The following is a 111,917-nucleotide window of genomic DNA, read 5'->3' as shown; positions in this document are numbered from 1 at the left end:
GCGCGCCCGACATCGGGCGTGCGACGTCGAAAATGGAAAAAGCAAAATTAGAAAGTAACTTAGTGGAAGTGAAAGATTTTCGTTTTGTACGCCGCCGCGAGTGGAGCCGCGGCGGAGCGCTCGGGCCGCGCCTGCAAAATGCAAGGCGACGGCCCGAGAGCTGATTCTGTTTTCCGTCGCATCGGCGCGGCCAAAGCGCGTTCACAAAGCGCCTTAATGAGCCTTCGGCGCGTCCGCGGAAGCGACGTTATCGCCCGCTGCTTCGGACAGCGCCTTACGCAACAGGGCGTTCTCCGCTTCCAGCGCATCGAGCCTCTGAACAAGGCTCTCCGTCGCCTCGCCGGCCGCGCTCCGGCTCTGCGATCGAAACCAGTCGATCGGGCGGAGCAGGGAGGATTTGTCTTTCGTGCGCAACGGCTTCGACGGTTTGTCGGCAAGAATGTAGGTCAACGCCCGATCCGACTTTTGATGTTGCCACGCCACGATATAGCCGAGCGCATCGGCCTTTTTGAGAAAAGGCCTGACGTTGTCGGCGCCGACATGGATCATCAGCAGCGGCTTGGTTTCGCCGATGAGCGCTTTGGCGTTCTCGATGAAGTCCAGTTCCGCGCCGGGCTGTTCGAAGCGGATGAGATCGAAGCTCTGGTTTTGAAAAGCGCCATTGGCGAGGAGGCCGGGGAAAGACGGCGCCGCCGTCGCGTCCTGCGGGAGCAGCGAAAAATCCGCGCCCGCCACGGCGTTGAGCGCCATATTCAGACGCAACACGCCATGCTTGCGGCGGTCCGGCTCCCACAAGGCGATCCGCGCAGCGTCTGCATATTTGGCGAAGAACGCCGCGTGGTTGCCGACGCCGGCGCCGAGATCGAGAATACGCGCGCCCGCCGGCGTGAGGCGCTGCACGGCGTCGAGCTCGGCCAGATCGGCGAATTGCCCTGCCGCGTGAAAGCGCTGAACGGGGTCGACAGGATCGTCGACGAAAAAGGTGATGCGCTCGCCGGCGTAGTCGAACGAGAATGCCTGTCCGGCGACGCGGTTGACGACATTGGGCTCCTCTTCCGCCGCGCCGGCGTCGGAAAGGCTCAAGGAATGAAGCCAGAAATTGAGCAACCGCCCGTCGAACCAGACCCAGGGCGATTTGCGCCAGTTCGGCAGATCGTTCACGCGCAGCAGGCCGCTGTGCCAGAACTCGATGCGCAGCGTCGGGGATTCGTCCGTTTCGGCTTCGAATTCGATGGTGCGGCGCCCGGAGTCCGTGAACTCGCTATTGTAAACGACCTGTCCCGCAATGCAGATCTTGACCATGGGCGTCTGTGCGAGCCGATCCTCGACGCAGATTGGCTCGATGTCGAGCGCGAGCCGCACGCGCTTCGGCGCGCTGGGGGCGAGTTTGACCTCTACGATCGACAGGTCGCCCTCGGTCACCGGGCGGCCGTTCTGGAACGAAAAGCCGCGCGCGAGCGGCGCGCCTTCGAAGACGCCGTCGAAAGCAAATTTCAGCGGCAGATGATGGCCGACGCTGACGTCCTCGTGGTGGATCGCAGGGAACCGCTGGACGTTGTATCGCTGCAGATACCAGCCATCTCCCTCCATATCGAAGGCGGGCCGGTCGGAGCGTTGAAAATAGGCCGTGGTCGCCGCCAGGCCGTGGGAGTAGAACGAGTCGTCCTGCAGCAGCGCCTTATAAAGATTATTGATCGTGGGAATGTGGACGTCGTCGAGGATCAATATCCCGCCGGGAGCGAGTCGACGGTAGAACGCGAAATATTCCAGCTCGGGAAAGGGATAGCCGTGGGGTCCGTCGATGAGGACAATGTCGATGTCCTGATCCAAAGGATCGGAGAAAAGCGTCCGCTGCGTCGGGCCGAACACCCACTTCACGGCGGCGGCGTTGAAGCCCGGATACTCGACGGCGAAATCGACGCTCGAATTCTCGTCGGCGCGGTCGTCATAAGTATAAGCCGTGTGATGCGTCGCATATCTCGAAAGGACGATGGTCGACGCGCCGCAACCCGTCTCCGCCGAGCGGACCGGCCGTCCCTTGAAATAATTTTGGAAATACCATTCGATCCGCTCGAGCGGCGCCGCGGTCAGCGTGCCGGCCTTGTGCGCCCCGCCGCGCGACCCCTGATAGTCGATGATGCTCTGAACCAACTCTGACATAGCGATTTTCCTTCAACAACTCGAACTTCCGCTACCGATCCGTGGGCGCGAAAATCTGCTGGAACCGCCTCTGATAGGCCTCTGGCGCGAAAAGCGTCTCGTAAATCTCGAGCGCCTCCTTGTTGATCTCGCGCTTGGGAAGGCGGAATGGCGAGGGGAGGCGCGCCTTGATCGCCGACTTGAATTCGGCGGCCGACCGGCAAAGCCCGGGCAGGCTTTCCCCAATCTGCCGATCGAAACCGCGCACCGCCAGGGGCGAGTAGATAAAGGGGCGGCCATAGGAGAGAGCCTCGATCGTCTTGATCGAAATCCCCTGTCCCTCGATCGTCGGCGCGAGAACCGTCCGCGCCCGATGGTACCACGGCCCCACGTCGTCGACGCGACCCATGAAGATCGGTCCATAGCGCGTCAGATAGTCGCTGGCCTCGTGTTGAAAGGCGACGTCGACATTGCCGACGATGCGAAGCCGCGCCGACCTGTTGAGTTTGCGATCCCAGACCTCGTCGAGAAACCAGCGAAGCGAATTGAAATTCGGGCGGTTGTTGGAAGCGACGATGAGGAAATCAATATCGAGCTTGGGTGAGCGCTCCAAGCGAGGCGGCCGGGGGAGAGCGGGATAGAGGAGATGATGTCTCTTCGTCGGCAATTGCTTTGCGAATGCGCTGAATTCTTCCTCATTGAGATGAATGAACTCATCCGCTGCGCCGCAGCAACGCAGCTCGTCGCGAAAATACTGCTCGTAATGCCCCGGCGCGCCCGTCAAGGGATGCCGCGGGTCGCTGACGATCATGTGTCGACTCTGGATATCCTGCGTCTCGCAAACGATTTTCACGCCGTCGCTCCACTTCTGGATTCTTCGCGCGAGCGGCAGGTTGAAATAGTGATTGCACAACAGCGCCTCGATCTGATGCGACCGGATAAAGTCGCGCAAGCTTGCAGGCGCATCCGCGAGCCGCGCCGGCATCGTGCGCCAGAAGACGGACGTGCGCCTTCTCGCTGCGAGCTTTCCCAGCAAGACGCCCGGGCGAAAATTCGAGATACTGGAAAGCGTCGCCTCTCCGCGGGCGTCTGCGCCGAGGTCTCCGGTCTGCTCCCGGTAATGCGCCCACCAACCGTCTCCCTGCTCGCCGACGATCGACAAGACCGGCGCGACGGCGAGAAAGTAAGTTTCCATTCCCATAGCCGCCAAGGCGCGCAACTGCGCTTTGAAGAGCTGGTGGCTGCCGCATGACTCCCATGCCGGTCCGATGACGATGGCGCCGCGTCTTTTCACGGGATCACGCTCCGACGCTGACAATGAGGGCTTCGCCGCCGCGCAAGAAGCGGCGCAAGGGGTCGCTCTGCGACCAGAGTGAGCGGAATGACGACGAGACTTGCGAACCCGTCACAAGTCGACGGATCGCGCGACAGCGACCATTGACCCGGCCGCAGGAAGCCAGAAAGGCGAACTGCAAACGGCTCGAGACGCCGGCCGTTGCAACGATCATTCGTAGCGTTCCAAACACCTTGGTCTGCCGGTCTCTCGGGTTGCACACAGCGTGATGTCGGCCGCGGGCAGTTCGTCATTGCGCAGCGACAGCTTAACTGTATCTAGACAGGCAGTCTGTAGATTGCTATACCTTGGCTGTCAAGGAATGTGGCGATGTACGGAAATCCTCAAAGGCGAACCGACTTAAATACGATGGAGCTTCGCCGGGAAGGAGGCCGCTGGCTGCGCAGTCTGCGCGAGCAGGCCGGCGTTTCGCAGCGGGACTTCGCGCGGCTGGTGGACACTGAGTACTACACGTTCATTTCGCAGGTCGAAAACGGACGTGGGCGAATTCCGCCAGACCGATATTTCTTGTGGGCGTCAGCGTTGAAGATCGAGCCGCGCGCCTTCGTCAAGACGCTGATGAAATACTACGATCCCATCGTCTATCAGATCCTTTTCGACGAGAGTGACGGTTGATGAGCAACGTCGCGTCCCTCTCCCTCTTTCGCAGTCGACCGCGGGATTGGTCCAATCAGGAGCTCGCGGAGTTCTACCGCGTGGAGCGCGTCCTGATCCAAAGTGGAATGCGCGTTGCGACGGATCGCGGATTGAGCGACGAGGGCGATCCCTGGTTCGTGTTCTGTCGCGAGGACGACTCCGAACCGATCGTCCATTTTGCCCGCATTGACGGAGACTATGTCGTCGTCAGTTCGGCGTATGAGGGGGTTGCGCGCGGGCGCGACTTCCGCTCCCTGGTTCAAAATATCATCGATCGCCAACAGCTCTGGCCCGGCGAGGTCAAGCGCGGCAATTCCAACGTGTTGATGCATCCCGCGACCCTGCTGGTGGCGGTTGTCGGCGTGGCCTTTCTGAAGGCGCCCGCGCCCGCGCAGGCGAAGGAGCCGACCAAGGACGGCGCCAAGAAAGCCGGCGCCGCAGCGATCTCTGCATCTGCAGACTTCACCCTGCCAGGAGACGTCGTCACGCGTCTCGAGGAGCGTTTGGGCGTCGAGCGTGATTTCAATTCGGGCATGCGCCAGATTTTGGCGGCGACGATTCTGTCGGAGGGTCTGTATTCCGACTTGTCGAACAGCGCCTCCGCAGGCGAGGCCGATCGCGCCAGACGCTTGCCCTTGGCAGACACGAATCCGGGAATTCCGGCGCCGGAGGCGTCGACAGAAGTGGTCGCTCCGGAACGTCTCGAAAATGCTTACAGTTCCTCCAACAACGCTCATGTCGACGAGCTTGCGCCTCAGCCGCAGGTCGGTTTCGAGACCGCCGTCGCGGCGATAATCGACCTTGTCGGGGCGTTGCATGACATCGGATCGCCGGCGGACTCTTCGCCCGAAGTCCCCAAAGCGTCCAGCGACCCTTCTGTTCTTGCGTCGATCGTACCCGCGCCTTTCTTTCACAGCGATCCTGGGCTCGTGTTTTTCAGCAAGGCCGGGTTCGGCGGCGCCTTCGCCACCTTCGCGGCGCAGGCCCATGCCGTTCAGCTTCACACCGCCGATGCGAACGACACGAGACCAGCGCTGAAGGTCAATAATGACAAGATCGGCTCGACCCCGGCGAAGGCCGCCGACGTCTTGGAGTCGCAAGTTTTTCATGAAGACGCCTATCTCGTGTTTCGGCTGCCGTCCGAATTCGAAAATGTGGTGCATTACAAAAACGCGTCGAAGTCGGGATCGGCGGCGGATTTTCTCACGCAGAACAATGTCGCCCTCACGACTCACGTTGAGGATGCGTCTACCCTGCCGCTGCAAAGCCCCGATGCTTCCCCCGATTTTGAGCCCGTCGAGGCGGCGCCCGAGCTCTCCGACAATGTCTACGTATCGAGCGCGAGCGCAGGAACAGGCGATATTTTGACAGCGGATACTTTCATCCACGCCCTCCAACTCTTCTTATCCGAAACCCCGTCTTCAAAAGTGATCGTTTCGCAGCGGCAAGAGTTCGTCTTTTACGGTCCAAACGACGTGATGGTGGCGACAACCCCGATGGAAAGCATCACGCTGTCGTTCAGCGACGGTAGTTCGATCAGCATCGTCGGCCAGCAGCAGACACTCGAACATCTTCTCTCCAATGTACAATAACTCTTGGCGTGAGGCCTTGCGGCGGCAATGGGTCCTGGCGCAGCCCAACGTGATCCTCCTCGCGAGCTATCTCACGAGCAGCGTCAGGCTCTTTGCATCCATATTTGCAGTGGGCGACAAGAAGACGCTGCCGAGCGCGACGGGCGTGCAAAGTCGCTTGATGAACGGCATTCGCGAGACGCGTCCGATCTTTCTGACGGCGATCGTATTCAGCTTTTTCATCAATCTGCTGATGTTCGTCAGCCCGCTTTATATGTTGCAGATCTACGATCGCGTCGTCAGCAGCCGCAGTGAAACGACGTTGATCGCGCTCACTGTCCTCGCGGGCGCCTTGCTGATGATCTACGCGCTTCTCGAAGGTCTGCGCGCCCGCATCCTCGTGCGCGCCGGCCTCTTGTTCGACGCCAAGATCGCCGGCCCCGTGTTCGAAGCGATTCATCAAGGCAATGTCCGGATGCCGAGCGGGGGACACGTGCAATGTCTTCGCGACATGGACGTCGTGCGGGAGTTTCTGACCGGCTCCGGTCTCCTGGCGCTGTGCGACGCGCCCTGGTTCCCGATTTTCGTCGTGGCCTGCTTCATTCTCAATCCGTGGTTCGGCGTCATCGCCTTGCTTGGAAGCCTCGCGACGCTGGCACTGACGGCGCTGAACGAGGCGATGACCAAGAAGCACCTGAATGCGGCGACGCTCGCGAACGCGCGGGCGAGCCAGAGCGCCAACGCCGTCTTCCGTAATACGGAAGTGTTGCAGGCGATGCGCATGGTGGAGAATCTCAAGAAGATCTGGCTCGATCAGCATGACAGTGTTCTTGCCGCTCAAGCCTGGGCCAGCGATCGATCGGGAGCGATCGTCGCCTTCACCAAGTTCTTCCGCATGTTCCTGCAGACGATCATTCTTGGGACTGGGGCGCATCTCGTGATCGCGCGCGAAATTTCGCCCGGAGCGATCGTGGCGGGCTCCATCCTCGTTGGGCGGGCGTTGCAGCCGATTGAGCTCGCCGTTGGCAATTGGAAGGGCTTTATCGCGGCGCGTTCGGCTTATGAACGGTTACACAAATTGTTTTCGATCGCGGGGAATGGAAGCCCCCGCATGTCGCTCCCCAAGCCAGACGGCGCATTGGTCGTCACGGAGGTCGTGGCCGCCGCGCCGGGACGGCCGCAGGCGCCGATCCTGAAGGGCGTTTCGTTCGCCGTGGCCCCGGGAGAGATTGTCGCCGTCGTCGGACCTAGCGGGGCGGGGAAATCGAGCCTTGCGCGAGTCCTGGTGGGTGTGTGGCTGGATCTGCGGGGATCGGTGCGGCTTGGCGGCGACGATCTCTCACATTGGAATCCCCAGGAACTGGGGGTGCACATTGGCTATTTGCCGCAAGATGTCGAATTGTTCGACGGCACCATCGCCCAGAATATTTCTCGGTTCCAAGACTATGTTCCAGAAAAAGTCATCGAAGCGGCGTCGCTTGCCGGATGCCATGAGCTGATCCAGCAGATGCCCGAGGGCTACAATACGCAGATCGGGGAAGGCGGGCACGTCCTGTCTGGGGGACAAAAGCAGAGACTGGCGCTGGCGCGCGCGCTTTATGGCGCGCCCAGTCTCGTTGTTTTGGACGAGCCGAATGCAAACCTAGACCCCGCGGGCGAAGAAGCGTTGTTGCGGGCGCTTCAGAAAATTAGGCAGCTCGGCGCGATCGTCGTCATCATTACCCACAAGGTCAACGTTTTGACGGCTGTCGACAAGATTCTCGTATTGGCTAACGGTCTCGTTCAGGCGTTTGGGCAGCGCGACGCCATCTTGCCGCATCTCATGGGCTCGCAGGCTCCCGGAGCCCAACCCAAGTAATCGTCGAAGGACCAACGCGTATGAGCGTGCAGACCGCTACGGATGATTGGCGCAAATTTGCATCCATGGGCTACGCCACGATTTTCTTGACCTTCGGCGTCATCGGCGGCTGGGCCGCGGTGGCGAAGATTGATCGCGCCGTGGTTGCGACCGGCTTCATCTCGACGGAGACGAACAGGAAGACTCTGCAGCATTACGAGGGCGGGATCGTGCGTGAAATCCTGGTCAAAGAGGGGGATCACGTCCGCGAAGGACAGATCCTGCTTCGCCTCGATAAGGTGCAAGCGCAAGCCAATCTCGAAGTATTGCAGAACCAGCTCGACTCGGCTCTGGCGCTCGAAGCCCGATTGATCGCCGAAAGAGAAGGAAAAGATCATATCGCATGGTCTTCGGAGTGGTTTCGCGACAAGACCAATCCGCGAATCGGTAAGCTCGTCGAGGACGAGACAAGACAGTTCGAAGAGCGCCGCGCCTCGCTGCGCGGGCAGCTTGAAATCCTCGAGGCCCGCATCAAGCAGCTCAGGACCGAGATCAGCGGCATCGCGATCGAGAAGGCGTCCACGGAAAAGCAAGTGCGCTACATTAACGACGAGCTCGCCGGCTTGCGCATGCTGCTCGCCAAGCAACTCGTGCCCGCCAATCGCGTGTTCGCGATGGAGCGGGAACGGACCCGGCTCGAGGGCATCGTAGGGAAACTGATTTCCGACTCCGCCAAAGCGGATGGAGCGATCAACGAAATCGGCGTTCAGATCGCACAGATGAAACAGAAATTTCAGGAGGACGTCGCTACGCTATTGTTGGACGTCCGACAGAAAATAACCGACCTTCGGCAGCGAGGCATCGTGGCCAATGATGTGCTGCGACGCATCGACGTCGCCGCGCCGAGGACTGGAACGATCCAGAACCTGAAGGTTTTCACCATCGGCCAGGTCCTGCGCCCCGGAGAGCCGATACTCGACATCGTCCCAGATCAGGACCGCTTGATTGTACAAGCGCAGTTTTCTCCCACCGACATCGACAGCGTCCGGGAGAGCCAGACGGCGGAAATTCGATTCCCGGCTTTCCACTCGCGCACGCTGCCTGTCATGGCGGGCAATCTCGAGACGATTTCGCACGACCGCCTGGTCGATGAAACGAGCAAGCAGCCCTACTATCTGGGAATAATCGCAATCAGCCGAGCCGAGATTCCGGAGGCTTACCGGAGTCGTTTGCGCGCCGGCATGCCGGCGGAAGTCATCGTATCTGCAGGCGAGCGCACAGTTCTTGATTATCTCATATCGCCCCTGTCTGCCTCGTTACGTAAGACTTTTATCGAGCAGTAGAGGTCGCGTCCGCATCGGGTCTTGCGACACGATCAAGGGGTTGTCATGCGTATCTCGTTTGCTGTCTCCGTTATCGGCTGCGTGGCGCTCGCCGCGCCGAGCTGTCGCGCCGAAACCATGCGAGAGGCTTTGGCGCACGCCTATCTGGTCAATCCCCAGCTCAATGCTCAGCGCGCGAACACACGTGGCGTGGACGAGAACTTACCCATCGCGCAGGGGGCGTTTCTCCCGACTGCGTCCGTCCAGGGTAACTTCGGGCTCCAGGTGCAAGAGCTCCAGGGCGTTAGAAGCGGAAGCCAGATTATCAACTTGGCCCCCGCGTCCACGCAGCCGGGAGGGGGAGCCATTTCTCTCAGCCTGAATATTTTCAACGGTTTTAGAGGGATTAACGGGATCAACCAGGCGGAAGCGCAGATTTTCCAGTCGCGGCAATATCTGCGCAATATCGAGCTGTCCGTTTTGTCGGCGGCGGCGAGCGCCTATCTGAACGTGCAGCGCGACATCGCGATCTACGATCTCCGTGACCAGTATGTCGCCATCATGGCTCACCAAGTGGAGATTACGCGGGAACGCCTGATCGGCGGCGAGGTCACGATGACGGACGTCTATCAGGCCGAGACCGCCCATGCGCAAGCAAAGCAGGACCGTGCGACGGCGACCGTGAATTTGCAGGCGAGTTTATCTGTCTACAAGCAGGTGATCGGCCAAGCGGCGACCAGGTTGGCCCCCGCGCCGCCTTTGGACAATATGCTGCCCAAAAGCATCGAGGCGGCGATTCAATTCGCGGATGCGAACCATCCGCTGGCGCAGGCGGCGCGCTACAATGTCGAGATTCAGGACTACGCCGTGAGCATTATCGAGGGGCAACTTGCGCCGACGGTTGCGCTCAACGGCCAAGTGTGGAAGCAGTACGACGCTTATAACACGGCAAATCAACGCCTTTTCCAGGGTTTTGTCGGTGTGCAGCTCAACGCGCCAATCTATGAAGGCGGCGTGATCTATGGGCAGGCTCGCCAAGCAAAGGAAAAATTGGGGGAGGCCAGATATCTACAGGACCAGCAACTTCTTCAAATCCATCAGTCGACGGAGGCGGCTTGGGCGGCGTGGAAACAGTCGGGAAAGTTTCTGGCCGCCGCCAAGGAGCAGGTCGCGAAAGGCGAGGAAACGCTCGCCGGGATGCGCGAAGAGGCAAAATATGGCCAGAGGATCACTCTGGAAATCTTGAACTCGCAATTGACGCTGGTTAATGCGCGCATCGCCTATGTGATTGGACAGCGCGACCGTATCGCGACCTCTTATAATCTGCTGGCGGCAATCGGCGGATTGTCGGCGGCGACGCTTGGGCTCGACGTTCCGATGTATGATCCCACCGAGCATTTCGACCGAGTCAAACATCAGTTCATTGGACTCGAGCCCTGGAAATAGCCGAGCGACGCGCGCGCGAAAGCGGATTTTTTTAAGATGAATCGTCGGCGTCTAGCTGTCGATTCCATTAGTGTGAAGTTGCGCAGGGAAGGCGCGCGCCGCCTCGAAGAGAAGACCGCGGCCGTCGTCGGCCGCGATCCATCCAAAGAGCCAGGAGAGCAAGCAATTATCTCACGGCGCGCCGAAGTTCAGCGGAACCTGCGCCTGGATCACTGTCGATCTGTTGATAGCGGTTCCGCCGTTATAGGTGTTGCCAATCGTCTGGTTGACGGTCGCTGACTGCGAAAGGGCGCCATTCCAAACGTTGACCGGAACCTGCGCCTGCAGAAGGTAAGAACTGTTCTTGGCGAAGCCGCCGTTGTAGGTATTGCCGATCTGCTGGGTCACGTTTCCCGTCTGATTGAGCGTCAAGGGCTGGGCGAACGTGAAGCCAGTGGAAAGAACCAGAGCTGCAGGAATAAGAAGGAGCTTCCTCATGAGTATTCCTCCATACTTGGGGTGAAGCCGCCTGTCGGCGCTTCGGCGGAGGAAGTAGGCGATCATAAAGGCACGCACAGGCGCCTTTTTGGATAGGTGTCCATATTGATTAAGCGTTTTCACCTATAATCTTCACGGATGCTGATTTGCTCAGCTGACGCGGATATAATTAAGCACAATCTCCGCAAGGGCCGCCGTATCGCGCGCAGTATGTTTGTCGCCTCTCGCAGCGGTTCGTGGCGCGCCGCTTCATGCAAAAGGATGCTCGAGCCGCCAACTCGAACGCCGCGAAGTTTGCTGAATCGGGAGGGTTCCGCAGTCGTAGCTGGGAGCGCCTTGGATCGCCGTCACGAGGCCATGCTGGGGTGCGGCACGGTTAGGTGAGACAGCCGGCTGCGGTAATTTGAACCGCAACCGGAGATTTGAAAGTGACCAAGGAAGAGAAGGTTAGCGCCAGGGGCCGGCGTTTTTCCGTTCAGCGCAAGATGGCGGTCGTGGCCCGCCTCCTACGCGGAGAGCCGTTGGAACTGGTGGCTCGCGAGACCAATGTCACCATCCAGAAGCTGACCGAATGGCGGGATCGGGCTCTGGCGGGGGCCGCCTCGGCTCTGAAAGAGCGCGAGCGGGATGACCGCGACGATGAGATCGCCCGGCTGAAGGCCAAGGTGGGCGAGATCACCATGGATAACGAGCTTCTCTACGCCAAGATTGACGTCCTGGAAAACAAACGCCCTTTGGCCCGCCGGAGGCCGAGGAAATGAGCCGGGCTCGTTCTCTGTCTTTCGGTCGCATCTATGGATTGTCGCGCGTGACGCGGGTGTGGGGCCTGTCGCGGGCAACCGTGTATCGATCTCGCGTGGAGACGCCTGAAGACACTCCCCGACGTCGACCCGGCCCCATTGGGGCATGTTCGGATGCCGAACTGGCGGATCACATCCGTCGCGAAATCGAGGCCTCTGAATTCCATGGCGAAGGCTACCGGAAGATATGGGCGCGGCTACGAGTCTCCAGCGTGCGCGCCAGTCCCCGACGGGTGCGGCGCGTGATGCGCGAACATGGATTGCTTGCGCCGCATCGAGTGGTGTCGGCGTCGGCCAAGACGCATGACGGCACGATCGTCACCGATCGTGTCAACGAAATGTGGGGAACCGACATGACACAAACGGTTACGACCGATGAAGGCAAGGCTTATGTGTTCGTCGCCGTCGAACACGCCAACTCGGAGGTCGTCGGCGTTCACGCCGCAAAATCAGCCAATCGGTTCGAGGCGCTGGAGCCTGTTCGACAGGGCGTGAAACGCTGCTTCGGCGCGATCGCTCCAGAAATCGCCTGCGGATTGAGACTGCGTCACGATCACGGGTCCAATTACATGTCGGAAGATTTTCAGTCCGAGGTCAAATGCCTGGGAATTGAAGCCTCGCCCTCTTTCGTGCGAGAGCCCGAGGGCAATGGCGTCGCCGAGCGCTTCATCCGGACGCTGAAGGAGAACCTGTTGTGGGTCAGGGCCTTCCGCACGATCGAGGACCTCAGGGTGGCGCTCATCGAATTCGCCGCGCGTTACAACAAAACTTGGCTCGTCGCCAGGCACGGCTACAAAACGCCCGATCAGGTGAGAGCCGAACAGCTTTCGGTTGCCAAGGCAAACATCGCAGAGCTACCCTTGGCCGCCTGAATAAGCGCAGTCGGTTGTCTCAAAACCGGGCCGCAGTACAGTCACGAGGCCATGCCGAACAGGCGAGGCAGAGCGAATGGCGCGATGTCCGCTTAGCAGTCCCCACAGTAACAAGGGGGGCGCATGAGCGCCCCCTTTGCCGGTTTTCCGCCCCCCATAAATCCAGGATCACGGGTCCATGCAGTAGCAGGCGGCGCCGTCGAAGTTATTGAAACCCTCGGGAGCGGCGGAAGCCGTGCTGGCGAAGCCGATGCTCAGGGTCAGAGCGATAGCGGCGAAGATGGTGGTCAGCTTAGTCATAGTCGGCTCCGTCAGTTCTTGCCTGTGTTCTCGATGGTCTGACGGTAGCTGATCGAGGTTCGGCCGTAGGTGCGCCAGCACACAAGAGGAGTGGGCTTTGTCCACTGCTGCCGGGAGAAATGGCGCGGCCTGGGTCAATAGGTTGGCGGTGGGGGCGGGCCGCTTTCGCGCCCACGCGGTTTCCCCGACCATCCCGATGAGACGGTGCAACGCCAAGCTGTCCTTACCAAGGTTTGCTGACGCTGGCGGATGAACGCGCCGGACGTTGCCGCAGTATCGGACGCCTGATTTCTTAAGAGATGGTTAGCGGGGCCGCTCTTGCTTGTCGGATAGGGGCAGCTCGAGCATCTTGGCGGCAAGCGACGCCCCTGATCGGCGATGAAAGTCAGGCTTGCGCCGTTCGGCCTGCCTGATTGTTCGCACACGCGGGCGAAACGGACGGGCGACGCCGGCCTCGTAACGCTCGCCGGTAGCGATATGGTCGCTACGCGCGGAAGCTGACGGTCACGTCTTTTCTTAATATATTGATTTACTTGGTGGAGCTGGGGGGATTCGAACCCCCGACCTCTGCAGTGCGATTGCAGCGCATTGGCCAAGGGTGTCGTTTTCATCCTGACTAACGAAATCCCTATTCGCTACCTATTTCCCTGTGATTCCAGCTTATTACACACTGCCTGATTTGTTGACCCTCAGAATCTACAGGCAGGACGGGGAGAGGTTCAAGAGGCGTTTTCAGCCTTTCACTGTGACAAGCAGTGTGACAAGAGAAGCCTCGAACAACAGCTACGTTAAAGGCATCCGCACGTCTTCCGGCCGACCAATCTACTCCGGCCTCAGTTGGCAGATAGTCGTGACCGAATGGATTGCGTTAGTCGCGGACGCATAGAACGAAGCAACTGATACAGTTGTATTGTCGGACTTCCTAGGCTTCCAATGCTCCTTGGCGTCATCAGTTAGTGCTGATTGGAAATCAGCGACCGCCCGGTCAATGTCTCCCTTGATGCGTTGAACGTGAGTGCCGTTAAGCACCGGCTCGCTCGCGTTTTCACCCCTTGCGTAGTTAGGATGGACAATCTGGTTGTTGATGGCGTCCTCCAAGCTAGCCAGTTCATAGGTAAGCCGCCTGCTCGTAAAAGCCGACGCAGACGCCGTTCGACTCTGATGCTTGTTGAAGAACTCCAACAGATTACGAGCATGGAGGAAGAAGCACTCGAAGAATATGTTGCAAAGCGTGGCGTCCTCTGCTTGTTCGCTGGCCAACAACCTATAGGTTGCGTTCAGCATATCCAGTTCGTACGGCAAATGAACTGTCAGCATCTCAATCTGTTCTTGCTCTAGCGGCATGGTAACGCCCTCCGGTAAGTCAAAAAAATACCCTGTCAAACAGAAAGGGCCGAAACCAGAGAGACAGGCGAACCCGTCCCTCTAGTTCAAGTTTCAGCTACGCAGCCTTCAAGAGGAAAGTCTTTGACCCTCTCCCCTGACCCCTAACGTCATATCGGACACCTATCTTCCCAAGCTCCTTAGTCAGCGGGTGAGAGCAATCCCTCAGCACTCCACGTAGCTCCTTATCTCCTGCTCTAGTTAGCCTCAGAACTACCTTGACTTCCGACCAAGCAGTCTCACCGGGCAGCTTATGATTCATCAGGGACAGTAAAGCTTCGTGGTTCGACCCCTTCCTAATCCTCACCTTCTGACCATCGGGCTCGAACTCCCAGTCCATTACCTTGATCTTAGGCATTTCCTGCTGGATCGCACTCAACATGGCATCGCCAGTCGAGTTATCAGGCAGCACGATGAAAACATCAGTGGGTGAGCAGTCGCCTCGCTCGTTTACCACCCGTCTGCATCTTACCCTATTGATCGCTTGAATGACCGAGACCGATAGTTGACGGTTTTGCATCATCAGCCGAACATTATCATGTTCCCTCCATTTCGGTTGTTGAAGCCACTTATCGTCTCTCAAGCCCTGTATCGAGAAGAACACATTATTCGCCCATACCGAATCCCTGTAGGGCAAGCCAAAGATCACAGCCGTGTCGAACTCCTGCCAATCATTCCGACCATCGACAGCACCCCAGTGACCTACGGAATACGAGTGGAAATGAGGTGCAAATCCGAGCGCAACATGTTCAACCGCCTTGTGAGTGCAGACAAACACCTTCCGATCTGCCCCAAGTCTCCGTTGTAGGTCATCGATTAGTCGTGGGAAACGAGTAGCAGCCTCCTTGATCATCTTGTGTTTACCCATGCCGTCCCATCGGCATACATGGAGAGTGACATTGGCGTAACTACGAGCGTCTTGAGGAACTGGGCGAACATTTGCACGGTCTCCCAAGATTTCCCATAGCTCAGACTGGCTCGCAGTGGCATCCAAGACCACAGCCGGAGGCGCATCCTCAGGAATCAATAACAGGGCGCTATTGAGCGTGTGTTCCTTGCCCTTACGGGAGTAAACCGCCCATCGATCCAGAACGGCTTGGGCATCCTTGAACGTCCTGTCAATGATACCCATTAAGCGATCCCTATCTTGGCTGCTGTCCTTCCCAATAACGAGTTGATCAAGGCGGAGTGAACGAAGGGCGACCCTCAAAGGGTAGAGGTCAATCTCCCTTGGCGCTTCAATCTCGCTATCGATTTCTGGCCCCCATGCGATCTTATGTTTGCTAGACACTGAGGATGCAAAACCCTCAAGGAGTGTTTCGAGTTTGATAAGAGCTTCTACGGCACCCTTGTGTTTCTCCCGAATCGCGTAAGGGATTATGCCAATGACCCTTCGGAGGCCATCAAGCGTGATCTTGTTTTCCTCGACCACACCCGTCAGGGCTTCATCGATAATCATTAGTCCACGCCTACCGTGACGCCATGTTGAGTAAGCCTCCCACTTATTCCGCTTATCCTTCACCAGACCCTCGAACGCATTAACAAGTGCAGATTGAGTGATGACAAGAATGTCAGCCTTACTCATGTCCTCAATGGTTAGCGGTTCATCTGAGTGGTGAGCATAAGCAGCTTCACGACCAGCAAGCTCATTGATAGCTCTGACCATATCCTTGCATTGTTCAATGAGTCTGGCGACTATCAAGACCCCTGTAGGAGAGTCATCGGTAGCGTTGGACCTAGCTACTAGCGAACAATAGACAACCGTTCCCTGGGTCTTACCTGATCCTGTAGGAGGTTGGAGAATATACCAAGGCTTAGTTTTGAGCTTAGTTGTTAGTGAGGATTGAGAGTGCATTGTATTAGCGTTTAGTATGGCGAGACCAAACTCCGCAGCCATAGTCCGCCATACAGCTTGAAGCTTAGGGGATGATTTATTACCCAGTGTCTCAGTCCAATGCTTAGACATTATGTCAGCAAAGTGAGATGGGGATATAACATTAGGCATGTGAGATGGGGATATAACATTAGGCATCATCGTTTGTTGTGTTCCTTTGTTGATTAACCCTAGCCAGATGGAATGTTGGCGGGGTTCAAGATTGGATTTTGGTTTCGGTTGAGAAATGGGTGGGTAAACCTCTAATAAGAGAAGAGGCTTTAGAGCCTCACCACCCCGTTTAGGTTTATGTGACCGCTCATCCCTGTTCTGTTCGGGCTTCGGCGTTCGCATGTCTATGTTGATGTGCAACCCATGCTTGACCAAACCGCTCGCCCAAGGACCAGAAGGGTCGTAGGTCGCGAGGGAGGCAAGTAAGGGGGATGTGCAACTCATCCAGAATGGACGGAAACAGGCCTTACATTAACGGAGAGGTTCTCCGCTAGTTAGGGTAGCGGGTCGGCGCAAGAGGCGCGCTGGCGGGCCTCGCAGTTCGATTTGGCGGCATCCAGAATCGGGAGGGTTTGCTCGTCCTGTTGCTGCTTTCGATCCACCAAGATCGTGCTAAACGAAGACGATAAAGATGGTGGCTTGTTGGTCGAGTATGTTGGCTATAATGCTGATTTTGACTTGTTGACTGCTATACTCAGTTAAATAGCTATGCGTGTCGATAACCTTGCTAAGCTGAGATTGTCGAACAGTCGCCTATGCGAATGGGTCTCTATCGCGATTGAGCGAATACGGGGGGATGTCCCGCTTGCTGTTGAAAAGCGAGCAGCGGGCGTCGCTGGTTGAAAGACTATGCTGCCCTCGCGGCATCAGCAAGAGTTGAGCTGGCTGAAGTGACGTTCAGCTTTCGGGCGGAGAGCGCCGCCCTCAGGATCGGGAGCTGCTTGTGAGCCTTGAGCCGCCGAAAGCCCTTGGCGGCTTCTTGCATGGCTGCGCCCGCCCAACGGAGAGCCATCGACGGGGATCGCCAGTATTTCACGTTCCGGCAGACGCGCCGCAACGTCCCCATCACGTTTTCGATCATGTTCGTGCACGCGAGCGATCGCCGCAGCTCAGGCGGCAGACCCAGCCTCGTGACGGTCAGCATCTCGTCGAGCCCCTCGAGGATCGAGGCGGAAACGCCTTGCCAGTCCTTTTCAAGGCGCCGGGCGAGGTTGCGCAATAGCTTCTCGGCCTTCGAGGCGTCATTCATCTCCCATGCCTGACGCAGCACCCGGCGAACGGACGCATGCATGGATTTCGGCAGCCGGTCCAGGATGTTGCGCGCCTTGTGGATCTGGCAGCGCTGAATGGCCGCCTCGCGCCCGAAGGTCGCCCGGATCGCCTTGGCGAGCGCTTTGGAGCCGTCGATGATGAACAGGCGAGGAACAGCGGGATCGAGCCCGCGCTCGACGAGATTGTCGATCAAGGCCTGCACGGTCGCTGCGTTTTCCGTCGCGCCCTCCACCAGCCCGAGCGGATGTTTGTCGCCGCTTGCGTCAACGCCGAGCGCCGCCACGAGGGTCATGTCCTCGACCATGCGCACGCCGTCGATCTGGATCACCAACAAATCCAGGGCGGAGAGGTCCCGCGCCATCCATTCCCGCAGCCGCGCCGCCGACAGCGCCACGAACCGCCGCGACGCCGCCGATTTCGACAGGCCGGACCCGTTACGCGCCGGAACGTCGCCCTCGGGCAGCCGGACCGAACGCTTGAACCTGCGCGTCGAGACATTGATCAGCATCTGGTTCATCGCCCATTTGCCAAGCCAATCCTCGGCTTGCGCCGCCTCCCAACTGGGTAGCGCCAACTCCTTGCCGTCAAATCCGCGCAGACGCGGACGGTCGATCTCCACCTTGCCGCCATGGAAACCGATCTGGCCCCTCGTCTTACCCCAGCGATGCGCCCGTCGCCCTTTGCCGCGCCCATGCCGAGGGCCGCAGGCCGCCGTCGCGTCGCTCTCCATCATCTCGGCCAGCGCCTCCATGCCCGAGACAAGGCAGAAGCTCTCGAAACTCGCCGTCATGTTGGCCAGCGCCTGCGCCTTCCAGGCGCTCGCGGGAATCGCCGTCGATGTGATAGCTTGGTTCATGGCGTTGCTTTCCTTCTGTGGAATCAGCACCCCGAGCCTACAAGCTCAAGGTCAGCAACGCCGCTCCTCCTATTTCAACATCGTTCGGGACATCGCCGAATACGGTCCCTCGCCGTTAGGGGTGTGTGCAACTCCGTTTGCGGAAGCGGAAGCGGCAACCAACGGTTCTGTCCGTTCCCTTCTGGCTTTCTCTCCCCGTGAGCAAGTGGACTCAGTTCGCTAAGTCTCGGCCCCTTGGCGCTCAGCATTTAGCACCTTGTAGACCATTGCCCGCTTGCACCCGACCTTGGCGGCAATGTCGGTAGCGCCCATCCCTTGCGCCCTGAGTTCTCTGATCATGTTGTGATCAAGCTTTGCGGGTCGTCCCTTGTAGACCCCCTCGGCCTTGGCCTTCTCAATCCCGGCCCTCTGGCGTTCTTTGATAAATCCGAGTTCCATTTCCGCGACCATGCCAAGCACCGTGAGGACCATGCGCCCCATCGGGCCAGCAGTGTTTACCTCAGGCTCAAGCACCCTGAGGCTCGCTCTTTTCTGTTCTAGCTCATGGACCAGATTGAGAACGTCTCGCGTCGATCTGCCCAACCTGTCGAGCTTGACCACTACAAGCTGATCACCCGGCCTAACGAAGTCCATTATGGTCTCAAGCTCGCTGCGTCCCTCTCTGGATCGCCCTGAGACTTTCTCTTGCCGAATGACCTCGCACCCTGCCGCCTTCAATCGCTCGACCTGAGTGTCCGTCTTCTGGTCTGTGGTGCTGACTCTCGCATAGCCGATTACGGTCATTGTTGAGCCTCCTGTGTCTACTCTGGGTTCACCCTCGGTATGTGTCTACCAAGAGTCCGAAAAGCGTCTACCTTGGGTTCATGGTAGATTAGTAGACGCTACGACTCCCACAGTCAAGAACCAAAGTAGACAGCGGGACAACAGTCATTCGGTCAGCACCTCGCCTCAATGACGGCCAGACGAAGCCCTCTTTTGGGAACAGTCTTTTACGCCTCATAGTTGATAAGCTTGGAAGAGTGGGAAGACCTTGCCCTACATTGAGACGAACATGCCGTGGGTGCGTCAGCTAAGTCGAGCGTCTATCAAACGGCAGGGACTCCTGCCTTGGACCGTTGCCCTAGCCATGTTCACCGCAAGTGTAGCAATACGCTACCCGCTCTCGCCTTTTGTCGAAGGGATGGCGTTCATCACCTTCTACCCTGCCATCATTGCTGCAACGCTATTATGCGGCTGGCAACAGGGAACCTTCGTCCTCCTCCTGTCGGCCTTCACAGGTTGGTATTTGTTCTTGGACCCTACCTTAGCCGCCAAGGGTCCGCAGAGCATCGGAGCAGTTGCTGTCTTCCTTTTCGTAGGGGGCTTCGACGTTCTTCTGGTTGCTGCCCTGCGCGAGGCAATCAGGCGTCTTGAGATAGCGAGGGCGGCGCAAGAAACATTATTTGGCGAGTTGCAACACCGTGTCGCCAATAATCTGCAACTGGTCGTCTCGCTGCTCCGCAACGCTCAGCGTAACCTGCGCAATCCTGTGTTGGCGGCGGAAACGCTGACTGACGCTGAGGAGCGCATCTTGGCCATGTCGCAGTTACATCGTCGCCTGAACGACGGGACTGCGTTCACGTACGGCCTGAACACGCTGCTACGAGAAATGCTCTCAAACGCTTTCCGTGACTTACCGGTTACCTTCCAAGTTGACGTAAGCGAGGATCTGCCGGACCTCTCGATAGATCAGATGACGGCGGTAGCCCTCTTGGTGAACGAAGCGGCCCTCAACGCTGCCAAGCATGTGTTCTCCAAGGGTCTCGGCAAGAGCTTCAATGTCACCTTGTCTAAGGACGAAAGCGGCCGTCTCCATCTAACGATCAAAGACGATGGGCCAGGTATGTCCGCCGAGGTCATCGATGCGCAAGCCCGCTCGTTGGGGATGGGCATTATGGAGTCGTTTGCAAAGCAGCTAGGCGGGCCATTAGAGGTAGGACAGGACGCTGGCACATCGTTGAGCGTTGAGTTCACCTGTCCCTGAGCAGCGCCTTCGGCTGCTACGAGCGGGCTTGCCGTCTTAACAAGCTTGCAAGAGCTATCCCCGTCCGCACTGAATAGACCGGGCCACCCAGACGGGGGAAAAGTTTGCCGTAGGCAATAGCGTATAGGCTAAGACATTTTTTTCTACTTTTTATACGCCCGCGAGCGGAACAGTAAAAATGTTCAGATAGAGCTTGTCTCAAGCGTCCTTGACGGAGTGACATTCGTATTGCAGCGTGCTGCACTTTGCGAAAGCAGGAATAAAGGGGGCATATTGATGCGAAATCCGCGTTTTTTCTCGAGGGTTCTCTCAACAACGCTATCCTCGATCTTGGCTGTGGTGTTGTTGACCAGCGGCGCAGAAGCCAAGAATACATCCCCGAACCAGCAGAATACGCAGACGAAAGCTGGGCGCTCAATGAGCGAGGAGCATCCGGCCGCTCAACCTCAATCCGAACAGCCTAGCGGGCTGTCTGCCTCCGACGAGACCAACCCTACACTTTCCGCTCTCCGGTCGCTTGATTGGAGGGTATCTCCACAGATTGGCGACCTTGGGAATGAAGCTTCAATCGGCTTATCGCCTGGCCTGACTTTCTTGGGAGCCTCAGATACCAATCGTTTCCTACAGTTGAATGAAAATCTGCCTTGCATCGACAAAAGCTGCTACACGCTGGCGACAACCAGCCTCCAATGGTTTGCCATATTCAGTTTTGATCAAGCAGGATATGTGCGCGATGACGAGCAAATCGACCCTGACGCTCTTCTTAAAGTCCTTAAAGCAAACAACCTCGAAGCGATAGAAGAAAGAAAACGGCGTGGTTTGCGTCCTCTTTATCTTGAAGGTTGGTATACGCCTCCTCATTACGATGTGGTCACCAAACGTTTGGAGTGGGCTACGAAGGCAAGAGGCGAAGACGGAGGCATAACTGTAAACTATTCGATCAGGTTATTGGGCCGGGACGGCGTTATGAGCGCGGTTCTTGTGTCCAGCCCACAGACGCTTGATGAAGATTTGAAAGCTTTCAAAGCCGCCCTCAAATACTTCAAGTTCAAACCCGGCAAGACTTATGCGGAGTATCGACAAGGAGATAAGGTCGCAGAATATGGACTCACCGCACTAATCGTGGGTGGAGCCGCTGCCGCTGCAGCTAAATCCGGCATTGGTAAAGGTGCGATGGCTTTGGGCGCAGGGCTAGTAAAGGGGCTGGCACTGGGCGCGCTTGCTTTGATCATAGGAGCGTTCAGCTACGTCAAAAATCTCTTCACTAAGAACAAGCAAGCATGATCATTTCGGATGGTGCGTTCTGGTTGTTGGCGTTCGCCCTGTATTTCATCGACAACGTGAAGTTGATCGAGAGAGAGGAGCTAGTGCTAATCGAGACCCTGTCGCTACGCATTGAGCCAAGGCTAATGCAGTTTCCTGTTGAACTCAGGGGCCGGTGTTTGGTCCTACTCAATCCCCTCCTTCCGTTCCTCCTTGCTTTCAAGATCAGATGGCCAAGGGAAGGCGGTCGAGAGACCCGACAGGCTCGACGTGACAGACACATCATCCTTGGTCTGCAAAGGCGAGTGCTGCCTCTGCGTATACTCGCATCCTTGAGCTTCGCTGCGCTTTTCCTCGCCGGTCCTATCCTCACGTGGGGAGGTGGATTGGCATCGGCGTTACTTATCCTTGCGCCTGTTCACTTTGCTCTACTCTTGTCTCTCCTGTTCTTGATTTCAATCGACCCTTTCGGTCTGACAACGCGCCGTTGGCTTCTCTTTGCACTGGAATGTGTAGTCTGTCCTATGTATCTCCCGACTCTCTTGCGGCGACTATCTTGGCAGACAGAGCTTGCATCCAATGGGGTTGACTTCGCAAGCCGCTACAGTCCGATAGAGTCTCTACCTGATTTGCGCAGGGCGGTAGATGCACGGTTATCGGAGTCGGGCGAAACATCCGACGATATGCAAAATGAAGGGTCTCCGAAATACCTCGGAAGTGATGACTGACATGGACATAGGACCAGAGCATATTGTTGCGGTTATCGGTGCCGTTGCGGGGTATGCGGTTGTTTCTGGGATAATAGGGTTTCGGAACAAACGAGTGTCGGCAAAAAAAGCTAACTCTCGTTCGGAGTCGTCTTCCAACTCGAAAGAGCGATCTGGTTCTGAAAGTGGGCCAAAGCCGGGAAGCAACACTCGGTCTCAGAAGAAGCAACAATGGTTTGAGGTTCTGGGCGTGTCGCCTTCCGCTTCTCTCGATCAGATAAAGTCGGCTTACCGAGCCAAGATTAGTGGCTACCATCCTGATAAGGTCGCAACGCTGGCTGACGAACTGAAAATCCTAGCGGAAGAGCGATCTAAGGAAATCAACGATGCATATGCAACAGCCTTGCGCTTGAGGACGTAAGAGGCAACCACAATCACGGCAGATGCACCCCGAAATGACTGAGCAAAGGCTTCAACACTTGGTAAGCCGGCCCTAAGGATCCAACAAACTTCGTAGTTTCTGCGATAGAACGTAAACCTGATGCGATCTTGAGGTTGTTGCTATGAGGCTTCTCTGCCTCACTCTTCGTGTCTATCACCAGTTCCTTCAAGTCATTCAGATTGCCTATGGAGCGGTTTTCCGGCTTCTCCAACTCCTGTAGGCACATGTCGAGTGCGGAGACCACCTGCTGCTTTACACCAGCGTCAATGTGCTGATGAACGGTAGCTTGGTTTCCATCGCCGGTCTGAACAAGTCCTACAGGGCCATTAATCGTGATGTTCGGTCCTGTCTTTGAGGTAGCGCGGTTTGCCGCCGCTGTGAGCTCAAGTTCCGTTCTTAACTTGTCAATCAATCTTGGAGCCTCCCCGTTGAAATCCGCGAGCAACTGACCGCTCACCCCACTAAACCCACCGGACGCATATCCTGGCTTTGATAATAGCGTATGTTCCAGTGAAGTTGATTGCGCCTTTATCGACTCCTCTAGAAGTGAGGACGCCGCCGATACTGTCTTAGAGTCCAGAGCGACATTGTGAGCGGCAAGGCATCGCAGTAACTGCCCAAATATATAATGCGCCCTTGACTTCAAAGAGTTTCTTGCATCCTCCCGCAACTGCACCATTAGGTTACCCGAATGGAGCATCCCTGCCATTGATGCTCTTCCAGTCGTGGCAGTCATCTTTTCATCCAAGGCTCGATCCATGTCCACCATCTCATGCTCAACTACCTTGAAGAAATGATTTTTTACTTCTTCTGGTATCAAACCAACCTCCTATTTCAACTTGCTGTCAAAGCTGAAAAATCCAGCTTGAACCTCATCATCAACGAAGCGCGAAAGGAAGGCGCAGGAAGAAACCCAAGAGTTATGCTCTTCCCACGCCCCGCCAGGCTTTGATTACCTACTGAGCGCCCACGCCACCAAGCCCTTTTGGTAGACCTTCTGCCCTGGACTGTTTTAGCGACAATGACTCAGCTATTACTTATCATCCCGCTTAGCTTCTTAGCTACATCCTCAGCTTTCAAGTGAGTGTATCTGAATAACATCCTTACGTCTTTGTGTCCGCTGATCAGTTTTACCTCTGGAACTGACAGGCCAACCTCAAAAAAACGACTTATTGCTTCGTGCCTCAGGTCATGGAAGCGAAGGTCTTGTATCCCTGCTCTGCGCTTAAGTCGTTCCCACGCAAGCCTGAGAGCGTTGGCAGACAGTGGGAAGACAAGGACGAGGTTATTTTGCTCGGCCTTGATTGTGAGTAGGTCGGCAAGGATGTTGATAGCGAGGGAAGACAGAGGAACCGCCCTAGCTTCACCGTTCTTGGTCAAAGGCAGGAAGGCCACTCGGTTCGCTAAATCGACATTGGTCCAAGTGAGTGACAGAATCTCACCCCGGCGCATCCCTGTAGCGATGGCGAACGTGATGGCGTGTTTGATGTAAGGATTTCGAGTTGCTTGTAGACCTTCGGCAATCTTGCAGGCGTCCTCATCCGTCAAACGCCTGTCTCTCGCTATACCTGATGAGGGCTTGGCGATTCCTGCGACTGGGTTCTTGTTCAGAAGGGACGCAACGCCCCACTCGGAGGCTGCAATCTGTAGGCAATGTTGGAGGATTGCCAACTCACGCCTGACCGAGGAACCCTTTACTTTCGCAAGCCTGTCATCCCTGTAGGCGGCAACCTCAACTGAGGTCAGCTTGTCGATAGCCTGCGACGCTATCCTGTGAGCCTTAAGCGTCTTGAGCCTATAGCGTTCGGCTGATTTGCCTCGCTTGGTAGGCGTTACGTCCCGCTCATACCTGTCTAACAGGTCAGACAGAGTGAGCTTCGTTATGCTACTCTCACGCTTAGGCTGGCTCTGTAGAGCGACCTCTGTTCGCTTAGCCCACGCCTCAGCATCACTCTTGCGGTCAAATGATCGGCTGATAGGAGCCTGATCTTTGAGCCTGACCTGAGCCTGCCACTTACTTCCACGCTTCCTGAACGTAGCCATAGAGCTTCACTCGCTTGCTGTGACAAGCGGTGTGACAGACTGGCTTTTCAGGGGTAGGCGGGTTGTTTAACCCTTTGATTTACTTGGTGGAGCTGGGGGGATTCGAACCCCCGACCTCTGCAGTGCGATTGCAGCGCTCTCCGAATTCGCTTCGCTCATTCGACGCAATCAAAGATTGCTACCATCTGAGCTACAGCCAAGAAATCAAACGGTTAGCTGGTCTAGCATCTCCTTCAGATGCAACGTCTTAGGATAGCAAATGTGGGTCAAAACACAACAAAAAAGGCTCCAACTGCTCCAGAATTGCTCCACTCTCTCAGCTCCTAACAAACTGGTTTAATTGAGCTTTTGCCTTGCAGCTCTCCACCGGAGAGCCTTTAGAGCCCGAAGGGCGATGGACGCGAAGCGTCCCTGGATGCCTCAGGACGGGTGACAATGCTGGTTGCCGGGGGGCGTAGCCCCCAGGAGTCGCGAAGCGACGGGAGCTAAGTCTGTCGGCTGTGAGAATGGTCTGAGGGGAGGCAGGAGAGTTAGCTCCTAAAGCTACGTTTCAGCGTCTGCTGTCCAAAAGCTTGTGCAACGCCGGTGTCCACGCCAGGATGGTTCGATTTTGGAGTGTATTTGGACGGCCGTGATGTGTGCAGAGTTGTTGTCGTACGTCGAGGCAAGTGCTGGTCGGGGCGGTCTTGCTAAGCTGCTGTTCTTCTGGTGGAACGGTTCGAGGCTTAACTGTGCCGCTAAAGGAATAGTCATTGCGACAGCGTCTGCGAATCGGTCAATTGAATATCGTGAATTGTCGCGGGCTTTGTACCTGCCCGGGCGGGTTTGGAGTTCAATCATCATTGAGCTGGTTGGCGGAGAGACGCTAAAGGTTTCTGGCTTATCCAGGAAGGATGCTCGCACTCTCTATCGAGCGATTGTGCGTAATCAAATAGTTCATGTGCGTAATATGGCCGCGTCGTTAAGCGGACCTTTGAATAGGGCGAATGATAGCGTTTCCTCGATCTTATCTGGCAGGCAGTATGTTGCTGCGTTTTGGGTTGATGAGCTTCAATCTTTGCTCGATACCCTTTCTCCGCTTTTCCGGCTGCATATTTGGCATGGGATGCTCTCGCCAGACCTGGAGTCAAAAGCTGGGCGGGTGGCCGGTTTTCTTGCGGATCACGAAACCTACCGGGATATTCTCAACTCGAGATTCGTAGAAAGAGAACTTAATAGATTACGGGAATTCTTCGACGCCATAGAGGGCCATCCGCTTACGCCATCTCAAAGACGGGCCGTTGTCGTAAACGAAAATAGAAATCTGATCATAGCAGGGGCCGGTTCAGGAAAAACTTCTGTGCTTGTTGGAAAGGTGGGTTACCTCATTCGTGAGGGTCTTCGGCAGCCTGAGGAAATACTGTTGCTGGCATTTAACACGAACGCGGCCAATGACATGGCGAAACGTCTTCTGGATAGCTTCGATGTATCGGTAGCAGCAAAGACGTTTCATTCCCTCGGCATGTTGATAATCAAGGAAGTAGAGGGTCGACAGTCGCGTGGGGTGCGGCACGGTTAGGTGAGACAGCCGGCTGCGGTAATTTGAACCGCAACCGGAGATTTGAAAGTGACCAAGGAAGAGAAGGTTAGCGCCAGGGGCCGGCGTTTTTCCGTTCAGCGCAAGATGGCGGTCGTGGCCCGCCTCCTACGCGGAGAGCCGTTGGAACTGGTGGCTCGCGAGACCAATGTCACCATCCAGAAGCTGACCGAATGGCGGGATCGGGCTCTGGCGGGGGCCGCCTCGGCTCTGAAAGAGCGCGAGCGGGATGACCGCGACGATGAGATCGCCCGGCTGAAGGCCAAGGTGGGCGAGATCACCATGGATAACGAGCTTCTCTACGCCAAGATTGACGTCCTGGAAAACAAACGCCCTTTGGCCCGCCGGAGGCCGAGGAAATGAGCCGGGCTCGTTCTCTGTCTTTCGGTCGCATCTATGGATTGTCGCGCGTGACGCGGGTGTGGGGCCTGTCGCGGGCAACCGTGTATCGATCTCGCGTGGAGACGCCTGAAGACACTCCCCGACGTCGACCCGGCCCCATTGGGGCATGTTCGGATGCCGAACTGGCGGATCACATCCGTCGCGAAATCGAGGCCTCTGAATTCCATGGCGAAGGCTACCGGAAGATATGGGCGCGGCTACGAGTCTCCAGCGTGCGCGCCAGTCCCCGACGGGTGCGGCGCGTGATGCGCGAACATGGATTGCTTGCGCCGCATCGAGTGGTGTCGGCGTCGGCCAAGACGCATGACGGCACGATCGTCACCGATCGTGTCAACGAAATGTGGGGAACCGACATGACACAAACGGTTACGACCGATGAAGGCAAGGCTTATGTGTTCGTCGCCGTCGAACACGCCAACTCGGAGGTCGTCGGCGTTCACGCCGCAAAATCAGCCAATCGGTTCGAGGCGCTGGAGCCTGTTCGACAGGGCGTGAAACGCTGCTTCGGCGCGATCGCTCCAGAAATCGCCTGCGGATTGAGACTGCGTCACGATCACGGGTCCAATTACATGTCGGAAGATTTTCAGTCCGAGGTCAAATGCCTGGGAATTGAAGCCTCGCCCTCTTTCGTGCGAGAGCCCGAGGGCAATGGCGTCGCCGAGCGCTTCATCCGGACGCTGAAGGAGAACCTGTTGTGGGTCAGGGCCTTCCGCACGATCGAGGACCTCAGGGTGGCGCTCATCGAATTCGCCGCGCGTTACAACAAAACTTGGCTCGTCGCCAGGCACGGCTACAAAACGCCCGATCAGGTGAGAGCCGAACAGCTTTCGGTTGCCAAGGCAAACATCGCAGAGCTACCCTTGGCCGCCTGAATAAGCGCAGTCGGTTGTCTCAAAACCGGGCCGCAGTACAGGTCGACAGTCGCGCGTATCGGTAGCTGCAACGGACCCTGCGGTGCGTCTCCAGGTTATTCGGGAGATTATTGAAAAGTTGTTGGTCGAGGACGAAGATTTCTCAGCTATTTTTCTCAGATGGTTCCAAAGCGAATTTGCGCCATATCGCAGCCTTTGGGAGTTCAGTTCTTGGGGCGACTACTGGCTTTATATTCGGGCAAACGACATTCGCACCTTACGGGGTGAACAAGTTAGAAGTTTTGAGGAATGCGAGATTGCCAACTGGCTTTATCTGAACGGCGTAAAATACGAGTACGAAACCGCTTATGCATACCCGGCTGAGACTGTTTACAAACCCAATTACAAACCTGATTTTTTTCTGCCGGATTACGACGTGTACCTTGAGCATTTCGCGGTTAGCCGAGATTGGAAGACGCCGCGGCGATGTCCCGAACGATGTTGAAATAGGAGGAGCGGCGTTGCTGACCTTGAGCTTGTAGGCTCGGGGTGCTGATTCCACAGAAGGAAAGCAACGCCATGAACCAAGCTATCACATCGACGGCGATTCCCGCGAGCGCCTGGAAGGCGCAGGCGCTGGCCAACATGACGGCGAGTTTCGAGAGCTTCTGCCTTGTCTCGGGCATGGAGGCGCTGGCCGAGATGATGGAGAGCGACGCGACGGCGGCCTGCGGCCCTCGGCATGGGCGCGGCAAAGGGCGACGGGCGCATCGCTGGGGTAAGACGAGGGGCCAGATCGGTTTCCATGGCGGCAAGGTGGAGATCGACCGTCCGCGTCTGCGCGGATTTGACGGCAAGGAGTTGGCGCTACCCAGTTGGGAGGCGGCGCAAGCCGAGGATTGGCTTGGCAAATGGGCGATGAACCAGATGCTGATCAATGTCTCGACGCGCAGGTTCAAGCGTTCGGTCCGGCTGCCCGAGGGCGACGTTCCGGCGCGTAACGGGTCCGGCCTGTCGAAATCGGCGGCGTCGCGGCGGTTCGTGGCGCTGTCGGCGGCGCGGCTGCGGGAATGGATGGCGCGGGACCTCTCCGCCCTGGATTTGTTGGTGATCCAGATCGACGGCGTGCGCATGGTCGAGGACATGACCCTCGTGGCGGCGCTCGGCGTTGACGCAAGCGGCGACAAACATCCGCTCGGGCTGGTGGAGGGCGCGACGGAAAACGCAGCGACCGTGCAGGCCTTGATCGACAATCTCGTCGAGCGCGGGCTCGATCCCGCTGTTCCTCGCCTGTTCATCATCGACGGCTCCAAAGCGCTCGCCAAGGCGATCCGGGCGACCTTCGGGCGCGAGGCGGCCATTCAGCGCTGCCAGATCCACAAGGCGCGCAACATCCTGGACCGGCTGCCGAAATCCATGCATGCGTCCGTTCGCCGGGTGCTGCGTCAGGCATGGGAGATGAATGACGCCTCGAAGGCCGAGAAGCTATTGCGCAACCTCGCCCGGCGCCTTGAAAAGGACTGGCAAGGCGTTTCCGCCTCGATCCTCGAGGGGCTCGACGAGATGCTGACCGTCACGAGGCTGGGTCTGCCGCCTGAGCTGCGGCGATCGCTCGCGTGCACGAACATGATCGAAAACGTGATGGGGACGTTGCGGCGCGTCTGCCGGAACGTGAAATACTGGCGATCCCCGTCGATGGCTCTCCGTTGGGCGGGCGCAGCCATGCAAGAAGCCGCCAAGGGCTTTCGGCGGCTCAAGGCTCACAAGCAGCTCCCGATCCTGAGGGCGGCGCTCTCCGCCCGAAAGCTGAACGTCACTTCAGCCAGCTCAACTCTTGCTGATGCCGCGAGGGCAGCATAGTCTTTCAACCAGCGACGCCCGCTGCTCGCTTTTCAACAGCAAGCGGGACATCCCCGACGCCGCCGTTCATTTCGGAAAGAGATTACCTGGAGGGAATCGCATGGAAGCGTGCAACACACGAGCAGTTCGGAACAGTCTTGATTGAGACTTATAGTTATGAAAAGCGCGAAGGAATCTTGCTCAGTAACCTAAGAGAAAAGTTGGTGGCGCGGCTAGGCGACAAATTTCAGCCCAAGCCGATCTCGGTAGCTGATGCGCTGCTCGCTCTAAGGCGAAGGGGCCGATTTGATGACTTTTCCACTTTGGTAAGTACATTCCTTAGGCATTACAAGGACAGCGGTATCGGAGTTAAGGAGCTGCGTTACCGAGCATCAATTGATGCAAGTTCGTTGCGGGCTTTAGCTTTTGTAGAAGTGTTTTGCTCGATTTTCGCTGCTTACCAAAACTGGTTGCGGGATCATCATTCTATCGATTTCGAGGACATGATAATTCTCGCCACTGAATATGTGCTTAGCGGGGACTACGTTTCTCCATACGGCTACATTCTAGTAGACGAGTTTCAGGACATAAGCGTTGGACGCTCAAAGTTGCTCAAGGCTTTGCTTGGCCAGCGGCCCGCCAATCAGCTTTTTTGCGTGGGGGATGATTGGCAATCAATTTACAGGTTTGCCGGAAGCGAAATCTCGGTAATCCGAGACTTTGCTGATTTGTTTGGCTGTACTGTCCGTGTCGATCTGGAAGAAAATTTCCGGTGTGTCGACAGCATTGCGGATGTCGCGTCGAAGTTCGTGCTTCGGAATGAATCTCAAATGACTAAAAACATAAACGCAGTAAAGAAAGTAGATGGGCCTGCAATTTACGTGAGATATGCGCGAGCTGAGGCAATGCAGACAGCTTTAAAAGAGATACTCCATAAGATCAGCGATCTTGCCGATGGCGAGAACTCGAAGGTGCTGCTGCTCGGTCGCTATAGGAAATCGATTGATGCAACTGCGATCTCTAATTTCACACGTGAATTCCCATCGTTAAAGTTGGAATTCAAAACTGTCCATAAAGCGAAAGGAGATGAGGCTCGATTTGTCGTTGTGCTTGACTTGGCCTCAGGTCGGCTGGGCTTTCCTACGGGAATGGTTGACGATCCCATTCTCAATCTTGTTCTGTCAACTTCCGAGACATACCCTCACTCGGAGGAGAGGCGTCTATTTTACGTTGCACTCACCCGAGCTAAGGAGGCGGTGTTTCTCTTAGCCGATCGAAATTCGCCTTCGTCTTTCGTTGTAGAGTTGGAGCGTGGCGACTATGACATACGTATCTTGAACGGCGCGCCGGTAGAGCAACAGGCTTGTCCAGTGTGCAAGGAAGGCAGGCTAACAGTCCGGCACGGCAAATACGGTGATTTCCTCGGATGCAGTTTCTTTCCACTCTGCAAACACAAGGGCAGGATTGCACGAACTGCGATTAAGGCACCGTTGAACGACGTGGGAGGGGGTAGCAGGGGGGACGGGGGGTGCCAAGTATAGGTGAATTACACCTAAATATTTTGACATGGAAATTCTGAAAAGCCCCTTAGCGATGCTAATCGCGTTGAGCAACGCTCTTGGGGTGCTTATGGGTATACTATTTATTGTTCAGTAATGAGCGTATATTCTCATAAATGCTTGTAAAATATAGGTATTGTGAGTATAGAGCATTCCCTATGGTTGTAACAGATACTTTCTTTTGCGCACTAGAGAACGCTTCCGCGTCTGGAGTATTGCTTTAGGGGCCGGCTAATCGAGCCGGCAAAGAAAAAACAAACAAAAGATAAACTAAAGGGGCCCAACTCCTAGAGTCGGCCCCTTAAGTAGGTGGTCCTTTTTTGGTTCCTTTAACCAAAAGAGATTGAGGTCGCCGAAAGGCCCCTGACCAGTAAGGGCTAAAAGTACTCAGAAATCCATATAGAGGTCTCTTATTGGCTTTTTGAGTACTTCTTATGGCGAGAGCCTCTACTGCGCCAAAGCCTCATTTTTATCTAAGCTATCGAAGAAACGGTTTATGTTGTTCTTTCCAATTCCGAGGGCTTTTCCTATTTGAGTCTTGTTCATTTTCGGGAACTCGGGTTTAGACTTTAGCTCCTCGAACCGCTCCTTCAGCTCTTGCTGTCTCTTGGTGAGTTTCTTTGGAATAGGGTTCCAATCGACTACGGTGCAACCAGGAAAGACCCTCTCAAGCATAGCTCTCGGAAACCCTGTTCCTCTATTGGTGCTGAAGATCATGTGGAGGGTGACGCCCTGGGGGCATTGGGTTCCGATGCTCTTTCGTACTGCTCCTCTGCAGGCTGCCTGATAGACATTGTGTTTAAACTCTCCGAGTCTGGTTCCTTGAAAGTCCTCGTCTGAGAAATCCTCCTCCACCTTGGCCCCTTTCGCTCCTCTGCCTATGGCTTCGTACTGGCTGGTGGCGTAGTTGAGCAGATCGGCAAGGATGACGTGTTCACAGTCCACGTAGTCGTTTGTGGCTGTGTGCTGCCCCCAGGTGCAGAAGCTGACGTTCGATCTATCCCTGATCCGTTCCCGAATCTCCTTCTCCCAATCTAGGTCTTTTTTGCCTCTCGGCTTCTTATGGACGACGAGGATTCGCTCGTCTTCTGGGATTGACGTAATCGCTTTCACAACTCCGTCGACTAGCTTCTTTCCGTTCGCGGGGTTTTGTTTGGCGTCTCTACCGCTGCCTCTGTCCCAGTGAAAGACGGTCAATCCTTCGTAGGTCTTTTGAGGTGAGTGCAGGAACTTGATGCCGTGGCGATGCTCATACCAGAGCCGATAGGTTTCTCTCTGCGATCCTGAGGCGTCCATAATCAGCATTGGCCCGAGGTCTTTCGGAAGGAAATCCTCGTAGTCCAAAGCCGTAATGGTGTTCTGGTCCTTCCTGACTCGGCAAGGCTTGTCACTGAGCTTCCAAAGGTATTCAGCTGCCGCTCTATGTCTCGGCGTCTCCACTAGCCCGACGATCTCGTTCAACGCAAGGCGATGGCGATGGATGTCAGGAACAATCACAACGTCTTTGTCCTTTGCGTTCTCCAGTTCCTTTCGGAAGTCGGATAGCTCTTTTGCTAGCGCCATCTCTCCAGCAAACCGAAGCGGGTCCAGCAACCCTGATATGGACCATTCGTCCACAGTGAAGTGATTAGACGGTAGGATTGCCTCGTCCCAAATCTTGACTTGCCTCGGCTTGCCATTCCAAAGGAACTGTCGGATAGACTCGAAGCTGTCTGTACTTCGACAGCAAGCTTCGAGCATCTGCTGGGTTGTAAACAGGACTCGGGCTTGCTGCTTGTCCGTATTTCCAAGGGCCAAAATCTCGGGATAGTGTCGGCTAACGATGGTTGAAAAGTCATTGGTTGGCAGGCCCATGTCCTTAGCCAGCTTCGCTATTTCCCCCACCCTTGAAAGAAAGATAATCACTCCTGTATCGGTGTAGTCCGTCATCTTGCTTAAGTTTCGGATTGCTTGGATGATCGTGGAGGTTTTACCGATGCCTGGAGCAAGACAGCTGACGTAGAAGCTACTGTCTTTCAGGCTCCCGTCGGCCATGCCTTGGATGACTTTCGCCGCTTCCTCCAGCCCGTCCATTTGGTCAACGGAGGGGTCGTGGCCGTACTCTTTGAACTTGCTCTCTAGGTTTGCTCGGGTCCGCTCTGTGAGGTCATCTGGCTTCCTCGGGATATCAACTCTGGTCACTGGTATTGACTTGTTATTCATCAATGAAAGAAAAACCCTGTTAAAAAAGAGGGGACTGATCGCTTCCCCTCTTTTAGCTGTTAATATAAACTGCGTTAGCCGTTAACGTTGGTACATGGTCTTTGCCAGGAAACGCTCATTCGGTGTGAATGAGAAGAATCCAGGCAGCCGGAAGATGGTGTCTAGGCTTGCAGACCCCATGATTTGGGAGAAGTCCTCCCGACTAAGGTCGCCATCTACAACCCAATAGGCAAACCATTCCCCGATTCCTGTAGCCACAACAGCTGAAGGGGGAAGACGCTTGGAGAAGCATGAAAGGTCGCCGTCCTTCTCTGTCTTCCAGACTACGCGTATTCGGTCCTCGTCATTCAATCTGACGAAGATGCCTGAATGCCTGTTGTCCCTTTCAAGCTGATAACCAATCTCGTCGAGGTGCCCCTTGTACTCATCAAAGGCAGGCCAGGTCTTGGGAGCGTCCCTGTTCTCTCGGATGGCTACGAATTGCCAGTCCTTCTTACCTGGCTCAATGGCATTCAAGAAGGATTGAGCTTGGTAGAGGCTTCGCTGGGGGCGGACTAACGCTTCTTCTCGAAACAAACTAGACAACGAAATAGCAGCTCCTTTAACTGGGTAATGAGAAGAAGAAATGAAATGTAAAAGCTCTCAAGCAAGGGCCGCTCCCTTAAGGACCTTCGGTCCATGGCCTTGGGCCTTAAGGAAATCTCGGTCCCTTCGGGTGGCATGGCCTTTGACGAGAACAAGATTGGATCGCCGGAGGTTTGAAGGGTCTCCGTCGATGTAAGCTACTTGCTGCCCCCAGCCTGCTCCGGTGAGAACCCTACTGACGTAAACGTAATTGTTAGGGGAGTTACTTTCCGGGGCTGTGATATGCCCGTTAGGCAGTCTGTTCCAGTTGAAGCTCAAACCCAATGAATCTAGGAATTGGATATCGTCCTTATCGAGGATGGCTGCCCCCTTCCTGCCGTCTTGGACTGGGACTATCGCTACTTCTCTGGCGCTCTCGTCCCTTAGAAACTTAATCTCTTTGAAATCGTCACTCGTCATTGATTGCGCTGTTCTCCAGGAAAGACTCGATAGCATGTTTGGCCGTGGCCCTATCGGTCCATTGGCCTAGTAGAAATTTCGGAACCTTGCCCTTCGGGTCCTTGTGTCGAATTACCCAAAGGGAGAAGGGAGGCTCTTTCTTGATAATGAAGTCTCCACAAGGGGTCTCGCCCTTGATGTCCTCAAGGTAGTCGGATTCTAGCTGGAGGCGTTCGGCTTGGGTCCTACTCATTGTTGGTCTCCGTGGTCATGGGATTTATTAGCGTTGCTAAACGCGATGACTCGCTCATGGCCAGGGTTTCCAGCGTTATAGAGAAGACGCTGGCCTTCATGCTCCAGCATTTCTCCCAGCTTGATTAGGATATCGGCGGAGCTTTGATATTGACGGACCAAGGCTTCAAACTCTTTGGCGCAAGCGAGATCAACGAAGGTGTCTGACATTAGCGGTTACCTCCGTCGAACAGGTCGAGGCTGTAATTGACTGGCTCTTCCTTGGGTTTGGTCTCATGGGGCTGCTCAGTCTGGTTGCCTCGGTAGCCCAGCCTCCCGGCTTCCTCTCGGAGCTTATTGGCCAGCATAGCCAGGGTTGCCTGCTCTCCACCATAGCGGTTGAGGAGCTGCTCGTAGGCTCGGTTAACTTCAAGCTCTGTGAGCATACGCTCAGCTTCATTTTGGTTAGCCTTGCTACGGATCGCTTTATCTGAGAATTTGTTAAAAGACATTGGGTAATACTTCCTTTAATAATGTATAGGCTCTAGGATTCCCTAGGAAGCCCACTGGTGAGCTTTAGTGATTTTGGCAGGGGGTATAGTTCCCCAGCCCTAAAGCCCACTGTACGGGCTAACTGTGGGGTTTCTAGAGGCTATTGGTTGGTTAGGTGTGATAGGAGCCTAGCATACGGCCTCCTAAAGGGGGCTGTCTTGCCAGTATTCTCTATCTGTGCTAAGGGGGAGGGGTAGATTAGGGCGGAGCCCTTTATAAAAATATATAATAATATTAAAATCTAACCTCTCCGATACACAGCTCTGAGAAAGATTAACCTCCGCTTGGAGCCTCTGGGGCTCACGACTTCGGTATTTCTTTCCCAGAGCTATACCTTAATTTTAAACTAAACTGTAGATACTGTCAAGAGCTAAAGTTTAGCAGCGATGTCTTGCGCTTTCAGTTTTGTGTAAACTGCCAGCATTCTGGTGTCCTTATGGCCGCTACAGACGGCAACCTCCGGGACGGATAGACCAAGCTCGAATAGCCTGCTGATGTTTTCCCGGCGCAGATCGTGAAACCGTAGGTCTGTGATGCCTACTCGGGCCTTAACTCTCTGCCATGCCAGCCTAACGGCGTTGCCAGTGATAGGAAAGACTAAGCCTCTAGGCTGCCTCGGAAGCTGAGACAGGACTTCCAGGGCTGCGGGAGACAGGGGAACCGTCCTAGCGTCGCCATTCTTGGTGAGGGGCAGGTGAGCTGTCCGCTGCTCCAGGTCCACGTTCTCCCATCTGAGGGCGATTACTTCGCCTCGCCTCATACCCGTCGCCAAGGCGAATAGAAAGACAGACCGCACCAAGGGGTTCCCACATTGCCTGAGGGCCTGGTCCAGCGTCTCAAACTCTCCAGCCTCAAGCCTTCTGGTTCTGGCCTTGCCGTTGGAAGGCTTGGAAACCTCTGCACAGGGGTTAGCTTTGAGCGCTACTCCCCATTCCCTTTTCGCAATCTCAAGGCAGTGCGAGAGGATGGCCAGCTCCCGCCTTACTGAGCCGCTGGAGACCTTCTGGAGCCTGTCGTCTCGATAGGAAGCCACGGCTGCGGGAGAGAGGTTCTTGAGCGATAGAGCGGCTATCGGATGGGCCAGCATCGTCTGGAGCCGATAGGCTTCCGAATGACTGCCTCTCTTAGTGGGGGTGATCTGCTCCAGGTAGCGGGTCAGTAGGTCCCTAAGGGTCGTCGCCTTCAGCTCGTTGTGGTTGAGCGGTAGCTCGCCCCTGTCGATTGAGCGCTCTTTATCCCTCGCCCATTTCTCTGCATCTGATTTTGAAAGGAAGGACTTTGAAAGGGACGGGAAGCCTGCTCTCCTGATCTGAGCTTTCCAGCGATTACCCCGTTTCGTGAAGGTGGCCATGCCAACTGCTCCAAATTTGCTCCAGGAGCATCTTTGAAGGAGTAGGCTATCTAGCTAAGTGTCTGATTTACCTGGTGGAGCTGGGGGGATTCGAACCCCCGACCTCTGCAGTGCGATTGCAGCGCTCTCCCATCTGAGCTACAGCCCCGAGCCGTGGGCGGGTGAGTATACGCCGCGTCTTTCCCTGTCAATCGCCCATCGGCGTTTTGCGCGTTTTTTCCCCTTTGCGCCTGCGGCGCCGGGGGGAGGTTGCCGGGCGGGGGCAGGGAGGCTAGACAGGCCACGGCCCTTCATTTGCGGGACAAACTCATGTCTTATGCGGTCCTTAATCTTCTGCTCACGATCCTCGACCTTTACTGGTGGATCGTGATCGTTTCGGTGATCCTCTCCTGGCTCGTCGCCTTCGACGTGCTCAATACCCGCTCCCAGGCGGCGCAGACCATCTGGCGCGCGGTCGACGCCTTGACCGAACCGCTTTTGCGCCCGATCCGCTCGGTGCTGCCGGCGATCGGCGGTCTCGATCTGTCGCCGCTGATCCTGCTTCTCGGCATCCAATTCCTGCAAAATCTTCTGACCCACAGCGTGGGCTGATTTGGCGGAGCCCGAGCCGCCCTGGACAGCGGAGGCCTGCGGCGTCACGCTCTGGCTGCGTCTGACGCCCAAGGGCGGGCGGGACGCGATCGAGGGCGTCGAGACCCTCGCCGACGGCAGGTCCGTGCTCAAGGCGCGGGTGCGCGCCGCGCCGGAGAACGGCCGCGCCAATACGGCGCTGATCGAGCTGGTCGCCAAAGCGCTCTCGGCCCCAAAAAAGGCGGTGACGATTCGCTCCGGCGAGACGAGCCGTGTGAAGAAGCTTTTCGTCGCGGGCGACCCCGCGCCTTACCTCGACGCGCTGGCCCGGCTGGCGCCCACAAAAGGCTAAAGAGCGAAAGAGATGAGCAAGTCGAAGATCAACGTCGGCAATTTTTTCGAGGACTTCAGGCTCGGGCAGATTCTGCGCCACGCAGCTCCGCGCACCGTCACCGTCGGCGAAGTCGCGCTCTACACCGCGCTCTATCTGCCGCGCTTCGCCGTGCAATCCTCCAAGGCTTTCGCCGAGGCGATCGGCTATAGGGATGCGCCGATCGACGACATGCTCGTCTTTCATCTCGTGCTCGGCAAGACCGTGCCCGACGTCTCGCTGAATGCGCTCGCCAATCTCGGCTACGCCGACTTCAAATTCCTGGCGCCGGTCTATCCAGGCGATACGCTCGACGCCGTCTCCGAGGTCATCGGCCTGAAGGAGAACTCCAACAAGGAGACGGGCGTCGTCTATGTCCGCACGACGGGGAAGAATCAGCGCGGCGAGACCGTGCTCTCCTATGCGCGCTGGGTGATGGTGAAGAAGCGCGACAAGGACGCTCCTGTCGGCCCGACGGTCGTGCCGGACCTGCCCAAGGCGGTCGATCCGTCCCAGTTGGGACAAGCCGTGCCGCCGATCAAGGTCGCGGCCTATGACAAGGCGCTCGCCGGCTCGCCTTTCTTCTGGGGCGACTACGAGAAAGGCGAGAAGATCGACCATATCGACGGCATGACCGTCGAAGAGGCGGAGCACATGCTGGCGACGCGCCTCTATCAGAACAATTCGAAGGTGCACTTCAACCAGTACTATGAATCGCAAGGCCGTTTCGGAAAGCGCATCATTTACGGCGGCCATGTGATTTCCATGGCGCGCGCGCTGTCCTTCAACGGGCTGGAGAATGTCTTCCATATTTCGGCGGTGAACGGCGGCAAGCACGTCAATCCGCTGTTTGCGGGCGGCACCATCTTCGCCTGGAGCGAAGTGCTGGACAAGGCGGAGATCCCTGGCCGCAGCGACATCGGCGCGCTGCGTCTCCGCCTGGTGGCGACAAAGGACAAGCCTTGCGCGGCGTTCCCGCTCAACGGGGCAGACGGCAAGCCCGATCCAGCCGTGCTGCTCGATCTCGACTACTGGGCGGTGTTGCCAAAGTAGGGGCCGCTCCCCGTCACGCTAGGAACAACGCCGGAGCCCGTCTGTTGTTAGGGCGCGTGAATATCACGTGCACGCTTAGTCTAAAGGCGCGGTTTCTTCGAACGGGCGCATGGCTTACATGCGCCCGTCAATCGCGCTGGCGACGACGGAGTAACAGACATGATCAAGGCGATTATGTTCGCGGCTACGCTGGCCACGGCAGGCGCAGGCGTTGTCTATGCGCAGCAGAGCGGAACGACCGGCGGATCGCCGGGCTCGACGATGGGAACCGGCGCCGAGCGCGGGACCGGGACGATGGGCACGGAGCGCGGAACCGGCGGCACGATGGGCAGGAGCGGCACGATGGGCGCCCGCGAAGGCGCGCAGACGGGCGCGACGGCGCAGATGATGACGACCTTGCCGCAGCACGCGACGGCCGTCTCCAACTGGTACGACCAGAACGTCTATGATCCGAACGATAACAAGATCGGCGAAGTGAAGGACATGCTGCTCGATCGCGAGGGCAAGGTCCAGGCGGTGATCGTGTCCGTCGGCGGCTTCCTCGGCATGGGGGAGAAGGACGTCGCGGTTCCCTTCGACGCTGTGTCAACGACGCAGCGTGAAAACAGGTGGTGGCTGAGCATGAACGCGAGCAAGGATCAGCTCCGCACGGCGCCCGGCTTCCGCTTCGACCGCTCGAAGCAGGCGTGGACGGTCGCCGTCCGCTGATCGGCGAAGACGCGCTCTACCTGGCCGAACATTGGCCCCGCCGCAGACAATGTGGCGGGGCTTCTCATGCCTCGAGACGCCGCCTTCGGCGGCTCCTCAGCATGAGGGGGTTCCAGTTATTGCTTAGGTTCGTGAGGAGCGCGCGCGTCTCGAAGGACGATGCGCCTCGCAGCTTTGTCGACAAGCGCCGTCGGCGTTACAGCCGCGGGGGCAGTTTCTCTTCGTCGGCGAGATTGGAGAAGCGCGTGACTTCGGCTTCGAAGGCGAGCGGCACGGTTCCCGTCGGGCCGTGGCGCTGCTTGCCGATGATGGCCTCGGCGCGGCCATGCGCGCGCTCCATCTCGGCCATCCAGTTGATGTGCTCTTCCGTGCCTTCGCGCGGCTCCTTGTTCTTCAGATAATATTCTTCGCGATAGACGAAGAGCACCACGTCGGCGTCCTGCTCGATCGAGCCAGATTCACGCAGATCGGAGAGCTGCGGGCGTTTGTCGTCGCGCGCTTCGACCTGGCGGGAAAGCTGCGAGAGCGCGATCACCGGCACATTCAGTTCTTTCGCCAGCGCCTTCAGACCGGTCGTGATTTCGGTCAGCTCCTGCACGCGATTGTCGTTTCGCGACTTCGAGCCCGCCAGCAATTGCAGATAGTCGACGACGAGAAGATCGAGGCCTTTCTGCCGCTTCAGGCGACGCGCGCGCGCGACGAGCTGCGCGATGGAGATGCCGCCGCTCTGGTCGATATAGAAGGGGATGCTCTGCATCTCGCGCGAGGCCGCGACGATGCGCTCAAAATCGTCCTGGTTGAGATCGCCGCGGCGGATCTTGTAGCTCGGCACGCCGGACTGCTCGGCGATGACGCGCGTGGCCAATTGTTCGGCGGACATTTCGAGAGAGAAGAAGCCGACGATGCCGCCGTTGATTGTCTTATGCGAGCCGTCGGGCTCGACGTCGTATTGATAGGCCTTGGCGATGTTGAAGGCGATGTTCGTCGCGAGCGCCGTCTTGCCCATGCCGGGGCGGCCGGCGACGATGATCAGGTCGGATTTCTGCAGGCCGCCCATCTTCTCGTCGAGATCGATGAGCCCCGTCGAAATGCCGGAGAGATGGCCATCGCGCATATAGGCGCTCGAGGCCATGTCGATCGCGATCGCCAGCGCGTCGGAAAACCGCTGGAAGCCGCCCTCATAGCGGCCTGTCTCGGCGATCGAATAAAGCTTGCGCTCGGCCTCCTCGATTTGCGTGCGGGGGCTGGCGTCGACGGGCGAGTCAAAGGCCGTGTTGACGATTTCCTCGCCGATGTTGATGAGATCGCGTCGCACGGCGAGGTCGTGGACGATTCGCCCGTAGTCTTCCGCGTTGATGATGGTCGTCGCCTCGGCGGCGAGGCGCGCGAGATAGGCCTGGATCGTTACGCCGGCGGGCAGCTCGATGTCGGCCAGAAATGTTTTCAAGGTCACGACGGTCGCGAGCTTGCCGGCGCGAATGAGCTGCGCCGTCGTTTCGAAGATGCGGCGATGCAGCTCTTCCGAAAAATGCTCTGGACGCAGGAAGTCGGAGACGCGGTCGAAGGCGTCATTGTTGACGAGAATCGCGCCGAGCAGCGCTTGTTCAGCCTCGAGATTATGCGGAGGCGCGCGATAGGCCGGCGGCTCGGGCTGCGCGACCGGATAGAGGCGCGCACCCGCCAATTGTTCGACTGGGGGCATTTGTTCTCGTCGACTTTGAATGAAACGCCGGGGCCTTCAGACGCGACGCGGAAGCCATCCGGATGCATGACGACATTCGCACGCGGTTGCTCCCCGCGCCAGCCTTGACTCTTACCCGCGCGTTTCGCGCGTCGATGTTGCGAGTCATATCCACAGCCACGCCATGGATTTTGCTCGGCGCAACGAAAAGCGCTTGCCTGTGCGGCGAATCATTCGCGTAGCGTACGCGGCCTATTGGCGCTCGGCCAGCGGCGTTTTTGGGCGCGCATCATGCCCCAGCAAAGAAAAAGCCTCCCACGGCAGGACCGTGGGAGGCTTTTTGAGATGACCCTTGCGGTCGACTGATTACATCTCGACGTCGCCAGCCTCGGCGAGCGCGGCGCCGACCTCGAGGCCGAGGTCGTCCATCGACGTCTCTTCGCGGGCGAAAACCGACTCGCCGCGGGCCTGACGCTCGGCCTCTTCTTCCGAACGGGCGACGTTGATGACGATCTTCACGTCCACCTCGGCGTGCAGATGCACCGGCACATTATGGAGGCCGAGCGTCTTGATCGGATGGGTGAGGACGATCTGGTTGCGATTGATCGAGAAGCCGCCTGCCGTCGCGGCCTCGGCAATGTCGCGCGTCGAGACGGAGCCATAGAGCTGGCCGCTCTCGCCCGCCTGGCGGATGATGATGAAGGTCTGCCCCTCGAGCTTCTCGGCGACGGCGGAAGCCTCGGTCTTCGCCTCGAGATTGCGCGCCTCGATCTGAGCGCGCTGGCTGTCGAAATGCTTCTTGTTCGATTCGGTCGCGCGCAGCGCCTTGCCGCGGGCGAGGAGGAAATTGCGGGCGTAGCCGTCGCGCACCTTGACCGTGTCGCCCATCTGGCCGAGCTTGGCCACGCGTTCGAGCAGAATAACTTCCATTTTCGTTTCTCCGAGAGTTGGCGCCTTTGTCAGGAAAATGCGGTCAAAGTCAATCCGACTCCGCCGTTTTTTGCGGCTGACCGGGCGCCGCGGCCGACTTGCGGTCGCGATAGTTGAAGACGGTGTCGGCGCCGCCGAGCACGGCGAGGGGCACGATCGGCCAACCGAGAAGGCCGAGCATGAAATAGATGATCGAGAGCACGAGCGCGCTCGACTTGGAGCCGCGCAGCAGCACATGCACGACCGCGAGCCCTTGCAGCATCAGCAGCATGCCCATGGTCGCGGCCAGCACCAGCCCGATGGCGGCCGAAGGCCCGCTGAACAGGGACAGGACGACGCCCGAGGCGAAGAGGCCGGTGACGGCGCGGGGCAGGCGGAAATCCATGGCGATGTCCGGCCAGGGACGGGTGAGCAGGCTGGAGGCCCGCGCAATGGTCCCGCCGAGCCAGAGATTGGCGACATGGATCAGCAGGCCGTAGCCCGCGAGAAAGGCCGGGACGGAGCGGGCGACGACGCCGGAGAGTTCCGTCGGATTGGCGCTCTCGGGCAGTTCCTTCTCGCGCAACATGGCGTCGAGCAGCAGGAAGGCGCGGGCGCGAATGGGGTTTAAGGCCTCGTCGAGTGAGCCGAAACTCAGCGCCGCGACAACCAGCCATAGAATCACGGCCGTCGCCAGCACGCTGGCGGCGGCGAGGCACGACCAACTCGCGACATTGCGGGTGACGAGATCGCGGCCGCCGCGCGGCGCGCCGGAGGCGGCATAGGCCCCAAGCCAGGCCGGCGCGGCGACGAGCAGGGCGTAGCCCATGCCGACGACAGGGTGCAGCGCGACCGAGAGAACGACGGTCGCGACCAGCGCCGAGGTCGCCCCGTGCACGATCCCAAAGCCGAGCGCCACGATGACGAGCGGCAGCGGCGCGAGATGGGCAAACAGCAGCCCGCCAAAGCCGCCCCGCGCGACAACGGCGCCAATCGCCGCCGCGGCGACGCCGCCGAGGACGGAAATGCCGATATTCTGCGGCGTAAACACGCTCTTGTCGGGCACGAGGTCACATTCCGGTCAGGGGCGGCCCGTCTGCGCAGACGCGCGGGCAAGCCAAAAAGCGCCGAAACGGCCTTTCGGCCGGCGGCGCGAGACGCGCTTCTACTCCGAAACCTTGCCAATGGGCAAGAGCAGGGCGCGGCCGCAGCCGGGTCGGCGTTCCTGAAAAATAACACCATGCGGCGAACAGCCCGCGACGCCGGGACGTTTCAACTGCGAAAAACGCGCCCCGCCTTCTCGCGCCGGGGATGCGAGGAGAAAGCAAGATGAAATCCGTTCTGACGGGCGCCCTTGCCGCGCTCGCCCTGACGGCGCTCGCCGTTCCCGTCTCGGCCCATGCCGTCCTCGTCGACTCTTATCCCGCCAACAAGCAACAGGTGCTCAAGCCGTTGCACACGATCCGGCTGGTCTTCTCCGGCAAGGCCGACGCGCTCTACTCCACCGTAAAGCTCAAGGACAACAAGGGCGCGGTCATCGCGGAGAAGACGCAGAAGGAGCCCTCCAGGGAGCTCACTTTGCCAACGCCCTCGCTGATGCCGGGCGACTATCACATCGTCTACCGGGTGCTTTCGGTCGACGGCGACGTCGTCGAAGGCAAGCTGGACTTCTCTATTTTTGGGCTGGAGGCCTGAGCCTCACAGCTCGCGCAATTCGGGGCCCGGCCGGCGCGACAGCACGCGCCACGTTCCCGCAAGGCCAAGTCCGATGGTGACGGCGAGCGTCGCCGCCGTGGTCGTCAACGCCGCGGTGACGGAAAAGGCGAAGTCGATTTTCATCAGCAGCGTCACCATGGCGTAGGCGGCGCCCGCGCCGGCGGCGAGGGCGATGAGCGAGGCGACCAGGCCGACGACCCCGAACTCCAGTCCGTAAGCAGTGGCGAGCCACCTTCGCGTCGCGCCCAAGGTCTTCAGCACGACGGCGTCATGTAGCCTGGCGCGCTGGCCGCTCGCGACGGCGCTGGCGAGCGCCAGGACGGCGGTGACGATGGCCAGGCCTGCCGCCGCGCGAGCGGCGAGCGCCAACTGTCCGGCGATCTTGTCGACAGCGGCCAGCGCCTCCTTCACGCGGACCGAGACGATCATGGGAAAACGCTTCGCGGCCTCACGCGCCAGTTTGGCGTCTGTCGCGTCCCGCGCGGCGACAGTCGGCGCGCCATAGGCGATGGTGAAAAGCTCCATGTAGGGGGCCTTGGCGAAAGTGTTGGGCGAGAACACCATCACGAAGTTGATGCCATAGCTGCGCCAGTCGACCTTGCGCAGGCTCGCGACCCGCGCGACGGTCTCGCGGCCCAGAACATTCACCCTGATCTCGTCGCCAAGCGACAGGCCGAGCCCTTCGGCGATGCGCTGCTCCAGAGAAACGAGCGGCGGCCCATCATAATCCGCCGCCCACCATTCGCCCGCAACGAGCTGCGAATTGGCTGGCACCGTGGCCGAGAAGGTGACGCCGCGGTCGCCCTCGAGCGCCCATTTGACGTCGTCGACCACGGTGATCCGTTCGACCGGGACGCCTTTGACCTCCACAATGCGGCCGCGCATCATCGGCACATGCTCGATCTTCGCGCCGGGGACCTGCTCGGCAAGAAAATCGTTGAAGGCTCGCGCCTGCGTCTTCGGCGCGTCGATAAAGAAGAAGTTCGGAATTTCGCCCGCGTCGGCGCGCTCCAGCTCGTTATGGATGGCGCCCTCGACCAGAGCGAGCGCGATCAGCAGCGTTTGCGTCAGGCCGATGGAGACGACGAGCGCGGGCGTGAGGCTCTTCGGCCGCCAGATATTGGCGAGCGCCAGCCGCAGTCTGGCGTCGCGCGGGCGGGGCAGGGCGCGGGCGACGCGCATGGTGACCCAGGCCGCGCCGCGCAGCAGGGCAAAGGCGGCGACTGACGTGGCGACATAATAGGCGCCGAGCTTCAAGTCGGAGGAGGAGAGCATCACCAGCGCGCCGAGCGCGATCGCGGCGAGAGCGGCCCCCGCCCGGTAGCGCCAGAGCCGCGCGGCGCGCGGATCGTCGCGCAGCAAGGCGGCGACGGGAATTTCATGCGCCCGGCCAAGCGGGGGGAGGGCGAAGATCAATGTCACGAGCAGGCCGTAGAGGGCGCCGTAGAAGGCGCCGCGCGCGTCGAGCGCCGCCGAAACGGGGAGGTCCGCCGCCTGCCGCAGCGCTTCCGACGCCGCCCACGGGATGAGGGCGCCGACCGCGAGCCCGAGAAGGATCGCAAACGCCGCCGCCGCCATGACCTGAGCCAGCGCAATGGCGAAGACGCGCGAGCCCGTCGCCCCCAGCGCCTTCAATATCGCGAACTGCATGCGCTTGCGCTCGACGAAGCCTTGCACGGCGTTGGCGACGCCGGCGCCGCCGGCGACAAGCGCGGTCAACGCCACGAGGGTCAGCAATTGCGTGAAGCGCTCCAGATTGCGCGAGAACTGCGGAGAGACGGCGTCGCGCCGGCGCGCCTCCCAGCCCGCTTGCGGGAAGGCTGCGTCGGCGGATTGGGCGAAGGCTTTTACGGCCTCGTCGCTGACATTGCCGTTGAGCGTCACGCGCGCCACATGGCGCACCACCGAGCCCGGCGTCACGAGGCCGGTGGCGGCAAGCGCCGCGCGGCTCATCATCACGCGCGGGCCGAAGCCGACCCCGCCGGCGAGCTTGTCGGGTTCGCTTTCGAGTTTGACCCGCGGCGTGACGCGCGCCGCGCCGATCATCAGCGGGTCGCCGAGCTTGATGTCGAGCCGCGCCAGCAGGATCGGATCGACTGCGATTCCGAAGGCCCCATCCTTTTCCGCGAACGCCTCGGGCAGGGGAAGGGCGGGATCGAGGGCGACGGCGCCGAAGGCGGGGTAGGTCGCAGGATCGACGGCCTTGATTTCGACCATCGCCGCCTCGCCGTCGTCGCGCCGGGCCATGGCGCGCATCAGGGCGATCTCGGAAAGGCGCCCGCGCGCAGCGAAGAAGGCGCGCTGCTCAGGGCTCAATTCCCGGGCGACGAGGCTGAAGGAAGCGTCGCCGCCGAGGATCGTTCGGCCCTCGCGGGCGAGGCCCTGTTCGAGCGAGCGGGAGAGGCCCGAGACCCCGGAGATCGCCGCGACGCCGATGACGATACAGGCGATGAAGATGGCGAAGCCGCGCGGGTCTCCGAGGAGATCGCGCAGGGCGAAGCGCAGGCCGAAGGGAAGCGCGTTGAAACGAAACGCCCGCATCACGCCTCATCCGCCTCGATGCGCCCGGAGCGCAGCCGGACGCGCCGCCCGCAGCGCGCCGCGAGGCCGGGATCATGGGTCACGAGCACCAGCGTCGCGCCCCGGCGCTTCTGCTGGGCGAAGATGAGGTCGATGACCGCCGCGCCGGTCTCCGAGTCGAGATTGCCCGTCGGCTCGTCGGCCGCGAGGATCAGCGGATCGGGCGCGAGCGCGCGGGCCAGCGCCACGCGCTGCTGCTCGCCGCCCGAAAGCTGCGCCGGATAATGCGCAAGCCGGTCGGAGAGGCCTACGGCCGCAAGTTCGGCCTCAGCGATGGCGAAAGCGTCCGGCTTTCCCGCGAGCTCCAGCGGCACGGCGACGTTCTCCAGCGCCGTCATGGTTGGGATGAGCTGGAAAGACTGAAAGACCACGCCTATTTTCTCACCACGGAACCGCGCCAGCGCGTCTTCCGAGAGCGCGCCCATGTCACGGCCGTCTATCCTGACCGAGCCGGAATCGGGGCGCTCGAGGCCGGCGAGGGTCATGAGCAAGGTCGATTTCCCGGAACCCGACGGCCCCAGGAGACCAACCGTCTGGCCATGGTCTATGCTGAGGCTGACGCCCTTGAGAACATGGACCCGCGCGGCGCCGTCGCCCAGGGTAAGATCCACGTCGGCGAGTTCAATGACCGGTGGCACGGAGAAGCTTTCCTTGATTGGCGCGCCCATACAGACGCTTGTGACGACTTATCGCCTGTTCCGGGGCCGGCTCCAAATCGCCGCCTGCGCCCTCATTTTGGCGTCGCTGGGCGCCGGGGCCGAGGCGGCGGAAAAACGCATCATCGCGTTCGGAGACAGTTTGACCGCGGGGCCGGGGCTTTCCGCTGAGGATACGCTGCCCGTCCAACTGGGCAAACGGTTGGCGGCCAACGGCTTCAGCGTCAAGGTCGTCAATGCGGGCGTCTCCGGCGACACGACGGCGATGGGCCTCGCGAGGCTCGACTATGTGCTGTCCGACGGGCCGGTCGATCTGGCGATTCTCGAGCTCGGGGCGAATGATATGCTGCAGGGCCTGCCCCCGGCGGAGGTCCGCGCCAATTTGGAGAAGATGCTCGAGATATTCCGGTCGAAAGGCGTGAATGCCATACTGACGGCCATGGTCTCCAGCAACAATTGGGGGCAAGCTTATCGGAAGGAATTCGATTCGATCTATCCCGACCTCGCCACGAAATACGGAGTGACGATGGTTCCGTTCTTCATGGAAGGCGTGTGGGGCGACCCCGCTCTCCTGCTCGGAGACGGCCTGCATCCCAATCCCGCGGGCGTGCGCAAGATCGTCGAAAAAATTGCCCCCTATGCGGAAAGAGCGCTCGCGCCCTCGGGCGCGGCGAGAGAATCGCGCGCCAAATAGGCGCGCTCCAACGGCGAGGAGGAACACATGCCAAGACTTTTTACGGCCCTTGAAGTTCCTCCCCATGTCGCGGAGAGCCTCGCGCGGCTGCGCGGCGGCGTCTCGGGCGCCCGCTGGATCGACGTCGAAAATTATCACATCACCGTGCGCTTCATCGGCGACGTCGACGACGCCTTCGCCCGCGACGCCGCCAATGCTTTATCCTTCATCCGCCGCCCCGAACTGGAGGTGACGATCGACCAACTCGACTCCTTCGGGGGCGGCAGGCCGCGCGCCATCGTCGCGCGCGTGAGGTCGACGCCGGCGCTTCTCGAGATGCAGGCGGAGCAGGAGCGCCTGATGCGCCGGCTCGGCGCCCCGCCGGAAGCGCGCAAATATGCGCCGCATGTGACGCTGGCGCGGCTGCGCGGATCGAATTCGGCTTCGGTCGCCGCCTATCTCGGCGCGCGCGGCTATTTCCCGCCGCTCAAATTCACCGCCGAGCGCTTCGTGCTCTATTCGTCCCGCGACTCGGTTGGCGGCGGGCCCTATATCGTCGAAGCCGAGTATCCGTTGCTCCCGGCGCCCGCGGCGTTGAATGGGGTGGTGGGGTTGTAGGATATTGCGCTTGAGCTTGAGGTCGCGCATTATTGACGCTCGAGTGAAAGTGAGTGCGCTGAAGTGAGCGAACAACCCGACAACCTCGTCGTCCATATCCTGCGCGAGATCCGCGCCGAAATGGCCGGCATGCGCTCAGAGATGGTGACCATCCGCGAGACAATGGCGACGAAGGACGAAATCCAGTCTCTCCGCGCTGACGTGGCGTCGGACATCGCGACGCTCGACGCCAAGATCGACAGGACCCGGAAGGATTTGAGCGACCAGATCGTGGGTTTGCGCCGCGCCGTCGTCGAGTACCACACGACAGTCGTCGGCCATGGCGTCTTGATCAGCGAAATGGAAGGCCGGCTGCGTCGCGTCGAGCAGACGCTCGGCCTTGCGCCCGAGGCGCGCTAAGCCTTCTCGACCCGCTCCCGCGCCGCTTTGCGGCTGTCCCTGGCCAGCGCCTTGGCGCGGCCTTCCTCGACGACCGCCGCGAGGCTCGGGTCCCTCGCCACCGCCTCCGCGATCAGGCGGTCTGAGGCCGTCTCGATTTCTCTTTGCAGCTTCTCGAAGAATTCGCGCGCCGGCAGGCCCGGCGGAATCATCGGCAGAAATTCGATGACCGCCGTGCCGGGGCGGATCAGGAAGGAGCGGCGCGGCCAGAAGAGGCCGGCGTTCAGCGCCACCGGCAGCGCCGGAACGTCCGACGCCGCGTAGAGATGGGCGATGCCGAATTTATAGGCCGGCGCCGCCCCGGCCGGGCGGCGCGTGCCTTCCGGAAAGATGAACAGCTGGCGGCCTTGCGCGAAAATATGCTTCGCCTTTTCGATGAGCTGCGGCAGCAGCTTGCCGCCCTTGGCGCGATTGATGCCTATCTGCTCGGCCGACAACAGGTACCAGCCGAAGAAGGGAATCATCACGAGCTCGCGCTTCAGAATGTAGCTGAAGTCCGGAAAACGGATCGGCAGGACGAAGGTGTCCCAGATCGACTGATGCTTGCTGGCGACGATCATGGCGCCGCCGTTCGGGGGGATGTTCTCCAGGCCGCGCCACTCAATTTCGAGACCGCAGATCTTGTCCGCGAGCCACAGCGAGGTGCGGCCCCATGTCCGGCCGAGCTCCATGGAGACGCGGCGGGGCATGAGCAGGCCCGGCAGCCAGATCACCATCAGCAGGATGGTGTTGGCCCAGAACAAAATCTGGAAAACAAGCGAGCGCAGGAAGAGCATTGAGGGCACCGTTCGCGACAGACGCGCGCCTTTTACGTCAGCGTGGCCCGGCTCTACAAGGCGTTCATTCGGCCGACGCCTCGCTGCTGCGCAAGGGGCCCAGGTCGAGTTCGCCCGCGCTTTCCGGGCGCAGCGCCACGCGCGTCAGGGCGCCCAGGAATTTAACGTATTCGCTGCCGATGAGCCGCATGACGGCCGGGTCGCTCGCCCAGCCCGCGACATTCACGTGCTCGCTCACGACCGGGAAGGGATAGAGCTTGACCTCGGGAAGCGCGGCCGACAGTTCAACGAGCGCCCGCGGCATGTGGTAATTCGAGGTCACCACGATGAGGGAGCGGGAGATTTTGTGCACCTGCGCCCATTGCCTGGTTTCCCGCGCATTGCCAAAGGTGTCGAGCGCCTCGTAGCCGAGATCGACGCAGCAGTTGAAGAGGTCGCGCGAGACCGGGAGGCGTTTTGCGAGCACCGAGCTGCGCGTCGCGCGGTTGACGCCGGTGATGAGCAGCCGGCGCGCCTGTCCGCGGGCCAGAAGTTCGGCCGCCTCCAGCACGCGGTCGGAGCCCCCGGTCAGCGCCACGACGCCCTCGGTCTTGACGGAAAGCTTTGGCTCGACTCGCGCCAGCGACAGCGCGAACCAGACGTAGCCGAGACCGAAAGCAAGCGCGCCGGCCCCGATCAGGCTTGCCGCCGTCAGGAGAATCACGCGCGCCAGGCTGGCCCGCGTCGCACGCCACCAGCGCGCCATCGCCCTCACCTTGCCGTTCCTCTCGCCCTTGAGCCGATCGCGCGCGGAGGCGCGATTCCTGGAGAGATATATGGTCATAAGCCGCCGCCCGGGGCGAGAGGGATCATCCGAGGCCCCGCAGGTGGCGGAAGACGATGCGGCGCGACAGCCAGCCGGTCAGAAATGCCACGCCGCCGGCGAGAAGCAGAATGACGACGAAGCCTGCGGCCCCGATCGCGAGGTCGCCGAAGATCGCCTGCATCTGCTCGCCGCCGGCGGTCGTGCGCCACTGGCGCAGAGCCGCCTGCGCGGCGAGAAGGAAGGCGATCGCCGCGCCGCCGCCGATCAGCGCCCCGCGCAGGCCGAGCGCGAGAAAGCGGCGCTGAAACTCTTGCGCGATGAACCCGTCTGCGGCCCCGACGACGTGCAGCACCTCGACAATCTCGCGGTTGGTGGACACGGCCGCGCGCGTCGCCGAGGCGACGGCGATGCCCAAGGCGCCGACGATCAGCACGAAGATCATCGCCGCGACGGCGACGACGGCCCGCGCCATGTCGCCGAGGCGGGCCGTGAAGATGCGATGGTCGTCGAAAGTGGCGTTGGGCGCGGCGCCGGCGAGCGCCTCGCGAAGTTCAGAGAGATCGGGGCGGCTCCTGGGGTCGAGCTTCGCGACGATCATGCGCGGCATGGGGAGCTGGGAAAGGTCGAGACCCTGGCCGAGCCAGGGCGCCAAAAGGCTTTCCGACTCCGTCTTGGAGTAAATCTGCGCTTCGCGGACGCCCGGCGTATCGCGCAGGATGTCGGCCACGACGCGTAGATCCGACTCCATGTCGCGGCCCGGCGCGGGCCGAACCTGCACGGTCGCCTCGCTCGCCGCTTCGCTGCGCCATTCGCTGCTTGCGTCGGCGACCAGAATGGCGGCCGCGGCGGCGAGCGCGGCGAGGAAAGTCATGATCGCGATCACCATGACGAGCGAGCGCCCGGCGATGGAATCGGTCGGCACGAGCGGGGAGGGCTGGGCCGGATCGTCCTCGCCGACGTCCGCGCTCGCGCGGCGCGATTTGACGCGCGAGACCCAGCGGCTGGCGACTTCCCAGTCCATGAGCTTCACTCGAAAATATGCAGACGGCCTTCGGCGAGGACGAGGCGGCGCGCTTCCTCGTACTGGTCCATCAGGCTCAGATCATGGGTGGCGATGATGACGGCGGTCCCCGATTTGTGAAGCTCGACAAAGAGCCGCAGGATGCGTCGGGCGAGCGTTGGATCGACGTTCCCCGTGGGTTCGTCGGCGAGCAGAAGCCTGGGCTGGGAGATGAGGGCGCGCGCGATGGAGGCGCGCTGTTTCTCACCGCCCGAAAGGATGCTCGGCACGCAATGCTTGCGCTCGCCGAGGCCCACCCACTTGAGCAATTCGAGAACCTCTGCGCGATAGCTCGATTCCTCCCGGCCAAGCACGCGCAGCGGCAGCGCGACATTTTCGTAAAGCGTCAAATGGTCGAGCAGGCGGAAGTCCTGAAACACGACGCCGATCTGCCGGCGCATTTCGGTGACCTCGTCCTGGTCGAGCGTGGCCGTGTCGCGGTCGAAGATGCTGATGAGCCCCCGCGTCGGCTTGAGCGCCATGATGATCAGGCGCATCAGCGTCGTCTTGCCGGCGCCCGACGGGCCGGTAAGGAACTGAAACGATTGCGGCGCGATGTCGAAGCTGATGTCGCGGAGCGTTTCCGGCCCCACGCCATATCGCAATCCGACATTTTCGAAGCTCAACACGCTCGCTCCCCCATGGCCGCGCGGATGGACGCGCGAGGGCCGAGGAATCGCGCCGCGGAAGAATAGTCAGTTCACGCGCCCTTAACCATAACCGGCGTTAATGAAACGAGGCTTTTGTTCACTGCGCCGCAAAAATCTGGAGCGCGAAATGAGTGTTGCAGGCGATCGGAACGGACGGCGGTTGTGGCGCGAAATCAGCGCGGAAGCCGAAAGCGCGGCGAACCGCGAGCCGAGCTTTGACGAAATGTGGCGCCGCGCGCCGCGGCCGTCGGTCCGCGAACTCCCGCCCGTCGAACGCGACCGCTGGCCCGTCATTGCGACGATTGTCGCGATCGTCCTCGGCGTCTCGGCGCTCATCGCCATGCGCGAGCGAATCGTCCGCATCCTACCGCCCATGGCGACCGCCTATCGGCTTCTGGGCGCGCCCGTGAATCTCGCGGGCCTGGAGCTGCGCGACATCCGCGCGAAAATCGTGATGGAGGGCGCACGCAGAGTGCTCGTGACGGAGGGGGAGATCGTCAACTTGAGGCGCGAGCCCAACCGGGCGCCGCCGCTCGCCCTGTCGGTTCGCGGAGCCAATGGCCTCGAGCGCTACGCCTGGACCGCCCCGACGCCGAAGTCCCGGCTCGAGGCCGCGGAAAAGATCGCCTTCCGCGCCCGCCTCGCCTCGCCGCCCGATGAAGGGACGGAGGTGCTGGTCCGCTTCGCCCGGGCGGACGAAGTCGGGCGTAGGACAAGGTAGGCTTTTCGCCCGTCTTGCGGCTGCGCCACCGAGCGCGTCGTGCGGCGTTTCCTGCCCGAAGACGCCTCGGATGAGGAGGTGGCCGTCCGCACGGTCTGGCTGGCGCGACAGCCGATCTTCTTCGTGCGGGAGGCGGATGCGCTGTCGCTCCCGCCGTTTTCGATCCGACTCGAACCTGACGCCGTGGAGCGGCTGGTTGAAACATTGGCCGCTTTGAGCCTGTCGGGCCTGACCGCAGACCGGCCGTGAAATTGAGTCGCAGCGGCCTCATCTTGACGGTAACGCGCGGTCAAGGTTATGACGTTGCTGATTAAATCTCCTCCAGCCGATACGGGGGCCAGAGGAGCCTCCCGGCGTGTCGCGCGACTTTCTGTCGCCCGCGCTGCCCCTTCAACTGGAGGCGCACATGTTTTCGGACGAGGAGTTCCGGCGAGTCCTGTTCGACGCCAGTCCGGACTGCATCCTGTTATTGGATGAAGACGGACGCGTGCTGAGCGTCAACGAGGCCTGCCTGCGTCTGATGCAGGCGATGAGTTCGACCGAAGTCGCTGGACTAGTCTGGCTCGACCGGTGGCCGCCCGCCGCGCGTGAGAACGTCTCCAAAGCGCTGAGCGCGGCCAGAGGCGGGGCGACGGTGCGCTTCGAGGAGAGCTGTCTAGCGACTGGCGAAGAGATACTGTGGAATGTCTGCGTAGCGCCGATCCGGGCGCGCCAGACTGGCGCCATTCGTCTTCTCTGCATCTGCCGCGACGTCACCGACGCCCGCCGCGCTGAGCGGCAATCGGAGGAGAGCGAGGCATGGCTGCAGGTCGGTTGCGCCGTCGCCGGGCTCACGCTCGCCAGGGTCGACTACAAAAAGGACGCCGTAAGTCTTTCGGCGGAGGCCGCGAGGCTTTTCGGCCTCGGAGAGGTCCCGGTAACGGTCCCGCGCGATGTCCTTCACAGACTGTTTCATCCCGACGACGCCGGCGCGATCATGGATGCGATCAGCCATGCGCTCGACCCTTCTGGCCCCGGCTGGTTCGAGATGGACCACCGGATCATCCGCCCTTCAGGCGAGATGCGCTGGGTGCGGGTGCGTAAGCAGGTGGTTTTCGACGGAGAGGGCGGCGAGCGGCGCCCCTCTCATGCAACGCTCGCCGCCTTCGACGTGACGAAGGAGAAAGCGACGGACGAGACGCTGCAGAAAAGCGAGGAGTTTCTGCGCGCCATCCTCGATTCCCTGCCGCATCACGTGGCCGTCATCGGATCCGACGGAAAGATCGTCGCCGTCAACAAGCCTTGGGAGCGCTTCGCGCGAATGCAGGGCGGCGCTTATGCCCACGTCGCCCCGGGCGTCGATTATCTCGCAACGGCGCGGGCGGCCGCTTCGGATGGAGACCTTTACGCCCGGGGCGCAATCGAAGGCATTTACGCCGTCATGAGCGGCAGATCGGAAGGGTTCGTGCTGGAATATCCCTGTCACGCGCCCGACCGCGAGCAATGGTTCGAGATGCACGTCGCGCGTCTGTCGGGGCCGCCCGCCGCGCTTGTCCTCAGCCACACCGACATCACCGACCGCAGACGCAACGAGCAGAAGCGGCGGGAGGCGGAGGAACGGCTGAGGAAAAGCGACCGCAACAAGGACGAGTTCATCGCCACGCTGGCGCACGAGTTGAGAAACCCGCTTTCGCCCTTGCGCTCGGGCCTTCAGTTCCTTCGCCGAGCCGAGCCCGGCGATCCGAGGGTCGCGCGCATGCAGGAGATCATGGAGCGGCAGGTCGTTCATCTGGTGCGGCTCGTCGACGACCTGATCGACGTTTCCCGCATCAGCCGCGGCAAGCTCGAGCTCAAGAAAGAGCTGGTCGATCTCGCCGACATTTTGAAGCAGGCGATTGGAGATGTGCGCGCGCTTACGGAGGCCAAGAATCTGACTGTTCAGGTCTCGGGCCTCGACGAAGCGCTGCCGGCGGAATGCGATCCCGTCCGAGTCTCGCAGATGTTCGTCAACCTGCTCGACAACGCCATCAAATATACCGATGCGGGCGGGACGGTTGGCGTCGCCGCCGAACGCGATGGGGGGCAAGTTTGCGTCGCCATCAGCGATTCAGGCGTGGGCATCTCTTCGCAAATGCTGCCGCAGATCTTCGATCTGTTCACGCAGGGCGAAGGGTCTCCGAAACATGGACGCGCGGGGCTCGGCATTGGTCTCTCCCTCGTGCGGAAGCTTGTCGAACTGCATGGCGGCTCCGTCGAGGCGCAGAGCGATGGCGAGGGGCGCGGCGCACGCTTCCTGGTTCGCTTGCCGTTGTCCCTGGGAGCGCCCGAGCGCGAGTCAAAGGGCGAAGCGGCGCCGCGCATGGGCGGAAAGGGTCGGCGCGCGCTCCTCATCGACGATAACCGGGATGCGGTCGACACGCTTGCGGTGGCGCTCAAGAGCCTGGGCTTCGAGGTTGACGTCGCCTACAGCGGCGCCGAGGGCCTGGCGCGGGCCGCGGCGCTCAGGCCCGGTCTGGTGCTCCTGGATTTGGGCATGCCGATCATGGACGGCTATCAGACCGCGCGCGCGCTGCGGGCGCAGCCGGGCGGCGCGGAGATCGAGATTGTCGCTCTCACCGGCTGGGGCGAGGAAGAGACGCGCCGCCGCGTGAAGGAGGCGGGTTTCGACGGCCATCTGATCAAGCCGGCGCGCATCGAGGACATTGCGGCGCTGTTCATGAAATGAGGAGCGTTAAGCGCGGAGGGTCGGCCCGGACGTTTCCAACCCCGGCAAAATGGCCTAATCAGGCGCCATGGCCACTGACCCCCTCGCGCCGACTCTTTTCGTCAACGCCCGTCTGATCGACCCCGCCGCCGGGGTCGAGTCGCAGGGCGGGCTTCTCGTTTCGAACGGGCGCATCGCCGATCTGGGGCCGGGCCTTCGCCCCGACGCCGCGCCCGAGGGCGCGCGGGTCGTCGACTGCCGAGGCGACGTGCTCGCGCCCGGCCTCATCGACATGCAGGCCTTCGTCGGCGAGCCCGGCGCGGAGCACCGCGAGACCATCGCCAGCGCGACGCTCTCAGCCGCCGTCGGCGGCGTCACCACGCTCGTCTCCACGAGCGCCGCCTTTCCGGCGGTCGACGATCCGGCGGTCGTCGACTTCGTCCTGCGACGCGCGCGCGACACCGGAAAGGTGCGCGTGCTGCCCATGGCGGCGCTGACCAAAGGACGCGAGGGCAAGGAGATCGCCGAGATCGGCCTTCTCCAGCAGGCGGGCGCCGTGGCTTTTTTCGACGGCGCGCACTCGATCCGCAACGCGCTCGTCATGCGCCGGGCGATGAGCTACGCGCGCGACTTCGGCGCGCTGGTCGTGCATTTCACCCAGGACCCAGACCTTGCCGGCGGCGTGATGAACGAGGGCGAATTCGCGCTGCGCCTCGGCCTCTCGGGCATTCCGCGCGAGGCCGAGGCGGTCGTGCTCGACCGCGACCTGCGCCTCGTGGCCCTCACCGGCGCCCGCTACCACGCCGCGATCCTCACCTCGACGCTCTCGCTCGAGTCGCTTAGCGCGGCCAAGGCGGCGGGACTGCCCGTGACCGCCGGCGTGACGATCAACCATCTCACTCTCAATGAAAGCGACATCGGCGATTACCGCACCTTCCTGAAGCTGCGTCCGCCGCTGCGTCACGAGGAGGAGCGCAAGGCGCTGGTCGCCGCGCTGGCGGAGGGCCTGATCGACGTGATCGTCTCGGACCATGATCCGCAGGACGTGGAAACCAAGCGCCTGCCTTTCGCAGAGGCCGAATTCGGCGCGATCGGGGTCGAGACCATGCTCGCCGCGGGCATGCGTCTCGTCCATTCGGGCGACGTGAGCCTGCCGAGGCTGCTCGCAGCGATGTCGTCGCGTCCCGCAGAAATCCTCGGGCTGGAGCAGGGGCGCCTGCAAAAGGGCGCGCCCGCCGATCTGATCCGCTTCGACCCCGACGAGCCTTTCGTCGTCGACCCCGACCTCTTGCATTCGCGTTGCCGCAATACGCCCTTCGACGGCGCCTTGTTGCAGGGCGTCGTGAAGACGACCATGGTCGCCGGGCGCATCGTGCACGAGATCGCGCCATGACGCGGATCGCGCTTTACTCCGGCACTTTCGATCCGCTGACCAACGGCCATCTCGACGTGCTGCGTCAGGGCGTCGCGCTCTTCGACAAGGTCGTCGTGGCGATCGGCGTGCATCCCGGCAAATCTCCCTGGCTGACCTTCGAGGAGCGGGCCGAGACGATCGCCGACGTGAGCGCGGCCGAGGGCTTCGCGGGCGCCGTAGAGGCCGTGAGCTTCGACGGCCTCGTTGTCGAGGCGGCGCGCGCCGCCGGCGCCGGCGCGATCCTGCGCGGATTGCGTGACGGCTCCGACTTCGACTATGAAATGCAAATGGCGGGGATGAACGGGACGCTCGCGCCCGCTATTCGCACGGTTTTCCTGCCTGCTTCGCCGGGGCTGCGCCATATCAGCGGCACCCTCGTGCGCCAGATTGCGGCGCTTGGCGGCGACGTGTCGGCCTTCGCGCCGGCCGCTTCCGTCGAGGCCCTCAAACGCGCCATTGCAAGGCGCGGCAATTAAAGCCTTAAGGGAGGCTCAATGAAACTTACCCGTCGTGTTCTGCTCTCCGCCGTGGCCGTTTCGGCTGCGCTCGGGACCGCTTCTTTGGCCCGCGCTGAAGACAAGCTCCTTTATATCGACACCAAGGACGGCCGCATCGCCATCAAGTTGCGCCCCGATCTCGCGCCCAAGCATGTCGAGCGCATCGAGCGCCTCGCCAAGGAACATTTCTACGACAATATCGCCTTCCATCGCGTGATCGACGGCTTCATGGCGCAGGGCGGCGATCCCGACGGCACCGGCATGGGCAGCTCGCGCTATCCCGACCTCAAGGCCGAATTCAGTAACGAACCCTTCAAGCGCGGCACGGTCGCCATGGCGCGCCAACCGGGCGACAAGGACTCGGCCAATTCGCAGTTCTTCATCTGCTTCGCCGAGGCGCCGCAGCTCAACGGCAAATATACGATCTGGGGGGAGGTCGTCTCCGGCATGGACGTCGTCGACAAGATCAAGAAGGGCGACAAGGCCAATAACGGCGCGGTCGAGAACCCGGACCGCATGCTCAAGGTTCGGGTCGCCGGCGACGAGAGCTGACCCCTTTCAGCGTTGGCCGGGCTTGTCCCGGCCGCCCACGCCGAGACGCTTTCGTGGATAGCCGGGACAGGCCCGGCCATCTCGACGAGCGGGCGACAATACAAAGGACAGAAAATGACTGAAGCCGCCGACACTCTGACGCTCGAGACCACCAAGGGTCCCGTCGTTATCAAATTGCGACCCGATCTTGCGCCCAAGCATGTCGAGCGCATCAAGAAGCTCGTCTCCGAGGGCTTCTATGACGGCATTGTGTTTCACCGCGTCATCGAGGGCTTCATGGCGCAGACCGGCTGTCCGCGCGGCACCGGCACCGGCGGTTCGCAATATCCGAACCTCGAGCAGGAATTCAACGACGCGCCGCATGTGCGCGGGACCTGCTCCATGGCGCGCGCCTCGCATCCGGACACGGCCAATTCGCAGTTCTTCATCTGCTTCGACGACGCCCGCTTCCTCGACAAGCAATATACGGTCTGGGGCGAAGTGATTTCCGGCATGGAGAACGTCGACAAGATCAAGCGCGGCGAGCCGGTGAGAGATCCGGACAAGATCATCAAGGCGACGCTCAGCGCCTGATCCATTCCCTCTCCCCGCGCGCGGGGAGAGGGTTAGGGTGAGGGGCGAGCCCCCTCACCCCAGCCCTCTCCCCATTGATCGGGAGAGGTGGCCGCGACCCCGACATGCGCGTCGATCTCTTCGACTTCGACCTTCCCCAGGACCGTATTGCGCTGCGCCCCGCCGAGCCGCGCGACAGCGCGCGCCTGCTCGTCGTGCCGCCGACGGGCGCTTTCGAAGATCGGATTGTGCGCGATCTGCCGTCCTTTCTGAAAGAAGGCGACGTCCTCGTCGTCAACGACACGCGCGTCATTCACGCGCGCCTTTCCGGCAAAAGACGCCGCGGCGCCTTGAGCGCTGGCGTAGAGGCGACGTTGATCGAGCGACTCGACGGGTCGCGTTGGCGCGCGCTGATGCGGCCAGCGAAGAAGCTCGCCATCGGCGACCTTGTCCGCTTCGGCCGCGAAGGCGACGGGGCCTGCCTGTCCGGCGTGCTCGACGCGCATGTCGAGGCCAAGGGCGACGAGGGGGAGATTGCGCTTCGCTTCGAGCTCTCCGGCGCAGCGCTCGACGAGGCGATCGAGGCTGCAGGCGAGATGCCGCTGCCGCCCTATATCGCCGGTAAGCGCGCCGCCGACGCCCGCGACGAAGCGGATTACCAGACGGTCTTCGCGCGCGAGGCCGGCGCCGTCGCCGCGCCGACGGCGGGTCTGCATTTCACGGCCCCGCTGCTTGCGGCGCTGACGGCGAAGGGCGTCTCGCTGCATCGCGTGACCTTGCATGTCGGCGCCGGCACCTTCTTGCCCGTAAAGGCGGAGGATACGGAGGCCCACAAAATGCACGAGGAGTTCGCGCGCATCGATGGCGAAACCGCTGAGGCCCTTAACGCGGCGCGCGCCAGGGGCGGCCGCATCGTCGCGGTCGGCACCACGGCGCTGCGCACGCTCGAAAGCGCCGCCGCGCCGGACGGACGCCTCGCCGCTTACGCCTCGCGTACGAGCATCTTCATCACGCCGGGCTATAAATTCCGTGCGACGGACATGCTGCTCACCAATTTCCATCTGCCGCGTTCGACGCTGTTCATGCTCGTCTCGGCCTTTTGCGGCCTCGACCGCATGAAGGCCGCCTATGCGCACGCCATCGCCGGCGGCTACCGCTTCTATTCCTATGGCGACGCCAGCCTGCTGTATCGCGCCGACGCATGACGCGCAGCGTTCGCCTGATCGCGCAGTGGCGCGATGATCCCACGGAGGCGCTGATGACGGTTGACCTGCGCGCGGACGGCCTTCGCTTCGCCGCGACCTGGGACGTCTTCGGCGCGATCGATCTCGACGGTGCGCGGCCGCGTCCCTTCATCCTGCGCCGAGACGGACGTATCGACTTCGGCGAGGGCGCCGATCGCTGGCGCACGGATTTACGTGACGCGGAACTGAAGGTCGGGACACTTTTCACCGTCTGGTTCAACGAGACCGACCACGGGGTCTACAAAATCGTCAAGATCGCCGAACCCGGCGCGAAGGAACGCAGATGAGCGCTGAATTCTCCTTTACCCTTCAGGCGACCGACGGAGCGGCGCGCAAGGGCGAAATCTTTACGCCGCGCGGAACCATCCGTACGCCGGCGTTCATGCCGGTCGGCACGGCCGCGACGGTGAAAGGAATGTTCCCCCAGGATGTGCGCGCGACCGGCGCCGACATACTGCTGGGTAACGTTTACCATTTGATGCTGCGCCCCGGCGCCGAGCGCGTCGCGCGACTCGGCGGGCTGCATCGCTTCATGAATTGGCCGTTTCCGATCCTGACCGACTCGGGCGGCTTTCAAGTGATGTCGCTCGCCAAGCTCCGCAAGCTCGACGAAGAGGGCGTGACCTTCCAGTCTCACATCGACGGCTCGCGGCATCATCTCTCGCCCGAACGCTCCATGGAGATCCAGCACCTCCTCGGCTCTGACATTCAGATGCAATTCGACGAATGCGTGCGTCTGCCGTGTTCGGACGCGGAGGCCGAGCGGGCCATGCGGCTGTCGCTGCGCTGGGCCGAACGCTCTCGGAAGGCGTTTCGAGAACAGTCGGGCAGGGCGGTCTTCGGCATCGTGCAGGGCGGCGCCTCCAAACCCTTGCGAATCGAAAGCGCCCGGGCGTTGGCGCAAATGGATTTCCACGGCCTCGCAGTCGGCGGCCTCGCCGTCGGCGAACCGCAGGACGTGATGCTCGACATGCTGGAGACCACGCTGCCGCATCTGCCCGACGCGAAGCCCCGCTATCTGATGGGGGTGGGCACGCCGGACGACATCGTGCAGGCGGTGGCGCGCGGGATCGACATGTTCGACTGCGTCATGCCGACTCGCGCCGGCCGCCACGGCCTCGCCTATACGCGATTCGGCAAGATCAACATCAAGAATTCCCGCTACGCGGAGGATCTCTCGCCGCTCGATCCCGAATCGACGTCTCCCGCAGCCCGCGACTATTCGCGCGCCTATCTGCATCATCTCGTAAAAGCGGGGGAAATCCTCGGAATGATGCTGCTCACGCAGGCCAATGTCGCTTATTATCAGAGTTTGATGGCGGGGCTGCGGGCGGCGATTGCGGAAAGGCGGCTCGCCGATTTCATCGCTGAGACTCGCGCCCAATGGAACGCGGGGGAAGCGGCCCATCGTTCACAGTAGCGTGTTATGATGTGCGTAATGCAGAACCGCGCAGCGGTTGACCGGAGCCTGACATGGGCCGTCGCCATGGCCGTTATCATCATGCGTTGACGCAGCTCTTCCTCGCCGGGGGCTTCCCGGAACGCGTGGAGGGCGGCGGCGCCGCGGAGCGTCCGCCGGCCAAAGCCGCGGAGCGGGCGTCCCGGCCGGGGCCGTCCCAGCGGCCCCCGCCCGAGCCGGCGCCGTCTCACGCCGCCCGCGCCCGGCGCGACCCCGTGCGCCGCGGCGGCCGGCCAAGCAAATTTTCTCCTGCATCAGTCGAGGGGCGCATCATGACGCCGCATCCGGGCCAGGTCCTGGCCCAGCATCTCGCCGACCTCGGATTAACCGCCTCGGACCTCGCCCGCGACATCGACGTGCCCGTCAACCGCGTGACGGCCATCCTCAACGGCCAACGCGGCGTGACGGCGGATACGGCGTTGCGGCTCGGCCATTGGTTCGGAGTCGATGCGGAGGACTGGCTCGGCCTGCAACTCGAATATGAACTGGCGCTGGCGCGGCACGAAGCCGGGGCCAGAGTGAAAAGACTGCCTCGCCTTGCCGACCGCGTCTTGTGACGCCGCGCGGGCGCCCGCCGAGGACGCCTTTCTTTCCGCCCTGCGCGCCTTCGACGCCTTCGGCGCGCCGACAGCGGTCGTGGAGGAGGGCGGTCTGACGTATTTCGTCAATGAGTATTGGACCTCGGCGCAGCGCGCCGCCCATTCGCTGCATGAGATCAGCTATCGCGCCTGTTTCAAGCCGCAGCTCCCGGCCTTTTTCATCGAGCGCCTGACGCAGCCCGGCGAGACCGTTTGCGATCCTTTCATGGGACGCGGCACGACGCCCCTTCAGGCTGCGCTGATGGGACGCCGCGCCGTCGGCTCCGACGCCAATCCGCTGGCGCTGATGTTGACGCGGCCCCGGCTGCGGCCGCCGGCGCTCGAGGCCGTCGCGGCGCGACTCGCCGAGGCCCCGCTGTCGACGGGGGGCGTCGCGCCGGACGAACTGCTCGCCTTCTACCATCCCGAGACGCTGCGCCAGCTTTGCGCGTTGCGCGACTGGCTCGCCGCGCGCCTGTCCGAGGCGGCGCCCGATCCTGTCGACGACTGGATCAGAATGGTGGCGCTCAATCGGCTGACGGGCCATTCCGCGGGGTTTTTCTCTGTCTACACGCTGCCGCCCAATCAGGCGGTCAGCGTGAAGGCGCAATTGAAAATCAACGCCCGCCGCGAGCAGACGCCGCCGCTTCGCGACGTCGCCGCGCTCATATTCAAGAAATCCCGCGCGCTCCTCGCGGACGGCGCGCCGCCCCCGGCGCCGCCCGCCCATTTCGCCGTCGCCGACGCCGCCCGCCTTTCGCATGTCGGCGACAACACTGTCGACCTCGTCGTCACCTCGCCGCCCTTTCTCGACATCGTCGACTATCGCGCCGACAATTGGCTGCGGAACTGGTTCGCGGGGATCGAGACGGAAGCCGTCACGATCTCGCAGTTGCGCAGCCTCGACGCCTGGTCGCGCATGACGCGCAGCGTCTTCCAGGAATTAGCCCGCGTGCTGCGGCCGGGGGGAGCTGTGGCCTATGAGGTTGGCGAAGTGCGCAACGGCGGCGTCCTGCTGGAGCGGTTGGTCTGGGAGGCGATGGCGGGGCTGCCCTTCGTGCGCCTCGGCGTCATGGTGAACCGACAGAGCTTCACCAAGACCAGCAATTGCTGGGGCGTCGCCAACAACGCCAAGGGCGTCAACAGCAACCGCATCGTCCTCGCGCGCCGGGTCTGAGACACCGCCTACTGGGTCCTCTCAAGCTTTCCCCCTGCTTGGCCTCAGCGAAGGCCGCAGGCTGTGTGGTCGCAGCGGCTCTGGTGGGAGGAGGCCTCCATCGAGCCTCCCGCATGGGCGAGGCCGACGCCGACGGCAAAGAAGATGGACATGCCCAATAAGGCGCCGATGATTTTGGTGAAAGCGTTCGTCATTTCTCTCTCCATCAACTCGAGTGGTCGTTGGAGAAGAACCTAGAGGGAGTGGGGCCCGCGGTATGTGCGCCGTCGCACGCGAGCCGAGGCGCCGGCTTTGCCTGGCGACGTGTCACCCGGCCCGGAGCAGGCGGATCGCTTCGTCCCTTTCGAAGAGATACAGCAGGACGCGCAACGCCTCGCCGCGCGCGCTCGACAAAGCCGGGTCGCGGCGCAGGACGAGCTCGGCGTCGTCGCGGGCGATGGCGAGGAGCCGGGCGTGGGCGGTCAGATCGGCGAGGCGGAAACCCGGCAGCCCGGCTTGGCGCGTGCCGAGCAGTTCGCCCTCGCCACGCAGCCGCAGGTCCTCTTCCGCGATACGAAATCCGTCTTCCGTCTGGCGTAAAGTGGTCAACCGCGCCTTGGCGGCCTCGCTCAACGGCCCCTTGTAAAGCAGCAGACAGCTCGATTTGCCCGCGCCGCGCCCGACGCGGCCGCGCAGCTGATGCAGCTGCGCAAGGCCGAAGCGCTCGGCGTGCTCGATCACCATGATCGTCGCCTCGGGCACGTCGACGCCCACTTCCACCACCGTGGTGGCGACAAGCACCTTCGTTTTGCCCCTCTGGAACGCCTCCATCGCCGCGTCCTTCTCAGGCCCCTTCATGCGCCCGTGCAGGAGACCGACCGCGTCGCCGAAATAATGGCGCAAATCGGCGGCGCGCGCCTCGGCGGCGGCGAGGTCGAGATCTTCATTCTCTTCGACGAGCGGGCAGACCCAATAGGCGCGCGCGCCCGACGCAACGGCGCGCACGAGGCCCGCGACGACCTCGCCGATACGGGAGGCCGGCAAAGCGCGGGTGGAAATGGGGGTGCGCCCCGGCGGCTTCTCGTCGAGGGCGGAGCAATCCATGTCGCCGAAGGCGGTGAGCGCCAGCGTGCGAGGAATGGGCGTCGCCGTCATCACGAGCACGTCGACCGCGTCCCCCTTGGCGCCGAGCGCCAGCCGCTGCTGCACCCCGAAGCGGTGCTGCTCGTCGACGACGGCGATCCCGAGATCGCGGAACGCGAGGTCGCCCTGGACGAGCGCATGGGTGCCGACGACGACGTCGATCTCGCCGGCTGCGACGGCCGCGTGAGTCGCTGCGCGTTCGCTCGCCTTGAGCCGGCCAGTCAGCAAGGCGACGCGCACGCCGGCCGGTTCGAGGAGCGGAGCGAGACGCTCGTAATGCTGGCGCGCAAGAATTTCAGTCGGCGCCATCAGAGCCGCCTGGCGGCCGCATTCGACGACGCTCGCCATGGCGAGCGCGGCGACGACCGTCTTGCCGGAGCCGACGTCGCCCTGCACCAGCCGCAGCATGCGCATGTCGGAGCCGAGGTCGGCGCGAATGTCGTCGAGCGCGCGCCGCTGCGCGCCGGTGAGGCGGAACGGCAAGGCGGCTTCGATGGTCGAAGCGATATGGCCGTCGCCCTTGTTCTCTCGGCCGGGCAGGCGGCGCATTTTGGCGCGGGTCAGTCTCAGCGCCAATTGGCTCGCCAGCAATTCGTCGAGCGCGAGGCGTTGGCGCGCCGAATGCTGCGGGGAGAGCGCCTTGACGCTGTCGGGCCGGTGCGCGGCGCGCAGCGCTTCTCCAAAACCCGGGAGTTTGTTCGCCGCCAGCACCGTCGGCTCCTGCCATTCCGGGAGCTCGGGCAGGCGCGCCAGCGCTTCTTCCGCCGCGCGTAAAACGAAGCGCGGCTGAAGCCCTTCGGTCAGCCCGTAAACGGGTTCGAAAGGCGCGAGCTTGGCGAGGCCGGCCTCGTCGAGCACGCGGTCGGGATGGACCATCTGCCGGCGGCCGTCATAAAGCTCGATGCGCCCGGAAATCCACCGCGTCGCGCCGAGCGGCAGGCTGCGTTCGATCCAGTCGGCGTTGGCGAGAAAGAAGACGAGCTCCACGTCGCCGGTCTCGTCCTCCACAAGCACGCGATAGGGCTGCTTGGCGTAGCGCCCCTGGGGACGGCGGTGATCGACGACTTGCGCCTTGATCACGACCTGCGTCTCGAGCGGCGCCTCGGCGATGGTGGGGCGCTGGCTGCGGTCGATGACATTGGTCGGCAGGTGAAACAGCAGATCGACGACGCGCGCCTGGCTTCCCGGCCTGGCGAGCAGGCGGTCGAAGAGCGGCGCGGTCTTGGGGCCGACGCCGGGCAGTGCGGCGGTCCGGCCAAATAGCGGGGCGAGAATGTCGGGGCGCATCGGAATCGCAGTTTAGCGCTTTTTCAGATCGATGGGGCGGGTCGCCGGCGCTCGTCATATTGCCGCCTCACGCCGCGGGTTATAACGTGTATACCAACGTTTAACGTTAAAACGGATGTAAGAACCATGAGCGACCCGGATCCGATCGAAGCCTATGGCGCGCTCAAGGTCATTCGCATCGGCAATTCGCTGGGCGTGGTGTTGCCGCGCGAAATCGTCGCCGATCTCGGGGTCGAGAAAGGCGACCGCCTCTATCTGACGCGCTCGCCCGAGGGCTATCGCGTCACCAAGACGGACCCGGAATTCGAGCGCCGGGTAGCCCTCGCGAAGCGCATCATCAGCAAGAGGCACAATGCGCTGCGCGCGCTGTCGAAGTGATCGAGGAAGGGGTGCCGCAAATGGGAAAGCTGGCCTGCCTTTTCCTGGCCATGGCGTTGTCCGCCTGCGCCAGCGCCGCCAACACGGAGCCGGGCGCAGGAACGCTTCAACTGCGCGGCGGGGCGTCGGGGTTCCTGCCAAAGCAGTGAAAGGATGCGCGCGCCGCCCGTGACAGTCGCGCGATAACCAACCACGAGACGGGGGCGCGCCGCCCATCGGAGCCATGAAGAAAAGGGAAGAGACAGGCTGGCGCTTTCTCGACCGGGCGATCGCGCTTGCGGTCCACGAGGCCGTTCTGGCCGAGCATGGCGGCGCAGTCGGCGTGATCAGCGAGGCGGCCCTGACGGCGGCGCTCCGGCGGCCAGTGGACCTCGCCCGCGCTGCGCCCGGCTGCGACGCGGCCCGCCTCGCCGCCGCCTGCGCCGCCGGCTTCATCCGCAGCCATCCCTTTGTTCAGGGCAAGAAGCGCGTCGCCCTGGCGGCGCTCGAGCTGTTTCTGGCGGACAACGGCTATGAGCTCGCGGCGAGTGACGAAGAGTGCTTCATCGCCGTGGCGCAATTCGCCAACCGGGAGATCGACGAGGAGGCTTTCGCCGCCTGGGTGCGCGCCCATGTCCCGCAGCGTTCGGGCGGGCGTTAGCCCGGGAACTTTCTACTGATTGCCGCAGGACATGTCGCCTTCCTGGCAAGTGAGCTGGCGCTCGAGACGCTTGGTTTGCTCTTTCGTCATCTCGGTCCGGCATTGCGCGACCATCATGCCGTGGATCGAGCCGCCCTCGACGCCAAGCGTGTCGAAGTCGCACTGCAGGTCGCGATAAGTGAGCCAGGCGCGCTCGGCCTCGACGAGCTTGCTCTTGCCTTTGGCGCTGATCTTGGCGGCGAGCCGGCGGTACACGTCATTCAGCCGCGCGTCGGCCTTCTCGAAAATCTCACCCTCGCAGATATTCATATCCGTCTGCGTCGCGAGCGCGCTGCAATCCTTCGCCGACGCGCCGGAGGCGCCGAGAAGGAGGCCGAGAACGATCGCCGTTTTGATCCGCCGCATGGCGCCCTTGCCCTGAGGTTGCATTCGCCAAAGAAACCGCGTCGCCGCCGTCAGTCGATCGGCGCGTCATAGCTCTCGGCGTTCTCGACGCCCTTGAATGTGAAGTGCCACCACTCACGGGGGTAATTGTCGAAACCATGCCGGCGCATGAGCGCGACGAGCGCGTCGCGATGCGTGCGGGCGTCGCGCGTCGTCAGGGATTTCGTCCAGGAGCGCGGGTCGAAGAAATCGAAAGGCGTGCCGAAGTTCCAGCCCTTCACGCCCAGATCGACGGCGAGTCCGGTCGAATGGGTGGACTGCGCCGCAATGTAGCCCTGCGGGAAGAGCTGGCTCTTGTCGAGGCGCGGATAATGCTCGGGCTTGGTCGCTTGATCGGCGTTGCGCGACCAGTCGACGAAGGCCGAAACCGCGCGCTTGGGGCGGTAGCAATCGTAAACCACGAGCGAAATGCCCCTGGCCTTCGCCTCCGCTTGCGCCGCGGCGAGCGCTTTCGCCGCGTCGGTCTTCAGCCAGCATTGCGGCGCGTCATAGCCGGGGACCCGATGGCCCGTGAAATTGTCGGAGCCCGCGTAGCGCATGTCCTGCGGAATATCGGGCGCGACGTCGGCGAGGCGCGAGAAACCCGGCGGCGGATCGGCACGCGCCGGGGCGACGGCGAGGAGAAGCAGGGCGGCGGAGAAAAAGAATCTGCTCATTTCAAATGCCCCCACTTGATCGACGAAGGCCATGGTCCGCTCCCTCTCCCGCGCAGCGGGGAGGGGGCTCGCGCCTCAGGACTTCGGCTTGTCGGCCCCGCCATGAGCCGCCGACCAGGCGACCGGATCGGAGATAAAGGCCTCGACTTCGTTCAGAGCGTCCTCGGGAAAGTAGCGATGCGCGCGGGCGACCGCGAGCACATCGCGCCAGGTCGCAAGAGAATGCAGGCTGACGCCAAGCTTTTCGAGGTCTTCCCGCGCCCCGGCGAAGATGTCGTAGAAGAAGAACACGAAGACATGGTCGCAGCGCTGGCCGGCGTCGCGCAGCGCCTGCACGAAATCCTTCTTGGAGCCGCCGTCGGTCGCGAGGTCTTCGACGAGCAGGGCGCGGCCGTTCTCGTGCAGGTCCCCTTCGATGCGCGCGTTGCGGCCGAAGCCCTTGGGCTTCTTGCGCACATATTGCATCGGCAGCATCAGGCTGTCGGAAATCCAGGCGGCGAAGGGAATGCCCGCCGTCTCGCCGCCGGCCACGACGTCGAGCGATTCATAGCCGATGTCCCGCTCGATGGCGCGCGTCGCAAAGTCGACGAGCCGCCGGCGCAGGCGCGGGTAGCTGATGATCTTGCGCATGTCGATATAGACCGGAGACGCCCAGCCCGCCGTGGTGATGAACGGCTTCTCGGTATTGACGAGCACCGCCTGCACCTCGATCAGCGCCTTGGCGGTTTCCTGCGCGGCGAATTGACGGTCGTTGGACATGAAGGCGGCATGGCTCCCTGTTGGCTATGTCGCCCGAGCCATACCCTATTTTTCGTCCGGGCGCGCGGCCGTCTGGCCGAACAGGATCTCCCGCTCGAGCGCGGTGAAATCCGGGCGCCGGCGCTCGTACGGGGCGCCGGCGGCGTAAGCGCGGGCGACGGCGGGCCGCGCCTTGATCGATTCGAACCAGCGCTTGAGGCGCGGAAAGTCGTCGAGATCCTGACCCTGGTCCTCGTGCGGGACGATCCAGGGGTAGCAGGCGATGTCGGCGATGGAGTAGTCGCCGGCGATGTACGGCGATTTGGCCAGCTCGCGATCGAGCACGCCATAGAGGCGATTGGTCTCGTTGCGGTAGCGATCGATGGCGTAGGGAATGCGGGCAGGGGCGTATTTGCCGAAGTGGTGATTCTGGCCGGCCATGGGGCCAAGGCCGCCCACCTGCCAAAACAGCCATTGCAGCGCGCGCAGGCGTCCGCGCAACTCCTGCGGCAGCAGCCGGCCCGTCTTCTCGGCGAGATAGAGGAGGATGGCCCCCGATTCGAACAGCGCCACCTCGGCGCCGCCGTCGGCGGGGGCGTGATCGACGATTGCCGGCATGCGGTTATTTGGAGAGATCGCGAGAAATTCCGGCTTGAACTGATCGCCCTTGCCGATATCGACGGGCCTGATCCGATAGGCGAGGCCCGTCTCCTCGAGGTAAATCGTGATCTTGTGGCCATTGGGCGTGGGCCAGTAATAGAGATCGATCATTGCAGGCTCCTTCGCCGTCCATCTTTTCTTTCCCATTCCGACTCTAGCTTGTCCATGGTTGGAGAAGTTGTAACGCGGCCATGAGACAGTCCTCCACAGAATGGCGTCCGGGACAGGCGCAGGACTTCGGGCGCAAGCCATTGGCGTTGAGGCATCGGCTCGCCGACAGCCCGCTGTTTTCCGACGCCGCGCTCGAGACCCTGATCGAGGCGACGCCGCGCGTCCGGTTTCACGTCAACACCATCGAGCGGGAGGAGACTGATTCGCGCAAATGGCGCGAGGGCGACATGGTCGGACTTTCCGGCCGCGACGTGATGGCCGCCGTCGCGCGCGGAAACATCTGGGTGCATCTCCAGCGCGTACAGGAGACGTCGGGAGCTTATAGAGACGCTCTCGACAGCCTCTTCGCCGACATCGAGCGCCATGTTCCCGGCTTTCACAGCTACAGGCGCTCGATGAGCGTCCTGATTTCCTCTCCGCGGATGAATGTCGCGCTGCATGCCGACGTTCCGGGCCAGAGTCTCTGGCAGGTGAGGGGCCGCAAGAGGGTCTGGGTATACCCGCCGCGCCCGCCCTTCCTGCCGCAGGACAGGATCGAAAACATCGTGCTTCAGCGTAGCAGCGACACTGATCTGCCTTACGATCCCTCATATGAGGCGGCCGCTGAGAGTTTCGAACTCGGGCCGGGGGACTGGACCACCTGGCCCCGCAACGCGCCGCATCGGGTCCAAAACGGCGATTGCCTGAACGTTTCCTTCACGACGGAACACTGGAGCGACGAATTGCGCGCCGGCTACGCGGTCGACTACGCCAACGGTCTGCTGCGGCCCCTCTTCGGCGGCCGGGATCTTTCGCGCGAGACCAAAGGCCCCGCTTACAAGGCGAAATTCGCGCTCGCCGCTGCGCACAAGGGCTGGCGGTGGCTCACGGGCGCCCATGGCGTGCGGTTGAAGATCGACTTCCGTGTCGATCCGGCGGCCAAGCAGGGATTCGTCGACGTCGCGCCTTATGAAATCCTGAAATGATCGCGCTCTGCGTCGAATGCGTCGACACATTCGAGGGGGTCGAGGCGCTTTCAAGAGAATGGTCGGAGCTCGAGAGCGCGACGCCGGAGGCGACAGGCTTTCAGAGCTTCGCCTGGTGCCGAACCTGGCTGCAGTTGGCGGGGGACAGGGTCAGTCCGCGCATTCTCTGTCTCCGGGAGGGGGGACGGCTGGTTCTGATCGCGCCCTTCCAGATTGAACGGCGCCTCGGCGTTTCCATCGCCTGCTGGGTCGGCGAGCCGCTGACCCAATATGGCGACGCGCTCGCGCGTCCCGGCGCGGAGCGGGCAGGCTGGCGCGACCTCGCGCTCGCGGAGATTGCGCGCTGGCGCGACGTCGATCTCGTTGCGCTGACGCGTCTGCGCGCCGACGGCGTGTTCTGCGCGGGCGACTCGGCCGGGGAGCCGCTGGCGGCGCCCTTCGCCGATCTGCGCAGCCGGACACCCCGCCGGCAAAAAAGCGTCGAGCGGCGCGCACGTTGGCTGGAGACGAAGGGAACTGTCGCGCTCGTCGAGGCGCGGACGTCCGAACAGCGCGAGAGTCTCGCGCGCCATGCCCTGGCGCTCAAGCGCGCTTGGCTGCGCCGGAGGGGCGCCTATAGCATTGGACTGTCGCATCCCGTCTCAGAGGATTTTCTGGCGACCCTTGCCCGCGAGGGCTTCGTGCGCGTCAACGCGCTCATGGTCGGCGACGATGTGGCGGCGCTCGACGTCGGCTTTTTCGGGCAAGGCGCGTATCGCTCGATGCTGGGTTGTTTCGATGAGCGTTTCGCCGACGGCGCGCCGGGCCATGCGCTCACAGGGCGGCTTATCGCCCGATTGGCCGGCGAGGGGCTCGCCGCCTATGACATGCTGCCGCCGGCCGACGCCTATAAGCGGGCGTGGGCGTCGGGGGAGACCCGCATCGAGGCGCGCTTCATCGCGACAAGCCTGAAAGGCCGCCTCGCAGCCTTTGCGCTTGCGCGGTTGCGGCCGCTGGCCAAGCGGTTGGTGCATGCGCTCGGCCGTTTCGAAGCCGCGCATTCTCTTTCCAATGCATTCGCGTTAGGCTTTCCTCGGTTGCAAAAGAGGAACGCGCATTGTGATGGTGCGAATTGCGAAGATTGCGGTCGCCGCGGCGATGGGGCTCGTGATGCTCGTCGTCGCTCTGGGCAATGTGCTCGACTACGGCACGAATTTCGACGTGGTGCAGCACATTCTCTCGATGGATGAGGTTCCCGTAACTCCATTCAAATGGCGGGCCATCACGAGCCCGGCGCTGCATCATGTTTTCTATCTCCTCATCATCGCGGTGGAGTTCGCCTCTGCAGCGCTATCGCTTTACGGGGCCTGGATCCTGTGGGGCGCGCGGACGAGGAGCGCGGGCGCCTTCAACGCGGCGAAAAGCCTGGCGATCGCCGGATTGGCGCTCGGCTTTCTGCTCTACTCCTTCGGCTTCATGGGCGTCGGCGGCGAGTGGTTCCAGATGTGGCGCGCCGGCGTCTATAACTTGCAGGAGCCAGCGTTCCGGTTCATCGGCATGCTCGGGCTTTCGCTGATCTTCGTCTCGCTCGTCGATATCGACCTCATCTAGCCGCGCGCTACCTTCCGCCGAGCGGGGGGCAGGAACATGAGCGCAGGGAAGACCGCCTTTGTCCTCGCCGGCGGCGGCAGCCTCGGCTCCATCCAGGTCGGCATGCTGCGGGCGTTGCTGGCGGCGGGCGTCTTTCCCGATTTCGTCGTCGGCTCCTCGGTCGGCGCGCTGAACGCCAGCTATTTCGCCGCCTATCCCCACGCCGAGGGCGTCGAGGCCCTGGCGGCGATCTGGCTCGGGCTGCGCCGCAGGGACGTTTTTCCGTTCAGCGCGATGACGGCTCTGGCGGTGCTGAGGGGGCAGGGCTTTCTCGTCGATCCTGCGCCGCTCAGGCGTCTCGTCGAAAGCACGCTTCCCTTTCAACGGCTGGAGGAGGCGCCTCTCCCGGTGCATCTCGTTGCGACCGATATGCAGGGCGTAGCAGTGCGCCTGTCGGACGGCTCCGTCACCGAAGCGATCATGGCGAGCGCGGCGGTGCCGGGGGTCTTTCCGCCTGTCGAAATCGGCGGCGTGTCGCTGATGGACGGCGCGATCGCCGCCAATACGCCGCTCAGCCTCGCCGCGGCGCTCGGCGCGCGACGGGTGATTATTCTGCCCACGGGCTACGCCTGCGATTTGCAGGGACCGCCGACGGGCGCCGTGGCGCGGGCGCTGCACGCCGTCACTTTGCTCATCGCCTGGCAGCTCATGCGCGATATCGAGCGGCTGCCTCGCGAGATCGAGCTGCGCATGGCGCCGGCGCTCTGCCCCCTCGACGTCTCGCCATATGATTTCTCGCAGGCGGAGAGCCTCATCGCGCGCGCCACGCGCGTGACGGGCAAATGGATCGACGAGGGCGGCTTGACCCGGCCGGCCTCGCCCGGCGAGCTCGCGCCCCATCATCACCTGCATGCGGGACATACGGCGGCGCGCGTCATGTGACGGGGCGAGGGATCGACAGGCCTGCCGAATGCGCGTCTAATATGGCGAAGCTGGAGGCTGTCGTGTCCCCATGGGCCTTGCGGGCGATCTGTGTTTTCGCTCTGGCGGTTGTGGCGCTGTCGTCGGAGGCGGCGGCCGCGCCGCGGCGACATGGGTGGCGCGCCGCGCCGGGCGCCCCGCGTCTCGGACCGTGGATCGAGGCGGGATGGGGCCGCGGCTGGTCGCACGCTCCCGCCCGCCGCGGCTGGGGCATGTCAGCGCCATGGCGTTACGATCCCGCAACGGGGTCTCCCGCGAGCACGGCCGCCTATCCGTGGGGTTATACGACTTCTTTTGTGAGAGTGGGACGTGAATGCGTCGCAGGTGAATTAAACGCCAGCGCCGGCGGCGAGATCATCCGATACGAAAGAGTCAGATCGTCTCATTATTGCCGGCGCTGATTTCCAAATGATGATGAGCGCTGCAGAATTTGCCGCTTTCCCTCGATCCGACGATAATGAACGGAAGTTATTTCGAAGGCGCTGCATATGCACGATCAATACGAGCGCATCGCTCATGCGTATCGGGAGGCGCGGAAAGCGCCCATGTCGCTTTTTCTCGAGGCGCCGTCCGTTCTCAAAGCGATCGGGAACTTGGAAGGAAAGCGCGCGATCGACTTCGCCTGCGGCGAAGGGTTTTACACGCGAATGCTGAAAGGGCGTGGCGCGTCCGTCGTCGTCGGGATCGACCTGTCGCCGCAGATGATCGAGCTCGCCGAAGAAGAGGAGCGCCGCGCGCCTTTGGGCGTCAGCTATTTTCTCGCCGACGTTGCCGAAAAGCCCAGATTTGGAGCGTTCGACTTGGCGACGGCCATCTTTCTGTTCAACTACGCCGAAGATGTCGACGCTCTCGACAACATGGTCTCCGGCGTCTTTGAGAATCTCGCGCCGAACGGGCGGCTCTTGGCCGTCGTACCCAATCCAGCCTTCGTCAACGGCCGCAAAGACACCTTGCCATACGGCTATTTCGTCGAGGAGCTGGAGCGGGGAAGCTGTGGCGCGCGTTTTAAGATGACCTTTTACGGCGCGTCCGAATTCTCGATCGAATGCATGCAGTGGGATCGGCCGACCTATGAAGCGGCGCTCGCGCGCAACGGCTTTTCATCGATCGAGTGGATGCCGTTCGAGGTGACGCCCGAGGGTCTTTGCGCATTCGGGGAGGCGTTTTGGGACGCCGCTCTGACGAATCCGAAGAGCGTCATTCTTTCCGCGATAAAGGCCTCCTAGACCGGGTTTGAAGGGAGGAAGGCGGGCAGGCCCCTCCCGGATTTAGCTTAGTCTAGATGTATGGCCCTTCAGTTCCCAGGTCCTTTCATCGAGGATATCTTTTCTGTCAGCTCGTCGAACTTCTCCATCTGAGCCAAGATCTCATCGTGAAGCTGCTTCAATATCTCAGCCGAATCGATCAGTTCCTGCACAGCTTCTTCCGATGACGTTGTTTTTTCGACTTCTTCAGACAAAACGAGCCTCTAATGCTTGGGGCTTAGTTCATGGAAGGAGTCAATAATCCAAATCGCGTGGACAAATTAAGGCGGGGCTTCAGACGTGAGCTTGGCTTATTGCTAGGGCGTCAGCAGCACCTTGCCGATATTCTTGCGGTCCTGCAGGTAATGGTGGGCGAGGGCCGCGTCGTCGAAGCTGAACGTCTTGTCGACCCTTGGCCTGATCGCGCCTTTTTCCCACAGGCCGCGTAATTCCTCCGCCCAGAGACGCAGGCGATCCGTCTCGCCCCACATGCGCCCGAGATTGACGCCGAAGACGCCCTTATTGGCGTTGATGAGCGTCATCGGCATGAACTGGAACAAAGGCGTCGCCAGAAGCGACCTCACGACATTGAACAGATCGCGCTCCTTGGCGTTGACGAAGGAGGAAACGCCGAACATCCCCAGCCGGCCGGTTGCGCCGAGCATGCGGAAACTCCGCTTGAAGGACGAGCCGGCGATTGGATCGAGAATGAGTTCGACGCCGCGCCCCCTGGTAATATCGCGAACGCATTTTTCAAGGTCGTCGCCTCGCGGGTCGATAAGGTGATCCGCGCCGTAATGCGCCAATTCGGCATGTTTCCATTGCGAGGCGACGCCGATGACGCGCGCGCCGAGATGTTTGGCGATCTGCGTCGCGGCGATTCCGACGCCGCCGCCAGCGGAATGCACCAGCATGGTCTCGCCGGACTTCAGTCCGCCCATGACGACGACCAATTGCCAGGCAGTGAGATAATTCACCGGCAAGGCGGCGCCTTCCTGCGCGGACATGTCGGACGGGCGCGGGAAAACCTGGTTTTCAGGGACGCAAAGGAGGTCAGAATAGCCGCCAAAGCGCGTGGCCGCGAATACGTCGCGGCCGATCCACGTCGGATCGACGCCCGCGCCGACGGCGTCGACGCGGCCGCCCACCTCATAGCCGACGACGGCGGGAAGGCCCGGGAGGTCGGGATAAATGCCGAGACGCGCGAGAACGTCCGCGAAATTCACGCCGCTCGCCTCGACGCGGATGCGCAGCTCGCCGGCTTGCGGCGTCGGATCCGGCGCTTCCTTAACCTGGAGGACTTCCGGCCGCCCGGCCCTGGTGATCCAGACCTGTCGCATCTCGTAGCCTCCTGACGCGCTACTGCCCTTCGGCGAGCTTGCTTGCGAAATAGGCGAGAGTCCTGGCGTAGACCCGCGCCTGGTTCCATTCGAGAAACACCGGAAAATTAGGCTCTCCTTCGGCCCAGCCCGCGCCCGCCCGCCAGCCTTTTCCCTTTAAGAAATTCGCCGTCGACGCCAATGCGTCGGCGGAGGAGCGCACCAGATCGCGGCGGCCGTCGCCGTCGAAATCCACGGCATAGGCCAGATAGGACGACGGCATGAATTGCGTCTGGCCGATCTCGCCGGCCCAGTCGCCGCGCATTTGAGCGGGCGTCATGTCGCCGCGCTCGACGATGCGCAGCGCATCGGTCAATTCCTCGGTAAAGTGCGCGGCCCGCCGGCAGTCATAAGCGAGCGTCGCCAGCGCCTGCATGGTCTTGAAGCGGCCATTGTCCGCGCCAAAGCCCGTCTCGAGCCCCCAGATCGAGACCAGCACCGGACCGGGCACGCCATAGCGCGCCTCGATCTGGCGCAGCAGGCCGGCATGCCGGCGCAGGAGATCGCGCCCCTGGCTCAAGCGCCTCGGCGTAACCAGCCGGGCCGCGAACGTTTCGAAATTGAGGCGGAAGACCTTCTGGCTCCGGTCGCGGGAAATGACCGCGCGGTCATAGGCGACGTCGCTGAGCGCCGCGTCGATCGTGCGCGGCGAGAGGCCGTCCGCCGTGGCTGCGCGCCGGAACGCCGCGAGCCAATCCGAAAAGCCCTCGCCAGTGGAGCCGCAATCCGCCGCCCGCGCCGGCGCGGCCCACGCCATGCCGAGCGCCAGCGCCAGCGAAATCCGATAAGTGTGGAACATCGCCTCCTCGCAAAGGTCGCGTCGCAAGCATTGCATGAACGCGCCCAGCATAGAGCGCTTTTCAGCGAAGTGGATATGCACCCGCGGGCGGGGTGAATCCCCGGTCGCACCGCACTCTCCGCGTGCAGTCTCAACCGTTCCTTAACCCTGAAGAGGTTAACCATGTAACGAGAATGCCCTGGATCGCGCAGTCGACCTGCGTCGGCGAGCGCGGGCAGGGCGACATTTCAGACCGAGTTTTTCGACATGCAGGCCCTGCGCAATCTGAACGCCGCTTACGATATGGCCCTGCGCGTCGGACGCGGCGCGGCGCGAGATTATGTGGCGCGGCGCCGCGACGTCGCGCCGGAGCGGCAGGAGGAATTCCTCGGCTGCTTCATCGTCGGCCTGGAGGACACGCTCGCCGGCATGATTCCAAGCGAAAATGGCGCTTTCGCCGACATCCTCGACGCCGCCATCGAAGCCTTCGTCGCCGAAGCCGACCGCTGGCCTGCGCCGGCCGCCGACCCCGAGCGACTGTTCGACTTCGAAAATCTCGTCGCTTGAGCGAAGGCCGGCCGCGACGACGCGCCACACCTTCGCGACACTGCCGACACACACGCGCCAATGCTAACGTCTAGCCTTCCTGACAATGGGGCGGGCGTTGCAAAAGAGGAGCGCGTGAAAAATGCTTCGTAAATTTGCTTTGATCGGCGCATTGGCCGCCGTCGCGGCCCTGCCGTCGGAGGCTCTTGCGTGGGGCCGCGGCGGCGGCTGGGGCGGCGGATTCGCACATGGAGGCGGCTTCGGCCACGGCGGCTGGGGCGGCGGCGGATGGGGCGGTCACGGCGGTTGGGGAGGCCACGGCGGTTGGGGAGGCCACGGCGGTTGGGGCGGCGGCTGGGGAGGTCACGGCGGTTGGGGCGGTCGTGGCGGCTGGGGCGGTCACGGCGGATGGGCTGGGTGGGGCGGACGCGGCTGGGGCGGCGGCTGGGGCCGGCCGTATTGGGGAGGTCCCCGTTACGGCGGCTACGGCTGGGGATATCGGCGCGCCTTCTACAGGCCCGTCGGCTACTACTGGGGCGGCTACAATGGTTGTTACCGCCTGCGTCCGGTTTGGACCGGGTGGGGCTGGACGCAAAGCTGGGTGAACGTCTGCGCCTATCCCGGATCGGGCTACGGCTACGGCTGGGGCTGGTAGCCTCGAGCCCCGAAAATGACGCGCCCCGGCCGTTGGTCGGGGCGTTGCAAGGCGGCCTCTGTAAGGACCGCGGGTCAGTTCGATCGCTTCAGTTCGGTTTCACGCGGCTGTGGTAGAGGACGCCGGCGCCAAAACCAATTCCAAAGTATAGGAGAACAACGAGTTCCAAGCGAGACTCCCGCCGAGGCTTGCAGCGGGGAAGAATCTCGCAGGGATTCGCTACTCTTCCCTTAACCCCACCAACTCGGCTTGCCTCTGCGACGGCGGGAGATGTTTTCCCGATAGGCATAGCCGGCGCCAAACCCGATGGCCAGAGAAGTCGCCAGCAGGATGATTGTCTCCATTATCGATTCCCCTTCACAGGGCTCCGGTTGTTGGTCGACGCACGAGCCCAATGCCCATGGTCTCGCTGAATGTCTCGTTGGTAGCGCTACGCTCTGGGGCCGAATGTGCGGCCCGGCACACGGACACTTGTCACGCGCGAGAACCACTCGCTTCGAACGGCGGCGGTTATGCTCTCTGGCTAGTCCTATGCCATTTTGGATATAGAGGAAAGAGGTTAGAGCGCTGCGCTTGGCGCCAGCAGAAGGAAAGAGCGTTTCGAGGCGCGGTTCGAGGCGCGGCGCAGTGGGCGCGCGTCAGAACGCGTTTGGCCGGAAAATCTCTAATTGGCCAAATTTCTCAGGGGGATCCGCATCAAAACGACCAAGCCCTCAGATCGCCACTTATGTCTAAGCTCGCCCTTCAGCTGACGGACAATCGTGGTGTGGGATAATCTCGTGCCGAAGCCGCTGGTCTCCGGCGGTTGAACAAGGGACGGACCCCCACGTTCAGACCAGTGAAGAACCAGCCGTTCCGATCTAACGCGCCAAGAAAGCCGAACGCTTCCGTCTTCCGACTTTAGCGCGCCGTATTTTTCCGCGTTCGTTGCAAGCTCGTGAAGCACCAGCGCGACGCCGCTGGTGGCGCGCTCTCCCAACACAATAGCAGGGCCTTTAGCGACAAAGCGGCTTCGCCGGTCGGGCAACGCATGCGGCCGCATGATCGTTTCCACGAGATCCGCAAGGACGCCTTCAATCGTGGCTTCGTCGACGGAGCTGCGCCGCGCCAAGGCATTTGCTTCGGCGAGCGCTCCCAGGCGGCCCGAGAGAATCTTCGACATCTCGGCCGGAGTGGTCGCCGCCTTCTCGCTGACGCGTACGATCGAGGTGGCGACCGTGAAGAGATTCTTCACGCGATGGCTCATCTCCTTGATGAGCGTATCCTGCTGCTCCAAGGTTTCTTTGAGTTCGCGCTCCGAGGCGAGCATTTGCAAAGCGATCCCGACAAATGCCGCAAGCTCGGTCATCACGCGAGCATGACCGCTATCGAGATAGCCTTCCTCGTCGGAAACGATCCAAAGCGTTCCGAGCGGCTCCTTGCCGCCGATATGAAGCGGCACCAGCAACACTTCGGGGATGACGATGTTTTCCCTGGAAATCCAGTCGTAGACGCGCTCGGGATGCGAGGCCAGGACCGGTCTATTCAGGTCAAGAGTAACGCCACAGGGGCTGAAATCTCTTGGCGTCGTGCTATTTTCAAACGGCGCCAGCACCCCGCACAGGTGGCGCCAACGGAAGACCCCCGGCGCCGGCTCTTGTTCGTAAAGGCTAAGGCCAGCCGATACGCCGCCCGTCAATTCAAGGGCCAGGTGCACAAACCGCGGAAGGACCTCTGCTGGGTGATCGGCCATGCGTCCGGCCAAATCCAGCAGCGCCAGCTTTTCCTTGGGCGAACCAATGTCCTTTGGAGGACGCCTGTCTAATTCGTCGGTGATGTATACGTCAGTTTGGACCAAAGGTGACTCCCGTCCGCCATCGTCGCGCGGGGCCAATGCTCCTGCTCTGTTTCTGTCAACTATGGGCGGCTCGGCTTGTGTCCAGCCTCAGATGCGCCTTTTTGAGGACGGCTACCGCCACCAGGCCACTGTGACGCCGGCAGGTTGCTTGACAGTTTGGCTAATGGCCATCTGCAGACGGGTCGCGTTCCACGGCTTCCCGAGCGCGACGACGCCGCCGGACTGGTCCATTTCATCGGCGTCCATCAAGCCTGTGACGAAGACAACGGCCGCGCCGGCAGCCCTCAAGATTTCGTTCACCGCCCGAACGCCGGATCCCGACGACCCGAGCCTGATATCTGAAATAATCAGGTCGGGAGGGGCAATTTTTTCCCATTGCGATCGCCTCAGCCTCGTCCATTGCGAATGCAATGTCGCTAAATCCCATATCGCTGCTCGCGATTTCCAGATCCGTGCCGATGATTGCGTCGTCCTCAATGATCAGAACACGCATCCGACACCCTCGTGGAACCACCGAATTGGGTTAACATAAGCCTAATCGGTGATTGGGCAACGCAAGCTGGCAGTTCTACGTAGGAATTTCCGTCCCCTTGGCGGAACGTTTGTCCTCTCTTCAAAGAGCGCTGGGCTCGGGTTGCAGCCAGACGGCCGGTTCCCTCAGCAGCTTGCTGTGCGTAATTTTCCAAAACGAGCGAGACAAGACGCCACTTAGATTATCAGCCGCCCCCAAGTTTCCGATAGGCACGGGGCTTTTCAATACACGGGAGGCGTCAGGGGTTCGCGATGCCCTCCAGCGACTCGGAAAAAGTCAGACAATTCGAGCAATTCCCAGCGCCGATGGCCGCGTTAATCTGCAAGCGCTAGCATAGTTGACGTATTTTGCGCGTTCCTGTTTTCACCCCGCATCGGGCGTCTTTCAGGCCCTTCGATCAGCCGCACACAGACCTAGCTGGCGCCCTAGGTCCGTATTTCCAACAGCTATACGTTTCATTTTCAGTATGTTACTTGCGCTCTTCGAAACGATTAAGTGAACTCGGCGGCCTCCTTCTGCGGGCAGGAGGCCGCCTTTTTTCGCATGCGACGATCGCTCTTGGAGCATTTGTCGGGCGACTCACTTTTGAAGGACAACGTAATGCCCTTCGGTTAGATGCCCACCTTTCAAGCGCCAAGACATCTCGCGCAAGCTCGCCGAAATGAAGCCGTAGGCCCCTCTATAAGTCCTTAGCGTTTCGGCATGAATCAGGGGTTTCGGCTCGAACCTTCTCTCAAAAACGCCAGTGCATCTGAATCCGATTTTTTCCGCCGTGGCGATGACGGCAGCGACAGGCATGTCCTTCTCCGTGACGCCGAACTCTTGGACCGCTCTTAGGGCCTCCGGAGTTTGGGATTGACCCGTTCCAGGTTCGGCGGTGATGACAACCCCGTTGGGTTTCAATGCTCGATAGACCGACGTTAAAGCGGCATGCTCTTCTTCCGCATGGTGCAGGCTATCGTAAAACACGGCGCAGTCGAATTCTTCGTCGAAATCCAGGCTCTCGTAGTCTGAAACGATTGGCGTGAGCATAGTCGCGCCATACCGCTTTTTATTCAATTCGATGAGTTCAACCATATCTGGGGAGATATCTTGCGCTGTTACTTCGTAGCCCGTCAGCGCGAACAAGCAACTCGTCCATCCGCTTCCCGCGCCCAAATCAAGGAGCGTGGCTGGCGGCGCGGGAAGCAATCTCATGATCGTGCCGATATCAGACAAAAGATAGCCACACATCGGCTCGGAAAACGGCTTGTTGAGAATGTGCTCCCGCTCTTTTGGACCGGCCCTTCTGATGTAATCTATCTCGCCTAGCTTAGCCATTCTGATTCCTTAGGCCCGCCGACGGGAATTGACAGAGAACTCGGAGCGGAGGGCTTGTTCACGCCCTAATGCCAAATAGGGTTCCTGCCAAGCGTCCGGCGCGAGGCCTTTGGAAAATCTGATTCCTTCAGGATCGTGCGGCGCATTTGCTGCATGCTCCCGCAGCATACGCGTGCCGGCTTAGTTTGCGTCTATCAACGGCCGCTGGCGCACGCTTGAGAGCGCCTTTTGGCGCCGTTGTCGTTCGCGCCGGGAGAAGCCTACCAGTTCGACTGGAGCGGACCGTGACGGTGAAGGTCGCGCATGAGCGGGCCTTCGCCTTCTTCAAGGGCTCCTGCGGCTGGCCACGGGTAGGTAGGGAGACGTGGGCGACGCCCGCCCGAAAAAATGCCGGAAAGCGGCGGAATAGAAGAGAGTTAGCGAGCGGATATGGAGGATGCGGGGGGATTTGGGAGGGCCAAAAATGGAGTTGGTGCCCCTGGCCGGAGCTTGTACATGTTGTTTTCAAATAGACTTTTCGGACTATTACCGGGCTGCTACCGGGAAATTAATGCCTTAGAGTAACAGATAGAAAAGATAGATCGAAAGGTAGCTTTCGTGACGACCGGCAGCTCAGCGGGTGAGCACTCCGTTCACACGGGAACCCGCCCACCATTAAGCCGCTGAAAACACAAAGTGTTTTGGTCTATCAATTCGGAACACGCCCTGCGAGCTCCAGCTCGCGCAGTGCTGCGACGACTTTTTTCGTTACCGCTTCTGAATGTCCCTGTTTCTGCTCTTGGAGAGCTTTCTCGAGATAATCTACTGCGTTTGCCGCATGAGGGCTGATCCTCGCCGCGTCGGCTGCTTCGGTATCCGCTAGGGCGAGATCCGTGTGGAAGGAAAGGATCCTGAAAAGCTTTGATATCTCTTGTGCCACGGGCTCATAGGCGCGCAGCGCCGCAAGGGCTCCCTCATAGGCTTCCTCAGACTTCGCATAGGCAGCCCGGCGATTTCCCTCGGCGCTTTCAGCCGCTGCCTCCAGCGAGTTTCTTACAGCGGCGTCATACGCCGCCTGCGAGCCTCGTAGCCTGGTTTCGCCGGCGCTGAGCGCCGCCAAGGCCGTGCGCTGGCTGCTTTCGCTGCCATGCGCGAACGACTCCTCAAACGCACTTCCCGCCTGCGCAAGATATTCGACTGCCTGGGTCAAGCTGATTCGCGCCGCTTCCTTAGCCACGTGGAGGGGAGGTTGTTGCGACGTGTGTAGAGCCACCTTTATTATGTCGCGGAGTGCGTCCTTTTCACCCGGCGACGATTCAGCCCGAGTTAGGAGATCTAGGAGCAACGCAGCAGTCTCGGCACTGAAACTGAGGGTCAGGGCAGAACTCTCTTTCATTTAGTCCACTCCTTTGCTCATAAATGGGGCGTGGAGCTCGATTTGAGCAGGCAGCCTCGCTAACTATTTTTCCCGCGCGCTTGAGCGCATGGCAAATTGCCCTTCCCGAGGGCCTCGGGGACGAGTTTTATCGCTTCCTTTTTGAGCGCCAAGGCGAGCTTATCAAAGCCTTGCAGGTGGTCGGGGAGGAGGTCACAACGCACGCAAAAAAGCCTCGCGCGGAGTGAACCGGCGCGAGCCCTTTGGTCTCGACGAGCGCGAGTGGTTGAAGACTAACGCTTAGTTCCGGTCGTCGGGGATTCGGCGCGGAATCCTAGGGGCCACTGCCGACCCAAAGCCGCCGCCTCAATCTTGAGGGATCGAGGCCACGCCTCCGCGTTTGACTTTCGTCGCCAGCATTCCATACCCCTAATTCATGGCCGAAGCGATCGGCTTCACCAACTGAGGCGCTCAATGCCGACGCCTACTCCATCGCCCTCGATGCTCGTGGGAATTGGCGCCTCCGCAGGCGGCCTTGAAGCGCTCAAAGCCCTTTTGCCAGCGCTGCCAAGCGACAGCGGCTTAGCTTTTGTCGTCATCGTTCATCTTCCTACCAGCCAGCCAAGCGTCATGGCCGAGGTGCTGGAGCCCTTTTCCTCGATGCCAATCACCCAGGTCACCGAAGATCAGGAGATTGAGCCCAACCATATTTATGTCATTCCCCCGGGGTGCAACCTCTCGACCATCGACAGTCACCTTCGCCTGTCGAAAATCGAGGAAATCGGCGAAGGGCGCGCCCCGATCGATCACTTCTTTGAGACCCTCGCTAACACGCACGGCCCTCGCAGCATCGGCGTCATTCTCTCCGGGACTGGCGCCGACGGCAGCTTTGGCGTCAAAAAGATCAAGGAGCAGGGCGGCCTCACGATCGCGCAGGAACCGAGGGAAGCCCAATTCGACTCCATGCCCCACAACGCCATAGCGACCGGCCAGGTCGACCTTGTCCTGCCGATACAGGACATGCCCTGGCACATGCTGAGGTTCGCGACCACGCAACCCCGCGTCGAGATCGCCGAGGCTCCAGAACAATTTCCCGCGGCCGATCGGGAGGCGCTGGAGACGATATTGTCGCGGGTCCGGGCCGGGACCGACATGGATTTCTCGAAATACAAGCCCGCGACGGTGATGCGCCGGATCCGGCGGCGCATGCAGCTGCATCAGAAGGAGTTGCTTGCAGACTATCTGGAATTCCTCCGCAGCAATCCGAAAGAGGTGAACCTGCTCGCCGATGAGTTTCTGATCACCGTCACGCAATTTTTCCGCGACGCCGACGTCTTCGACTATTTGGAGAAGGAAATTGTCCCCGAACTGTTCAACGGCAAGAGCGCGTCCGACAGCATCCGTGTCTGGTCGGTCGGCTGTGCGACCGGCGAGGAGGCCTATAGCGTCGCCATGCTATTGCTGGAGCAGGCAGGGCGGGTGGGCGAGACGCCGCACATCGAGATCTTCGCCAGCGATCTCCATGAGCCGTCGCTGCGCCGGGCGCGGGACGGCCGCTTCCCAGATACGATTGAAGCCGATGTGTCGGCGGAGCGGCTTGGCCGATTTTTTACGAAGGAGGACAGTTGTTATCGCATCCGCCAGGAACTCCGCGAAGTCGTGGTGTTCGCCAGCCATAATCTACTGCGCGACCCCCCCTTCTCACGCCTTGACCTTATCATCTGCCGCAATCTGCTGATCTACCTCCAGCGCGAGCTCCAAAATGACGTGGTGGACCTTTTCCACTATGCGCTGAAACCCGGCGGGCTGTTGTTGCTAGGCCCATCCGAGTCGATCGACCGGGCGGCGGTGTTTCAGGTGGAAAGCAAGCAGCTCTGCTTGTATCGTCGGCGCAACGTGCCCGCCCCGGAACCGCGGTTGCCGGTATTTCCCCAGACATTCCGCCGCGCCGCTCCGTTCGAGACGACGGGCTTGCGTCTCCGGCCCGCAGGGAGCTACGGCGCTCTCCACCAGAAGATGGTCGAGCGCTACGCCCTGCCGAGCCTGCTGGTGGATCAGGACTCTCGTATCGTCCATGCTTCGGAGCACGCTGGACGATACTTACAGGTTCCCGGCGGAGAACTCTCGTCCAGCATCTTTCGTCTTATCCGCGAAGAGCTGCGCGTCGAGCTACGGGCGGCAATGCAGGCGGCGGTCGAGAATGGCAAGAGCAGCCACTCCCGTCCGATCCTAATTACTCTCGGTGGCGAACCGAAGCAGGTCGTTCTTCAGGTCAGGCCGTCGAATGACCCCGAGCTAGCGCATCTTCATCTGGTGATTTTCGACGAGTACGAAGTCTCCGAGACCGCCCCATCCCCGCACGTCGGGCCCGAAGCAGCCGAGGCGCGCGTCGAGCTGGAAGCGACCCGGGAGCGGCTGCGTGCGGTCGTCGAGCAAGATGAAACCTCACAGGAGGAAATGCGGGCGGCCAATGAGGAGCTGCAATCTGTCAACGAGGAGCTGCGCTCGACCCTCGAGGAATTGGAGACCAGTAAGGAAGAATTGCAGTCCGCCAATGAGGAACTGCAAACGGTCAATCAAGAGAACCGTCACAAGGTCGGGGAGCTGGCCCAGCTCACCAGTGATCTTCAAAATCTCATGGCCGCGACGGAGATCGCGACGCTATTCCTAGACCGTGAGCTGCGTATTCTTCGGGTGACGCCACGCACACGCGAACTGTTCAACATTCGCGCCAGCGACATCGGTCGTCCCTTTACCGAATTGAGGCATCGGGTGGGAGATCGTCAGCTCGAACAAGACGCATTAAGCGTTCTCGAACGGCTGACCCCCATCGAACGCGAGATACAAGGCGAAACGGGCGACTGGTATCTCGCCCGGATAAATCCCTACCGCTCGTCCTCCGATCAGATTCAGGGCGTGGTGATTACGCTCGTTGAAATCACCAGGCTCATACGAGCGCAACTCGCGGCGCGCAACAGCGAGGAAATTTTCCGCGCGCTTGTCACCACCTCGGCCCAGATGGTCTGGACCACCGCCGCCGATGGCAATGTCATGGAGGATTCCCCGAGCTGGCGCGCCTTCACTGGGCAATCCTTTGAGCAGTTTTGCGGCTCCGGCTGGGCCGAGGCGATCCACCCTGACGACCGGGAAGCAACATTGAAGAAATGGCGCGCAAGCGTATCGAGCGAGACGGCATTCGATGTGGAATTCCGCCTCCGACATGCGGATGACGGCTGGCGCAAAACTCATGCGCGGGCCGTGCCCCTGCGCGACGACGCGGGCAAGCTGCGCGGCTGGGTGGGCATGAATACCGACGTAACCGAGCAAAAAGCGACAGAACTCGCTCAGCACGAAGCGGAGGCGGCATGGGAAGCCAACCGGCGTAAGGATGAATTCTTGGCGATGCTCGGCCACGAGCTCAGGAACCCGCTGGCGCCGCTACGCAATGCGATGGCGATCTTCGAGAAGCGACTCCCTCCTGATCCTGAGTTGCGGCGGATCCGCGACATCGCCGAGCGGCAGGTGTTATATCTCGTCCGCCTCGTCGATGAATTACTGGACATCGCCCGGATTAGCTCGGGCCGCATGGAGTTGCAAATCAAACGTGTGGATCTTCGCGACATCGTCAACGCGGCGGTGACCAATGTGGATCTTGCAATCAAGCAGCAAAGTCATGAGCTTACCGTCGCGCCCAGCGTTCAACCCCTCGAGGTGGAGGGCGATGCGGTTCGTCTGGTTCAAATTGTCTCGAACCTTCTTGACAACGCCGCCAAATACACACCCGAGCATGGTCGCATTCGAGTCTCCCTGCGTCAGGAAGGCCGTCAGGCCGTTCTAACGATCGCCGACAATGGGGTCGGGCTCACGCCAGAGGCGTTGACCAGCATCTTCGGCCTCTTTGCGCGAGTGACGCCGGCCGGCGGAAGTCCGATCAGCGGCCTGGGGCTTGGTCTGACGCTGGTGCGGCGGCTGGCTGAACTCCATGGCGGGACTGTCGAGGCGCATAGCGAAGGGGCGGGAAAAGGCGCCGAATTCGTCGTTCGGCTGCCGCTCGCAGCATCGGAGCAAACGCCCGACACCGACTGGGACGGCCGGGCCCCCGAAAGTGGCCCTGTTTCGCCGCGGCGCATACTTTTGGTCGATGATAACCGCGACGTGCTGTTTAGCCTAAAGTTGTTGCTGGAGATGGAGGGTCACACCGTTTTCAAGGCCCTCGACGGGATAAGCGCCCTGGAGTTCGCCGCCAAGGAAGCGCCGGAAATTGTCGTGCTGGATATCGGTCTGCCGGATATGGACGGCTACGAGTTGGCGCGACGATTGCGCCGCTTGGAGGCGACCTCAAAAGCACTCCTCGTCGCTGCGACGGGGTTTGGCCAACAGCAGGACCGCGATCGTTCTGCTGCGGCGGGCATCGATTATCATCTGGTCAAGCCCTTAGATATGAATTCATTGCGGGTCGTTCTCGGCAAAGCGAGCCGCGTTACCGAGGGTCAAGATAGATCCTGAGACGCCAATTGGCGTCGAAATGGAACTTTCCTTGCTGCCAACTCTGTTCACCTCGCTGTCGCCCATCGGGGGATCCTCAAAGGGCGCGCAGCAGATGGTTCACTTAAAAGAATCCTACCCGGAAGAGCGGGTGGCTTTGAGCGGGAAAGGCCGTTCCTGCGACGATGACTGCTACCGCCAAAGAGACGCTCGCGCGCGGCTATACGCACTTTAAGCACCCGGGCTTCCGATAATTTAAGATTATCGGCCGCGCCCGAGCACCCGACAGGCGCGGCGCTTCACTGGTCAATCCTGCCGCTAAAGCGCCGTCGAGGGTCTGTTTTTGGCTCTTGTTTTCACCCCGCATCGGGCGTCTTTCAGGCCCTTCGATCAGCCGCACACAAACCTAGTTGGCGCCCTGGGTCCGTATTTCCAACAGCTATACGTTTCATTTTCAATACGTTACTTGCATTCTTCGAAACGATTAAGTGAACTCGGCGGCCTCCTTCTGCGGGCAGGAGGCCGCCTTTTTTCGTCATGCGACGATCGCTCTTGGAGCATTTGTCGGGCGACTCACTTTTGAAGGACAACGTAATGCCCTTCGGTTAGATGCCCACCTTTCAAGCGCCAAGACATCTCGCGCAAGCTCGCCGAAATGAAGCCGTAAGCCCCTCTATAAGTCTTTAGCGTTTCGGCATGAATCAGGGGTTTCGGCTCAAACCTTCTCTCAAAAACGCCAGTGCATCTGAATCCGATTTTTTCCGCCGTGTCGATGACGGCAGCGACAGGCATGTCCTTCTCCGTGACGCCGAACTCTTGGACCGCTCTTAGGGCCTCGGGAGTTTGGGATTGACCCGTTCCAGGTTCGGCGGTGATGACAACCCCGTTGGGTTTCAATGCTCGATAAACCGACGTTAAAGCGGCATGCTCTTCTTCCGCATGGTGCAGGCTATCGTAAAACACGGCGCAGTCGAATTCTTCGTCGAAATCCAAACTCTCGTAGTCTGAAACGATTGGCGTGAGCATAGTCGCGCCATACCGCTTTTTATTCAGTTCGATGAGTTCAACCATATCTGGGGAGATATCTTGCGCTGTTACTTGGTAGCCCGTCAGCGCGAATAAGCAACTCGTCCATCCGCTTCCCGCGCCCAAATCAAGGAGCGTGGCTGGCGGCGCGGGAAGCAATCTCATGATGGTGCCGATATCAGACAAAAGATAGCCACACATCGGCTCAGAAAACGGCTTGTTGAGAATGTGCTCCCGCTCTTTTGGACCGGCCCTTCTGATGTAATCTATCTCGCCTAGCTTAGCCATTCTAATTCCTTAGGCCCGCCGACGGGAATTGACACAGAGAACTCGGAGCGGAAGGGCTTGGTCACGCCCTAATGCCAAATAGGGTTCCTGCCAAGCGTCCGGTGCGAGGCCTTTGAAAAATCTGATTCCTTCAGGATCGCGCAGCGCATTTGCTGCATGCTCCCGCAGCATACGCGTGCCGGCTTGCTTTGCGTCTATCAACGCCCTGAAATGCGCCGCCGCCGGGCCCGGCGCTATGCCTCTTCTTCTTCCGCCTGCTGCGGCTTGCGCCGCGCCTCGAGGATCTTCACGACCATTTGCACGACGAGCCAGGCGCAGCCGAGAAATGGCGCGACGTCGGTCGCGACGCCCGCCCAGTCGTGCAACCTGTCGCGCCAGAGCGGCGACGAAATCATGCCGCCCGCCACGACGTAGCCGATTTTCTCGGCCGCGGGGCTCGCGAGGGTTTCCAGGGCGTTTTGCAAATGATGCTGCGGCGTCGGCATTTTGTCCCAACCATGCGTTAAAGGTTTTGGTTGAGGCTCGCCCTCAACCGTCCGTTTGCGATTCCCCAGGCGGGCGGCCAGAGGCGCGACGGCGGGGCCAAACGCCGGCGCGTCTCGCTTTTTCAATCGCTCAGGCCCAAATCGCCGCCCAGACGACGACGAGGGCGGCGAGCCGCACAAAGCCCGAGTGCGGCGCGGGCCAGTCGCCCGAGGCCGGAAACAGCCACAACGCCGCAACCGTCCCGGCGATCTTGATGCCGAGCAACATCGCGGCTCAGCCGGCGTCGACGGCCGGCGCGAGCGCCCGCTCGGCGTCCTCGGCGGCGGCGGCCGCCTCGGCGATCAGGGCTTGCACGGCCGCTGGGTCCGGCTGCGCGGCGAGCTGCGCCGCCAAATTTCCGTTGTGCTCGCGGATCGCCCCGACCGCTGCGACGAGCTGGCGATTGGCCGTTACCAGCCGATCCAAGGCCGCCTTGAGATCGTCAATTTGCGCCATGGTTTCTCTCCTTTCCTCGCGCGCCTCCAGCTCGTCGAGCTGCTCCCAGGCGCGCCAAAAATCCACCGGCGCGGGAGACGCTGGCGCCGGGCGCGGCAAGCCCGCCCGACGGATTGCGATGCGGCGGCGCAGGCCGCTCAGGGGATCGCCGAAAAGTCCCGGCGCACGCTCGCGTAATGCGCCTGGCATGCCCCGATCCCGTTGTTTGCTTCGATCGCCGCCGCCCGGTTTTCGAAGGAGAAGACGCGCAAGTCCTTGCCTGGCGTCGGCTCGGGGAGCGCGACGGGCGCGGCCGCCGAGGGTGCCGGGAGATGGGGCCTAGCGCTTTCCGGCGGCGTCGAGGCGGCGCATGCGGCGAGCAAAAGCGGCGTCAATAGCGCAAGCGTCGACGGCGCCGCTTTTTGTCCTTTGTTCCGCATGGGGCGGCTCTCTCTTTGCGTTGTCGGCGGGTTGGGCGGCGAGATCGGCCTTGAGTCGGTCGATTTCGGCTTGCATGGCGGCCGCCGCCCCGGCAGAGGCCTGGGCGCGCAACCGATCCTGCGCGGCGATCGCGTCGGACGCCGTCGCCTGGCGCGCCCGCTCGGCGAGCTGGGCGCGCAATTGCGCAGCCTCGCGGGCCGCCTGGGCACCGACGCAGGCCTGCGAGGCCCAGCGGTAGCCGTAGGCGACGCAAAGCCCGCCAGCGGCCGCCACAAGGCCCAAGGCGAACGCGAGCGCGCCGAGACGGCGACCCCAGCTCGCGACGCCCCACGCCGCGCAGAGAATGGCGAGCGGCCCCATTAGACGGCGACCTCGGCCATAAGGAGCGCGTCCTCAAGGCGCGCCCGCTGAATTCTCTGCGCCGCCCGCCAAGCGAGATAGGCGAGGGCGGCGATCGCCATGCCGGCGCCGATCCCGAGCAAGAGCGGCGAATAGGTCGAGAGCAATTCGGAAGCCGACGCGCCGGCGTCCCAACCCTGGGCGAGGTCGCGCGCCTGGTCGGCGTAGCCCTTGGCCCGGGTCGCCATGTCGAGCGCGTCGCCGAAGCCGATCGAGACGGCGCCGGTCTTGATCCTGTCGGCGAGCGTTACGGTGCGCGAGCCGGCCGCGCGCAGATAGTCGAGCGAGACGCTTTCGCCCTCCTCCATTTCCTCGGCCGCCACGAAGCGCACGGGCGCGCCAGGCGCTTCCGCCGGCGTCGCTGCGAGGAATTCCTGATACTCGCCTTTGCGGCGCTTGCGGATTTCCGGCGGCTTGTTCCACAAGAGGATGGCGTCGGCCGCGCCGCGATAATTACCGGCGTTGAGCCGCTTAATAATCGTCGACTTTTGCGACACGGCCGCCTCGATATTGAAGGCGAGCGAAACGAGCGCGTCGAATTGCCCTTGCGTGAGGGGAACGCGCACGTTCCTTTCGACGAGCTGCTCATAGTGCGGCAAATCCTTCGCCAGGATTTCGTCGACCTGGGCGCGCGTGATTTTCATTCCGGGAACCGGAATGGGCGCGCCGGCGGCGGCGGTATGGCCGACGCCGATTGTCCAAATGCCTTTCGTGTCCTTGTACGCCTTCGTCTTGAAGCCCTCGCGCTGAATGAGCAGCGCGCGGCCCGCCGCGCTCATTTTCATGTCGTCTTTTCCTTTTTCCGTAAGTGCGAAAGAGAGCGCGAGAAAGCGCCTGGCGTGAAGCGTTTCGAGTTTTTCGCGCAGCTCGGGCGCGAGCCAGAGATAGACGCCGGCGACATGGCGCGCCCAGGCGCGCGCGAGGGCGTCGGGCGTCTCGGCCGCCGCAAACGCCGTCGCCGCGCGAGCCAAGAATTGCGCGCGGCTCAAGGGCATGCGCGGCTAGGCGTGAGGGTTGGCCGGCGCGGCGACGAGCGTAAAGGCGCCGCTCTTATTGGCTTTGATTGGCCCCGTCGTCTCCGCATACCAAGTGACGAGGCCGGGCGCGGCGGCCGACGAGTCCCAAAGATAGGAGGCCGAGGCGCCATTCATCGTCATGGCGTGCGTCTCGTCGACGAGGGCGCCGGATTTCTTATAGGTCAGATAAAGCGTCGCGCCGGGCGGCGTGAACGCCGCGCCGTCGGGGTCTGTGAACGGTCCCGAAAAACCGATCGAGGCGCCGAGTTCGAATTCTGCATATTTTGTCGACATGGCGCGTTAGTCCTCGCAAGCCTCGATCGAGATATGCGCGATCGCCCCGGCCACGCCGAGATGCGCTTCCGCCGCCGTAACGGCGAGATGAAAGCAGCCGACAAAAGCCTCTTGGGCAGTGTCCTCGGTTGTGACGATGATTGCGCTTTCCGCAATCGCCGCAACAAGTTGAGCAAGCGTTGAATGCGCGTCGGCGGCCGACATTGCCTCGGCGATAGTCGACGCCCCGTCGACAGAGGCCGACTGGCCTGCATCGGCCGAGGCGCTTTCCGAAGCGACGCCGACGGCGACAACCGTTGCGGATTGCGCGTCGCCTGCCGCGGCCGCCTCCAAAAGCGCCGCCACGAAAACGCCTGTAGCGGCCCGCGCTTCGCTCGCGGGCGTGCTTTCCGAACAAGCGCCGACAAAGCCCGCCTGGGCGTTTGCTTCGTCCTGGGCGCTTGCGGCTTCGTCTAGCGACTCGCCGTAAGTGCCGGCGCCGACGTCGCCGGCGGGCTCGTCTTGCGCATTGGCTGATTCCGAGACGCTCGCGCCGACGACCAGCACGCCGACGTCAGCATCGGAAGCCGTCGCCGCCTCGCTCGCGGGCGCGCTGATCTCCAGCAGCCCCGACTGCGCGGCGCTCGCGGCGCCGGACTCGCCTGCCGTCGCCCCGAGGATCCCCGTTGCGCTTTCCGCGTCGCTCGCCGCGCCCGCCTCGGCGCGCGACGGCGCCGAGATCAGCGCACCTGACGCGGCGTCGCCGGCTGAACCGCCTTCCGCAAGAGGCGGCGCCGCGACCAGTGCGGCGCTTTTACCGTCCGAAGCTGCAGCCGACTCCGCCGCAGCCGCGCCGAGAACCCCCGTTGCGCCCTGGGCTTCGACCGCCGACGCAGCTTCGGCCCCCGCGCCGACGAGGTCGGCCGCCACAGCCTGCGCCGCCACCGACGAGGCGCTCTCGGCCATGGGCGCGGCATGAACCTGGGCGCCGGCCTGACTTTCGCTCGCCGCGCCGCTCTCCGAAACGGAAGAAGCGAAGACAGCCGCCGCGCTTTCCGTCCCGGCGGCCGATCCACTCTCGGCAACCGAAGAGGCGAAGGCAGCGACGCTGCTCTGCGCTTCCGCCGCCGAGGCGGCTTCCGTCCGCGCGCCCACGAAGACGGCCGCGCTGTTCTGCGCCTCGGAAGCGGAAGCGGCTTCCGCCCGCGCGCAAGGGAACACCGCCGGCGCGCTTTGAGACTCGCTCGCCGCAGCGGACTCGGAAACGCTTTCGTTATAGACCGACTGCCCTTTAGCGAGGACGAGCGCGGCGCCTTGAACGGGCGGCGGCGCGCGCCAGGGCGCACGGAAAAAGTGGTCCATCAGTTAGCCGCCGATTTCCTCGAAGGTAATCGTTCCGCTGATCGTCACGCTGTCCGCCGGCGCAGTTTCCAGCTCCAGCGTCCACGTATTGCCGGGCGAGATCACGGGGCGCTCTTCCGGCGTGTAAACCTTCATGAAGGGAACGCGGATATTCCAGCCGTAAACCTCGAGGTCGGTTTCGAGCGAACCCGAGCCGACTGCAACTTGCGTGGTGTTATTGCGCTCGACGGTCCCGCCATAAGCGGGGTCGCCGTCGGCGATCGGTTGCGGCGTCACGCTGGCGCCGCCCGAGCCCGACGTCACGGCGCCGACGCCGCGATTGGTCGTCAGCAACAGCATTTCTTCCTGCGCGTCGCCGACTTCGGTTGTCTGCGTCAAGGTCCAACTATGGATCACGGTCACGGCGTCGGCCGGCCCCTTGATCTCGAAGAGGTCTTGAAGCGCGGTAACTGCAATCGCCTTGAAGATGGCGGTATATAGTCTTCCAGCCATGACTTACCTCACTAACATGTGTTGGATTTGCAGGAACGGACTCCAGACAAGCGACGCGGGGTTATAGGAAACGTAAATAATCGCGCCAGCCCCCGCGCCGCCAGTCTCGGCCGCCCCCGTAAAGGAGCCAGAGCCGGCGCCGCCATAATTGCCGCCAGCCATTCCATTGCCTGCCGAACTACGCCCGCCGGCGCCCGAGCCAGACCCGTTAGAGCCGAATTCTGTGCCGGGGCCGCCATTGTTGTTCGCCGCGCCGCCGGCCGTCGTGCCGTTGTTCGCCGCGCCGCCCGTCGTCGTCGAGGCGTTGCCGCCGGCGCCGCTCGGCCCCGCCGCGCCGCCGCCGCCGCCGCCGCTCGACCCGGAGGCAGGCTTAACGCCATTGCCGCCTTGATAGGTGACGTCGCCCTGCGAACCCGACTGGCCGACGCCAGCGACGCTGATCGTCGCGTTCGTGCCAGCCTTCGCGAGCACCGAATAAAGGCGTTCGGTTGTGGTCGGCGCGCGCGGCTTAGACCCCCATCCGCAATACAGTTGGGAGTGCCAAAGCAGCATGTGCGACGCGCCGTCGCCCTGATAGTCGTCGCCATCCACGGGATGCTCAAGCGCATAAAGGAGCTGGATGTCGTCGACGGCGGCGTCTGCCGTAAATTTCAAATGCAGCCGATACCAGCCGTTCCCCGCAGCTCCAGTCGCAACATCGTCCGTGCTGGCCGTCAGGCTCGAATATGTGAATTGCGTCCCATTGGACGCCGTTAATGCTGCGACCAGCGTCGTTAAATTAATGGTTATCTCGATCCATTCACCGCCATAATCGTAAACAATGAAGCGGAGAAGGCGATCGCTAACTTTCTTCGCATAAACGACCCACGACATTTGAAGAGTCTGAGCCGGCTTTGTGAATTGCGTAAAGAAGCGATGGGAGCCGAAACTTCCATCCTCCATAAATTTCCAGGCCGTGCTTGTGCCGTCCGGCGCGGTTTGACCGCCCGTGTATGCGTCCGCGCCCTGGTCGTCCCATGCGGGATACTGATCCATGGAATTAGATTGCAAAAGCAAGTTGAGATCATTGAACCACGCATCCAACCCGGAGCCGCCGGCGGGCAAAAAATAATAATAGGTCTCGCCGGCGACGAGCCGCACATTGGCGCGGCGGCCATAGGAGCCGCCGCCGCCGCCGACGCCGCCGATCGACGCGGATTGACGGCCGGAACCATTTCCCCCTGGCCCGATCCCATGAACTGTATTGTTGTTGCTATTCCAGCCAGCCGGAACCGTCCCCGTTTGGATCGAGGACGAGGTCGAGGTGTGAACAATCGCGGCCATCGAGGTTTACAATCCAGCGTCAGGGGTCTGTCTGAGGCGGGGTCCAGGTTTCCGCAGCGTCCAAATCGCTTTGCAGCGCGGCGATTTGGCCCTCGTAGACCTGACGGATAAATTGCAGGCCAGCCGCGCTCGTATCGGCGCCAAGCACGTCCAAAACGAGAGATCTTTCCTCGCTCCTCGCGGGATTGACGGCCACGACTTCCTTAATCAGCCAGCCCTCAGAGATGGCTTTGTCGAGCAGCGCAAGCATGGGCTCGCGCTGCTCGATTCCGCGCGCCAGTTCCCCGGCGCGCTTCGCTGCTTCTATGTCCATTTGTCGACTCCGTAGTGGTCCCCGCGCGCCAAAGAGCGCGCTTACAGCGACGCCGAATAAGTGACGTTGAGCGTATCGCCGGCGATCACAGAGCGCGACGAGGCGAAATCGCCGGCCGAGAAGAGAACGCCAGTCGTATTGCCATTGGCGCTTGTGCCGCCGATGACAACCGCAACGCCCGCAACAGTGGTGGGGCCAGCCGCCGTGATCGACCAGGCGACAGCGGAAGAGGTCGCCTTGGAGCCACTGGAGGCCGCCGAGAACGCAACCGACTGCCGCGCGCCGGAAGAGGCCGAAATATTCAGCTCGGACCAGCCCGCATGCGACGCCATCGTGTCGCCGGCGGCCGCGGAGCCCGCGCCCTTCAGCATCATGTAAACGGTTCCGGTCGACCACGACGAGCCCGCAAGATATTTGTCGAGCATGTCGTTCTTGCCGGCCGTGGTGACGAGGTTTTTGATCTCGTCTTTCCACTTTAGATTGCCGTCCTTGTCGCGACATTCGACGATATACTTGCCCTTGATCAGCATTTCCTCGGCCCGCTCGGGGCGCACGATCAGGCCCGCGCCGATCGCGTCGGCGACGTTCATCTTTTCCATTTTCAGCTTCTCCGTGATTAGGCCGCTAGTGAGATGCAGACAAACGCGCTACGCCCGAATAAGGACGATCGCTTTGCGCTTAGTTGTTTGCGCCCTTGATAATCGCGAAACTCAAGACGACGGACTCGTTATTGTTGCCTGGGTTAAACATCGTGATCGTCGCCGACCCGCTGCCAATCTTGGTTCCGAAATAATAAAGCCCGGTCGGGCTGCCGGCGACGCTGATCACAAGAATGTCGGTCGCCTCGATGAAGGAATTCGTCAGAATGAAACTTTGCCCCGTCGACGCGCCGGCGGCCGTAACGAGGGTTATTTGGCCGGTCGCGGCGTTGAGCGTGACGCCGGTTGTGCGGCTCGACGCTTGCGAGACAGTCGACCCCGCGCCCTGGCCGTTAATGTAGCCGAGCGGGCCTTTCGCGCGGACGGATTGATCCTTGCCGATAAAGAGCGCGTCGGCCGGCGTCGCCGACGAGTCCGGCGTCGTCGCAAAGACGAGCCGAGTGCCCTGCGCCGACGAGGTGTGCGTTTGCGTCGCCTCGGCGCGCAGGCTCGCTGGCCGCGCCGAATAGCCCGAGCCGCCGCTCGTATGATAGCCGGCAAACGAAAAGCGCCCGAGAATATCGCCATTGGCGATCGCAGCCGGGCTCGCTCCGGTGTTATTCGCGCGCCGCGGGATGATTTCAGGGACGCCGCCGAAGCCGTCGACGACGAGCGCCTGAACCGCGTCTCCGTCCTTGCCGATGACCCGCGCGATCATGCCCGTCGGAGCCGAAGTCGGAGAGGCGGCGGCGTTGGCGTTGATGGAATAGGGCGCGGCGAGATAAGCCTCGATTGCAGCGCCGAGCGCCCGGCACAGCGCCGTGTCGGCCGCCGCCGCCGCGAGGAATGCGTTCTTGAAGGCTGTGTCGAGCGCGCCCATGCTGTCCCCTTAGCGCTTAGATCGTGATCGAGACCGACGAGCCCCAGCCGCCGGGCGTGCCGTTGTTCGGGATATAGCGAGCCTGCACAGTGACCGTCGTCCCCTTGGGGAGGACCGGCGTTTGCACGCTAAACTGCGAAATCAGCACATTGCATTGACGGTATGTCGCTCCGCCGTCGGTCGAATAATGCGCGTCCCACATGAGGTTGGGATCGACGACGAGATTGACCGTCGGCAGCGGCAAAAGGGTTCCAACTGAGATCTTCTGCGCATAGTCGATCCGAACGGCGCCGCCGCCCGTCGCGACGTCGGGAACAACCGACAGATAAGGAACCGGCGTCGGCAATGTCGGGGCTTTAACAACCTCGAAATTTTTTAAGGGATCGGGCGGCGCGGCGGGATCGTCGAAAATGTCCTCGGTCAATTCGGCGAGCTGCGCCGTCCACTCGCCGAGACTTCGCCCTGGAGAAATCTGCAACAGTCGGAACGTCCCGATGATCCCAAACTTTTGGCAATCGAGCCCGACGATCCGCTGGGCGAGGGTCAGCAGGCCGCGCGCCTTCAAGCGCACAGTAATGCGCCGGCGGTTTTCGCGCATGGCGTGACGGCGGACCATGCGCCAAGCTTGGCTTGGCGAGGGGCAATAATCCAAAGTGAACGACTGTTGCCGGCGGCCGATCCGGGCTTGCGATTCCTTGTCCTGATACAGCGGCGCCTGCATGGGCGAATAGCGCTGGCGCGGCTCGGTGTAGGTGATGTTGAAATAGTTATATTGCTCGGCGAGCGGCGGCTGAAACTCTTGTGTGATTCCGAGAACGTCCGAGTCGGTAAAGACGACGTTTGGCGCTTCCCATTTGCCGATCCACATTGAGAAGAAGCCGTTCTGATCGAGCCCATAGCCGCCGTCACAAATGGCCATGATTTTCGCCAGCACGTCGCGCGGCTCGAGATCGAGGGAGATATTCGCCGACATGCGCGCAAACGGCTCCTGGCAGAGACCGCCGTCGCCGAAATTGCGAATGAAGCACGGGCAGAGCCGATCGCAATCATCAGCGGCTTCCTCGATCGACGCCCAATTGACGCCCTTGACGGCCGTTTGGCCATTGGCGATCAGACGCGAAACATAGTTCGCGGCGATCAGTGTGGGATTTTCCGACCATTTCCACGTCGGATTGTAGATGGTGAACGCGCCGCTCGACGGATCATTCTGAGATTGGCCCGGGTCGCGCGGGTCATAGACTGGCGCAGCGCGATAGACGAATTGATAGAGCGGCCAATTGTTCGGCCAATAGGTCTGACGATTTGCGCCATTGTAGGTCGTCGGCAGATAGCCCCAGGCGTAGAACATCGTCGCGCCCTTGCCGAGGTGCGACGAATCCCAAAAATTTAGAAGGCCGGTGTCGGCGGTGATAACGCCATTGACGGCGCCATTCGGGCCGAGCTGCGACAAAAGGTAGGATTGAAAGCCCGACTCGGTCGCCGAGATCACTTCGGCGAAAATAAGCGGGCCAAAGACGCCCGCGGAATATTGCACCCATTTTGTGCCGGCGCCTGGAGCCCAAATCGACCCAGGCTGGCTCGGGACCGGCGACAGATAGGGCGACCCAGGAATCCAAGCGACATACTCGTCGTCGCAGGTGATCGACTCGATTCCGTCGATCGGCCCGTCGCACATATAGAAGCCATAAAGCAGAACGTTTTTGTTCGGCCCGGCCTCTTTGAAAATAAACGCGCCGGGATTTGGCACGCGCCCATAGGACCAAACGCGCGGAACGATCGGATGCTCGACAGTGACCTTATAGTCCGGGGGCGGCGATTGATGCGCGATCGGCTGATCGCCGCCCCGCTGCTTCTTATTGCCCGCCAAATAGCCGACGCCGGTCTTTGCGCCAAAGAGCGCGAGGGCAATCCAAGGATGGCCAGAGAATGACGCGACGGCGCCGAAGATCCCAAGCAGGGGGTCGACGATCTTAGACACGCCAGGCCTTTACAATCTCGAAATCCGACGCGATCAGCACGCGCGAAAAGCTGCGCGTCACGAAAAGGCCGTCGGCGCTCACGATCCCAAGCAAGGGCGCGCCCTGTGGCTGCGCAGCGAGCGCGATCGCGAAGGGTTGCGGCGGGCAGGGCGTCAAGCCGATCCGCTCGGCCCAATGCGCGACGCCCGCCTCGACGCCCAAGCGCCGCCAGTCGCGTATGATCTCGCGCGGCGACGGGACGCGGGGGGCGCCGTTAACGAAGAGCCATTGCGCCACATATTGCGCGCACGGCCCCTTAGCGCCGCAGCCATGCGCGAAAGAGATCGGATCGGGCGTCATGCGGTAATCACGGTCTTGCGCCAGCCGACGCGCTCAAAGACCCGGTCGCCCGGGTATTTCTGTTGCTGGTCTTCGTCGCAGACGAGATTCAAGGGCGCGATATGCTTGCCGCCGAAGAGCGGATCGCCTCGCACGGTGAGGGCGATTTGCCCCTCGCCGATTTCGAGCGTCGCCGCGCCGAGCTGATAACTTTGCAGCAAATAGGGAAGGTCGACCGGTTGGCCGAGCGTTTCGTCGAAGAACATGGCATAGACCGACGCGGTGCGCCCGATGATTTCCGCGCTGGCGTCCGCGGCCGCGCGGCCGAGCGCGGCATAGGGGCTTTGCAACGTCTTATCGTCCTCGACGAGGCCGGCGAGCGTCAATTGAATGGGCGAGGTCGCGGCCTCGGCGCCGATCTGCAGGCCGGCCAATTCGCCAAAGAGGCCGAGGCCTCGCCACAGGCGCCCGACATTGTCTCTGAAGCTGTCGCCTTGGCAGAGGTAGACAGTTTCCGACGCGAGGTCGAGTTGCACGCCAAAGCGCGCCAAGACGACATGCTCGCTGAGCATGGCTTGCACGGCGTCGGAAAAGGCGATCGGCGGCTGCATTACCAATGCTCTTCGATAAATTCAAACGTCGCCAAGCCAGTCCACCCAACTTTTAGTTGACAGGCGAGCGCCTGGCTTTTGGGATCGAGGCGCGCGAGCATGCGCGGATCGTCAATTTCGAGGATCGTTCCCGAGGCGCAGTCCGCGCGCAAAGATGGCCAAATCGTCCACGTTGAGCCCGAGATTTCTTCGATCAGATGCACGCGGCCGTCGGCCTCGAAATAGTCCCCGGCGCTCAAGGGCGCGATGAGGGAGTTCGTGACGGAAATTTGCGCTGCGCCAAGTTTCGCGTCAGCTGCGAGTGCGCAATCCGATGTTCGTTGCGCGAAGCCGAAGCCATTGGTGAAGCCGAAGCCATTGGTGAAAAGGGCGCTCGACGGCGTCGCGACGCCGGCGCGCCGAGCCGGCGAGTAAATGCCGTTCTGCGGGCCGACGTAAATCTTGCGCATGCGCGCGAGGTAGGCGAGCAACGCCCGCGCGGCGAGGATATTTTCGGCCTTGAAGCGTACGTCATGATAGATGAAGCGCCAGCGGCCATTGCTCGCCGCGACGATTTGCGGCGCGCCGGAGAACGACGCGCCCCCGGTAAAGGACACGTCGGCCATAACCGGGGTTATGTCGCGCGGACAGAGCGCGGCCGGCCATGGCTTAACGGCGGGGTCCCTCACGGTTCCGCCCTCTGATAGTCCGCGAGGTAGCCGGGAAGCCGCGCGCGTTCCTGCGCTTGCTCTTCGCGGATCATGAGCCGGATTTCGCCGCGCGTGACGCGTCGCTCGACATTAACGCCGACGTGATCTTCGATTGTGATGTTTGGCGCGCCTGGCGCGCTTCCGGCGTTCTTTAGATCGACGACGGCCGGGATCGAGCGGCCGTCGGGCAGGGGGACATAGGCCTCGGGCCGCGAGCCTTCGCCGAACATGGCGAACTGCGGCGAGCTGGCGATGCCCCCCCAGCTATAACGCCTGAGCGGGAGTGACCCGGCGCCAGTCATGACGCCGCCGCCGGCGAAGGGCCAGAGCTTTGAGAACCAATCGAAGAGTCCGCTGGCGCCCTCGGCTAGGCTCCCGAGCCCCTTGCCGACATCGCTTATGCCGCCATTTACGACGACGTTCGCCGCTTGCACGTTCATTTGCTGGGTTTCTTTGTCGCCGCCGAGTTTGAGCATCTCGGCGAGCTTTCCAAAGAGACCGCCGACTGCTCCATCCTTTCCGGCTGTCCCGGCCATCTTCGCGAAGGGACCGGAGCCGGTGAGGATCGCGTCGAGCGCATTCGACTGGCCTTCGTCGAGCATCCGCTTTAACGCGTCGCCGGGGCTTTTCCCTTTCAAGACGTCCTTGATCACTGTCGACGCGGAGCCGGATGCGCTTTTGTAGGCCTCATTGAAGCCCTTCGCGGCCTCATTCAGGCGCTTCTGAGCTTTCTCCGCATCGTCGATCTTCGCGACCAGCTCCGCGACATGATCTTTATGTTCTTGCGATGCGACTTTCCCCAGCTTGGCTTGCTCGGCTTCGATTTTGAGTTTCAGCTCGAGGCGGTCATGTTCTGCGCCATGCGCCTGCAGGAGCGCCAACTGCCCTTCGAGATCATGGGTGATGCTCTCATAGCTTTCGGCCTCACGCTCAGCGTCGCTCTTGCCATGGCGACCGCCGCCGCGCTTCTTCTTCTCGAGCGGGCCAAGGCCTTCGTTGTTCCAAGCCGTAAACGCTTGTTGGGTGGCGTTCCAACCCGCGGGCAGGCCGGAAGAGGCGATTGTCGGCCTCCAATCCGGCAGCGGCTTCCCGTTGAGGTTATACGCCGCCATGTAGTCGTCAATTGAGCGGCCGACCGCGCCGGGAACGGTTCCAGCCCTCTTGCCGCCGTCAATGATCGCTCCCGCAAGGCGCTCGGCCCACATGACGCTATCGGCAATCGCGATCTTGATTTCCTGCCAGAGCAGCGAGACGCTCCGCAGAGGGTCGGAAAGCTGTCCGAATGCCGCAAACAGCTTTTGATCGGCGATCTCTGCGGCCTTGTCGATTTCGTGCTGCAAGTCGAGCGCGGCTTTTGCCGGACCGTCCGCGAAGGTCACGCTCGCCTTCTGCGCCGCCTCGTCGAGCGCCTTCATAGCGAGCTCGCCGTTGCGAATGGCCTCGAAGAGCTTCGCGCCGGCGTCTTCGCCGAAGAGTTTCCTGGCGAGGTCGAGCCCTTCCTGACGCGGAAGCTCCCGAATCTTCTCCTGGACAAAGTCGATAAACTTGCCTGTCGTCTGCGCCCTTTCGCCCAGGATAATGAAACGGCCGTCGATCTCTTCGAGGGCCTTTTTGACCTCGCCGGAATGCAGCTGGAACCTCTCGAATTCGCGATTGGCGTGCTCGAGCGCGCCTTGCACTTCCTTTCCATCCAAACCGGCGCCAGCGCCAACCCCACGGGCGGCGAGGATCCGCGAGGGATCGAGCCCTGTCGCCGCCTGCGCGCGGCCCAGGTTTGTGAGTTCTGCAGACGCTTTGCTGATTTGCTGCTCGACCGCAGCGAACGCAGCGACAAGCCCGCCCCCCACGAGACGCCCCGGCGTCAAAAGGCCGAGAATGTTCTCGCCGAGACTTTTGACCGCGGACCCCAGGCCGCCCTTGTGCGTTCCGAGAATGTCGGCGACTTGCGTCCCCTGTTGCATCAGCACGGTCAACGGCGACTGGCCGCTGGCGAGGGAAACGGCAATATCTTGCGCCTGGCGGCTGAGGTTGATCAGCTCATGCCGAGCCAGCCCAACGGATTGCTCCGCGTCGCCGCCGACTTTCTTAAAGGCGACGCCGAGTTCTTTGAGCTTCGCCTCTACCTCGGCGTAGCCTGAAACGCCCAGGCGAATGGTGACGCTATTTGCCGCCATTATTGTTTTCCATTTTTCTGAAGCCGGAAAGCAGGCCGTCTTCTGCGCGGATCAGCAAGAAAGCGAGCGCCTCCCGATCGCAGTCGGAAGGCGCGAGCGCTAGCGCCCCTTGATAATCGAGCCCGACCGCAACGCCCGCCCATCCCGCCCGGCGAATAAGCCCAGGACGAAAGGCGAGGCCGATCGCCAGCGCTCCCTCGGCGGTCAAGGGCTCAGCGTGTTTTGGGCAGCGCTTTCCGTCGACGCCTGGCCGTCCGCTGGCGCAGGGGGCTTCGATTCTTGCGCACCCTGCGCAGTATTCTTCGCCCCCGCCGGCGCGCCATTCGGCGAGAGCGCGGACGCGTTTCCCTCAGCGTCCAAATCATGCAACGGCCGCAACAAGGCCTGTTGCACAACCGGATAGATGATCGGGTCGCGCATCAGCGCCGCGATGTTTTCTCGCGTCAGCGGCAAGGCGTTGCCGGCTTCATCCCCAATCCCCTCCCACGAGATGAAGACGCGAACGGCCATCTCGACATGAAGAACGAAGGTCCCCACGCCAAGCGCCAGCTCGGAATTGTCGATCCAATCCGGGCTTCCTTCGAAGCCGTAACGCGAAAACGCGTCGATTCCCGCTCTTGCCTCTTCGATAAACTCACGAGATTTCGCCAGGGCAGCCTCTCGTTCGATCGCCGTGAGAGGGCGATAAAGAATGAAGGCGGCGTCGCCGAGCGGGAGCCTCAGCGGCTCGGATTTCTTTGTTCGAAGCTTGATCATGCTGCATACGCCGCAATTTGGTTTTTGAGGGTAACGGCGAGCATGGCTGCGCCGCTGGTTTGGTGGCAGCGGAACGGGAGCGTTTGTTCGATCCCGCCCGGTCCTTCGATCGCCACGCCGGCGCGGCCCAGGGCGCAAGCCGGCGCATCGAAAGAAATCTGGTTGTTCGCGCCCTTGACGAAGCGGATTTGCAAAGATTGCTCGGTCCCTGCGAGGGCGGCGGCGTCGAGCGTGTTGCCCGTGTAACGAATACGCATATCGCCGAAGAATTGCGCTTGTTCGGCGAGCACGGCTCCGCCGAAATTGGCCGAACCGTCGATATATCGATCCTGAATCAGGCCGGTTTCATAGGTGAAGTTTGCGCCGAGCAACACGCCGACCGACGCGCCGCCGAGCAAAACCTCGGCGAGCGTCCGCGCCTGGTTATCGTAAGTCTTCGCCGCCGCCGGCGAGCCGGCGCCGGTCGATCCGAGGATATTCTCGCCAAAGCCGAGCATATCGAGCGTGACGCGCTGATAGCCGGCGGCGTCGCCGAGATCGAGCTTAAGCGATCGTGCCGCGCAACCGACATGCTGGCGGAAATCGCCCGAGACCGGGTTGAGTTCGATCGTCGCCGAGGGAAGCACCAAGGCGCCGGACGAAAAGACATGCGTAAAATTGCCCGCGCCGCTGGTATTCGGCGCGCCGAAGACGAGCCGTAGCCAATCGCCGATTTGATTGAGGCACAAGGGCAGTTCGAGCGATCCGCCATGCTCGGTCAAGGTCGGGGCGATCGCGCCATTGTCTCGGTAATTATTCAAGCCGGAGCCGATGATCGGGTCGCTTTCAATCGGCTTCGTCGCGCGCAGATTGGATTTATAATAGTGGGCGTATCGGTAGCCGCTTCCCGCCGGCGTTCCATAGGAGCCGGCCTCTGTTGCAAAGGCCGCCCTTGCGAGCTGGCCGAGCGCGATCGCTTGAGTCGCCATTCTGGAAAGCTCCTATTAGCGCGTCATGAACCCGGCGACGCCGAGATCGAAGGGCGTTGCCGGGCGGAATTTGCCGTCGAGGCGCGCAACGAGCGCGAGATCGTAAGGCAGCACTTGCCCCTTTCGATAAGGCGCAACATCGTCGGTGACGACGATATGGCTCGGGGCGGCTTCGGCGGCCGCTGGCGACGGTGCGGGAGGCGCAGGCGGAGTTTTCTTGTCTTCTGCCATTAGTAAGCCCTCGGCGAGATATAGGTGAGTTGCACGCGTATAAGCGCGGTGAGGACGGCGTTCGATCCGGCTTCGTCCTCGCCGAGTTCTGGCTGATCGGCGATCTCAGCTATCGTGACCGCGCCGCCGAGCGTGGGATCGGCTTCAATCGCTGCAAAGATCGCCATGACGCCGGCGTCGAGCTGCGAAAACAGTTTGTCGCATTCCGGCCCGGCGACGTAGAATTCGACCTCGACGGCGCGCACAAGCTCGAAACGCCCGTCGCTCGGAATCCCGAGCGTGCGTTGCGTGTCGACCGGGTCGCCGGTGCGGACAATGAGCGCGCGGCCGATCGCCGGCTCGGCGCCGAGCAGCTCGAAAACGTCGTCGAAAACCGGATTGCGGCGCACGGCCGGCAAATCGGCCGAGGCGTTCAACGTCGCGATTAAAGCGAGGATCGCCGTCTCTGTCGTCGAGATCGTCATGAGCTATGGGCCGCTTGGTGATAGGCGAGGGCGTAACGTGCGCCGGCGGTCTCAGCAATTCCCTTGGGATCGAGGCGCTTGCGCAGCCGCACTTGCCGGACAAGAATAAACATGGCGATCTTCTCGCCAGGCTCCTTTTTCGTCGCCCGCTTGAAAACCATCTTCGGGGCGGCGCCTCTGCGATGTTGCGTCTTTTTGTAGCCGGTGCGCGCCATGACCAGGGCGACCAGGTTTCCGCTTTTCGAACGCGCGAAGATGAATTTCTTGAATTTGCGCTCGACCTCGGCCGGCTTATAGGGTCGCCCGCCACCCCCTTTCGGGACATTCTCGGTCGGAATCCATAGATAGCGCCGCCCGCCGGTTGGCGCGATCGTCGCGCCTTCGGAAAATGCGCCAATGATCTTTGGCGCCTTGGACCAGACGAAAAACGCCGGGGCGAGCGTCGGCTTGTCGTCTTTCGGCTGGAGCTGGCCGCGCCACGTTGTCGGCAGCTTGCTCGATTTGAGCGCCGCCCGCGTAGCGTCGCGAACCGGCGTCAGCAAGGCGTCGCGGCCGACGCGCTCCATTGCGCCTCTCACGCGCTTGGAGAGCGCCTTGAATTCCGCGTCGAGCGCGGCGTCGACCTCTTTGGGGTCGACGGTTAGGGTAGGGGCCGCCATGGAGTCCAACCGTCAGCGGGCGCCGGCCGGCAAAGACATTTCCAGACGAGCCCGGAAGGATCGTCGCGGCGCGGCTGTGCGGCGATGACATAATGATAGGAACCGACGAGAAAGCGCGCGCCCTTTTCCGGCCGCTCGACCTCGGAAGCGCGAACCTCGATAACACGCTGCGCGGCGACGAGGTTTGTCTCGCCGATCGCCGTTTGCTCGTCCGCCTTATTCTCGACCACGCGGCAAGGAATCGGCCAGTCGGCAAGCGGGTGATAGGCCGCCGGCTGGCCGAAGCGATCGAAGACGCTCGAAAGTGTCTTCGCGGCGAGGGCGTCGAAATTTGACACGCGGCGCTCTTAGTAGCCCCAGGCCAGCCAATTGACCTTCTTCGAAAAGGTCGTCGCTGCCGCAGGGGTCGGATCATTGCCGCCTGTGTTTTTCCACGTCTTGACGACGATCGAGCCGGCGGCCGGCGCGCCGGCCTGGTCGCCGATCTGCGCCGAGACGAGCATGGGGTCGTCGCCCGGATCGCTTTCGAGCGTTGCGACGGCCGAGAGCACTTTCGTCAGGCCAGTCACAACCGTATCCGTCGCGGTGACAGTTGTAAGCTGGTCGCCGACGACGCGCAGGCCTGGCGTGGGATCGAGCGCGACTTTGCCCGTCGACGTCGGATTCGCCGCCGTCGCGACCGCCTTGCCGATCGGCATATGGCCGCTGGCGACATTGGTCGCCTCTTTGTTCGTATCGTCCCAATAGATCGCATCGCCCTGCGCCCATGCCTGGGCCGAGGTCTTTTTGAGATCGAAAACGCCCTCGCGCACGATCACGACGTCGGCGCCGGAGAGCACGGTCACAGAAGCGACGCCGAAGAGCGATCCGACTTTGACGCCGTCGCCGGAAGAGACGTTATAGGGCGCGGCGACGACGAGATGCTCGCCCGGCTGAATATAGTTTTTCATGCGGTTCGTTCCTTTGTCCGATTCAGGCCTCGGCGCGCCAATTGCTGGCGCGCGGCATTGCTTGGCGGCGCGTTTAAGCGCCGGGGTTGGAATAGCCGAACCGATAATTGATCGCGCCGACGCCGAAATCATGCTCGACGGTGACGGCGACTCCCTGATAGCCGAACGGCTCTTCACGACGCACGCGCGGGGCGCTGTAGCCGTTCAAATAGCCCCAACGGTAATTGGCGCGGCCCGCGGCGGGGTTGGCGAACAAATACCATTGGTTCCCAGAAATCTGCGACGTCGACAGCGGCCGCAGCTTGCCTGAGAACGGGTTGACGTTGGCCGTCAGCGCAGGCGTGATCGTGGCGACGAGCTGCTCGGCCTCGGTCGCCTTGTCGGGGCCGGTGAGGATGATCGCCGGCGTATTGGACAACATGACATTGCCGTCGATCGTCTTTTGTTTCGCCATGGCAGCCCGCGCCTTGCCGACATTGGTAACGTCAATCACGGTTCCCGACGCGGCGAGATTGCCGTGCGTCGAATGAAAGACGGTGTTTGTGTCGGACAGGGTCGCATTGATGCTTGCGAAGAAGGTCGTTTCCTCCAAGAGCGCGACCATGTTCGCATAAGAGGCGATGACCTGCTCAAAAGCGCCCAGCGTGTCGTTAATGAGCGCCTGGCGAGTGAAGCGCAGGCCTATCGCGTAGCTAAACGCCGCGACGGCTTCCTTGTTTTCCGAGAATTTGCCGAATTTGATTTCGCCATTCTCCAAGACTTTCTGGAGCGCGGGGAAATCGCCGGCGGTGAGCGAGGCGTGCGGGCGGAAATCATTGAAATCCGCGCGCCAGGCAATCTCGCGATAGACCGGGGCCTCCAGCGCATAACTGCCCGCAAGGCTCTTATTCAGGGCGTTTTCGAGAATATAGGGGAAATCCGAGGTCCCGAGCGCGCGCCGGATGACGTCCTCACGCTGGGCGACTTGGCCCATATAGCCGCGCTCGCCAATATGCAGGGCGCACATTTCATAAAAGAAATTCGGCGCCATGAATTCCCGCGCGAGGCCCTGGGGCTCGGCGCGGACGCCAAATTTGATCGAGAGGGCTTCCTCCATGGCGCGGCGGCGCGTCTCGGTCTCGTCTTGAATGATCGTCGCGCGCGGCCCGCCGATTGCGACCCCGCGCGCTTTGTCGCAATGGGCGCGGGCGACCGCCGAGAGAACCTCGGGCTCGCTGCGGCCCGCCGCAAGCAAGCTCTCGGCGAGGGCGCGCTCGCCGAAGAAAGCCGCCTGGTCGAGAATGCGGATTGTGTCGGCCGGGGAGATCGCGGCGCGGACCCCCGCCGGGTCGGCGGCCGGCGGGGGGGCCGCGGCGGGGGCCAGCGCAACGACAGGGGCGGGCTGGCGTTCGGCCGCCTGGGCGGCGGCCGCAACCGGCGCGGCGCGCGTGTCTTCGGCAGGCGCGAGGGCCGGCGCGGGCGCGACCGATTCCACGGCCGCCGCTGCGGCCGCCGGCAGGGCGGAGCGTGTCATATCGGATTCCTTTGCTAGAAAGACGGGAATTTCTGTCGCTGGGGCGATCTCCCGCACGATCGCGCCAGGGTCCGCAGGCTTGAGGACTGCGGAAGCCTCCAAAAGCGTCCAATTTTCGGCTCGCCAGGTCTCGGCGCCAGTGTCTTCGCGCGAGACCATTTGCCATTTTTCGACGGTGTAACCGATCGAAATTCCGCGAATTTTGCCCGACCTCAGCCAGCTTTCGGCCTTCGCGCCTTGCTCGTCGTCGTAAAGCTGAATCACGCCGATCAGTGATCCGCCTTCGAAGCGCGCCGACATGACCTTGCCGAACGCCTTGTCGACGGTTTGGGTGTCATGACTGTCGATAAAATGCACGACGCCCTGTCCGACACGCGACAAATCGACCGCCTCGGGCGAGATGGCCAGCTCTTCGGTAATCCCCCAGCGCGTGACCCCGGCCCCGGTCGAGAGGATCGCCTCGAAAGTGCGCGCCGCCTGGTTAAAGCTCGCCGGAGTTCCGTCGACGACGGCGCGGGCGCTGGGGCCGCCCGGCACGAAGCCCTGCGGGGCATTGCCTTGCGTGCGTTGCATGTTGATACCTCTTTGCGGCGGGTTAGGGCGCGGCCGGATCGCCAGGCGCGTCGAGAAGGGCCGGCTTTGCGCCTTGCTGCGCGCCATTGCGATTGACCTTGCGCGGGTCGACGTCGAGCGTGAGGCCGCGCTGATCGACGGCCTTGGCGAAGGCCTCGAGTTCAGCGAGCTGATCGTCCCAATTGAGGCCCCGCTCGGCGATCGCGTCGGGCATGGATTGCAGGCCGGCGCGGATCTCAAGGATTTTCGCCGTTATGTCGTTTTGCGGGTCGACCCAAGGGCGAACCGGCATGGAGAGGGCGCATGGCACATTGCGTAGGCCGGGCGTATTCGTGGCGATCGCCTCGGCCTCCATAACCCGCCGCCAGGCCGCCTTGACTCGCGGCGCGAGCACGAGCCATTGGACAAGATCAATCAAAACATTGCCGGCGAGCGTTGCGGCGCGAAGCGACGAATAATTCGCTTGGCTAACGTCGCCAGTGACGGCGTGATAAGGAATCCCGGTTGTCGCGCAAAAGGCGTAAAGCTGCGATCGCATGAAGTCGACCGTGTCGCCGCCGGTCGAAGGCTCGAACGCGGTCGCCTCTTCGCCGGGGCTAAAGCGCAAGATTTTGCCCGGCGCGAGCGTTTCCTCGATACGGCCGCGATCGTCGGTTTTTTGGCTCCCGACGAGTGGCGTCGCGCCGTGCGTTTCCGGCGAGCGCACGACGAGGCCGATGCACGCCTCGATGCGCTTACGCCAGATGGTCGCCTCGATGACGTCATCCATGCCACGCAGCGACATAATTGACGGCGCGAGCCATGAAATTCCCCGGAATTGGTCGGGCCGCGCCATGAAAAAATAATGGTCGACGAGATTAGATGGAACCGCCGTCGAAACGAGCGACGGCCGCAGCGACGTCAAAGACTCGCCGGGGTGATTGGGAAACAACCAATAATTCAACCGGCGGCCGTCGTCGTCGAATTCAATGCCTTGCACGAGGCGCGCCGTTTGCGACGCCGAAAAATTCGATTTGGATTCGTCGATATGATCGGCCTCCAGCAAGCGGATTTGCGCGAAGGGGCGGTTATTGACCGGCAGCCACTTATGCAAACATTCGCCATCGATAAATAGAGCGCGCGCCGTCGCCGAGAGAATGCCATGAAAATCCATTTGGCCTGCCGGGTCGCATGTGTCGACGAAGCGCGCCCAGGCGTCATTAGCCTTGCGGTTCATCGTCTTGCGCGTATCGGTCGCGCGCGGATTGATTCCAGTTCCGACGGTCTGCCCCTGAAATTGCAGCGCCGCCGCCGCCACTGTCTTATTGTTGCGGGCGAGATCGCGGGCGCGGTCGCGCAAGATTTTGAGCGAAACCTCATTTTCGGCGTTTGGGCCTGACGACGGCGTGCGCCAGCCGGATAAGCGCCGGTCGCGCGACGCGCCGTCGAAGTAGCGCAAAAGCTCGGCGGCGGCGGCCTTGGCCTGGAGGCGGCGCAGGCCAGTTTGCGGCGCGAGCGCGAGCAACGCGCGATCAAAAAATGATGGCTTCACTAGTCTCTCTCGAAAGCCGCATAAGAACCGCGATCCGCCGAGGATGGCGCCGGGCCCGTTGCCGGAATCTGAGCGCGCAAGCGTTGATAATAATTGATCGCGTCGAGAAGGTTTTTCGTATCCTTGTAGGTGACGCGACGCCCGTCATATTCGACCGTCAGCTCTCCTGACGCGAGCGACGCTTGCAAGGCCGCGATATGGCCGTCGATTTCTTGGACAGTTAAAGCCATTCGCCCCCCGTAAATCCCCAACCGCCGCCGGCGTCGGCGCGATCGTCGGGCGCCGGATCGCTGTCCTCGCCCGCCTCTTGACGTGGCGTCTCCGCCTCAATTGACGCAAGCAAGGGTGCGTTTGATGCAGCCAACCGATATTCCTCGCGCGCGGCGAGCAGCTCTTGCGCTGAGCAGCCATCGAGATCGAAGCCGGGCCCGCCGAAAGCGAGAGCCATATTTAGGATGCGGCAGTCTAGAAAATGGTTTTCCTCGGTGCGCGGCTTCCAGAAACGCCGTCCGATTTTGTCAGTCGCGATGTATTCGTCGGTCAATTGTCGAAAGTAACGCTCGTCGAGAAAGGTTCCGAAATGGCAATAGCCTTGCGGCGGCGTCTCGATCTTATCAGTGATCTCTTTTTCGCGGCGTAAATATGCGTAAAAGCGAGATTTGAGGTTATAGCTCCCAGCCTGCCATTGCTGCACCCCGCCGCGGATGCGCTTTCCGCGCCAGTCGAAATCTACATATTTCGGGCTCGCCAGGTGCGGCCTATTCCAACCCTCTTCGGTGCGAACCGCGTAGGCCATATGGTGACGACGCACCCAATCATAGACGACAGGCGCATTATAACGGCAGTCGATCGCGGTTCCCGTGATGCGCCGCATTCCCCCAAATTCGTCGCGCAAGGGGGTTTCGTGCAAGTCAGTTAATCGTTTCCAGCATTGATCGTCAGGATCGGAGGTGTCGCCACCTTTTTCGGCGTCGCCGGCGCGCAAATAAGTGGCGTAAAGAGTGTAAGAGCGCTTATCTGCGGTCCATCCGACGATTTCGACATAGAGCCCAAATTTTTGAACGTCGACTCCCATAGTGACTAGGATCACGTCTTTCGGGATAACGCGCTCGGCGTAGCTCTCGCGCCGGCGAAAAAGGTTCTCCCAATCCGGGACATCCTGCTTTTCTTCATAAGCCAAGCCGAGCCACCGATTAACGAAACCCTTCAGCTTTTGTGGATCGTCGCCTGCGGCAACATAGGTTTCGGCGATCTTGTCCCATGTCGTGAAATTCGATGAAATCGCGTCGATATGCCAAGACGGCGGCCGTCCCGGACCGGGCGCTTCGGCGATGAAGCCAAAATCGGGGAGATCGAGCGCCGCGGCGATCATTCTTTCTTTTTGCCAATGCTCGATTCGGACGCCGCAGCATTGCGCCACGTAATGCGCGTCGAAGGGCGCGGCGCGATTGAAACGCAATCCAGTTCCCTTTTCGTCGTCGACGAAGCCGCCGAAGACAAGGCGAATGCGCGTGGCGCAATGCGGACAGGGTAGACGCAAATAGCGCTGATCGCCGGCTTCGAATTCAACGTCGACGAGCGATTGACCTTTGAGCGTCGGCGTGCCGCCCTGCAATTTGCGATAGTCTCGATCGGCATGGTGCGCGATTTGGCGATCGTCGACCATGGTCATAGGCGAACCTTGCTCGTCAATGTCGCCTGGCCACTGGTCGATTTCGTCGCATAGCGCATATTTGACCGTACGCGTTTGTAGCTCCGAGGCGGAATTCGCGCCGGTGATTGTCAAACCGCCGCGCACGCCGACGAAAGCCTTGCGGAGTGCGGTCGACCCGCCTCCGTCCTTACTCGCGGCCCGCGCAATCCGCCTGCGAAAGGCCGGCGAAGCGTCGATCGCCGGCTGCAGCTTTTCGCGATTCAAACTCATCGCCATCGCGCTAGTCTGCATGACGAAAAGCGTGTTCGCAGGGCTTTCGCAAGCAATCCAACCGGCGAGCACGGTCAGGCCTTGCGTGAAGCCGACTTGCGCGCTCTTGCGCACGGTTCCCTTTGTGTGCGGCCCGCAAAAGACGCCGTCGAGGATGGCGCAGATATAGGGCGCTTGGCGCGCGTCCCAAAATTGACCCGCGCGCGGCCCGTCGATTACGACAAGGTTCTTCGCGCCCCATTGCGATGGCGTAAGAGTCGACGGCGGTGTGACTGCAAGGGCGATCGCTCCTGCGACGATTGAAAGCGTGGGACGCCTCATAACGGCTTTTAGTCGCGTTTCTGCAAGCCTTGCGCGGCGAGCTGTGCCATCGCCTCTGCGATCGCCGAGATTGCGGCGTTGACCTGGCCAATATGCTCGACGCGCAGCGCCTCTTCGCCGCCCTTTGAGGCAGCGTAAAGCTTGCCGTATTGAGATTTCAGGGCGTTCAAGGCGTGCGTGATCTTGGTTCCGCAGGCGATCGCCGCCGCTTCGATTTCACGGACCGGGCGTAGCTCGCCGCGCTTTTGCGCGAGCTGCATTTCGGCGAGTTCCGCCTTGGCATGCTTCTCGCGAGCGGCCGCGTCGTTAAACTTCGATGGCTCCGGCGCGGCCGGCGGTTCTTCAACCTCGGCATGGGGCGGCCGTTTACGCGGTGCAAGCGCGCCGGCCGCCGCATGATCTTCAATGGACGGCGGCGTTGGGAATGGTGGCATCGCATCACCTTGGTGCGATCGCGCCTTTACGTTGCGATTGCGCAAATCTTGGGCCGGATCATGCGTCGAAGCGACAAGAGCGTCGAAGGAGGGGAGGTGGATAAGTTTGATCTTGCCAGCGCGCCGCGTCGGAAGCTGGCCGCGATGGGCAAGCGTGCGCACGCGCTTAGATATCGCCTGTTGACTGACGCCGCGCGCCTTCGCGAGGTCAGAAACCGAAATCCAATCCGCCCCCGGCTCCACATTCAACCCTTTCGCACAACCATGTCGACGCACAACCGCGACGTTGCACAACCCTGAGCACGCACAACCCTAA

General features: G+C 61.6%; 114 protein-coding genes, 1 tRNA gene and 2 pseudogenes (1 of these 117 running past the window's edge). 47 read left to right on the top strand and 70 right to left on the bottom strand.

Annotated features, from left to right (window positions below):
• Positions 1-164 carry the 3' portion of a hypothetical protein gene (locus ACETII_RS19210; RefSeq protein WP_472786604.1) on the top strand. The gene continues 10 nt to the left of window position 1, outside the view, so 164 of the gene's 174 nt are visible here — the last part of the coding sequence; the start codon falls outside the window, past its left edge; the stop codon is at positions 162-164.
• A gap of 49 nt (positions 165-213) precedes the next feature.
• Here the strand turns inward: ACETII_RS19210 and ACETII_RS19205 are convergent, their stop codons facing one another.
• Positions 214-2,160 (bottom strand): class I SAM-dependent methyltransferase, encoded by a 1,947-nt coding sequence (locus tag ACETII_RS19205; protein WP_472786603.1) that lies wholly within the window; start codon positions 2,158-2,160, stop codon positions 214-216.
• Positions 2,161-2,191: 31 nt separating this feature from the next.
• A complete protein-coding gene (locus tag ACETII_RS19200) occupies positions 2,192-3,433 on the bottom strand; it encodes a glycosyltransferase (RefSeq protein WP_472786602.1) in 1,242 nt (413 codons plus the stop codon).
• 369 nt (positions 3,434-3,802) lie between these two features.
• Here ACETII_RS19200 and ACETII_RS19195 point away from each other — a divergent pair, with 369 nt between their 5' ends.
• The 5 genes from ACETII_RS19195 to ACETII_RS19175 are packed head-to-tail and all read left to right on the top strand — an operon-like array spanning position 3,803 to position 10,305.
• A complete protein-coding gene (locus ACETII_RS19195; RefSeq protein WP_472786601.1) occupies positions 3,803-4,108 on the top strand; it encodes a helix-turn-helix domain-containing protein in 306 nt (101 codons plus the stop codon).
• Positions 4,108-5,721, top strand: coding sequence for a hypothetical protein (locus ACETII_RS19190; RefSeq protein ID WP_472786600.1), 1,614 nt, complete (start codon positions 4,108-4,110; stop codon positions 5,719-5,721). The genes ACETII_RS19195 and ACETII_RS19190 overlap by 1 nt, the downstream gene beginning before the upstream one ends.
• Complete coding sequence (locus tag ACETII_RS19185; protein ID WP_472786599.1) at positions 5,711-7,558, top strand: type I secretion system permease/ATPase; 1,848 nt, start codon at positions 5,711-5,713, stop codon at positions 7,556-7,558. Before ACETII_RS19190 ends, ACETII_RS19185 begins: the two co-directional genes overlap by 11 nt.
• A 20-nt stretch (positions 7,559-7,578) precedes the next feature.
• A complete protein-coding gene (locus ACETII_RS19180) occupies positions 7,579-8,880 on the top strand; it encodes an HlyD family type I secretion periplasmic adaptor subunit (protein ID WP_472786598.1) in 1,302 nt (433 codons plus the stop codon).
• 45 nt (positions 8,881-8,925) lie between these two features.
• The gene (locus tag ACETII_RS19175; RefSeq protein ID WP_472786597.1) at positions 8,926-10,305 is read left to right on the top strand and encodes a TolC family outer membrane protein; all 1,380 of its coding nucleotides are present in this window, start codon (positions 8,926-8,928) and stop codon (positions 10,303-10,305) included.
• 171 nt (positions 10,306-10,476) lie between these two features.
• Here ACETII_RS19175 and ACETII_RS19170 read toward each other — a convergent pair whose 3' ends face one another.
• Positions 10,477-10,782: a hypothetical protein gene (locus tag ACETII_RS19170; protein WP_363348643.1), complete on the bottom strand. Its 306-nt coding sequence runs from the start codon at positions 10,780-10,782 to the stop codon at positions 10,477-10,479.
• Between the two features lie 422 nt (positions 10,783-11,204).
• Between ACETII_RS19170 and ACETII_RS19165 the strand changes: the two are divergent.
• Positions 11,205-12,454, top strand: a pseudogene (locus tag ACETII_RS19165) (IS3 family transposase).
• A 168-nt stretch (positions 12,455-12,622) separates the two neighbouring features.
• Here the strand turns inward: ACETII_RS19165 and ACETII_RS19160 are convergent.
• The 5 genes from ACETII_RS19160 to ACETII_RS19140 all read right to left on the bottom strand — a co-directional run bounded on the left by ACETII_RS19160 (position 12,623) and on the right by ACETII_RS19140 (position 18,933).
• On the bottom strand, positions 12,623-12,754 hold the full coding sequence (locus tag ACETII_RS19160; protein WP_363348641.1) for a hypothetical protein: 132 nt from the start codon (positions 12,752-12,754) through the stop codon (positions 12,623-12,625).
• 822 nt (positions 12,755-13,576) lie between these two features.
• On the bottom strand, positions 13,577-14,098 hold the full coding sequence (locus tag ACETII_RS19155) for a hypothetical protein (RefSeq protein WP_472786596.1): 522 nt from the start codon (positions 14,096-14,098) through the stop codon (positions 13,577-13,579).
• A 97-nt stretch (positions 14,099-14,195) separates the two neighbouring features.
• Complete coding sequence (locus tag ACETII_RS19150) at positions 14,196-15,992, bottom strand: DEAD/DEAH box helicase (RefSeq protein ID WP_472788192.1); 1,797 nt, start codon at positions 15,990-15,992, stop codon at positions 14,196-14,198.
• 877 nt (positions 15,993-16,869) lie between these two features.
• On the bottom strand, positions 16,870-18,150 hold the full coding sequence (locus tag ACETII_RS19145; protein ID WP_472785725.1) for an IS256 family transposase: 1,281 nt from the start codon (positions 18,148-18,150) through the stop codon (positions 16,870-16,872).
• A gap of 219 nt (positions 18,151-18,369) precedes the next feature.
• Positions 18,370-18,933: a recombinase family protein gene (locus ACETII_RS19140; protein WP_472786595.1), complete on the bottom strand. Its 564-nt coding sequence runs from the start codon at positions 18,931-18,933 to the stop codon at positions 18,370-18,372.
• A gap of 277 nt (positions 18,934-19,210) precedes the next feature.
• On the opposite strand from ACETII_RS19140, the gene ACETII_RS19135 reads away from it, so the two are divergent.
• The 3 genes from ACETII_RS19135 to ACETII_RS19125 all read left to right on the top strand — a co-directional run bounded on the left by ACETII_RS19135 (position 19,211) and on the right by ACETII_RS19125 (position 22,564).
• Entirely contained in the window at positions 19,211-20,173 is a 963-nt protein-coding gene (locus ACETII_RS19135; RefSeq protein ID WP_472788191.1) for a sensor histidine kinase, read from the top strand.
• Between the two features lie 216 nt (positions 20,174-20,389).
• On the top strand, positions 20,390-21,457 hold the full coding sequence (locus tag ACETII_RS19130; RefSeq protein WP_472786594.1) for a DUF2167 domain-containing protein: 1,068 nt from the start codon (positions 20,390-20,392) through the stop codon (positions 21,455-21,457).
• 699 nt (positions 21,458-22,156) lie between these two features.
• The gene (locus ACETII_RS19125; RefSeq protein ID WP_472786593.1) at positions 22,157-22,564 is read left to right on the top strand and encodes a J domain-containing protein; all 408 of its coding nucleotides are present in this window, start codon (positions 22,157-22,159) and stop codon (positions 22,562-22,564) included.
• A gap of 13 nt (positions 22,565-22,577) precedes the next feature.
• Here ACETII_RS19125 and ACETII_RS19120 read toward each other — a convergent pair whose 3' ends face one another.
• Both ACETII_RS19120 and ACETII_RS19115 read right to left on the bottom strand, forming a co-directional pair.
• A complete protein-coding gene (locus ACETII_RS19120; RefSeq protein WP_472786592.1) occupies positions 22,578-23,405 on the bottom strand; it encodes a hypothetical protein in 828 nt (275 codons plus the stop codon).
• Between the two features lie 206 nt (positions 23,406-23,611).
• The gene (locus ACETII_RS19115; RefSeq protein WP_472786591.1) at positions 23,612-24,628 is read right to left on the bottom strand and encodes a site-specific integrase; all 1,017 of its coding nucleotides are present in this window, start codon (positions 24,626-24,628) and stop codon (positions 23,612-23,614) included.
• A gap of 634 nt (positions 24,629-25,262) precedes the next feature.
• Here ACETII_RS19115 and ACETII_RS19110 point away from each other — a divergent pair.
• From ACETII_RS19110 to ACETII_RS19090, 5 genes and pseudogenes are all read left to right on the top strand, one after another.
• Complete coding sequence (locus ACETII_RS19110) at positions 25,263-26,186, top strand: UvrD-helicase domain-containing protein (protein ID WP_472786590.1); 924 nt, start codon at positions 25,263-25,265, stop codon at positions 26,184-26,186.
• Between the two features lie 42 nt (positions 26,187-26,228).
• Positions 26,229-27,478 (top strand): annotated as a pseudogene (locus tag ACETII_RS19105) (IS3 family transposase).
• Between the two features lie 82 nt (positions 27,479-27,560).
• Positions 27,561-27,962 carry a PDDEXK family nuclease gene (locus ACETII_RS19100; protein ID WP_472786589.1) on the top strand — a complete coding sequence of 134 codons (402 nt, stop codon included), beginning with the start codon at positions 27,561-27,563 and terminating at the stop codon, positions 27,960-27,962.
• Positions 27,963-28,036: 74 nt separating this feature from the next.
• Positions 28,037-29,317, top strand: a complete 1,281-nt coding sequence (locus ACETII_RS19095; RefSeq protein WP_472785725.1) for an IS256 family transposase — start codon at positions 28,037-28,039, stop codon at positions 29,315-29,317.
• Between the two features lie 137 nt (positions 29,318-29,454).
• The gene (locus tag ACETII_RS19090) at positions 29,455-30,837 is read left to right on the top strand and encodes a UvrD-helicase domain-containing protein (protein ID WP_472786588.1); all 1,383 of its coding nucleotides are present in this window, start codon (positions 29,455-29,457) and stop codon (positions 30,835-30,837) included.
• Between the two features lie 465 nt (positions 30,838-31,302).
• On the opposite strand, the gene ACETII_RS19085 is transcribed toward ACETII_RS19090, so the two are convergent.
• The 7 genes from ACETII_RS19085 to ACETII_RS19055 form a co-directional block, all read right to left on the bottom strand.
• On the bottom strand, positions 31,303-33,036 hold the full coding sequence (locus tag ACETII_RS19085; RefSeq protein WP_472786587.1) for a hypothetical protein: 1,734 nt from the start codon (positions 33,034-33,036) through the stop codon (positions 31,303-31,305).
• 102 nt (positions 33,037-33,138) lie between these two features.
• Positions 33,139-33,642, bottom strand: coding sequence for a hypothetical protein (locus tag ACETII_RS19080; protein WP_472786586.1), 504 nt, complete (start codon positions 33,640-33,642; stop codon positions 33,139-33,141).
• A 57-nt stretch (positions 33,643-33,699) separates the two neighbouring features.
• Entirely contained in the window at positions 33,700-34,101 is a 402-nt protein-coding gene (locus ACETII_RS19075) for a hypothetical protein (RefSeq protein WP_472786585.1), read from the bottom strand.
• A 228-nt stretch (positions 34,102-34,329) separates the two neighbouring features.
• A complete protein-coding gene (locus ACETII_RS19070; RefSeq protein ID WP_472786584.1) occupies positions 34,330-34,542 on the bottom strand; it encodes a hypothetical protein in 213 nt (70 codons plus the stop codon).
• The gene (locus ACETII_RS19065) at positions 34,542-34,823 is read right to left on the bottom strand and encodes a hypothetical protein (RefSeq protein ID WP_472786583.1); all 282 of its coding nucleotides are present in this window, start codon (positions 34,821-34,823) and stop codon (positions 34,542-34,544) included. The genes ACETII_RS19070 and ACETII_RS19065 overlap by 1 nt, the downstream gene beginning before the upstream one ends.
• A gap of 410 nt (positions 34,824-35,233) precedes the next feature.
• Complete coding sequence (locus ACETII_RS19060) at positions 35,234-36,214, bottom strand: tyrosine-type recombinase/integrase (RefSeq protein ID WP_472786582.1); 981 nt, start codon at positions 36,212-36,214, stop codon at positions 35,234-35,236.
• Between the two features lie 72 nt (positions 36,215-36,286).
• Positions 36,287-36,362: transfer RNA gene (locus tag ACETII_RS19055), tRNA-Ala, on the bottom strand.
• A gap of 161 nt (positions 36,363-36,523) precedes the next feature.
• On the opposite strand from ACETII_RS19055, the gene ACETII_RS19050 reads away from it, so the two are divergent.
• The 4 genes from ACETII_RS19050 to ACETII_RS19035 all read left to right on the top strand — a co-directional run bounded on the left by ACETII_RS19050 (position 36,524) and on the right by ACETII_RS19035 (position 38,915).
• Entirely contained in the window at positions 36,524-36,805 is a 282-nt protein-coding gene (locus tag ACETII_RS19050; RefSeq protein ID WP_363348594.1) for a YggT family protein, read from the top strand.
• A gap of 1 nt (position 36,806) precedes the next feature.
• Positions 36,807-37,136: a DUF167 family protein gene (locus tag ACETII_RS19045; protein ID WP_472786581.1), complete on the top strand. Its 330-nt coding sequence runs from the start codon at positions 36,807-36,809 to the stop codon at positions 37,134-37,136.
• Positions 37,137-37,148: 12 nt separating this feature from the next.
• Positions 37,149-38,207, top strand: coding sequence for a MaoC family dehydratase (locus ACETII_RS19040; protein WP_472786580.1), 1,059 nt, complete (start codon positions 37,149-37,151; stop codon positions 38,205-38,207).
• A 159-nt stretch (positions 38,208-38,366) separates the two neighbouring features.
• The gene (locus ACETII_RS19035) at positions 38,367-38,915 is read left to right on the top strand and encodes a PRC-barrel domain-containing protein (RefSeq protein WP_363348588.1); all 549 of its coding nucleotides are present in this window, start codon (positions 38,367-38,369) and stop codon (positions 38,913-38,915) included.
• A gap of 196 nt (positions 38,916-39,111) precedes the next feature.
• Here the strand turns inward: ACETII_RS19035 and ACETII_RS19030 are convergent, their stop codons facing one another.
• From ACETII_RS19030 to ACETII_RS19020, 3 genes are all read right to left on the bottom strand, one after another.
• Positions 39,112-40,617 (bottom strand): replicative DNA helicase, encoded by a 1,506-nt coding sequence (locus tag ACETII_RS19030; protein WP_472786579.1) that lies wholly within the window; start codon positions 40,615-40,617, stop codon positions 39,112-39,114.
• Between the two features lie 345 nt (positions 40,618-40,962).
• On the bottom strand, positions 40,963-41,526 hold the full coding sequence (gene rplI / locus ACETII_RS19025; protein ID WP_472786578.1) for a 50S ribosomal protein L9: 564 nt from the start codon (positions 41,524-41,526) through the stop codon (positions 40,963-40,965).
• Positions 41,527-41,575: 49 nt separating this feature from the next.
• Positions 41,576-42,571, bottom strand: coding sequence for a DUF2232 domain-containing protein (locus tag ACETII_RS19020; RefSeq protein WP_472786577.1), 996 nt, complete (start codon positions 42,569-42,571; stop codon positions 41,576-41,578).
• Between the two features lie 263 nt (positions 42,572-42,834).
• Between ACETII_RS19020 and ACETII_RS19015 the strand changes: the two genes are divergently transcribed.
• Complete coding sequence (locus tag ACETII_RS19015; RefSeq protein ID WP_363348580.1) at positions 42,835-43,200, top strand: copper resistance CopC family protein; 366 nt, start codon at positions 42,835-42,837, stop codon at positions 43,198-43,200.
• 3 nt (positions 43,201-43,203) lie between these two features.
• Here ACETII_RS19015 and ACETII_RS19010 read toward each other — a convergent pair whose 3' ends face one another.
• A complete protein-coding gene (locus ACETII_RS19010; RefSeq protein WP_472786576.1) occupies positions 43,204-45,762 on the bottom strand; it encodes an ABC transporter permease in 2,559 nt (852 codons plus the stop codon).
• On the bottom strand, positions 45,762-46,439 hold the full coding sequence (locus ACETII_RS19005) for an ABC transporter ATP-binding protein (protein ID WP_472786575.1): 678 nt from the start codon (positions 46,437-46,439) through the stop codon (positions 45,762-45,764). The genes ACETII_RS19010 and ACETII_RS19005 overlap by 1 nt, the downstream gene beginning before the upstream one ends.
• On the opposite strand from ACETII_RS19005, the gene ACETII_RS19000 reads away from it, so the two are divergent.
• From ACETII_RS19000 to ACETII_RS18990, 3 genes are all read left to right on the top strand, one after another.
• The gene (locus ACETII_RS19000) at positions 46,426-47,151 is read left to right on the top strand and encodes an arylesterase (protein WP_472786574.1); all 726 of its coding nucleotides are present in this window, start codon (positions 46,426-46,428) and stop codon (positions 47,149-47,151) included. The genes ACETII_RS19005 and ACETII_RS19000 overlap by 14 nt on opposite strands.
• Positions 47,152-47,178: 27 nt before the next feature.
• Complete coding sequence (gene thpR / locus ACETII_RS18995) at positions 47,179-47,748, top strand: RNA 2',3'-cyclic phosphodiesterase (protein WP_472786573.1); 570 nt, start codon at positions 47,179-47,181, stop codon at positions 47,746-47,748.
• A 63-nt stretch (positions 47,749-47,811) separates the two neighbouring features.
• Positions 47,812-48,147 carry a hypothetical protein gene (locus tag ACETII_RS18990; protein WP_363348571.1) on the top strand — a complete coding sequence of 112 codons (336 nt, stop codon included), beginning with the start codon at positions 47,812-47,814 and terminating at the stop codon, positions 48,145-48,147.
• Here the strand turns inward: ACETII_RS18990 and ACETII_RS18985 are convergent.
• From ACETII_RS18985 to ftsE, 4 genes are all read right to left on the bottom strand, one after another.
• On the bottom strand, positions 48,144-48,962 hold the full coding sequence (locus ACETII_RS18985; protein WP_472786572.1) for a lysophospholipid acyltransferase family protein: 819 nt from the start codon (positions 48,960-48,962) through the stop codon (positions 48,144-48,146). The two genes, ACETII_RS18990 and ACETII_RS18985, sit on opposite strands and share 4 nt — an antisense overlap.
• 64 nt (positions 48,963-49,026) lie before the next feature.
• Positions 49,027-49,785, bottom strand: a complete 759-nt coding sequence (locus ACETII_RS18980) for a YdcF family protein (protein WP_472786571.1) — start codon at positions 49,783-49,785, stop codon at positions 49,027-49,029.
• Between the two features lie 25 nt (positions 49,786-49,810).
• A complete protein-coding gene (locus ACETII_RS18975; protein ID WP_363348565.1) occupies positions 49,811-50,788 on the bottom strand; it encodes a cell division protein FtsX in 978 nt (325 codons plus the stop codon).
• Positions 50,789-50,793: 5 nt separating this feature from the next.
• Positions 50,794-51,456 carry a cell division ATP-binding protein FtsE gene (gene ftsE / locus ACETII_RS18970; protein WP_363348563.1) on the bottom strand — a complete coding sequence of 221 codons (663 nt, stop codon included), beginning with the start codon at positions 51,454-51,456 and terminating at the stop codon, positions 50,794-50,796.
• 148 nt (positions 51,457-51,604) lie between these two features.
• On the opposite strand from ftsE, the gene ACETII_RS18965 reads away from it, so the two are divergent.
• The 12 genes from ACETII_RS18965 (at position 51,605) to ACETII_RS18910 (ending at position 62,354) form a co-directional block, all read left to right on the top strand.
• Positions 51,605-52,198: a hypothetical protein gene (locus ACETII_RS18965; protein WP_472786570.1), complete on the top strand. Its 594-nt coding sequence runs from the start codon at positions 51,605-51,607 to the stop codon at positions 52,196-52,198.
• A 39-nt stretch (positions 52,199-52,237) separates the two neighbouring features.
• Positions 52,238-52,447, top strand: a complete 210-nt coding sequence (locus tag ACETII_RS18960; RefSeq protein ID WP_363348559.1) for a hypothetical protein — start codon at positions 52,238-52,240, stop codon at positions 52,445-52,447.
• A 106-nt stretch (positions 52,448-52,553) separates the two neighbouring features.
• Positions 52,554-54,902: a PAS domain S-box protein gene (locus tag ACETII_RS18955; protein ID WP_472786569.1), complete on the top strand. Its 2,349-nt coding sequence runs from the start codon at positions 52,554-52,556 to the stop codon at positions 54,900-54,902.
• 67 nt (positions 54,903-54,969) lie between these two features.
• On the top strand, positions 54,970-56,274 hold the full coding sequence (gene pyrC, locus ACETII_RS18950; RefSeq protein ID WP_472786568.1) for a dihydroorotase: 1,305 nt from the start codon (positions 54,970-54,972) through the stop codon (positions 56,272-56,274).
• A complete protein-coding gene (gene coaD / locus ACETII_RS18945; protein ID WP_363348553.1) occupies positions 56,271-56,771 on the top strand; it encodes a pantetheine-phosphate adenylyltransferase in 501 nt (166 codons plus the stop codon). The genes pyrC and coaD overlap by 4 nt, the downstream gene beginning before the upstream one ends.
• Before the next feature lie 18 nt (positions 56,772-56,789).
• Positions 56,790-57,344, top strand: coding sequence for a peptidylprolyl isomerase (locus tag ACETII_RS18940; protein WP_472786567.1), 555 nt, complete (start codon positions 56,790-56,792; stop codon positions 57,342-57,344).
• Between the two features lie 114 nt (positions 57,345-57,458).
• Positions 57,459-57,917 carry a peptidylprolyl isomerase gene (locus tag ACETII_RS18935; protein ID WP_363348549.1) on the top strand — a complete coding sequence of 153 codons (459 nt, stop codon included), beginning with the start codon at positions 57,459-57,461 and terminating at the stop codon, positions 57,915-57,917.
• 104 nt (positions 57,918-58,021) lie between these two features.
• The gene (gene queA / locus ACETII_RS18930; protein WP_472786566.1) at positions 58,022-59,101 is read left to right on the top strand and encodes a tRNA preQ1(34) S-adenosylmethionine ribosyltransferase-isomerase QueA; all 1,080 of its coding nucleotides are present in this window, start codon (positions 58,022-58,024) and stop codon (positions 59,099-59,101) included.
• A complete protein-coding gene (locus ACETII_RS18925; RefSeq protein ID WP_472786565.1) occupies positions 59,098-59,427 on the top strand; it encodes a hypothetical protein in 330 nt (109 codons plus the stop codon). The genes queA and ACETII_RS18925 overlap by 4 nt, the downstream gene beginning before the upstream one ends.
• Entirely contained in the window at positions 59,424-60,560 is a 1,137-nt protein-coding gene (gene tgt, locus ACETII_RS18920; RefSeq protein WP_472786564.1) for a tRNA guanosine(34) transglycosylase Tgt, read from the top strand. The genes ACETII_RS18925 and tgt overlap by 4 nt, the downstream gene beginning before the upstream one ends.
• Positions 60,561-60,613: 53 nt before the next feature.
• Positions 60,614-61,156 carry a HigA family addiction module antitoxin gene (locus ACETII_RS18915; RefSeq protein WP_472786563.1) on the top strand — a complete coding sequence of 181 codons (543 nt, stop codon included), beginning with the start codon at positions 60,614-60,616 and terminating at the stop codon, positions 61,154-61,156.
• Positions 61,137-62,354, top strand: a complete 1,218-nt coding sequence (locus tag ACETII_RS18910) for a DNA methyltransferase (protein ID WP_472786562.1) — start codon at positions 61,137-61,139, stop codon at positions 62,352-62,354. Before ACETII_RS18915 ends, ACETII_RS18910 begins: the two co-directional genes overlap by 20 nt.
• Before the next feature lie 44 nt (positions 62,355-62,398).
• Here ACETII_RS18910 and ACETII_RS18905 read toward each other — a convergent pair whose 3' ends face one another.
• Both ACETII_RS18905 and recG read right to left on the bottom strand, forming a co-directional pair.
• A complete protein-coding gene (locus ACETII_RS18905; protein WP_472786561.1) occupies positions 62,399-62,548 on the bottom strand; it encodes a hypothetical protein in 150 nt (49 codons plus the stop codon).
• A gap of 112 nt (positions 62,549-62,660) precedes the next feature.
• Complete coding sequence (gene recG / locus ACETII_RS18900; RefSeq protein WP_472786560.1) at positions 62,661-64,763, bottom strand: ATP-dependent DNA helicase RecG; 2,103 nt, start codon at positions 64,761-64,763, stop codon at positions 62,661-62,663.
• 126 nt (positions 64,764-64,889) lie between these two features.
• Here recG and ACETII_RS18895 point away from each other — a divergent pair, with 126 nt between their 5' ends.
• The 3 genes from ACETII_RS18895 (at position 64,890) to ACETII_RS18885 (ending at position 65,781) form a co-directional block, all read left to right on the top strand.
• Positions 64,890-65,141: an AbrB/MazE/SpoVT family DNA-binding domain-containing protein gene (locus ACETII_RS18895; RefSeq protein ID WP_472786559.1), complete on the top strand. Its 252-nt coding sequence runs from the start codon at positions 64,890-64,892 to the stop codon at positions 65,139-65,141.
• A 20-nt stretch (positions 65,142-65,161) separates the two neighbouring features.
• Entirely contained in the window at positions 65,162-65,290 is a 129-nt protein-coding gene (locus ACETII_RS18890) for a hypothetical protein (RefSeq protein WP_472786558.1), read from the top strand.
• A 74-nt stretch (positions 65,291-65,364) separates the two neighbouring features.
• Entirely contained in the window at positions 65,365-65,781 is a 417-nt protein-coding gene (locus ACETII_RS18885; RefSeq protein ID WP_472786557.1) for a type II toxin-antitoxin system death-on-curing family toxin, read from the top strand.
• A 12-nt stretch (positions 65,782-65,793) separates the two neighbouring features.
• Here the strand turns inward: ACETII_RS18885 and ACETII_RS18880 are convergent, their stop codons facing one another.
• The 4 genes from ACETII_RS18880 to ACETII_RS18865 all read right to left on the bottom strand — a co-directional run bounded on the left by ACETII_RS18880 (position 65,794) and on the right by ACETII_RS18865 (position 68,390).
• Positions 65,794-66,186, bottom strand: coding sequence for a lysozyme inhibitor LprI family protein (locus ACETII_RS18880; RefSeq protein ID WP_363348524.1), 393 nt, complete (start codon positions 66,184-66,186; stop codon positions 65,794-65,796).
• A gap of 50 nt (positions 66,187-66,236) precedes the next feature.
• Positions 66,237-66,881: a M15 family metallopeptidase gene (locus tag ACETII_RS18875; RefSeq protein ID WP_472786556.1), complete on the bottom strand. Its 645-nt coding sequence runs from the start codon at positions 66,879-66,881 to the stop codon at positions 66,237-66,239.
• A gap of 75 nt (positions 66,882-66,956) precedes the next feature.
• Positions 66,957-67,640, bottom strand: a complete 684-nt coding sequence (locus ACETII_RS18870) for an orotate phosphoribosyltransferase (RefSeq protein ID WP_472786555.1) — start codon at positions 67,638-67,640, stop codon at positions 66,957-66,959.
• 45 nt (positions 67,641-67,685) lie between these two features.
• Positions 67,686-68,390, bottom strand: coding sequence for a glutathione S-transferase N-terminal domain-containing protein (locus ACETII_RS18865; protein WP_472786554.1), 705 nt, complete (start codon positions 68,388-68,390; stop codon positions 67,686-67,688).
• A gap of 80 nt (positions 68,391-68,470) precedes the next feature.
• Here ACETII_RS18865 and ACETII_RS18860 point away from each other — a divergent pair, with 80 nt between their 5' ends.
• The 6 genes from ACETII_RS18860 (at position 68,471) to ACETII_RS18835 (ending at position 73,191) form a co-directional block, all read left to right on the top strand.
• Positions 68,471-69,415 (top strand): hypothetical protein, encoded by a 945-nt coding sequence (locus ACETII_RS18860; protein WP_472786553.1) that lies wholly within the window; start codon positions 68,471-68,473, stop codon positions 69,413-69,415.
• Positions 69,412-70,644 carry a GNAT family N-acetyltransferase gene (locus ACETII_RS18855; protein WP_472786552.1) on the top strand — a complete coding sequence of 411 codons (1,233 nt, stop codon included), beginning with the start codon at positions 69,412-69,414 and terminating at the stop codon, positions 70,642-70,644. Before ACETII_RS18860 ends, ACETII_RS18855 begins: the two co-directional genes overlap by 4 nt.
• Positions 70,565-71,005 carry a DUF2165 family protein gene (locus ACETII_RS18850; protein ID WP_363348511.1) on the top strand — a complete coding sequence of 147 codons (441 nt, stop codon included), beginning with the start codon at positions 70,565-70,567 and terminating at the stop codon, positions 71,003-71,005. The genes ACETII_RS18855 and ACETII_RS18850 overlap by 80 nt, the downstream gene beginning before the upstream one ends.
• 36 nt (positions 71,006-71,041) lie before the next feature.
• The gene (locus tag ACETII_RS18845) at positions 71,042-71,926 is read left to right on the top strand and encodes a patatin-like phospholipase family protein (RefSeq protein WP_363348509.1); all 885 of its coding nucleotides are present in this window, start codon (positions 71,042-71,044) and stop codon (positions 71,924-71,926) included.
• 41 nt (positions 71,927-71,967) lie between these two features.
• Positions 71,968-72,366 carry a hypothetical protein gene (locus ACETII_RS18840; RefSeq protein WP_472786551.1) on the top strand — a complete coding sequence of 133 codons (399 nt, stop codon included), beginning with the start codon at positions 71,968-71,970 and terminating at the stop codon, positions 72,364-72,366.
• A gap of 87 nt (positions 72,367-72,453) precedes the next feature.
• On the top strand, positions 72,454-73,191 hold the full coding sequence (locus tag ACETII_RS18835) for a class I SAM-dependent methyltransferase (RefSeq protein ID WP_472786550.1): 738 nt from the start codon (positions 72,454-72,456) through the stop codon (positions 73,189-73,191).
• Between the two features lie 68 nt (positions 73,192-73,259).
• Here the strand turns inward: ACETII_RS18835 and ACETII_RS18830 are convergent, their stop codons facing one another.
• The 3 genes from ACETII_RS18830 to ACETII_RS18820 form a co-directional block, all read right to left on the bottom strand.
• The gene (locus ACETII_RS18830) at positions 73,260-73,424 is read right to left on the bottom strand and encodes a hypothetical protein (protein WP_472786549.1); all 165 of its coding nucleotides are present in this window, start codon (positions 73,422-73,424) and stop codon (positions 73,260-73,262) included.
• 102 nt (positions 73,425-73,526) lie between these two features.
• On the bottom strand, positions 73,527-74,549 hold the full coding sequence (locus ACETII_RS18825; protein ID WP_472786548.1) for a synaptic vesicle VAT-1 family membrane protein: 1,023 nt from the start codon (positions 74,547-74,549) through the stop codon (positions 73,527-73,529).
• 19 nt (positions 74,550-74,568) lie between these two features.
• Positions 74,569-75,387, bottom strand: a complete 819-nt coding sequence (locus ACETII_RS18820) for a lytic murein transglycosylase (protein WP_472788190.1) — start codon at positions 75,385-75,387, stop codon at positions 74,569-74,571.
• A 246-nt stretch (positions 75,388-75,633) separates the two neighbouring features.
• Between ACETII_RS18820 and ACETII_RS18815 the strand changes: the two genes are divergently transcribed.
• Both ACETII_RS18815 and ACETII_RS18810 read left to right on the top strand, forming a co-directional pair.
• Positions 75,634-75,933, top strand: coding sequence for a hypothetical protein (locus ACETII_RS18815; RefSeq protein ID WP_363348500.1), 300 nt, complete (start codon positions 75,634-75,636; stop codon positions 75,931-75,933).
• Positions 75,934-76,054: 121 nt separating this feature from the next.
• Positions 76,055-76,567, top strand: coding sequence for a hypothetical protein (locus ACETII_RS18810; protein ID WP_472786547.1), 513 nt, complete (start codon positions 76,055-76,057; stop codon positions 76,565-76,567).
• Positions 76,568-77,231: 664 nt separating this feature from the next.
• Here ACETII_RS18810 and ACETII_RS18805 read toward each other — a convergent pair.
• From ACETII_RS18805 to ACETII_RS18790, 4 genes are all read right to left on the bottom strand, one after another.
• Positions 77,232-78,404 (bottom strand): sensor histidine kinase, encoded by a 1,173-nt coding sequence (locus ACETII_RS18805; protein ID WP_472786546.1) that lies wholly within the window; start codon positions 78,402-78,404, stop codon positions 77,232-77,234.
• A 111-nt stretch (positions 78,405-78,515) separates the two neighbouring features.
• Positions 78,516-78,704 carry a hypothetical protein gene (locus tag ACETII_RS18800; RefSeq protein ID WP_472786545.1) on the bottom strand — a complete coding sequence of 63 codons (189 nt, stop codon included), beginning with the start codon at positions 78,702-78,704 and terminating at the stop codon, positions 78,516-78,518.
• 811 nt (positions 78,705-79,515) lie between these two features.
• A complete protein-coding gene (locus tag ACETII_RS18795; protein WP_472786544.1) occupies positions 79,516-80,256 on the bottom strand; it encodes a class I SAM-dependent methyltransferase in 741 nt (246 codons plus the stop codon).
• 688 nt (positions 80,257-80,944) lie between these two features.
• Entirely contained in the window at positions 80,945-81,631 is a 687-nt protein-coding gene (locus tag ACETII_RS18790; protein WP_472786543.1) for a hypothetical protein, read from the bottom strand.
• A 453-nt stretch (positions 81,632-82,084) separates the two neighbouring features.
• Between ACETII_RS18790 and ACETII_RS18785 the strand changes: the two genes are divergently transcribed.
• Positions 82,085-86,116 carry a chemotaxis protein CheB gene (locus ACETII_RS18785; RefSeq protein ID WP_472786542.1) on the top strand — a complete coding sequence of 1,344 codons (4,032 nt, stop codon included), beginning with the start codon at positions 82,085-82,087 and terminating at the stop codon, positions 86,114-86,116.
• A 552-nt stretch (positions 86,117-86,668) separates the two neighbouring features.
• Here ACETII_RS18785 and ACETII_RS18780 read toward each other — a convergent pair.
• The 31 genes from ACETII_RS18780 to ACETII_RS18630 all read right to left on the bottom strand — a co-directional run bounded on the left by ACETII_RS18780 (position 86,669) and on the right by ACETII_RS18630 (position 111,763).
• Positions 86,669-87,409 carry a class I SAM-dependent methyltransferase gene (locus ACETII_RS18780; protein WP_472786541.1) on the bottom strand — a complete coding sequence of 247 codons (741 nt, stop codon included), beginning with the start codon at positions 87,407-87,409 and terminating at the stop codon, positions 86,669-86,671.
• Positions 87,410-87,642: 233 nt separating this feature from the next.
• Entirely contained in the window at positions 87,643-87,894 is a 252-nt protein-coding gene (locus ACETII_RS18775; RefSeq protein ID WP_472786540.1) for a hypothetical protein, read from the bottom strand.
• A gap of 130 nt (positions 87,895-88,024) precedes the next feature.
• Complete coding sequence (locus tag ACETII_RS18770) at positions 88,025-88,162, bottom strand: hypothetical protein (RefSeq protein ID WP_472786539.1); 138 nt, start codon at positions 88,160-88,162, stop codon at positions 88,025-88,027.
• Positions 88,163-88,168: 6 nt separating this feature from the next.
• Positions 88,169-88,579 carry a hypothetical protein gene (locus ACETII_RS18765; RefSeq protein ID WP_472786538.1) on the bottom strand — a complete coding sequence of 137 codons (411 nt, stop codon included), beginning with the start codon at positions 88,577-88,579 and terminating at the stop codon, positions 88,169-88,171.
• Between the two features lie 129 nt (positions 88,580-88,708).
• Positions 88,709-89,170 (bottom strand): hypothetical protein, encoded by a 462-nt coding sequence (locus ACETII_RS18760; protein ID WP_472786537.1) that lies wholly within the window; start codon positions 89,168-89,170, stop codon positions 88,709-88,711.
• Positions 89,170-90,180, bottom strand: coding sequence for a lysozyme (locus ACETII_RS18755; RefSeq protein WP_472786536.1), 1,011 nt, complete (start codon positions 90,178-90,180; stop codon positions 89,170-89,172). The genes ACETII_RS18760 and ACETII_RS18755 overlap by 1 nt, the downstream gene beginning before the upstream one ends.
• Before the next feature lie 30 nt (positions 90,181-90,210).
• Positions 90,211-90,519, bottom strand: a complete 309-nt coding sequence (locus tag ACETII_RS18750) for a hypothetical protein (protein ID WP_472786535.1) — start codon at positions 90,517-90,519, stop codon at positions 90,211-90,213.
• Positions 90,520-90,525: 6 nt separating this feature from the next.
• Positions 90,526-91,860, bottom strand: a complete 1,335-nt coding sequence (locus ACETII_RS18745; protein ID WP_472786534.1) for a hypothetical protein — start codon at positions 91,858-91,860, stop codon at positions 90,526-90,528.
• A 3-nt stretch (positions 91,861-91,863) separates the two neighbouring features.
• Entirely contained in the window at positions 91,864-92,352 is a 489-nt protein-coding gene (locus ACETII_RS18740; protein WP_472786533.1) for a hypothetical protein, read from the bottom strand.
• Between the two features lie 3 nt (positions 92,353-92,355).
• On the bottom strand, positions 92,356-93,675 hold the full coding sequence (locus tag ACETII_RS18735; protein WP_472786532.1) for a phage head spike fiber domain-containing protein: 1,320 nt from the start codon (positions 93,673-93,675) through the stop codon (positions 92,356-92,358).
• Positions 93,676-93,694: 19 nt separating this feature from the next.
• Positions 93,695-93,988 carry a hypothetical protein gene (locus ACETII_RS18730; RefSeq protein WP_472786531.1) on the bottom strand — a complete coding sequence of 98 codons (294 nt, stop codon included), beginning with the start codon at positions 93,986-93,988 and terminating at the stop codon, positions 93,695-93,697.
• 41 nt (positions 93,989-94,029) lie between these two features.
• Entirely contained in the window at positions 94,030-94,587 is a 558-nt protein-coding gene (locus ACETII_RS18725; protein WP_472786530.1) for a hypothetical protein, read from the bottom strand.
• Positions 94,588-94,666: 79 nt separating this feature from the next.
• Positions 94,667-95,506 carry a hypothetical protein gene (locus ACETII_RS18720; protein WP_472786529.1) on the bottom strand — a complete coding sequence of 280 codons (840 nt, stop codon included), beginning with the start codon at positions 95,504-95,506 and terminating at the stop codon, positions 94,667-94,669.
• Positions 95,507-95,522: 16 nt separating this feature from the next.
• Positions 95,523-97,484 (bottom strand): hypothetical protein, encoded by a 1,962-nt coding sequence (locus tag ACETII_RS18715; RefSeq protein WP_472786528.1) that lies wholly within the window; start codon positions 97,482-97,484, stop codon positions 95,523-95,525.
• Positions 97,477-97,824: a hypothetical protein gene (locus ACETII_RS18710; protein WP_472786527.1), complete on the bottom strand. Its 348-nt coding sequence runs from the start codon at positions 97,822-97,824 to the stop codon at positions 97,477-97,479. Before ACETII_RS18710 ends, ACETII_RS18715 begins: the two co-directional genes overlap by 8 nt.
• Entirely contained in the window at positions 97,821-98,414 is a 594-nt protein-coding gene (locus tag ACETII_RS18705) for a hypothetical protein (RefSeq protein ID WP_472786526.1), read from the bottom strand. Before ACETII_RS18705 ends, ACETII_RS18710 begins: the two co-directional genes overlap by 4 nt.
• Entirely contained in the window at positions 98,414-99,082 is a 669-nt protein-coding gene (locus tag ACETII_RS18700; protein WP_472786525.1) for a hypothetical protein, read from the bottom strand. The genes ACETII_RS18705 and ACETII_RS18700 overlap by 1 nt, the downstream gene beginning before the upstream one ends.
• Positions 99,079-101,277 carry a phage tail length tape measure family protein gene (locus ACETII_RS18695; protein WP_472786524.1) on the bottom strand — a complete coding sequence of 733 codons (2,199 nt, stop codon included), beginning with the start codon at positions 101,275-101,277 and terminating at the stop codon, positions 99,079-99,081. The genes ACETII_RS18700 and ACETII_RS18695 overlap by 4 nt, the downstream gene beginning before the upstream one ends.
• Positions 101,264-101,485: a hypothetical protein gene (locus ACETII_RS18690; protein ID WP_472786523.1), complete on the bottom strand. Its 222-nt coding sequence runs from the start codon at positions 101,483-101,485 to the stop codon at positions 101,264-101,266. The genes ACETII_RS18695 and ACETII_RS18690 overlap by 14 nt, the downstream gene beginning before the upstream one ends.
• The gene (locus tag ACETII_RS18685) at positions 101,482-102,033 is read right to left on the bottom strand and encodes a hypothetical protein (RefSeq protein WP_472786522.1); all 552 of its coding nucleotides are present in this window, start codon (positions 102,031-102,033) and stop codon (positions 101,482-101,484) included. The genes ACETII_RS18690 and ACETII_RS18685 overlap by 4 nt, the downstream gene beginning before the upstream one ends.
• Positions 102,030-103,001: a phage tail tube protein gene (locus ACETII_RS18680; RefSeq protein ID WP_472786521.1), complete on the bottom strand. Its 972-nt coding sequence runs from the start codon at positions 102,999-103,001 to the stop codon at positions 102,030-102,032. Before ACETII_RS18680 ends, ACETII_RS18685 begins: the two co-directional genes overlap by 4 nt.
• Before the next feature lie 15 nt (positions 103,002-103,016).
• On the bottom strand, positions 103,017-103,232 hold the full coding sequence (locus tag ACETII_RS18675; protein WP_472786520.1) for a hypothetical protein: 216 nt from the start codon (positions 103,230-103,232) through the stop codon (positions 103,017-103,019).
• Positions 103,232-103,696, bottom strand: a complete 465-nt coding sequence (locus tag ACETII_RS18670) for a hypothetical protein (RefSeq protein ID WP_472786519.1) — start codon at positions 103,694-103,696, stop codon at positions 103,232-103,234. The genes ACETII_RS18675 and ACETII_RS18670 overlap by 1 nt, the downstream gene beginning before the upstream one ends.
• Positions 103,693-104,355 (bottom strand): DUF6441 family protein, encoded by a 663-nt coding sequence (locus ACETII_RS18665; RefSeq protein ID WP_472786518.1) that lies wholly within the window; start codon positions 104,353-104,355, stop codon positions 103,693-103,695. The genes ACETII_RS18670 and ACETII_RS18665 overlap by 4 nt, the downstream gene beginning before the upstream one ends.
• On the bottom strand, positions 104,337-104,693 hold the full coding sequence (locus tag ACETII_RS18660; RefSeq protein ID WP_472786517.1) for a head-tail joining protein: 357 nt from the start codon (positions 104,691-104,693) through the stop codon (positions 104,337-104,339). Before ACETII_RS18660 ends, ACETII_RS18665 begins: the two co-directional genes overlap by 19 nt.
• A 9-nt stretch (positions 104,694-104,702) precedes the next feature.
• Complete coding sequence (locus tag ACETII_RS18655) at positions 104,703-105,305, bottom strand: DUF2190 family protein (protein ID WP_472786516.1); 603 nt, start codon at positions 105,303-105,305, stop codon at positions 104,703-104,705.
• 73 nt (positions 105,306-105,378) lie between these two features.
• Complete coding sequence (locus ACETII_RS18650) at positions 105,379-107,391, bottom strand: phage major capsid protein (RefSeq protein ID WP_472786515.1); 2,013 nt, start codon at positions 107,389-107,391, stop codon at positions 105,379-105,381.
• A 22-nt stretch (positions 107,392-107,413) separates the two neighbouring features.
• Complete coding sequence (locus ACETII_RS18645) at positions 107,414-108,922, bottom strand: phage portal protein (protein ID WP_472786514.1); 1,509 nt, start codon at positions 108,920-108,922, stop codon at positions 107,414-107,416.
• Positions 108,922-109,152, bottom strand: a complete 231-nt coding sequence (locus ACETII_RS18640) for a phage head-tail joining protein (protein WP_472786513.1) — start codon at positions 109,150-109,152, stop codon at positions 108,922-108,924. Before ACETII_RS18640 ends, ACETII_RS18645 begins: the two co-directional genes overlap by 1 nt.
• Positions 109,143-111,167: a terminase gpA endonuclease subunit gene (locus ACETII_RS18635; RefSeq protein ID WP_472786512.1), complete on the bottom strand. Its 2,025-nt coding sequence runs from the start codon at positions 111,165-111,167 to the stop codon at positions 109,143-109,145. The genes ACETII_RS18640 and ACETII_RS18635 overlap by 10 nt, the downstream gene beginning before the upstream one ends.
• An 8-nt stretch (positions 111,168-111,175) precedes the next feature.
• Positions 111,176-111,763 carry a hypothetical protein gene (locus ACETII_RS18630; protein WP_472786511.1) on the bottom strand — a complete coding sequence of 196 codons (588 nt, stop codon included), beginning with the start codon at positions 111,761-111,763 and terminating at the stop codon, positions 111,176-111,178.
• Between the last annotated feature and the right edge of the window lie 154 nt (positions 111,764-111,917).

Source organism: Methylocystis sp. NC52PC, from assembly GCF_055698645.1.
The sequence above is the reverse complement of the archived record's forward strand: the minus strand, read 5'-3'. Positions and strand labels throughout refer to the sequence as shown.

What these genes read in the sequence shown, in the direction of transcription:
- ACETII_RS19205 (WP_472786603.1), bottom strand. Translation starts at nt 2,160, where the DNA reads ATGTCAGAGTTGGTTCAGAGCATCATCGACTATCAGGGGTCGCGCGGC.
- ACETII_RS19195 (WP_472786601.1), top strand. Translation starts at nt 3,803, where the DNA reads ATGTACGGAAATCCTCAAAGGCGAACCGACTTAAATACGATGGAGCTT.
- ACETII_RS19190 (WP_472786600.1), top strand. Translation starts at nt 4,108, where the DNA reads ATGAGCAACGTCGCGTCCCTCTCCCTCTTTCGCAGTCGACCGCGGGAT.
- ACETII_RS19185 (WP_472786599.1), top strand. Translation starts at nt 5,711, where the DNA reads ATGTACAATAACTCTTGGCGTGAGGCCTTGCGGCGGCAATGGGTCCTG.
- ACETII_RS19180 (WP_472786598.1), top strand. Translation starts at nt 7,579, where the DNA reads ATGAGCGTGCAGACCGCTACGGATGATTGGCGCAAATTTGCATCCATG.
- ACETII_RS19175 (WP_472786597.1), top strand. Translation starts at nt 8,926, where the DNA reads ATGCGTATCTCGTTTGCTGTCTCCGTTATCGGCTGCGTGGCGCTCGCC.
- ACETII_RS19170 (WP_363348643.1), bottom strand. Translation starts at nt 10,782, where the DNA reads ATGAGGAAGCTCCTTCTTATTCCTGCAGCTCTGGTTCTTTCCACTGGC.
- ACETII_RS19160 (WP_363348641.1), bottom strand. Translation starts at nt 12,754, where the DNA reads ATGACTAAGCTGACCACCATCTTCGCCGCTATCGCTCTGACCCTGAGC.
- ACETII_RS19155 (WP_472786596.1), bottom strand. Translation starts at nt 14,098, where the DNA reads ATGCCGCTAGAGCAAGAACAGATTGAGATGCTGACAGTTCATTTGCCG.
- ACETII_RS19150 (WP_472788192.1), bottom strand. Translation starts at nt 15,992, where the DNA reads ATGCACTCTCAATCCTCACTAACAACTAAGCTCAAAACTAAGCCTTGG.
- ACETII_RS19145 (WP_472785725.1), bottom strand. Translation starts at nt 18,150, where the DNA reads ATGAACCAAGCTATCACATCGACGGCGATTCCCGCGAGCGCCTGGAAG.
- ACETII_RS19140 (WP_472786595.1), bottom strand. Translation starts at nt 18,933, where the DNA reads ATGACCGTAATCGGCTATGCGAGAGTCAGCACCACAGACCAGAAGACG.
- ACETII_RS19125 (WP_472786593.1), top strand. Translation starts at nt 22,157, where the DNA reads ATGACTGACATGGACATAGGACCAGAGCATATTGTTGCGGTTATCGGT.
- ACETII_RS19115 (WP_472786591.1), bottom strand. Translation starts at nt 24,628, where the DNA reads ATGGCTACGTTCAGGAAGCGTGGAAGTAAGTGGCAGGCTCAGGTCAGG.
- ACETII_RS19110 (WP_472786590.1), top strand. Translation starts at nt 25,263, where the DNA reads ATGTGTGCAGAGTTGTTGTCGTACGTCGAGGCAAGTGCTGGTCGGGGC.
- ACETII_RS19095 (WP_472785725.1), top strand. Translation starts at nt 28,037, where the DNA reads ATGAACCAAGCTATCACATCGACGGCGATTCCCGCGAGCGCCTGGAAG.
- ACETII_RS19075 (WP_472786585.1), bottom strand. Translation starts at nt 34,101, where the DNA reads ATGACGAGTGACGATTTCAAAGAGATTAAGTTTCTAAGGGACGAGAGC.
- ACETII_RS19070 (WP_472786584.1), bottom strand. Translation starts at nt 34,542, where the DNA reads ATGTCAGACACCTTCGTTGATCTCGCTTGCGCCAAAGAGTTTGAAGCC.
- ACETII_RS19065 (WP_472786583.1), bottom strand. Translation starts at nt 34,823, where the DNA reads ATGTCTTTTAACAAATTCTCAGATAAAGCGATCCGTAGCAAGGCTAAC.
- ACETII_RS19060 (WP_472786582.1), bottom strand. Translation starts at nt 36,214, where the DNA reads ATGGCCACCTTCACGAAACGGGGTAATCGCTGGAAAGCTCAGATCAGG.
- ACETII_RS19050 (WP_363348594.1), top strand. Translation starts at nt 36,524, where the DNA reads ATGTCTTATGCGGTCCTTAATCTTCTGCTCACGATCCTCGACCTTTAC.
- ACETII_RS19040 (WP_472786580.1), top strand. Translation starts at nt 37,149, where the DNA reads ATGAGCAAGTCGAAGATCAACGTCGGCAATTTTTTCGAGGACTTCAGG.
- ACETII_RS19035 (WP_363348588.1), top strand. Translation starts at nt 38,367, where the DNA reads ATGATCAAGGCGATTATGTTCGCGGCTACGCTGGCCACGGCAGGCGCA.
- ACETII_RS19030 (WP_472786579.1), bottom strand. Translation starts at nt 40,617, where the DNA reads ATGCCCCCAGTCGAACAATTGGCGGGTGCGCGCCTCTATCCGGTCGCG.
- rplI (WP_472786578.1), bottom strand. Translation starts at nt 41,526, where the DNA reads ATGGAAGTTATTCTGCTCGAACGCGTGGCCAAGCTCGGCCAGATGGGC.
- ACETII_RS19015 (WP_363348580.1), top strand. Translation starts at nt 42,835, where the DNA reads ATGAAATCCGTTCTGACGGGCGCCCTTGCCGCGCTCGCCCTGACGGCG.
- ACETII_RS19010 (WP_472786576.1), bottom strand. Translation starts at nt 45,762, where the DNA reads ATGCGGGCGTTTCGTTTCAACGCGCTTCCCTTCGGCCTGCGCTTCGCC.
- ACETII_RS19000 (WP_472786574.1), top strand. Translation starts at nt 46,426, where the DNA reads ATGACCGGTGGCACGGAGAAGCTTTCCTTGATTGGCGCGCCCATACAG.
- thpR (WP_472786573.1), top strand. Translation starts at nt 47,179, where the DNA reads ATGCCAAGACTTTTTACGGCCCTTGAAGTTCCTCCCCATGTCGCGGAG.
- ACETII_RS18985 (WP_472786572.1), bottom strand. Translation starts at nt 48,962, where the DNA reads ATGCTCTTCCTGCGCTCGCTTGTTTTCCAGATTTTGTTCTGGGCCAAC.
- ACETII_RS18980 (WP_472786571.1), bottom strand. Translation starts at nt 49,785, where the DNA reads ATGACCATATATCTCTCCAGGAATCGCGCCTCCGCGCGCGATCGGCTC.
- ACETII_RS18975 (WP_363348565.1), bottom strand. Translation starts at nt 50,788, where the DNA reads ATGGACTGGGAAGTCGCCAGCCGCTGGGTCTCGCGCGTCAAATCGCGC.
- ACETII_RS18965 (WP_472786570.1), top strand. Translation starts at nt 51,605, where the DNA reads ATGAGTGTTGCAGGCGATCGGAACGGACGGCGGTTGTGGCGCGAAATC.
- pyrC (WP_472786568.1), top strand. Translation starts at nt 54,970, where the DNA reads ATGGCCACTGACCCCCTCGCGCCGACTCTTTTCGTCAACGCCCGTCTG.
- coaD (WP_363348553.1), top strand. Translation starts at nt 56,271, where the DNA reads ATGACGCGGATCGCGCTTTACTCCGGCACTTTCGATCCGCTGACCAAC.
- ACETII_RS18940 (WP_472786567.1), top strand. Translation starts at nt 56,790, where the DNA reads ATGAAACTTACCCGTCGTGTTCTGCTCTCCGCCGTGGCCGTTTCGGCT.
- ACETII_RS18935 (WP_363348549.1), top strand. Translation starts at nt 57,459, where the DNA reads ATGACTGAAGCCGCCGACACTCTGACGCTCGAGACCACCAAGGGTCCC.
- queA (WP_472786566.1), top strand. Translation starts at nt 58,022, where the DNA reads ATGCGCGTCGATCTCTTCGACTTCGACCTTCCCCAGGACCGTATTGCG.
- ACETII_RS18925 (WP_472786565.1), top strand. Translation starts at nt 59,098, where the DNA reads ATGACGCGCAGCGTTCGCCTGATCGCGCAGTGGCGCGATGATCCCACG.
- tgt (WP_472786564.1), top strand. Translation starts at nt 59,424, where the DNA reads ATGAGCGCTGAATTCTCCTTTACCCTTCAGGCGACCGACGGAGCGGCG.
- ACETII_RS18915 (WP_472786563.1), top strand. Translation starts at nt 60,614, where the DNA reads ATGGGCCGTCGCCATGGCCGTTATCATCATGCGTTGACGCAGCTCTTC.
- ACETII_RS18905 (WP_472786561.1), bottom strand. Translation starts at nt 62,548, where the DNA reads ATGACGAACGCTTTCACCAAAATCATCGGCGCCTTATTGGGCATGTCC.
- recG (WP_472786560.1), bottom strand. Translation starts at nt 64,763, where the DNA reads ATGCGCCCCGACATTCTCGCCCCGCTATTTGGCCGGACCGCCGCACTG.
- ACETII_RS18895 (WP_472786559.1), top strand. Translation starts at nt 64,890, where the DNA reads ATGAGCGACCCGGATCCGATCGAAGCCTATGGCGCGCTCAAGGTCATT.
- ACETII_RS18890 (WP_472786558.1), top strand. Translation starts at nt 65,162, where the DNA reads ATGGGAAAGCTGGCCTGCCTTTTCCTGGCCATGGCGTTGTCCGCCTGC.
- ACETII_RS18885 (WP_472786557.1), top strand. Translation starts at nt 65,365, where the DNA reads ATGAAGAAAAGGGAAGAGACAGGCTGGCGCTTTCTCGACCGGGCGATC.
- ACETII_RS18880 (WP_363348524.1), bottom strand. Translation starts at nt 66,186, where the DNA reads ATGCGGCGGATCAAAACGGCGATCGTTCTCGGCCTCCTTCTCGGCGCC.
- ACETII_RS18875 (WP_472786556.1), bottom strand. Translation starts at nt 66,881, where the DNA reads ATGAGCAGATTCTTTTTCTCCGCCGCCCTGCTTCTCCTCGCCGTCGCC.
- ACETII_RS18870 (WP_472786555.1), bottom strand. Translation starts at nt 67,640, where the DNA reads ATGTCCAACGACCGTCAATTCGCCGCGCAGGAAACCGCCAAGGCGCTG.
- ACETII_RS18865 (WP_472786554.1), bottom strand. Translation starts at nt 68,390, where the DNA reads ATGATCGATCTCTATTACTGGCCCACGCCCAATGGCCACAAGATCACG.
- ACETII_RS18860 (WP_472786553.1), top strand. Translation starts at nt 68,471, where the DNA reads ATGAGACAGTCCTCCACAGAATGGCGTCCGGGACAGGCGCAGGACTTC.
- ACETII_RS18855 (WP_472786552.1), top strand. Translation starts at nt 69,412, where the DNA reads ATGATCGCGCTCTGCGTCGAATGCGTCGACACATTCGAGGGGGTCGAG.
- ACETII_RS18850 (WP_363348511.1), top strand. Translation starts at nt 70,565, where the DNA reads ATGCTCGTCGTCGCTCTGGGCAATGTGCTCGACTACGGCACGAATTTC.
- ACETII_RS18845 (WP_363348509.1), top strand. Translation starts at nt 71,042, where the DNA reads ATGAGCGCAGGGAAGACCGCCTTTGTCCTCGCCGGCGGCGGCAGCCTC.
- ACETII_RS18840 (WP_472786551.1), top strand. Translation starts at nt 71,968, where the DNA reads ATGGCGAAGCTGGAGGCTGTCGTGTCCCCATGGGCCTTGCGGGCGATC.
- ACETII_RS18835 (WP_472786550.1), top strand. Translation starts at nt 72,454, where the DNA reads ATGCACGATCAATACGAGCGCATCGCTCATGCGTATCGGGAGGCGCGG.
- ACETII_RS18825 (WP_472786548.1), bottom strand. Translation starts at nt 74,549, where the DNA reads ATGCGACAGGTCTGGATCACCAGGGCCGGGCGGCCGGAAGTCCTCCAG.
- ACETII_RS18820 (WP_472788190.1), bottom strand. Translation starts at nt 75,387, where the DNA reads ATGTTCCACACTTATCGGATTTCGCTGGCGCTGGCGCTCGGCATGGCG.
- ACETII_RS18815 (WP_363348500.1), top strand. Translation starts at nt 75,634, where the DNA reads ATGCAGGCCCTGCGCAATCTGAACGCCGCTTACGATATGGCCCTGCGC.
- ACETII_RS18810 (WP_472786547.1), top strand. Translation starts at nt 76,055, where the DNA reads ATGCTTCGTAAATTTGCTTTGATCGGCGCATTGGCCGCCGTCGCGGCC.
- ACETII_RS18795 (WP_472786544.1), bottom strand. Translation starts at nt 80,256, where the DNA reads ATGGCTAAGCTAGGCGAGATAGATTACATCAGAAGGGCCGGTCCAAAA.
- ACETII_RS18790 (WP_472786543.1), bottom strand. Translation starts at nt 81,631, where the DNA reads ATGAAAGAGAGTTCTGCCCTGACCCTCAGTTTCAGTGCCGAGACTGCT.
- ACETII_RS18785 (WP_472786542.1), top strand. Translation starts at nt 82,085, where the DNA reads ATGCCGACGCCTACTCCATCGCCCTCGATGCTCGTGGGAATTGGCGCC.
- ACETII_RS18780 (WP_472786541.1), bottom strand. Translation starts at nt 87,409, where the DNA reads ATGGCTAAGCTAGGCGAGATAGATTACATCAGAAGGGCCGGTCCAAAA.
- ACETII_RS18775 (WP_472786540.1), bottom strand. Translation starts at nt 87,894, where the DNA reads ATGCCGACGCCGCAGCATCATTTGCAAAACGCCCTGGAAACCCTCGCG.
- ACETII_RS18770 (WP_472786539.1), bottom strand. Translation starts at nt 88,162, where the DNA reads ATGTTGCTCGGCATCAAGATCGCCGGGACGGTTGCGGCGTTGTGGCTG.
- ACETII_RS18765 (WP_472786538.1), bottom strand. Translation starts at nt 88,579, where the DNA reads ATGCCAGGCGCATTACGCGAGCGTGCGCCGGGACTTTTCGGCGATCCC.
- ACETII_RS18760 (WP_472786537.1), bottom strand. Translation starts at nt 89,170, where the DNA reads ATGGGGCCGCTCGCCATTCTCTGCGCGGCGTGGGGCGTCGCGAGCTGG.
- ACETII_RS18750 (WP_472786535.1), bottom strand. Translation starts at nt 90,519, where the DNA reads ATGTCGACAAAATATGCAGAATTCGAACTCGGCGCCTCGATCGGTTTT.
- ACETII_RS18745 (WP_472786534.1), bottom strand. Translation starts at nt 91,860, where the DNA reads ATGGACCACTTTTTCCGTGCGCCCTGGCGCGCGCCGCCGCCCGTTCAA.
- ACETII_RS18740 (WP_472786533.1), bottom strand. Translation starts at nt 92,352, where the DNA reads ATGGCTGGAAGACTATATACCGCCATCTTCAAGGCGATTGCAGTTACC.
- ACETII_RS18735 (WP_472786532.1), bottom strand. Translation starts at nt 93,675, where the DNA reads ATGGCCGCGATTGTTCACACCTCGACCTCGTCCTCGATCCAAACGGGG.
- ACETII_RS18730 (WP_472786531.1), bottom strand. Translation starts at nt 93,988, where the DNA reads ATGGACATAGAAGCAGCGAAGCGCGCCGGGGAACTGGCGCGCGGAATC.
- ACETII_RS18725 (WP_472786530.1), bottom strand. Translation starts at nt 94,587, where the DNA reads ATGGAAAAGATGAACGTCGCCGACGCGATCGGCGCGGGCCTGATCGTG.
- ACETII_RS18720 (WP_472786529.1), bottom strand. Translation starts at nt 95,506, where the DNA reads ATGGGCGCGCTCGACACAGCCTTCAAGAACGCATTCCTCGCGGCGGCG.
- ACETII_RS18710 (WP_472786527.1), bottom strand. Translation starts at nt 97,824, where the DNA reads ATGACGCCCGATCCGATCTCTTTCGCGCATGGCTGCGGCGCTAAGGGG.
- ACETII_RS18705 (WP_472786526.1), bottom strand. Translation starts at nt 98,414, where the DNA reads ATGCAGCCGCCGATCGCCTTTTCCGACGCCGTGCAAGCCATGCTCAGC.
- ACETII_RS18695 (WP_472786524.1), bottom strand. Translation starts at nt 101,277, where the DNA reads ATGGCGGCAAATAGCGTCACCATTCGCCTGGGCGTTTCAGGCTACGCC.
- ACETII_RS18685 (WP_472786522.1), bottom strand. Translation starts at nt 102,033, where the DNA reads ATGATCAAGCTTCGAACAAAGAAATCCGAGCCGCTGAGGCTCCCGCTC.
- ACETII_RS18680 (WP_472786521.1), bottom strand. Translation starts at nt 103,001, where the DNA reads ATGGCGACTCAAGCGATCGCGCTCGGCCAGCTCGCAAGGGCGGCCTTT.
- ACETII_RS18675 (WP_472786520.1), bottom strand. Translation starts at nt 103,232, where the DNA reads ATGGCAGAAGACAAGAAAACTCCGCCTGCGCCTCCCGCACCGTCGCCA.
- ACETII_RS18670 (WP_472786519.1), bottom strand. Translation starts at nt 103,696, where the DNA reads ATGACGATCTCGACGACAGAGACGGCGATCCTCGCTTTAATCGCGACG.
- ACETII_RS18665 (WP_472786518.1), bottom strand. Translation starts at nt 104,355, where the DNA reads ATGGCGGCCCCTACCCTAACCGTCGACCCCAAAGAGGTCGACGCCGCG.
- ACETII_RS18655 (WP_472786516.1), bottom strand. Translation starts at nt 105,305, where the DNA reads ATGAAAAACTATATTCAGCCGGGCGAGCATCTCGTCGTCGCCGCGCCC.
- ACETII_RS18650 (WP_472786515.1), bottom strand. Translation starts at nt 107,391, where the DNA reads ATGCAACGCACGCAAGGCAATGCCCCGCAGGGCTTCGTGCCGGGCGGC.
- ACETII_RS18640 (WP_472786513.1), bottom strand. Translation starts at nt 109,152, where the DNA reads ATGGCTTTAACTGTCCAAGAAATCGACGGCCATATCGCGGCCTTGCAA.
- ACETII_RS18635 (WP_472786512.1), bottom strand. Translation starts at nt 111,167, where the DNA reads ATGAGGCGTCCCACGCTTTCAATCGTCGCAGGAGCGATCGCCCTTGCA.